This is a genomic window from Paenarthrobacter sp. FR1 (assembly GCF_051106045.1).
GTDB lineage: Bacteria > Actinomycetota > Actinomycetes > Actinomycetales > Micrococcaceae > Arthrobacter > Arthrobacter nitroguajacolicus_A.
In genome coordinates this window covers 1-114352 of sequence record NZ_JBPFSF010000013.1, presented here as the reverse complement: position 1 = coordinate 114352, position 114352 = coordinate 1, and the positions used below count along the sequence as shown (strand labels likewise).

General features: G+C 63.3%; 111 protein-coding genes (1 of these 111 cut by a window edge). 83 read left to right on the top strand and 28 right to left on the bottom strand.

What is annotated here, in order from left to right:
* The 4 genes in view from ACR30Z_RS20535 to ACR30Z_RS20520 are tightly spaced (at most 29 nt apart) and all read right to left on the bottom strand, a layout consistent with a single transcriptional unit that may run on beyond the window.
* On the bottom strand, positions 1 to 28 hold the 5' end (the start) of the coding sequence (locus tag ACR30Z_RS20535) for a Gfo/Idh/MocA family protein (RefSeq protein WP_434374430.1). The gene continues 1208 nt to the left of window position 1, outside the view; 28 of the gene's 1236 nt are visible here — the first part of the coding sequence; the start codon lies at positions 26 to 28; its stop codon lies beyond the left edge, outside the window.
* A 29-nt stretch (positions 29 to 57) separates the two neighbouring features.
* Positions 58 to 957: a carbohydrate ABC transporter permease gene (locus tag ACR30Z_RS20530; protein WP_434374429.1), complete on the bottom strand. Its 900-nt coding sequence runs from the start codon at positions 955 to 957 to the stop codon at positions 58 to 60.
* The gene (locus ACR30Z_RS20525; RefSeq protein WP_434374428.1) at positions 957 to 1889 is read right to left on the bottom strand and encodes a carbohydrate ABC transporter permease; all 933 of its coding nucleotides are present in this window, start codon (positions 1887 to 1889) and stop codon (positions 957 to 959) included. The genes ACR30Z_RS20530 and ACR30Z_RS20525 overlap by 1 nt, the downstream gene beginning before the upstream one ends.
* A 4-nt stretch (positions 1890 to 1893) precedes the next feature.
* Positions 1894 to 3213 (bottom strand): extracellular solute-binding protein, encoded by a 1320-nt coding sequence (locus ACR30Z_RS20520; RefSeq protein ID WP_434374427.1) that lies wholly within the window; start codon positions 3211 to 3213, stop codon positions 1894 to 1896.
* Between the two features lie 286 nt (positions 3214 to 3499).
* On the opposite strand from ACR30Z_RS20520, the gene ACR30Z_RS20515 reads away from it, so the two are divergent.
* Positions 3500 to 4573: a LacI family DNA-binding transcriptional regulator gene (locus ACR30Z_RS20515; protein ID WP_144652229.1), complete on the top strand. Its 1074-nt coding sequence runs from the start codon at positions 3500 to 3502 to the stop codon at positions 4571 to 4573.
* Here the strand turns inward: ACR30Z_RS20515 and ACR30Z_RS20510 are convergent.
* Positions 4541 to 6001, bottom strand: coding sequence for a lipase maturation factor family protein (locus tag ACR30Z_RS20510; RefSeq protein ID WP_434374441.1), 1461 nt, complete (start codon positions 5999 to 6001; stop codon positions 4541 to 4543). The two genes, ACR30Z_RS20515 and ACR30Z_RS20510, sit on opposite strands and share 33 nt — an antisense overlap.
* Before the next feature lie 76 nt (positions 6002 to 6077).
* Here ACR30Z_RS20510 and dxr point away from each other — a divergent pair, with 76 nt between their 5' ends.
* The 6 genes from dxr (at position 6078) to ACR30Z_RS20480 (ending at position 11836) form a co-directional block, all read left to right on the top strand.
* Positions 6078 to 7265 carry a 1-deoxy-D-xylulose-5-phosphate reductoisomerase gene (gene dxr / locus ACR30Z_RS20505; RefSeq protein WP_434374426.1) on the top strand — a complete coding sequence of 396 codons (1188 nt, stop codon included), beginning with the start codon at positions 6078 to 6080 and terminating at the stop codon, positions 7263 to 7265.
* A 33-nt stretch (positions 7266 to 7298) separates the two neighbouring features.
* Complete coding sequence (locus ACR30Z_RS20500) at positions 7299 to 8630, top strand: M50 family metallopeptidase (protein WP_144652227.1); 1332 nt, start codon at positions 7299 to 7301, stop codon at positions 8628 to 8630.
* A gap of 43 nt (positions 8631 to 8673) precedes the next feature.
* Positions 8674 to 8967: a YciI family protein gene (locus tag ACR30Z_RS20495; protein WP_144652226.1), complete on the top strand. Its 294-nt coding sequence runs from the start codon at positions 8674 to 8676 to the stop codon at positions 8965 to 8967.
* A gap of 48 nt (positions 8968 to 9015) precedes the next feature.
* Positions 9016 to 10182 (top strand): flavodoxin-dependent (E)-4-hydroxy-3-methylbut-2-enyl-diphosphate synthase, encoded by a 1167-nt coding sequence (ispG, locus tag ACR30Z_RS20490; RefSeq protein ID WP_011774258.1) that lies wholly within the window; start codon positions 9016 to 9018, stop codon positions 10180 to 10182.
* Positions 10145 to 11023: a GNAT family N-acetyltransferase gene (locus ACR30Z_RS20485; RefSeq protein ID WP_144652252.1), complete on the top strand. Its 879-nt coding sequence runs from the start codon at positions 10145 to 10147 to the stop codon at positions 11021 to 11023. Before ispG ends, ACR30Z_RS20485 begins: the two co-directional genes overlap by 38 nt.
* Positions 11024 to 11098: 75 nt before the next feature.
* Complete coding sequence (locus tag ACR30Z_RS20480; RefSeq protein ID WP_434374425.1) at positions 11099 to 11836, top strand: hypothetical protein; 738 nt, start codon at positions 11099 to 11101, stop codon at positions 11834 to 11836.
* A gap of 60 nt (positions 11837 to 11896) precedes the next feature.
* Here the strand turns inward: ACR30Z_RS20480 and ACR30Z_RS20475 are convergent, their stop codons facing one another.
* Genes ACR30Z_RS20475 through ACR30Z_RS20465 form a run of 3 tightly spaced genes read right to left on the bottom strand, consistent with a single transcriptional unit; the run spans position 11897 to position 14006 of the window.
* A complete protein-coding gene (locus ACR30Z_RS20475) occupies positions 11897 to 12508 on the bottom strand; it encodes a TetR family transcriptional regulator (RefSeq protein ID WP_434374424.1) in 612 nt (203 codons plus the stop codon).
* A complete protein-coding gene (locus ACR30Z_RS20470; RefSeq protein WP_434374423.1) occupies positions 12505 to 13248 on the bottom strand; it encodes an ABC transporter permease in 744 nt (247 codons plus the stop codon). Before ACR30Z_RS20470 ends, ACR30Z_RS20475 begins: the two co-directional genes overlap by 4 nt.
* A gap of 8 nt (positions 13249 to 13256) precedes the next feature.
* Positions 13257 to 14006 carry an ABC transporter ATP-binding protein gene (locus tag ACR30Z_RS20465; RefSeq protein WP_434374422.1) on the bottom strand — a complete coding sequence of 250 codons (750 nt, stop codon included), beginning with the start codon at positions 14004 to 14006 and terminating at the stop codon, positions 13257 to 13259.
* A 190-nt stretch (positions 14007 to 14196) separates the two neighbouring features.
* Between ACR30Z_RS20465 and ACR30Z_RS20460 the strand changes: the two genes are divergently transcribed.
* From ACR30Z_RS20460 to ACR30Z_RS20450, 3 genes are all read left to right on the top strand, one after another.
* On the top strand, positions 14197 to 14421 hold the full coding sequence (locus ACR30Z_RS20460; protein ID WP_144652251.1) for a hypothetical protein: 225 nt from the start codon (positions 14197 to 14199) through the stop codon (positions 14419 to 14421).
* A 218-nt stretch (positions 14422 to 14639) separates the two neighbouring features.
* Positions 14640 to 16451: a proline--tRNA ligase gene (locus tag ACR30Z_RS20455; protein WP_144652221.1), complete on the top strand. Its 1812-nt coding sequence runs from the start codon at positions 14640 to 14642 to the stop codon at positions 16449 to 16451.
* Complete coding sequence (locus tag ACR30Z_RS20450; RefSeq protein WP_144652220.1) at positions 16448 to 17245, top strand: sulfite exporter TauE/SafE family protein; 798 nt, start codon at positions 16448 to 16450, stop codon at positions 17243 to 17245. Before ACR30Z_RS20455 ends, ACR30Z_RS20450 begins: the two co-directional genes overlap by 4 nt.
* Position 17246: 1 nt before the next feature.
* Here the strand turns inward: ACR30Z_RS20450 and ACR30Z_RS20445 are convergent, their stop codons facing one another.
* The 3 genes from ACR30Z_RS20445 to ACR30Z_RS20435 are packed head-to-tail and all read right to left on the bottom strand — an operon-like array spanning position 17247 to position 20202.
* Entirely contained in the window at positions 17247 to 18254 is a 1008-nt protein-coding gene (locus tag ACR30Z_RS20445; RefSeq protein ID WP_434374440.1) for an aminoglycoside phosphotransferase family protein, read from the bottom strand.
* A gap of 49 nt (positions 18255 to 18303) precedes the next feature.
* Positions 18304 to 19032 (bottom strand): VIT1/CCC1 transporter family protein, encoded by a 729-nt coding sequence (locus tag ACR30Z_RS20440; RefSeq protein WP_144652219.1) that lies wholly within the window; start codon positions 19030 to 19032, stop codon positions 18304 to 18306.
* A gap of 51 nt (positions 19033 to 19083) precedes the next feature.
* A complete protein-coding gene (locus ACR30Z_RS20435; protein WP_434374421.1) occupies positions 19084 to 20202 on the bottom strand; it encodes a DUF4439 domain-containing protein in 1119 nt (372 codons plus the stop codon).
* A 105-nt stretch (positions 20203 to 20307) separates the two neighbouring features.
* Here ACR30Z_RS20435 and rimP point away from each other — a divergent pair, with 105 nt between their 5' ends.
* From rimP to ACR30Z_RS20405, 6 genes are all read left to right on the top strand, one after another.
* On the top strand, positions 20308 to 20919 hold the full coding sequence (rimP, locus tag ACR30Z_RS20430) for a ribosome maturation factor RimP (protein WP_144652217.1): 612 nt from the start codon (positions 20308 to 20310) through the stop codon (positions 20917 to 20919).
* The gene (gene nusA, locus ACR30Z_RS20425) at positions 20919 to 21899 is read left to right on the top strand and encodes a transcription termination factor NusA (protein ID WP_144652216.1); all 981 of its coding nucleotides are present in this window, start codon (positions 20919 to 20921) and stop codon (positions 21897 to 21899) included. The genes rimP and nusA overlap by 1 nt, the downstream gene beginning before the upstream one ends.
* 195 nt (positions 21900 to 22094) lie before the next feature.
* Entirely contained in the window at positions 22095 to 22436 is a 342-nt protein-coding gene (locus tag ACR30Z_RS20420) for a YlxR family protein (RefSeq protein ID WP_144652215.1), read from the top strand.
* A gap of 152 nt (positions 22437 to 22588) precedes the next feature.
* Positions 22589 to 25453: a translation initiation factor IF-2 gene (infB, locus tag ACR30Z_RS20415; protein ID WP_434374420.1), complete on the top strand. Its 2865-nt coding sequence runs from the start codon at positions 22589 to 22591 to the stop codon at positions 25451 to 25453.
* Positions 25454 to 25530: 77 nt separating this feature from the next.
* Entirely contained in the window at positions 25531 to 26034 is a 504-nt protein-coding gene (gene rbfA, locus ACR30Z_RS20410; protein WP_144652213.1) for a 30S ribosome-binding factor RbfA, read from the top strand.
* An 83-nt stretch (positions 26035 to 26117) separates the two neighbouring features.
* A complete protein-coding gene (locus ACR30Z_RS20405) occupies positions 26118 to 26600 on the top strand; it encodes a nucleoside deaminase (RefSeq protein ID WP_144652212.1) in 483 nt (160 codons plus the stop codon).
* A gap of 11 nt (positions 26601 to 26611) precedes the next feature.
* On the opposite strand, the gene ACR30Z_RS20400 is transcribed toward ACR30Z_RS20405, so the two are convergent.
* Positions 26612 to 27772: a pyridoxal phosphate-dependent aminotransferase gene (locus ACR30Z_RS20400; RefSeq protein ID WP_434374419.1), complete on the bottom strand. Its 1161-nt coding sequence runs from the start codon at positions 27770 to 27772 to the stop codon at positions 26612 to 26614.
* Between the two features lie 34 nt (positions 27773 to 27806).
* Here ACR30Z_RS20400 and truB point away from each other — a divergent pair, with 34 nt between their 5' ends.
* The 8 genes from truB (at position 27807) to ACR30Z_RS20360 (ending at position 35554) form a co-directional block, all read left to right on the top strand.
* On the top strand, positions 27807 to 28754 hold the full coding sequence (gene truB, locus ACR30Z_RS20395) for a tRNA pseudouridine(55) synthase TruB (RefSeq protein WP_434374418.1): 948 nt from the start codon (positions 27807 to 27809) through the stop codon (positions 28752 to 28754).
* Positions 28755 to 28756: 2 nt separating this feature from the next.
* A complete protein-coding gene (locus ACR30Z_RS20390; RefSeq protein ID WP_434374417.1) occupies positions 28757 to 29110 on the top strand; it encodes a hypothetical protein in 354 nt (117 codons plus the stop codon).
* A 20-nt stretch (positions 29111 to 29130) separates the two neighbouring features.
* Positions 29131 to 29565 carry a hypothetical protein gene (locus ACR30Z_RS20385; RefSeq protein WP_244296812.1) on the top strand — a complete coding sequence of 145 codons (435 nt, stop codon included), beginning with the start codon at positions 29131 to 29133 and terminating at the stop codon, positions 29563 to 29565.
* Positions 29566 to 29653: 88 nt separating this feature from the next.
* A complete protein-coding gene (locus ACR30Z_RS20380) occupies positions 29654 to 30637 on the top strand; it encodes a bifunctional riboflavin kinase/FAD synthetase (protein WP_144652207.1) in 984 nt (327 codons plus the stop codon).
* Between the two features lie 160 nt (positions 30638 to 30797).
* On the top strand, positions 30798 to 31067 hold the full coding sequence (rpsO, locus tag ACR30Z_RS20375) for a 30S ribosomal protein S15 (protein WP_144652206.1): 270 nt from the start codon (positions 30798 to 30800) through the stop codon (positions 31065 to 31067).
* Between the two features lie 240 nt (positions 31068 to 31307).
* The gene (locus ACR30Z_RS20370) at positions 31308 to 33560 is read left to right on the top strand and encodes a polyribonucleotide nucleotidyltransferase (protein ID WP_144652205.1); all 2253 of its coding nucleotides are present in this window, start codon (positions 31308 to 31310) and stop codon (positions 33558 to 33560) included.
* 81 nt (positions 33561 to 33641) lie between these two features.
* A complete protein-coding gene (locus ACR30Z_RS20365) occupies positions 33642 to 34985 on the top strand; it encodes a M16 family metallopeptidase (RefSeq protein ID WP_144652204.1) in 1344 nt (447 codons plus the stop codon).
* A gap of 107 nt (positions 34986 to 35092) precedes the next feature.
* A complete protein-coding gene (locus tag ACR30Z_RS20360; RefSeq protein ID WP_144652203.1) occupies positions 35093 to 35554 on the top strand; it encodes a DUF1579 family protein in 462 nt (153 codons plus the stop codon).
* Positions 35555 to 35567: 13 nt separating this feature from the next.
* On the opposite strand, the gene ACR30Z_RS20355 is transcribed toward ACR30Z_RS20360, so the two are convergent.
* Positions 35568 to 35834: a MoaD/ThiS family protein gene (locus ACR30Z_RS20355; RefSeq protein WP_144652202.1), complete on the bottom strand. Its 267-nt coding sequence runs from the start codon at positions 35832 to 35834 to the stop codon at positions 35568 to 35570.
* A 4-nt stretch (positions 35835 to 35838) separates the two neighbouring features.
* Positions 35839 to 36966, bottom strand: a complete 1128-nt coding sequence (gene moaA / locus ACR30Z_RS20350; RefSeq protein ID WP_434374416.1) for a GTP 3',8-cyclase MoaA — start codon at positions 36964 to 36966, stop codon at positions 35839 to 35841.
* Positions 36967 to 37116: 150 nt separating this feature from the next.
* Here moaA and ACR30Z_RS20345 point away from each other — a divergent pair, with 150 nt between their 5' ends.
* From ACR30Z_RS20345 to ACR30Z_RS20305, 9 genes are read left to right on the top strand one after another with little or no spacing between them, the layout of a single operon-like run.
* Positions 37117 to 37863, top strand: coding sequence for a response regulator transcription factor (locus ACR30Z_RS20345; protein WP_434374415.1), 747 nt, complete (start codon positions 37117 to 37119; stop codon positions 37861 to 37863).
* Entirely contained in the window at positions 37850 to 39115 is a 1266-nt protein-coding gene (locus tag ACR30Z_RS20340; protein WP_434374414.1) for a sensor histidine kinase, read from the top strand. The genes ACR30Z_RS20345 and ACR30Z_RS20340 overlap by 14 nt, the downstream gene beginning before the upstream one ends.
* Before the next feature lie 53 nt (positions 39116 to 39168).
* Positions 39169 to 40716 (top strand): molybdopterin-dependent oxidoreductase, encoded by a 1548-nt coding sequence (locus tag ACR30Z_RS20335; protein ID WP_434374439.1) that lies wholly within the window; start codon positions 39169 to 39171, stop codon positions 40714 to 40716.
* A gap of 58 nt (positions 40717 to 40774) precedes the next feature.
* Positions 40775 to 42001: a molybdopterin molybdotransferase MoeA gene (locus tag ACR30Z_RS20330; RefSeq protein ID WP_434374413.1), complete on the top strand. Its 1227-nt coding sequence runs from the start codon at positions 40775 to 40777 to the stop codon at positions 41999 to 42001.
* Positions 41989 to 42534, top strand: a complete 546-nt coding sequence (gene moaC / locus ACR30Z_RS20325; RefSeq protein WP_144652199.1) for a cyclic pyranopterin monophosphate synthase MoaC — start codon at positions 41989 to 41991, stop codon at positions 42532 to 42534. The genes ACR30Z_RS20330 and moaC overlap by 13 nt, the downstream gene beginning before the upstream one ends.
* A complete protein-coding gene (locus tag ACR30Z_RS20320; RefSeq protein ID WP_144652198.1) occupies positions 42531 to 43028 on the top strand; it encodes a MogA/MoaB family molybdenum cofactor biosynthesis protein in 498 nt (165 codons plus the stop codon). The genes moaC and ACR30Z_RS20320 overlap by 4 nt, the downstream gene beginning before the upstream one ends.
* The gene (locus ACR30Z_RS20315) at positions 43018 to 43473 is read left to right on the top strand and encodes a molybdenum cofactor biosynthesis protein MoaE (protein WP_144652197.1); all 456 of its coding nucleotides are present in this window, start codon (positions 43018 to 43020) and stop codon (positions 43471 to 43473) included. Before ACR30Z_RS20320 ends, ACR30Z_RS20315 begins: the two co-directional genes overlap by 11 nt.
* Before the next feature lie 51 nt (positions 43474 to 43524).
* Positions 43525 to 44283, top strand: a complete 759-nt coding sequence (gene dapB / locus ACR30Z_RS20310) for a 4-hydroxy-tetrahydrodipicolinate reductase (protein WP_144652196.1) — start codon at positions 43525 to 43527, stop codon at positions 44281 to 44283.
* 4 nt (positions 44284 to 44287) lie between these two features.
* The gene (locus ACR30Z_RS20305) at positions 44288 to 44776 is read left to right on the top strand and encodes a hypothetical protein (protein WP_434374412.1); all 489 of its coding nucleotides are present in this window, start codon (positions 44288 to 44290) and stop codon (positions 44774 to 44776) included.
* On the opposite strand, the gene ACR30Z_RS20300 is transcribed toward ACR30Z_RS20305, so the two are convergent.
* On the bottom strand, positions 44752 to 45987 hold the full coding sequence (locus ACR30Z_RS20300) for a heparan-alpha-glucosaminide N-acetyltransferase domain-containing protein (RefSeq protein ID WP_434374411.1): 1236 nt from the start codon (positions 45985 to 45987) through the stop codon (positions 44752 to 44754). The two genes, ACR30Z_RS20305 and ACR30Z_RS20300, sit on opposite strands and share 25 nt — an antisense overlap.
* Positions 45988 to 46124: 137 nt before the next feature.
* Between ACR30Z_RS20300 and ACR30Z_RS20295 the strand changes: the two genes are divergently transcribed.
* The 8 genes from ACR30Z_RS20295 to ACR30Z_RS20260 all read left to right on the top strand — a co-directional run bounded on the left by ACR30Z_RS20295 (position 46125) and on the right by ACR30Z_RS20260 (position 54669).
* The gene (locus ACR30Z_RS20295; RefSeq protein ID WP_434374410.1) at positions 46125 to 46478 is read left to right on the top strand and encodes a hypothetical protein; all 354 of its coding nucleotides are present in this window, start codon (positions 46125 to 46127) and stop codon (positions 46476 to 46478) included.
* Positions 46479 to 46501: 23 nt separating this feature from the next.
* Positions 46502 to 47332, top strand: a complete 831-nt coding sequence (locus ACR30Z_RS20290; protein ID WP_434374409.1) for a carbon-nitrogen hydrolase family protein — start codon at positions 46502 to 46504, stop codon at positions 47330 to 47332.
* 58 nt (positions 47333 to 47390) lie between these two features.
* Positions 47391 to 48302: a 4-hydroxy-tetrahydrodipicolinate synthase gene (gene dapA, locus ACR30Z_RS20285; RefSeq protein WP_144652192.1), complete on the top strand. Its 912-nt coding sequence runs from the start codon at positions 47391 to 47393 to the stop codon at positions 48300 to 48302.
* Positions 48303 to 48329: 27 nt separating this feature from the next.
* Positions 48330 to 50021, top strand: a complete 1692-nt coding sequence (locus ACR30Z_RS20280; protein ID WP_144652191.1) for a ribonuclease J — start codon at positions 48330 to 48332, stop codon at positions 50019 to 50021.
* 75 nt (positions 50022 to 50096) lie between these two features.
* Positions 50097 to 52961: an FtsK/SpoIIIE family DNA translocase gene (locus tag ACR30Z_RS20275; protein ID WP_144652190.1), complete on the top strand. Its 2865-nt coding sequence runs from the start codon at positions 50097 to 50099 to the stop codon at positions 52959 to 52961.
* A gap of 39 nt (positions 52962 to 53000) precedes the next feature.
* Complete coding sequence (pgsA, locus tag ACR30Z_RS20270) at positions 53001 to 53603, top strand: CDP-diacylglycerol--glycerol-3-phosphate 3-phosphatidyltransferase (RefSeq protein ID WP_144652189.1); 603 nt, start codon at positions 53001 to 53003, stop codon at positions 53601 to 53603.
* The gene (locus tag ACR30Z_RS20265) at positions 53600 to 54097 is read left to right on the top strand and encodes a CinA family protein (RefSeq protein ID WP_144652188.1); all 498 of its coding nucleotides are present in this window, start codon (positions 53600 to 53602) and stop codon (positions 54095 to 54097) included. The genes pgsA and ACR30Z_RS20265 overlap by 4 nt, the downstream gene beginning before the upstream one ends.
* A gap of 137 nt (positions 54098 to 54234) precedes the next feature.
* The gene (locus ACR30Z_RS20260; protein WP_024820363.1) at positions 54235 to 54669 is read left to right on the top strand and encodes a helix-turn-helix domain-containing protein; all 435 of its coding nucleotides are present in this window, start codon (positions 54235 to 54237) and stop codon (positions 54667 to 54669) included.
* Positions 54670 to 54775: 106 nt separating this feature from the next.
* On the opposite strand, the gene ACR30Z_RS20255 is transcribed toward ACR30Z_RS20260, so the two are convergent.
* A complete protein-coding gene (locus tag ACR30Z_RS20255) occupies positions 54776 to 55315 on the bottom strand; it encodes a MarR family winged helix-turn-helix transcriptional regulator (RefSeq protein ID WP_144652187.1) in 540 nt (179 codons plus the stop codon).
* Between the two features lie 41 nt (positions 55316 to 55356).
* Between ACR30Z_RS20255 and ACR30Z_RS20250 the strand changes: the two genes are divergently transcribed.
* The 6 genes from ACR30Z_RS20250 (at position 55357) to dapF (ending at position 60890) form a co-directional block, all read left to right on the top strand.
* Positions 55357 to 55581, top strand: coding sequence for a DUF3046 domain-containing protein (locus tag ACR30Z_RS20250; protein WP_144652186.1), 225 nt, complete (start codon positions 55357 to 55359; stop codon positions 55579 to 55581).
* A 245-nt stretch (positions 55582 to 55826) separates the two neighbouring features.
* Positions 55827 to 56870, top strand: coding sequence for a recombinase RecA (gene recA, locus ACR30Z_RS20245; RefSeq protein ID WP_144652185.1), 1044 nt, complete (start codon positions 55827 to 55829; stop codon positions 56868 to 56870).
* Positions 56860 to 57402 (top strand): regulatory protein RecX, encoded by a 543-nt coding sequence (locus tag ACR30Z_RS20240; protein ID WP_434374408.1) that lies wholly within the window; start codon positions 56860 to 56862, stop codon positions 57400 to 57402. The genes recA and ACR30Z_RS20240 overlap by 11 nt, the downstream gene beginning before the upstream one ends.
* Positions 57402 to 58931, top strand: a complete 1530-nt coding sequence (gene miaB, locus ACR30Z_RS20235; protein WP_434374407.1) for a tRNA (N6-isopentenyl adenosine(37)-C2)-methylthiotransferase MiaB — start codon at positions 57402 to 57404, stop codon at positions 58929 to 58931. The genes ACR30Z_RS20240 and miaB overlap by 1 nt, the downstream gene beginning before the upstream one ends.
* A gap of 19 nt (positions 58932 to 58950) precedes the next feature.
* Positions 58951 to 59883, top strand: coding sequence for a tRNA (adenosine(37)-N6)-dimethylallyltransferase MiaA (gene miaA, locus ACR30Z_RS20230; RefSeq protein WP_434374406.1), 933 nt, complete (start codon positions 58951 to 58953; stop codon positions 59881 to 59883).
* Between the two features lie 38 nt (positions 59884 to 59921).
* Positions 59922 to 60890, top strand: coding sequence for a diaminopimelate epimerase (dapF, locus tag ACR30Z_RS20225; RefSeq protein WP_144652181.1), 969 nt, complete (start codon positions 59922 to 59924; stop codon positions 60888 to 60890).
* Here dapF and ACR30Z_RS20220 read toward each other — a convergent pair.
* Complete coding sequence (locus tag ACR30Z_RS20220; protein WP_434374405.1) at positions 60871 to 61485, bottom strand: class I SAM-dependent methyltransferase; 615 nt, start codon at positions 61483 to 61485, stop codon at positions 60871 to 60873. The genes dapF and ACR30Z_RS20220 overlap by 20 nt on opposite strands.
* Before the next feature lie 494 nt (positions 61486 to 61979).
* Between ACR30Z_RS20220 and hflX the strand changes: the two genes are divergently transcribed.
* Both hflX and ACR30Z_RS20210 read left to right on the top strand, forming a co-directional pair.
* Complete coding sequence (hflX, locus tag ACR30Z_RS20215) at positions 61980 to 63542, top strand: GTPase HflX (protein WP_144652179.1); 1563 nt, start codon at positions 61980 to 61982, stop codon at positions 63540 to 63542.
* Entirely contained in the window at positions 63535 to 65595 is a 2061-nt protein-coding gene (locus ACR30Z_RS20210) for an ATP-dependent DNA helicase (RefSeq protein ID WP_144652178.1), read from the top strand. Before hflX ends, ACR30Z_RS20210 begins: the two co-directional genes overlap by 8 nt.
* Here the strand turns inward: ACR30Z_RS20210 and lexA are convergent.
* Positions 65592 to 66335 carry a transcriptional repressor LexA gene (gene lexA / locus ACR30Z_RS20205; RefSeq protein WP_090822501.1) on the bottom strand — a complete coding sequence of 248 codons (744 nt, stop codon included), beginning with the start codon at positions 66333 to 66335 and terminating at the stop codon, positions 65592 to 65594. The two genes, ACR30Z_RS20210 and lexA, sit on opposite strands and share 4 nt — an antisense overlap.
* A 345-nt stretch (positions 66336 to 66680) precedes the next feature.
* Between lexA and ACR30Z_RS20200 the strand changes: the two genes are divergently transcribed.
* The 8 genes from ACR30Z_RS20200 (at position 66681) to ACR30Z_RS20165 (ending at position 72869) form a co-directional block, all read left to right on the top strand.
* Positions 66681 to 67040 (top strand): LysM peptidoglycan-binding domain-containing protein, encoded by a 360-nt coding sequence (locus tag ACR30Z_RS20200; protein ID WP_144652177.1) that lies wholly within the window; start codon positions 66681 to 66683, stop codon positions 67038 to 67040.
* A gap of 78 nt (positions 67041 to 67118) precedes the next feature.
* Positions 67119 to 68237: a histidinol-phosphate transaminase gene (locus tag ACR30Z_RS20195; protein WP_434374404.1), complete on the top strand. Its 1119-nt coding sequence runs from the start codon at positions 67119 to 67121 to the stop codon at positions 68235 to 68237.
* 47 nt (positions 68238 to 68284) lie between these two features.
* On the top strand, positions 68285 to 68911 hold the full coding sequence (hisB, locus tag ACR30Z_RS20190; protein WP_274262556.1) for an imidazoleglycerol-phosphate dehydratase HisB: 627 nt from the start codon (positions 68285 to 68287) through the stop codon (positions 68909 to 68911).
* Entirely contained in the window at positions 68908 to 69651 is a 744-nt protein-coding gene (gene hisH / locus ACR30Z_RS20185) for an imidazole glycerol phosphate synthase subunit HisH (RefSeq protein WP_434374403.1), read from the top strand. Before hisB ends, hisH begins: the two co-directional genes overlap by 4 nt.
* On the top strand, positions 69652 to 69810 hold the full coding sequence (locus tag ACR30Z_RS20180; RefSeq protein ID WP_434374402.1) for a hypothetical protein: 159 nt from the start codon (positions 69652 to 69654) through the stop codon (positions 69808 to 69810).
* Positions 69811 to 69858: 48 nt separating this feature from the next.
* Positions 69859 to 70602, top strand: a complete 744-nt coding sequence (gene priA, locus ACR30Z_RS20175; RefSeq protein ID WP_144652173.1) for a bifunctional 1-(5-phosphoribosyl)-5-((5-phosphoribosylamino)methylideneamino)imidazole-4-carboxamide isomerase/phosphoribosylanthranilate isomerase PriA — start codon at positions 69859 to 69861, stop codon at positions 70600 to 70602.
* Complete coding sequence (locus ACR30Z_RS20170) at positions 70602 to 71513, top strand: SseB family protein (RefSeq protein WP_434374401.1); 912 nt, start codon at positions 70602 to 70604, stop codon at positions 71511 to 71513. Before priA ends, ACR30Z_RS20170 begins: the two co-directional genes overlap by 1 nt.
* A gap of 51 nt (positions 71514 to 71564) precedes the next feature.
* Positions 71565 to 72869: an MFS transporter gene (locus ACR30Z_RS20165; protein ID WP_434374400.1), complete on the top strand. Its 1305-nt coding sequence runs from the start codon at positions 71565 to 71567 to the stop codon at positions 72867 to 72869.
* A gap of 82 nt (positions 72870 to 72951) precedes the next feature.
* Here ACR30Z_RS20165 and ACR30Z_RS20160 read toward each other — a convergent pair whose 3' ends face one another.
* Positions 72952 to 73350, bottom strand: a complete 399-nt coding sequence (locus ACR30Z_RS20160; protein WP_144652170.1) for a DUF1844 domain-containing protein — start codon at positions 73348 to 73350, stop codon at positions 72952 to 72954.
* Between the two features lie 396 nt (positions 73351 to 73746).
* Here ACR30Z_RS20160 and infC point away from each other — a divergent pair, with 396 nt between their 5' ends.
* The 5 genes from infC to ACR30Z_RS20135 all read left to right on the top strand — a co-directional run bounded on the left by infC (position 73747) and on the right by ACR30Z_RS20135 (position 77822).
* Positions 73747 to 74754, top strand: a complete 1008-nt coding sequence (infC, locus tag ACR30Z_RS20155) for a translation initiation factor IF-3 (RefSeq protein WP_434374399.1) — start codon at positions 73747 to 73749, stop codon at positions 74752 to 74754.
* A gap of 117 nt (positions 74755 to 74871) precedes the next feature.
* Positions 74872 to 75066, top strand: a complete 195-nt coding sequence (rpmI, locus tag ACR30Z_RS20150) for a 50S ribosomal protein L35 (RefSeq protein ID WP_011774324.1) — start codon at positions 74872 to 74874, stop codon at positions 75064 to 75066.
* 119 nt (positions 75067 to 75185) lie between these two features.
* Positions 75186 to 75860 carry a 50S ribosomal protein L20, sunset domain variant gene (gene rplT, locus ACR30Z_RS20145; protein WP_144652168.1) on the top strand — a complete coding sequence of 225 codons (675 nt, stop codon included), beginning with the start codon at positions 75186 to 75188 and terminating at the stop codon, positions 75858 to 75860.
* Between the two features lie 26 nt (positions 75861 to 75886).
* A complete protein-coding gene (locus tag ACR30Z_RS20140) occupies positions 75887 to 76798 on the top strand; it encodes a TrmH family RNA methyltransferase (protein ID WP_434374398.1) in 912 nt (303 codons plus the stop codon).
* Positions 76799 to 76898: 100 nt separating this feature from the next.
* Entirely contained in the window at positions 76899 to 77822 is a 924-nt protein-coding gene (locus ACR30Z_RS20135) for a cation diffusion facilitator family transporter (RefSeq protein WP_144652166.1), read from the top strand.
* A 71-nt stretch (positions 77823 to 77893) separates the two neighbouring features.
* Here ACR30Z_RS20135 and ACR30Z_RS20130 read toward each other — a convergent pair whose 3' ends face one another.
* Positions 77894 to 79102 (bottom strand): MFS transporter, encoded by a 1209-nt coding sequence (locus ACR30Z_RS20130; RefSeq protein WP_434374397.1) that lies wholly within the window; start codon positions 79100 to 79102, stop codon positions 77894 to 77896.
* 134 nt (positions 79103 to 79236) lie between these two features.
* Here ACR30Z_RS20130 and ACR30Z_RS20125 point away from each other — a divergent pair, with 134 nt between their 5' ends.
* On the top strand, positions 79237 to 79671 hold the full coding sequence (locus ACR30Z_RS20125; protein ID WP_144652164.1) for a (deoxy)nucleoside triphosphate pyrophosphohydrolase: 435 nt from the start codon (positions 79237 to 79239) through the stop codon (positions 79669 to 79671).
* A gap of 117 nt (positions 79672 to 79788) precedes the next feature.
* Here ACR30Z_RS20125 and ACR30Z_RS20120 read toward each other — a convergent pair whose 3' ends face one another.
* Positions 79789 to 80880 (bottom strand): Rv2578c family radical SAM protein, encoded by a 1092-nt coding sequence (locus tag ACR30Z_RS20120; protein ID WP_434374396.1) that lies wholly within the window; start codon positions 80878 to 80880, stop codon positions 79789 to 79791.
* 91 nt (positions 80881 to 80971) lie between these two features.
* On the opposite strand from ACR30Z_RS20120, the gene pcp reads away from it, so the two are divergent.
* The gene (gene pcp / locus ACR30Z_RS20115; RefSeq protein WP_144652162.1) at positions 80972 to 81613 is read left to right on the top strand and encodes a pyroglutamyl-peptidase I; all 642 of its coding nucleotides are present in this window, start codon (positions 80972 to 80974) and stop codon (positions 81611 to 81613) included.
* Here the strand turns inward: pcp and ACR30Z_RS20110 are convergent.
* Entirely contained in the window at positions 81610 to 82239 is a 630-nt protein-coding gene (locus ACR30Z_RS20110) for an SIMPL domain-containing protein (RefSeq protein WP_434374395.1), read from the bottom strand. The two genes, pcp and ACR30Z_RS20110, sit on opposite strands and share 4 nt — an antisense overlap.
* A gap of 2 nt (positions 82240 to 82241) precedes the next feature.
* The gene (locus tag ACR30Z_RS20105) at positions 82242 to 82685 is read right to left on the bottom strand and encodes a hypothetical protein (protein WP_434374394.1); all 444 of its coding nucleotides are present in this window, start codon (positions 82683 to 82685) and stop codon (positions 82242 to 82244) included.
* 101 nt (positions 82686 to 82786) lie between these two features.
* On the opposite strand from ACR30Z_RS20105, the gene ACR30Z_RS20100 reads away from it, so the two are divergent.
* The 7 genes from ACR30Z_RS20100 to ACR30Z_RS20070 all read left to right on the top strand — a co-directional run bounded on the left by ACR30Z_RS20100 (position 82787) and on the right by ACR30Z_RS20070 (position 90389).
* Positions 82787 to 83713 (top strand): LppM family (lipo)protein, encoded by a 927-nt coding sequence (locus ACR30Z_RS20100; RefSeq protein WP_434374393.1) that lies wholly within the window; start codon positions 82787 to 82789, stop codon positions 83711 to 83713.
* 182 nt (positions 83714 to 83895) lie between these two features.
* Positions 83896 to 84957 (top strand): phenylalanine--tRNA ligase subunit alpha, encoded by a 1062-nt coding sequence (gene pheS, locus ACR30Z_RS20095; RefSeq protein ID WP_144652158.1) that lies wholly within the window; start codon positions 83896 to 83898, stop codon positions 84955 to 84957.
* A gap of 2 nt (positions 84958 to 84959) precedes the next feature.
* Complete coding sequence (pheT, locus tag ACR30Z_RS20090; RefSeq protein ID WP_434374392.1) at positions 84960 to 87503, top strand: phenylalanine--tRNA ligase subunit beta; 2544 nt, start codon at positions 84960 to 84962, stop codon at positions 87501 to 87503.
* A 187-nt stretch (positions 87504 to 87690) separates the two neighbouring features.
* A complete protein-coding gene (locus tag ACR30Z_RS20085) occupies positions 87691 to 88557 on the top strand; it encodes a trypsin-like serine peptidase (RefSeq protein ID WP_434374391.1) in 867 nt (288 codons plus the stop codon).
* Between the two features lie 203 nt (positions 88558 to 88760).
* The gene (locus ACR30Z_RS20080) at positions 88761 to 88916 is read left to right on the top strand and encodes a hypothetical protein (RefSeq protein ID WP_434374390.1); all 156 of its coding nucleotides are present in this window, start codon (positions 88761 to 88763) and stop codon (positions 88914 to 88916) included.
* A gap of 303 nt (positions 88917 to 89219) precedes the next feature.
* Complete coding sequence (locus ACR30Z_RS20075) at positions 89220 to 89603, top strand: DUF4259 domain-containing protein (RefSeq protein ID WP_434374389.1); 384 nt, start codon at positions 89220 to 89222, stop codon at positions 89601 to 89603.
* 141 nt (positions 89604 to 89744) lie between these two features.
* Positions 89745 to 90389: a 4'-phosphopantetheinyl transferase family protein gene (locus ACR30Z_RS20070; RefSeq protein ID WP_434374388.1), complete on the top strand. Its 645-nt coding sequence runs from the start codon at positions 89745 to 89747 to the stop codon at positions 90387 to 90389.
* Here the strand turns inward: ACR30Z_RS20070 and ACR30Z_RS20065 are convergent.
* The 4 genes from ACR30Z_RS20065 to ACR30Z_RS20050 form a co-directional block, all read right to left on the bottom strand.
* Entirely contained in the window at positions 90386 to 91723 is a 1338-nt protein-coding gene (locus tag ACR30Z_RS20065) for a M1 family metallopeptidase (protein WP_434374387.1), read from the bottom strand. The genes ACR30Z_RS20070 and ACR30Z_RS20065 overlap by 4 nt on opposite strands.
* Positions 91724 to 91734: 11 nt before the next feature.
* A complete protein-coding gene (locus tag ACR30Z_RS20060) occupies positions 91735 to 95691 on the bottom strand; it encodes a Pls/PosA family non-ribosomal peptide synthetase (protein WP_434374386.1) in 3957 nt (1318 codons plus the stop codon).
* Positions 95692 to 95809: 118 nt separating this feature from the next.
* A complete protein-coding gene (locus tag ACR30Z_RS20055; protein ID WP_144652151.1) occupies positions 95810 to 96775 on the bottom strand; it encodes a quinone oxidoreductase family protein in 966 nt (321 codons plus the stop codon).
* Between the two features lie 85 nt (positions 96776 to 96860).
* On the bottom strand, positions 96861 to 97949 hold the full coding sequence (locus ACR30Z_RS20050) for a fatty acid desaturase family protein (protein ID WP_144652150.1): 1089 nt from the start codon (positions 97947 to 97949) through the stop codon (positions 96861 to 96863).
* Positions 97950 to 98116: 167 nt separating this feature from the next.
* Here ACR30Z_RS20050 and argC point away from each other — a divergent pair, with 167 nt between their 5' ends.
* The 9 genes from argC (at position 98117) to ACR30Z_RS20005 (ending at position 107732) form a co-directional block, all read left to right on the top strand.
* Positions 98117 to 99160 carry an N-acetyl-gamma-glutamyl-phosphate reductase gene (gene argC, locus ACR30Z_RS20045; protein ID WP_434374385.1) on the top strand — a complete coding sequence of 348 codons (1044 nt, stop codon included), beginning with the start codon at positions 98117 to 98119 and terminating at the stop codon, positions 99158 to 99160.
* The gene (gene argJ, locus ACR30Z_RS20040; RefSeq protein WP_144652148.1) at positions 99157 to 100323 is read left to right on the top strand and encodes a bifunctional glutamate N-acetyltransferase/amino-acid acetyltransferase ArgJ; all 1167 of its coding nucleotides are present in this window, start codon (positions 99157 to 99159) and stop codon (positions 100321 to 100323) included. Before argC ends, argJ begins: the two co-directional genes overlap by 4 nt.
* Before the next feature lie 11 nt (positions 100324 to 100334).
* The gene (gene argB / locus ACR30Z_RS20035; protein ID WP_144652147.1) at positions 100335 to 101276 is read left to right on the top strand and encodes an acetylglutamate kinase; all 942 of its coding nucleotides are present in this window, start codon (positions 100335 to 100337) and stop codon (positions 101274 to 101276) included.
* Positions 101273 to 102610: an acetylornithine transaminase gene (locus ACR30Z_RS20030; protein ID WP_434374384.1), complete on the top strand. Its 1338-nt coding sequence runs from the start codon at positions 101273 to 101275 to the stop codon at positions 102608 to 102610. The genes argB and ACR30Z_RS20030 overlap by 4 nt, the downstream gene beginning before the upstream one ends.
* Positions 102607 to 103632, top strand: coding sequence for an ornithine carbamoyltransferase (argF, locus tag ACR30Z_RS20025; protein WP_434374438.1), 1026 nt, complete (start codon positions 102607 to 102609; stop codon positions 103630 to 103632). The genes ACR30Z_RS20030 and argF overlap by 4 nt, the downstream gene beginning before the upstream one ends.
* Complete coding sequence (locus ACR30Z_RS20020) at positions 103632 to 104168, top strand: arginine repressor (RefSeq protein ID WP_039240660.1); 537 nt, start codon at positions 103632 to 103634, stop codon at positions 104166 to 104168. Before argF ends, ACR30Z_RS20020 begins: the two co-directional genes overlap by 1 nt.
* A 71-nt stretch (positions 104169 to 104239) precedes the next feature.
* Positions 104240 to 105445 carry an argininosuccinate synthase gene (locus ACR30Z_RS20015; protein ID WP_018779118.1) on the top strand — a complete coding sequence of 402 codons (1206 nt, stop codon included), beginning with the start codon at positions 104240 to 104242 and terminating at the stop codon, positions 105443 to 105445.
* A complete protein-coding gene (gene argH / locus ACR30Z_RS20010) occupies positions 105442 to 106917 on the top strand; it encodes an argininosuccinate lyase (protein ID WP_434374383.1) in 1476 nt (491 codons plus the stop codon). Before ACR30Z_RS20015 ends, argH begins: the two co-directional genes overlap by 4 nt.
* Positions 106918 to 106994: 77 nt before the next feature.
* Complete coding sequence (locus ACR30Z_RS20005; protein ID WP_434374382.1) at positions 106995 to 107732, top strand: maleylpyruvate isomerase family mycothiol-dependent enzyme; 738 nt, start codon at positions 106995 to 106997, stop codon at positions 107730 to 107732.
* 238 nt (positions 107733 to 107970) lie between these two features.
* Here ACR30Z_RS20005 and ACR30Z_RS20000 read toward each other — a convergent pair whose 3' ends face one another.
* Positions 107971 to 109458, bottom strand: a complete 1488-nt coding sequence (locus tag ACR30Z_RS20000; RefSeq protein WP_434374381.1) for an AlkA N-terminal domain-containing protein — start codon at positions 109456 to 109458, stop codon at positions 107971 to 107973.
* A gap of 83 nt (positions 109459 to 109541) precedes the next feature.
* Between ACR30Z_RS20000 and ACR30Z_RS19995 the strand changes: the two genes are divergently transcribed.
* The 3 genes from ACR30Z_RS19995 to tyrS all read left to right on the top strand — a co-directional run bounded on the left by ACR30Z_RS19995 (position 109542) and on the right by tyrS (position 113909).
* Positions 109542 to 110210, top strand: coding sequence for a DNA-3-methyladenine glycosylase (locus tag ACR30Z_RS19995; RefSeq protein ID WP_434374380.1), 669 nt, complete (start codon positions 109542 to 109544; stop codon positions 110208 to 110210).
* A gap of 122 nt (positions 110211 to 110332) precedes the next feature.
* On the top strand, positions 110333 to 112561 hold the full coding sequence (locus tag ACR30Z_RS19990) for an ATP-binding domain-containing protein (protein ID WP_434374379.1): 2229 nt from the start codon (positions 110333 to 110335) through the stop codon (positions 112559 to 112561).
* Positions 112562 to 112598: 37 nt separating this feature from the next.
* Positions 112599 to 113909 carry a tyrosine--tRNA ligase gene (gene tyrS / locus ACR30Z_RS19985; RefSeq protein WP_434374378.1) on the top strand — a complete coding sequence of 437 codons (1311 nt, stop codon included), beginning with the start codon at positions 112599 to 112601 and terminating at the stop codon, positions 113907 to 113909.
* Positions 113910 to 114352 lie beyond the last annotated feature (443 nt).

Genomic DNA, 114352 nt, shown 5'->3' with positions numbered 1-114352 from the left:
CGACGCGGAGGGGTTTGGGGTCTGTCATTGGGAGATCCTTTCTCTTGGAGCAACCAGTTACTTGCTGAACCCGGCTGTGAGGCCGCTAAGCAACTGCCGGCGGGCCACCACGTAAACCACCAGCAGGGGAAGCGTGGCCAACACAACGGAAGCGAGTACAGCAGGGATGTTGACACTGAACTCACCCTGGAAGGTCCACAATGACAGCGGAAGGACCCTGGTTTCCGGGCTTTGGGTAAGGATCAGCGGGAACAGGAATCCGTTCCACACATGCAGTGCGTTGTAAATGCCAACTGTGATGACAGCGGGCTTGGTCATGGGCAGTGCGAGGCGCCACATCATGGCCCAGTCCGAGCATCCGTCCAGGCGCATCGACTCGAACAGTTCGTTCGGAACATCCCTCATGAAGTTGGACAGGATGAGCACCGAGACCGGAATGGCGAACGCGATGGACGGCAGGATCAGCGCCAACAACGTGTCATACATGTGGGCTTTGGTGATCATCCAATAGATGGGGATGATCGTCGCGTGGAGCGGGATTGCCAAGCCCAGCAAGAACACGTTGTTGGTCCAGCTCAGGAATCGCCCCTTGCCCCGAACAATCGCATAGGCCGCCATGAAGGCGACGAAGAGGGCTGGTACCACACTGCCCACTGTCACGATCAGGCTGTTGGCGAAGTACTTTGCAAAGTCGTTCTCCAGAACCAGCTTGTAATTGTCCAGCGTTGGCTCAGCGGGCGGAAGCATCGGGTTGGACGTGAAGAACCCTGCTTGGTTCTTCAAACTGGTGATCACCACGTAGTAGACGGGCACAATGATGACCGCCAACCACAGCCAGCCGCCCAGCCCGCCCAGCAAGTTGGGCCGAGACCGGCCAAGTTTTTGGGGACGACGGCGGGCGCTCACCTGTTCGGGAATTGAGGCCGGTGCTGTGGGGAGTTGGGTGGTGGAAGCCATTACGCACCTTCCAATTGGCTGGCGTTGCGGTTCTTGCCGCCGAGTCGTTGAAGGAACAGTGCCAACGCCAGGCCGATGACCACGAGGATCACGCCCAAGGCGCTCGCCGCTCCCATGTCGTTCGCTTTGAAGCCTGTGAGGTACATGTGCAGGGGCAGCAACCTGGTGGAGTACCCCGGACCACCGGCGGTCAGCACGAAGACCAGGTCGAAGTACGCCAGGGATCCCACCACCATGAGGGTGGAAGAGGTGATCATGGTGTATTTGAGCTGGGGCAACGTGATGTTGAAGAACTGCTGAACCCGGCCGGCTCCGTCGATTTGGGCCGCCTCATAGAGCGACGTGGGGATTTGGCGCACGCCGCCTTGGTAAATGAGCGTGTGGAAGGGCACGAACTGCCACGCGATCACGAAGACCACCACGAACAACACAAGGTCGGAGTTGCCCAGCCAATCCTGCGCCAGGAACGGAAGCCCCAGGCCGGGGCCAAGACCAAAGTTTGGATCGAGGAGAGCCTTGAAAGCGATGGCCACAGCGGCCGAGGACAGGAGCAGCGGCACGAAGTAGAGGACCGCCAGAGCTGCCCTGTACTTCTGGCTGGCGGCGGTGAAGACGCCGAGAAGGAGGCTGATGGGTGCCTGGACGATGAACGAGAAGAATATGATCTTGGCTGTCACTACCAAGGCGTTCCCTGTGACGGGATCGGCCAGAACGGTGTTCCAGCTGGACAGTCCGTCGAGTTTGATTTCGCCGAGGCCGTCCCAACTGGTGAAGCTGAGGAACAGGACTCCCAGGAGGGGGAGGATGGCGAAGAGCATGAAGAACGCGAGGGCCGGGGCGGCGAGCCACCCCGACGGACCCTTTTCCAAGGTCCGACGGGACGGCTGACCCGGCCGGGACAACCGCTCCCGGGTGGATGTTGTTGTTGACACCGGGCTACTTCCCGATCGTCGCGTTCATGGTGGAAGCGAATTGCTCGGGGGTGATCTTCTTGAGGAAGATCTGGTCGAGGTTGGCCAGCATGGCGTCGCCTTGCGCCGGGCTCAGCGCCTGGTCCCAAGAGAGGGTGAAGTCAGGAGCGTCCTTGGCCATGCCATACACATAGCTCAGGAAGTCCTTGTCCGGGGAGGCCGCCAGTTTGTCGTCGATGCCCGTGACGACAGGGACCGCTCCGGAGTCGATGAGGCTTTGGACATTCTCGTCGGTGAACATTCCGTCCTTGACGTACTCCAATGCCGTCTTCTTCTGTTCCTCTGTGGCTTTGGACGAGACCGACCAGAAGTTGGACGGGTTACCCACAACGTTCGCCGGGTCGCCCTTGCCGCCCTCGACAGTGGGGAAGGGGGTGTACCCGAGCTTGCCGCTACTGACGAAGTCGGCTGCGTCCTTCTTCATGCCTTGGTAGATCCAGCTGCCCTGGAGGATCATCGCTGCCTTGCCCGTGTACAGCAGCGCTTGGTCGGCGTTGCTGTCTGCGGCAATGGAGGAGAAGCCGTTGATGAAGCCGCCTGCGTCCACCAACTCCTGGATCTTGGTCAAGGCCTCGATCACTGCGGGGTCGGACCACGCGCCCGGCTTGTTTGCAGCGATGTTGGCGAAAACGTCAGGACCGCCGATACGGTCCACCAGGTATTCAAGCCACATCAGGTCCGGCCACTTGGACTGTCCACCCAAGGAGAAGGATGCAATCCCCGCAGCCTTGAACTTAGGTACCAGCGCCATGAGCTCATCCCAGGTCTTGGGAGCCTCGGCACCAACCTTGTCGAAGACTTCCTTGTTGTAGTAGAGCACCACCGGCTGCACCTTGTTATTGGGCAGGGCGTAGGTCTTTCCATCGATCACGCCGCTTTCCAAAATGGACGGGAGATAGCGGCTCTGAACGTCCGGGTTCTCCTTCAGGAAACCGGTCAGGTCATCCACCTGTCCGGCGTCAACATAGGACTTCAGCACCCCGCCGCCCCAGCCGTAGACGAGGGTGGGGCCTTGGCCGGCACCGACGGCGGTACGGACTTTTGTCTTGTAGGCATCGTTGGCGAAGAAGTCGAGTTTGATGGCGGAATCCGGGTGCGCCTTGTTCCATGAGTCCACGGATGCTTGGAAGACGGGCTGGTCGCCGCCCGTCAATCCCCACATGGTTGCCGAGTCGGCCGAGGCTCCTGTCCCGGCAGGACCCGAAGACCCGCAGGCGGCGAGCGCTATTGACAATGCGGCTGCAGAAACGGCCATTCCGGCGGTGCGCAACTTCAGATTTTTCATGTGCGGTTTCCATTCATCCTTCGGGCTCGACGCTGATTGCCCGGTTGTGCGTGTAAAAAAGCCACATCCTGTGGTGGGGTGATCGACCTCGATCATCCATTCCGGTGATATTTCGAAATATTTCGGATATCCTTTCGGAAGTGCCCACCAAATTTAGCTGTGAGGGGCATCACCGTCAAGCCCCTTGGCTGAACGCCTGCTTGGCCATTGCGCGATAAGTGTTGACGGCATAGGTTCGCCTCAAGCAGACTGAGCAAGCCCGAAATATTTCGAAAGCAGGTGCATTGTGGATCGACTCAGCCGCCCGTCCAAGCTCACCTTGGCCGCGGTTGCCGCAGAGGTTGGCGTCTCGGCGCCCACCGTGTCCAAGGTGGTCAACGGTCGCGAAGACGTTGCTGAAGCCACCCGCGCCCGGGTCTTGGCGGCACTCCAGCGGACCGGCTATAAATCGCCGCTGCAACGCAAGAGCATCCCGGAGCACCGTGCCGTGGAAGTGGTATTCGATTCCTTGAATTCGGCCTACGGAGTGGAAGTCCTCAACGGAGTGATGGAACACGCGGCCGTGTCCGAAATGGAAGTCATCCTCTCCATCACCGGGCGCCAGGCGGCTTCACCGCTGGGACCCGAGGAACGGGCGCAGCGGATGATCGACGAGGGCCGCGCCGGCATGATCGTCGTGACGTCAGCTTTCGGATCCGCGCAACTGGAGGCATTCAAGCGCCGCCAAATTCCCATCGTGGTGGTGGACCCGCTGAACCCGCCGCCTGCAGACGTCTTCAGCGTTGGCGCCAGCAATTGGGCGGGCGGCAAGGCCGCGGCCTCGCACTTGTTGGAGCTGGGGCATCGGAAGATCGCCTACATGGGCGGTCCGTCCACGGCCGAGTGCAGCCAAGCCCGACTTCACGGGTACATGGCCGCCTTAATGGCGGGGGGAGTCACCGTGGAGGACGAGTACATTTCCTCAGGTCCTTTCAAACCCGAGAACGGCGTGCGTGCCATGAAGGCCCTGCTGGCGCTGGATGATCCGCCCACGGCGATCTTTGCCGGCAGTGACAGCATCGCCCTCGGTGTCCTCGCTGAAGCGCGGCGCCAGGATGTTCGGATTCCCGAGGAAATGAGCCTGGTGGGGTTCGACGGCACCCACCAAGCTGAGGAATCCGTGCCGCCCCTCACGTCCGTGTCGCAGCCCCTGCAAGAGATGGGTCGTTCCGCACTGAGCTTCATCCTCCGGCAGAAAAATGGCGAGGAAATCGACTCACGACGAGTGGAACTGGCAACGCACCTCGTCGTCCGCGAGTCCACCGCACCTCCGCGGGCGTCCACACCGCTAGGGGAGTCGCCGCCGTCGAGGGCTGAGTGACACCGGCGGGATGGCGTCATACAGCAGGACCCGCACCCACCGCTCGCCTGTTTCGCGGAACTCCGCGCGGCTTGCGAAACGGTACAGGTAGCTGCGCGCGCGGACCCAACGCGGGCGTTCGCCGTCGAACGGGTCCTGGCGAAGCAGCCGCAGCGTTGGCTGGTCGGCCTCCAGCAGTCTGTCCAGGAAGGTGTCGAACCAGTCCTCAAGGACGGTCCGCAGTGGCAGGAACCACATCAACCAATCCAGTCGGAGGTGGTACGGCGCCCATTGCCGTGGGAGACGCCGAACGTCGCCGGGCTTGCCCTTGAACCCGTACTCCAGCCACCTATCATCCGGCGCGTCGGCTTCCTCCTCCAGAGTCCCTTCCACCACGATTTCGATGCGCTGCTTGGTCACCGTCCCGAACGCACCGTAGGCGTTGACCAGACGCCAACGGTTGAAACTGGCGTTCATGAGCTGCTGGCTCGAGAACAGGTTGAGGAGCGGGCGATAGCTGAGCACCAGCAACAGAACGGTGACAAGCACGACGACGGCGAGCCACCACAGCGGCGTTTCGGCACCCGCGTGCCACTCAAGTGGGATGAGCGGGAAGACGGCGTGCGCCACGGGGTCGCTTACAGCTGCGAAAGACAAGATGATCGCCACCCAGTTCAGCCACGCGAAGTTCCCGGTACCCACCAGCCACAGCTGGGTAACAATGATGATTCCCGCAGCGATGCTGGCCAACGGCTGCGGCGCGAACAGGAAGAACGGAACCACCAGCTGGGCGAAGTGATTGCCCACCACCTCCACCCTGTGCAGCGGCCGGGGCAAGAGGTGGGCTTGCCTGCTGAGCGGGCCGGGCATCGGCTGCGTCTCGTGGTGGTAGAACATCGCCGTCAGGTCGCGCCACTCACGGCCGCCCCGGATCTTGATCATGCCCGCACCGAACTCAAGCCGGAACACCAGCCACGCGATCAAGAGCAAGATGGTGGTGGGCGGGAGAGCCTGGTTCGAGCCAAGGAACGCCACCGTAAACCCCGCTTCGAGGAGCAGGATCTCCCAGCCAAAACCGTAGAACGTTTGGCCGACGTTGACGATGGACATGTAGAGCAGCCAGAGGGCGAGGAACGCCAGCATGGGAAGCCAGGGCGGTCCCAATTGGGGTAAGCCAGCCACGATGGTGGCGGCGATACCGATCCCGGCCCAGCACACGGCTCCGAGGAGCGCATCAGAATATCGCCACCTGAAGAGTGTGGGCCTGGCCAATCGTCGGGCCACGTCGAGGAAGGCCGGCACGGGCAACAGACCGCGCTCTCCGAGCAGTGCGGGGAATTGGTTCATGGTGGAGAGGAAGGCAACCAGATACAGCGCCGCAATGCCGCGCTGCAGGACCTGCCGGGCGAATTCGTAGTCCCGCGCATCAAACCAGGACAGCCACTCCACGGTTCCACGGTACGCCTGTGCTGCCTGCTCCCGTATGGTGTTCGCCGCCTTCGGCACTGGCTGGGATACTTAAGCAATGCAGCCGCGCAAGATCGTCATCCTCGGGTCCACCGGTTCCATCGGCACACAGGCGATTGACGTCGTCGATGCCGCCCCGCACCGTTTCGAGGTGGTGGCCCTGAGTGCCGGCGGCGGAAACCTTGAACTCCTGGCGAAGCAGGCCGTCCATACCCGTGCCCAGGCGGTTGGAATTGCCTCCGGTGACCCGGGAACCCTGCAGCAGTTGATTGCCGGCGCGGCCGCCCAAGCCGGCGTGCCCAACTTCGCCCCGCAGATCTTCGTCGGCCCGGAAGCCTCCACGCAGATCGCGGCCATTGAGTGCGACGTCGTCCTGAACGGCATCACCGGGTCCATCGGCCTGGCACCTACGCTGGCCGCGCTCCGTACGGGAGCCACACTGGCCCTGGCTAACAAAGAATCACTGATTGTGGGCGGTGCCCTGGTCAAAGCCGCCGCAGGCCCCGGACAGATAGTTCCGGTTGACTCCGAACACTCTGCCATCGCCCAGTGCCTAAGGTCCGGTACGGAGCAGGAAGTGGAGAAGCTCATCCTGACCGCTTCAGGCGGTCCTTTCCGCGGCCGCACACGCGAGCAGCTTTACGATGTGAAGCCGCAGGAAGCGCTGGCCCACCCCACCTGGGACATGGGGCTCATGGTCACCACCAACTCGGCAACCCTGGTCAACAAGGGCCTTGAAGTGATCGAGGCACACCTGCTGTTCGATGTTCCCCTGGACAGGATCGAGGTAGTGGTCCACCCGCAATCCGTGGTCCATTCCATGGTCCAGTTCGTGGACGGTTCCATCATTGCCCAAGCGTCGCCCCCGGACATGAGACTGCCCATAGCGCTTGGCTTGGGGTGGCCGGACCGCGTCCCGCATGCCGCGCAAGCCTGCGACTGGACCCAAGCCACCAGTTGGACCTTCGAACCATTGGACACCGTGGCGTTTCCCGCAGTGGACCTAGCAAAGGACGCAGCCAAGCAGGGCAGTACGTTCCCGGCTGTCTTCAACGCCGCCAATGAGGAAGCCGTGGAAGCCTTCCACGCTGGCCGCATTCGCTTCACGGACATCGTGGATACCGTTGAGTCCGTCCTCAGCGAACATTCAGGCTCTTCTGAGCTAACAGTGGAGTCCGTGCTGGATGCTGAGAAGTGGGCACGCGGCCGAACCCACGATCGTTTAGCCACCAGCAGCGCCCTGTAGCTCACACACCCTTACGGAAGCAGTCCCACCGGCATGAGTCCCGTCCTTCTCTTCATCCTCGGAGTCGTCTTCGTCGCGATCGGCGTAGCCGTCTCCATCGCGCTGCACGAGGTCGGCCACCTGGTTCCCGCGAAGCTCTTCAAAGTTCGCGTGACCAAATACATGATTGGCTTTGGACCCACCATCTGGTCCAAGAAAAAGGGCGAAACGGAATACGGCTTCAAAGCCCTCCCGTTGGGTGGCTATGTGTCCATGATCGGCATGTATCCGCCCAACAAGGAAGACGGAGCAGTTCGCCCCTCAAGCACGGGCATGTTCCAGACCTTGGCTACGGAAGCCCGTTCCATGGCCCACGAAGAAGTTGGTCCCGGAGACGAAAACCGGGTCTTCTACAAGCTTCCTGTGTGGAAAAAGATCATCATCATGCTCGGCGGTCCCGCCATGAACATGGTGATCGGCCTGATCCTGCTGGCGGTCCTGCTGATGGGCTTCGGAACAGCGCAGGCAACCACCACCATCGCCGACGTTTCCAAATGCCAGGTGGCCGCGGGTGAAACCGTCGACCCGGACTCCGCTGATTGCAAGCTCACTCCAGCCGCCGCCGCAGGACTTCAACCGAACGACACCATCACCTCCTTTGATGGCAAGGCCGTCACCAGTTGGGACGAGCTGACCAGTTGGATCCGGGCCTCCGCCGGCAAGGACGTACCCATCATCGTGGAGCGGAACGGTTCGCGGGTGGAGGCAACTGTCACGCCCGTGCTCTCTTCCCGGCCCGTCGTAGGGTCCGATGGCCGGCAGGCCCAGGACGCCAATGGAGTTTTGCAGTATCAGGAAGTCGGCTTCCTCGGCATCGGTGCCCAAAGCGCTTTGGTTCCCCAACCGGCGTCGGCCGTCCTTCCCATGGCAGGAGAGAACATCAAGCAGATTTCCGGTGTGATCTTCAACCTGCCCGCCCGAGTGGTCGGCGTGGCGAAGGCAGCCTTCAGTGAGGAGCCCCGCGACCCCAACGGCCCTATCAGCGTGGTGGGAGTCGGCCGGGTTGCCGGCGAAGTCGCGGCCATGGAGGAGGTTCCGCTGCAGGCGCGCATCGCAACGTTGGTTGGATTGCTCGCTGGGCTCAATTTCGCCCTCGCCATCTTCAACCTCATCCCACTCTTACCGCTCGACGGCGGACACGTGGCCGGTGCGCTGTACGAAGGGGCACGACGCCAGCTGGCAAAGCTGCGTGGGAAGCCAGACCCTGGCGCGTTCGACATCGCGAAACTTCTTCCGGCAACGTACGTGGTCGCAGCCCTCCTCATGGCCATGGGTGCACTCCTGATTTACGCAGATATCGTCAAGCCCGTGAACATTTTTGGTTGACCCATGAACATTTTCGGCGGAGCGGGCGGGATAGGCTAGCTCCATGACTGTTTTCGCTGTTGAGTACGTGTACGTCGCCGATTCCGGCGCCCTCCGCGACGAAGCCCGCCCCGCACACCGCGCTTGGCTCGCCGAACTGGCTGAGGAAGGCAAGCTGCTTGCCAGCGGCCCCTACGGTGATGGAGCGGGCGCCCTGTTGATCTTCAAGTCCGCTGACGAAGCTGAACTCAACGACCTCCTCAAGCAGGATCCGTTTGCTGAAGCTGGAGTCATCGCCGGAATCCGCACCACGGAATGGGCCCCCATCATCGGCGTCCTGGCTGCCCACGCATCCTAATCCGGGCGTCCTCCACCACATCGATCCACCCCAACCCAAGGAGTCCACGTGACCTCGGTCAGCCTGGGAATGCCAGCAGCCCCACCCCCCGTCCTTGCCCCGCGCCGTAAGACGCGGCAAATCAAGGTTGGGTCCGTTGGCGTTGGTTCCGACTCACCCATCAGCGTTCAGTCCATGACCACCACCCCCACCACGGACATCAACGCCACCCTTCAGCAGATCGCCGAGCTGACGGCTTCCGGCTGTGACATCGTGCGCGTTGCCTGCCCGTCCGCGGACGATGCCGAGGCCTTGCCCATCATCGCCCGCAAGTCCCAGATCCCCGTGATCGCAGACATCCACTTCCAGCCGAAGTACGTCTTCGCTGCCATTGAGGCCGGATGCGCCGCGGTCCGCGTCAACCCGGGCAACATCCGTAAGTTTGACGACCAGGTCAAGGAGATCGCTGCTGCGGCCCGGGACCACGGCACATCCATCCGCATCGGCGTCAATGCAGGTTCCCTGGAGCCTGGCATCATGAAAAAGTACGGCAAGGCCACGCCTGAGGCACTGGTTGAATCAGCAGTGTGGGAAGCCTCCCTCTTCGAAGAGCACGGTTTCCACGACTTCAAGATCTCGGTTAAGCACAACGACCCCGTGATCATGGTGGCCGCCTACGAGATGCTCGCCGAGAAAGGCGACTGGCCCCTGCACCTCGGCGTGACCGAGGCCGGCCCCGCCTTCCAAGGCACCATCAAGTCGGCTACGGCCTTCGGTGCGCTCCTGTCCCGCGGCATCGGCGACACCATCCGCGTTTCCCTCTCGGCTCCGCCCGTGGAGGAAATCAAGGTGGGCAACCAGATCCTGCAGTCGCTCAACCTGCGCCCGCGCAAGCTCGAAATTGTTTCCTGCCCGTCCTGCGGCCGCGCGCAGGTGGACGTCTACACGCTCGCTGAGCAGGTAACCGCAGGCCTCGAGGGCATGGAGATTCCGCTCCGCGTTGCCGTCATGGGCTGCGTCGTCAACGGACCCGGAGAAGCCCGCGAAGCGGACCTCGGTGTGGCCTCCGGAAACGGCAAGGGCCAAATCTTCGTGAAGGGCGAAGTCATCAAGACTGTGCCTGAAAGCGAAATTGTTGAGACACTGATCGAAGAGGCCATGCGCATCGCCGAAGAGATGGGGGAGGCCGATGGCGAAGATGCTGTCAAGGGTAGCCCCGTGGTTAGCGTCTCGTAACGAGAACGGCTTGGGAGTCAGGGTGCTCGGCAATGCCGACACCCTGGCTCTCCGCGCGCTTGCAAGCGAAGACCTGGTTGCCAACGTCTTCATCCTTGCGCACCTGGACAGTACTGGGACGGCTGCGCCCACCAGCGGCGGTGCGAGCGTGTTCGGCGTGTTCGACGACGGGACGCTCCTGGGTGCCTGCTGGGCCGGAGCCAACCTGGTCCCTGTGCAGCTCGATCCCGGACTGGCAGGCTACATAGCCACTGCGGCCCATCAAACAGGACGCCGGTACGCCTCCATTTTTGGGCCGGCCGACACGGTCCTGGCCCTCTACTCCAGGTTTGAGCAGTTGGGCCACCTTGCCCACGAGGTCCGTTCCCGCCAGCCCCTCCTCACCATCTCCGATGGACCGGTGATTGGCGCCAACCCCGACCTGACCTTTGGCACCATGAAGGACTTCGATCGGATCCTCCCCGCCTGCGCTGCCATGTTCGAGGAAGAGGTTGGCTACTCGCCTTTCCTTGGGGGCCAGGAGTTCTACAGCAGGCGCGTCGCGGGCCTCATCCGCCAGGGCCACTCCATGGTCCACGTCGATGCCTCCGGCACGGTGGTCTTTAAAGCGGAGTTGGGCGCAGTCACCCAGGACGTTACGCAGGTCCAGGGTGTGTGGATGAATCCGGCATTGCGTGGACGAGGCCAAAGCGCCGGCTACATGGCCGCCGTCGTCAATCTTTCAAGGACCTTCGCGCCGGTAACCAGCCTGTACGTCAACGACTACAACGCAAAAGCCCGAGCCACCTACGAACGGGTGGGCTTTGAACAAGTGGGCACCTTCGCAACGGTCTTGTTTTAGGTCGCTGGCCGCGACTTGTAGTCTTGTCTCGGTTGGCGCACGCCACCACACCACTCAACCTTCCCTGGGGAACAAATGAATAAGAATACGCTGCGCGGAATTGGAGCCGCTGCACTGCTGGTTATGGGGCTCACGGCTTGTGTCGGGCCGGCTGCGTCAACTGAGGCCGCCTCGGCTCCTGCAAGCGAAACGGCGACGGCGACACCCACGCCGACCCCCACCGCGGCTAAGCAGTACACCGCAGAGGAGCTCACGGCTATTGCGTTGCAGTTGCGCGACGTCAACGGGCTGAAATTGTCCGTTATGTCCATTGCTGATGCGAGTGGAGTGGAACAGCAGAGCCGGGCGATGTTTGAAGGCGCTGTCATCGAACCGGCTGAGTGCAAGGAACTGATGCTGGCAAGCTTGCTCCCCACGGACAATGTGAAAGGTGTTGTAGGGACAAGCCTCGATACCTCCACTGGCTCATCCACCGGCGTCACATTGTCTTCCGGGGTCGACGAGGAACTTATCAAGGCAGACTTCGCAAAGCAGGATCAAATCAGCGATTGCTCCGGGATGACAATGACGATGGGGGAAACGACAGTGACCCTTAAGGCTCGAAAGGTCGAGGCGACCGTGTCCACTCCGCTCTCCATGGCGATGCGGACCGACTCTGTCCTCGCCGACGGGCGAAAGCAATCCATGATCATGGTCCGGGGTGCAAAAGATGGCATCGTGATCACCGGTTTGGCTTACGGAGGCAAGACCGAGGAAGAGGCGATTGCCCGGGCGGTGGATCTCGTCAACCAAGCTGCGGCACTGATCAAGTAGCAGCCCAACTGACTCGCAGTTGTGGTTGTTCCCAGCGCTGGGAACAACCACAACTGCCAGCTACTTGGGGGAGTCCAGGTCTCCGGTGATGTAGCGCTGGATTGTCGGTGCCACCAGGCGGACCACGTCGTCCTGGCTGGCGGAGGCCAAGGGGTCGAGCCGGATCACGTATCTGGCAAGGATGAGGCCAACCGTCTGTGAGGCTACGAGGTTGCCACGCAGCAGCACCTGCTCGTCGGGGCCGGACACGCCCGCCATGACCCGGGACAGTATGGCCCTGGAAACTACTTCCCGCATCATTCCACTCTTCGCTTTTGACCCGATCGTTCCGCGGGCGAAGGCCACTAAACCGTGCTGCGCCGGGCCCTCCCACAAGGTGAGGACAGCCCGGACGATCGCTTCAGCCCTCACTGCCGGGTCCATCATTTCGACGCCGGCCAGTACTTCGGCGGGGTCCGCCGGCAATTCGACACTGGAGGCAAAAAGCTCGTCCTTGCCCTTGAAAAAGTGATGCACCATGGCAGGATCAACGGCGGCTTCCCGAGCCACTTGCCGCAGGCTTGTCCCCTCGAACCCCTTTTCGGCGAACAGTTTCCGTGCCGCGGCGAGGATGGCCTCCCGGGAGTGGTCTCCCGCGCTGCGGCGTCCGCGCCGTATCTGCGGAAGGCTCATCGGGTCTGCCGGCGAAGTGTCAGCGCTGCCAAGACCAGCACCCCTACTACGATGCCGCCCATCATCAGGCTGTCCTGCCACATTGTTGCCGTGGCTTCGGCATTCCCGGCGATCTCCTTCAGCGCATCCACGGAGAACGACAATGGCAGGACGCTTGATACGGCTTGGAGGACCTCATTCATGTCGTCCCGGGCAACGAACAGGCCGCACAGCAGGATCTGCGGGACCACCACCACGGGCATGAACTGCACCGCTTGGAACTCGGTGCGGGCGAACGCCGAACACAACAACCCCAGGGCGACACCCAGGACGGCGTTGATGACTGCGATCATCACCACAAAACCTGGACTTCCTTTGATGTCGAGATCGAAAATCCAGTACGCCACAGCCGTTGCCACCAAGGACTGCAGGGCAGCCATGATGGAGAATGCCAGCGCGTAGCCGAACAGCAGGTCGGCCTTGTGGATGGGTGTAGTCAGGAGGCGTTCCAGGGTCCCGGACGTCCGCTCGCGCAGCATGGTGATGGACGTGACCAGGAACATCACGACGAAGGGGAAGATGGCCAGCATCATCAGGCCGACGCGGTCGAACGTTCGCGGGAATCCCGGCGGCAGTGTTTCATTCTCGAAAAGGAAGTAGACGGCTGTCAGTAGCAGCGCCGGGACAACCAGGATGAGTGCGAGGCTGCGGTGATCGTGCCGCAGCTGGCCCAGGACCCGTGCGGTGGTTGCGAGTGTCATCCGGAGGTTCATGATGCCACTTGGCTTTCTTCCTGGCCGTGGTCGGCGGCTTTGATGATGGTGAGGAAGGCCCGCTCCAGGTCGTCGCTGCCGCCACGTTCGGCCAACTCGGCAGGGGAGAGCTGCGCCAGCAGCAAGCCTTCCCTGAGAAGCAACAGCGACGAGCAGTGGGAAGCCTCCTCCATGACGTGGCTGGAGATCAGCAGCGTTGTTCCAGCTCGCGCCATGGCGGCGAAGCGCTCCCACAGTTCGGCACGCAGCACGGGATCGAGCCCCACAGTGGGCTCGTCCAAGACCAGCACTGTGGGATGCGCTACCAGGGCGCAAGCCAGCGACACGCGGCTGAATTGCCCACCGGACAAGTCGGCGGCTTTCTGCTGCGCAAACGCTTGAAGCCCGACGGCGGCAATCGCCTCGGCCGCGTCTGCCGGCGTCGCGCCGTGCATGGCTCCGAAGTACCGGACGTTTGCTTCGACGCTGAGGTCACCGTAGACGCTGGCGCCTTGGGTGACGTATCCGACGTCGTGCCTGAGCGGTGCGCTGCCTGCAGGGCGGCCCAGTACGCTCAGGGTGCCCTGGGTAATCCGCTGGACCCCGACGATGGCCCGCATAAGGGTGGTCTTGCCGCTGCCGGAAGGCCCCAGCAGGCCTGTGATCCTGCCGGCTTCAACCGTGAAGTCGAGGCCGCGGAGGATGGTGGTTCGACCTCGGGTGACATGGAGCCCCGCTGCCTCGACAGCCGTTGGATGAGGGGACATGAACGCCTCCGGTTCGCCACTAATTCACCATGTGATGAATTAAAAGTAGGTCCGTTGCAAGCCAGGGGTCAAGGGCCGGGCGACACGCGGTCAGGCTCAGCGAATCCTTGAAAATGTGTCGGCGATCACATAGGTTCGTCCCTAACCGTGTCGTTGGGGCGCGGGTGATCGAAAAAGGGGAATCGTGACCATGGCAGTTGGCGTTGATCTTTCCAAAGCACTTGACAAGGCGTTTGAAGACAAAACCCTGAAGGAAATTCTGGATTCATCTCCGGCCGCGTTGGCAGGTGTTACGGATGCCACCGCCAAAGCCCTGAAGGATTCACTAGGAATCGACACCATCCGCGAGCTCGGTAGCAATAAGTACTTCGCAGTCGCAGGCGTACTCGTCGCCCTGGAGGGCAAGACGAAGTAGTCCCCGGACAGAGCCTGCGGCCGGCCGGCCGCTGAGCCACGCCATTGCAGGATGACCAGCCCATTGCGGCCAGGGGCTTCCAGACGTGACGGCGTGGCTCTTCTGTGTCCGGGACTGGCTCCGCCCTCGCAGCGCCCGTTCAAGGCGCAGGGTCGTCAGCCGGTAGATTAGTAGGCAGTTGTTTTTGCCACATCTGCCATAGAAACGGATACGAACCCGTGGTCCTTCGTCTTTCCCAGCTGTTCCTGCGCACTCTGCGTGAAGATCCCGTCGACGCCGAGGTCGCCAGCCACAAGCTCTTGGTGCGTGCCGGCTATATCCGCCGCGCAGCACCTGGCATCTATACGTGGCTCCCGCTGGGCCTGAGCGTCCTGCGCAAGGTGGAGGACATCATCCGCCAGGAAATGTCCGCCATCGGAGCCCAGGAAGTCCACTTCCCCGCGTTGCTCCCGCGCGAACCCTACGAGGCCACCAACCGCTGGACCGAGTACGGCGAAGGCCTGTTCCGCCTCCAGGACCGCAAGGGCGCGGACTACCTCCTTGCCCCCACGCACGAGGAAATGTTCACGCTGCTGGTGAAGGACCTGTACTCCTCGTACAAGGACCTGCCGCTGAGCCTCTACCAGATCCAGAACAAATACCGCGATGAGGCCCGTCCCCGGGCAGGCCTCCTCCGCGGCCGCGAGTTCATCATGAAGGATTCCTACTCCTTCGACGTTGACGACGCCGGCTTGGACGCCAGCTACGCTGCCCACCGTGCTGCCTACCTGAAGATCTTCGAACGCCTGGGCCTGGAAGTCATTCCCGTTGCCGCGACGGCTGGTGCCATGGGAGGTTCCAAGAGCGAGGAATTCCTGTTCCCCACCGAAATCGGCGAGGACACGTTCGTTCGCTCGGCCGGCGGCTACTACGCCAACGTCGAGGCCGTCACTACGGTGGTTCCGGCGGAGATCGACTTCACCAACGCTCCCGCAGCGGAGGTCCTGGACACGCCCAACACCCCCACCATCGATACTCTGGTGGACGCAGCCAACCAGCTGGCTCCCCGCAGCGAGTCCGACGGCGGCGCCTGGACTGCCGCAGACACGCTCAAGAACGTCGTTCTCGCCGTCACGCTGCCCACCGGTGAGCGCCAGATCGTAGTCATCGGCGTACCGGGTGACCGCGCCGTGGACCTCAAGCGCGTGGAAGCCAACATCGGTTCCCACCTGCCGATCGCTGGCGAGATCGGCCTCGAAGCTGCCAACGAAGAGGATCTCAAGAAGCTGCCCTGGCTGGTCAAGGGCTACATCGGCCCCGGCCTGTCGCTGGACCAGCCTGTGCTGGGTCTTGAGGGCTCCTCCAAGGTGCTGTTCCTCGTGGATCCCCGAGTGGTTTCCGGCACCAGCTGGGTCACCGGCGCCAACGCTGAGGGCAAGCACGTCTTCGGGCTGGTCGCAGGGCGGGACTTCTCTTGGGACGGCGTTATTGAGAGCACCGAAGTGCGCGCGGGCGATCCCGCACCGGACGGCTCGGGACCCTTGGAGACTGCGCGTGGCATTGAAATGGGCCACATCTTCCAGCTTGGCCGCAAGTATGCCGAAGCCCTGGACCTGAAGGTCCTGGACCAGAACGGCAAGCAGGTAGTGGTCACCATGGGCTCCTACGGCGTTGGCGTGACACGTGCTGTCGCTGCCCTGGCTGAAGCCAACCACGACGACCGCGGCATCGTGTGGCCTCGCTCGGTTGCTCCGGCAGACGTCCACGTGGTGGCTGTCGGTCGTGGCGACGAGATCTTCGAAGCTGCGGAGAGGCTTTCCGCCGAGCTCGAAGCCGCAGGCCTGGACGTCATCTTCGATGACCGCCCCAAGGTCTCACCCGGTGTGAAGTTCGGCGATGCCGAGCTGGTCGGCGTGCCCACCATCCTGGCCGTTGGCCGGGGACTCGTGGACGGCGTCGTGGAGATCAAGGACCGCCGCAGTGGCGAAGCTGAGAACATTTCGGTGGACAAGGCCGTGGACTACGTGGTCAACGCCGTCCGTACCCGGTGATATCCGGCTTCGAATCGATCCAGCTCACCACTCTCATCCTGATTGTGGTGGCTGGATTCGCAGCCGGTTGGGTTGACGCCGTCGTTGGGGGCGGGGGACTGATCCAGCTCCCCGCCCTGCTGCTGGTCCCGGGGATCACGCCCGTCCAGGCGTTGGCTACCAACAAAATGGGATCCATCTTCGGGACCACCACCAGTGCTGTCACCTACTATCGCCGCGTCGGACCGGACCTTAGGACGGCCATACCCATGGCGGTCATCGCGTTGGCCGGCAGCTTTGGTGGAGCCATACTGGCGGCCTCGCTTCCGGCCAGCGTTTTCAAGCCGATCATCGTGCTTGCGCTGATCGCCGTCGCAATCTTCACCGCGTTGCGCCCCAATGCCGGTGAGCTGACGGCGCTCCGCCACGACGGCCACAAGCACTACGTTGTGGCATGCTTGATCGGCGCCGTCATCGGTTTCTATGACGGTTTGATCGGCCCCGGAACGGGGTCGTTCCTGATTATCGCCTTGGTTTCGGCCATGGGCTACGCCTTCCTCGAGGCCAGTGCCAAGGCCAAGATCGTCAACATGGCCACGAACGCCGGTGCCTTGATCTTCTTCCTGCCGCACGGCTCCCTGCTGTGGGGCGTGGGTCTGGTGCTCGGCTTGGCCAACATGGCTGGTGGCTACCTAGGCGCCAGGACCGCCGTCGCCAAGGGAAGCAGCTTTGTGCGCATCGTTTTCCTGCTGGTGGTGGCCGCCCTGATCATCAAGCTCGGCATGGACGTGTGGAACGAGAACTTCGCATCGTAGGTTAGAGAATCGCATCGCCCGGTTCGGGAAGCTCGTGCGCCGGAGGCAAGTCGTCCAGTGTCCTGCCGGCAAGAGTGCTGGCAATCCAGAGGGAACGGGCGAGGTCGCCGCTGTGCCTGGGTTTTGCGGCATACCACAAAGCGTTTTCCACCTCTCGCGCAATGCTCCACTGCCGGGCAGCCTCGGGGTCCAGGCCCGCGGCACGGCTGAAATCGTGGCAACGCTCGCGCAGCCCGGTGGCAGGGTTGCTTCGTGGTAATTCCCTGATGCGGTTCCACAGGATGGGGGCCACAGCGAACTCTGCCTCACCCACCTGCGGTTGCGGATCGATGGCGAGGTAGGCGCCGCGGCCGGGATGGTCGTCAGCCCAGGTGCCAAGGATGTTCATGAAGTGGAGGTCCGTGTGGACCAGTACGTCCTTACCGGCACGCCGACCCACCGCACCGCGGGTTTGGCATACCTCCAAGGCCGCTTCCAGCAACCACCTGGGGAAAGGCCGCTCCAGTCGCTCCCATTCTGCAGGCAGCTCATCGCTCCAACGTTCGGCAGTCGCCGCAACGTGGTCGAAACCCAGCCACTCAGGCCGGTCATCCGGGGCAATGGACAGCTCGCGCATGATGGCGCCCCACACGTCCCTGGCCTCATCCAGCGGCGCGTCCTGGAGCCAACGGCTGGCGTCCAGGCGTTCGAGGAGCATGGAGCAGCTCGCGGCATCGGCAGCCAGCAGCCGGACTGCTCCCCGGCCGCCCCAGAGCGCGAGGGCGTGCCGCTCAACGAGCGCTTCCTCGTGGGGGTAGGCGATCTTCAGGGCAGCCGACCGGCCACCCTGAAGGACCGGAACCACCAAAGCCCCATGACCGTTCCAGGGCTCGGCGCCTGGCGCCAAGTCCACTGACAACTGCCAACGGTCCAGGGCCTCGGAAATGAGTCCCGGGAGGCTAGCCAACCAATCCCTGCCCGCGGAGTCGCGGTTGTATCGGGCGTGGAGGTCGCCCGGAATAGGAATCATCGCGTGAAGGGTCACGCGATCAGCCTAACTCCGCTGCAACTCCTGCCCCCTAGAAAACGCCGCTCGCGCCCAAGAGGGTTCCGATCGAGAACGTCGCCGCCAAGGCCAGGGCACCGCCCAACACCACCCGGGCTGCGGCTCGGAACCTCGGCGCACCGCCGATCCAGGCTCCCACCGCACCGGTGATGGCCAAGGAAAGAAGGACGGCGATGAAAGTCAGGGGCACACGCATTCCCGGCGGCGGCAAGAGGATTGCCAGCATGGGAAGTGCCGCGCCCACAGTGAACGCCACCGCGGAAGCCACAGCTGCGTTCCAGGGGCTGACGATGTCGTCTTCTTGGATGTTCAGTTCTGCGGACAGATGGGCAGCCAAGGCATCGTGCGCAGTCAATTCCTCTGCGACGGTCCGCGCGGTCCTGGGGCTGAGCCCCTTGGACTCGTAAATGGCGGCGAGCTCGTTGAGTTCATCCTCCGGCTGCTCGGCCAGTTCGCGGCGTTCCTTTTCGATCAACGCTTTCTGGGAGTCGCTTTGGCTGCTGACGGACACATATTCGCCCAAGGCCATGGAGATCGCGCCGCCCACCAAACCAGCGGTTCCGGCGGCGAGAATGCTGCCCGTGTTGGTTGTCGCTCCTGCGACGCCAACCACGATGGCAGCGACGGACACTATGCCGTCGTTGGCGCCAAGGACTCCTGCCCGCAACCAGTTCAAGCGGTGCGCCAGGTCGTCCCGGTGGGGTTCGTTCTCATGCAGGGTGGCAGTTTCTGTGGAGGCCATGATCCAAGCCAAGCACCGGGGGGCGTCCTTTGCCAGCATGGGCAGGCTGTCCTACCTGCTGCTGGGCTTGCTTCCGGTGGCGGTGCCGGGAGTGGAACCGGGTGTCGGCAGGGGAGGCAAGTTGCCGGCGTCGAGCTCTATACCGGGCAGGGCTGGAACGTCGGCACCCCACGCCGTGCTTCGGCGGGCAGCTGCCAGCAGTCCATCGATGGCCCAATCCCTCGTATCGCCTGTTGCCAAGGCCACAAGATCTCCGAAGCCAGGCAGGGATGAAGACTCAAGTGCACCCAGAAAGGAGGCCGGGTCCTGGGCGAACTTCCCGGGCAGCCGGTAACCTGCCTCGGAGGCGGGGACTTCCGTGCAGCTGGCCCGGGTCAGTGCTTCGGCTTGTTGGAGCATCTGCTCATGCACTTGGAGGTACCGGGCAGCGGTGGCCGTGTTGTCCAGTCGCCTGAGCGCCACTTGGTAGACATAGACTGCCTCCTGCTGCGCCCGGACCGAAGCCGCCAGCGCTGTACCCGTGGTGGCGGCAGCTGCGTCGGGAATGGGGGTTGTGGAGGGACACGGGGTTGCCGATGTCCCAGCTGCAGGAACGCTGCTGCCTGAAGGGCCCTTGCTGGTTGAATACGGCGTCTGTTTCGGCGCGGGCAGCTGCCACGCGGCCGCCAGCTCTTCGGCCTCCAGCAGCTGAGCGGATCCGACGGCGGCGAGCAAACGGGCGATACCGCCGTCGGCCTCGCGGGCGTCGTCGAGGCGCTTCTGTCCACTGCCGGCCAAAGCCGTGACCAGGGCGGCACGGGTGGGCTTCGCGTTCGGTGTTCCGTCCGCGGGCGGTTCGAGTGGGGTACTTGACCTGCTGGGGGAGGTGTCGGCGGGGTCCAAGAGCGCGCGTGCATGGGTTGTCAGCAATGTCACAGCCTTTTCCAGCCCGGCCTTTCCTGTGTCCGGAACTGAGGCCTCGGCCAAGGCGGCAGCCGATTCACTCAGCTGCAAGGTGTCTTCGAAGGCGTGGGCGCGGGCGGATTCGGAGAAGGGGATAGCCGGGGGAGTCCCGGAATCACGCGGAATAAGGACAACGCCGGTGCCTGCCACGAGCAGCGCCACCACGGAAACGAGCACGAGTCTGCCCCACGCCGGTGTTCGCTGTTTTTCGCTTGTCTGCTCGTCCACAACACACCATGGTGTCACGTGGGCGGGGAACTCCGTGCACCAAGTTCCCGCGAAAATCGTTAGGCTAGTAGTCACAACAACATCTATCGGGAGGCGGCGGGCAACGTGAGTGACTCGGAAGCCACGACTTCAACAGACCGTTCTGATTCGAACTCAACGGCCACCATCCACAACCCGGAAGAGAGCAGGCTTAAGGCGCTGCTCCAACCGGCCGTCCTTGCCAGCAGGCTCTACCTTGAGGATGTTTCCATCCACGTAGCCGGTTCACACCGCACGGTCCACGTTGTCGTGGACCTGCCGCAGGAGGAGACCGGCGGCGTCAGCCTCGACGCCATCGCCGACGTCTCCCGCGGGCTGTCCGATATTCTGGACAACGATCCCCATGATGACGGCCGTCCGTACGACCTTGAGGTTTCCTCTCCGGGAGTCGGCCGCCCCCTGACGGAACCGCGCCACTGGCACCGCGCCCGCGGACGCATGGTCAGGGTCAATGTCATCCAGGGCGACAACCTCTTGGGCCGGATCGCTTCCGTTGGTGACCACGACGTGACGCTCATCCCCGAGCACGAGGTCAAAAAGGGAATGAAGCCCAAGCAGGGCGACCCCATCACTATTCCTTTCGACAGGATCCGCCAAGGAAAAGTCGAGATTGAATTCAGCCACCTCCACGAGGCTGCGCTGGAAGACGAGCACAACGGACCTTCCGAGGAGGCCTAATGGATATTGACATGAGCGCACTGAGACTCCTGGAGCGTGAGCGTGAAATCCCGCTGGATCTCCTGATTCCCACCATCGAGCAAGCACTGTTGGTGGCGTACCACAAGACGCCCGGCGCCTTTGAGAAGGCTCGCGCCGAACTGGACCGCAAGAGCGGGCACGTGACCATCTGGGCCACTGAAATCGATGACGACGGCGAGCCGATCGGCGAGTTCGAAGACACTCCGGCGGGTTTCGGTCGAATCGCTGCCAGCACTGCCCGCCAGATCATCCTGCAGCGCCTGCGCGATGTTGAGGACGACAACGTGCTGGGCGAGTTCAAGGGCCGCGAAGGCGAACTCGTGGCAGGCATGATCCAGCAAGGCAACAACCCGCACATGATCCAGGTCAACCTTGGAGCTGTTGAGGCACTGCTGCCGCCACCCGAACAGGTTCCCGGAGAAAAGTACCTCCACGGAAGCCGCCTGCGCGCGTTCGTGGTGGATGTCCACCGCGGTGCCAAGGGTCCGTCCATCACGCTGTCCCGTTCACACCCCGGGCTGGTCCGGAAGTTGTTCGAAATGGAAGTGCCCGAGATCGCGGACCACTCCGTGGAGATCGTGGCACTTGCCCGCGAGGCCGGCCACCGTACCAAGATTGCCGTCAAGGCAAACACCCCGGGCGTCAACGCCAAGGGTGCTTGCATCGGTGAAATGGGTTCGCGTGTCCGCGCAGTCATGACGGAACTCAATGACGAAAAGATCGACATCGTCGACTTCAGCGACGACCCCGCGACCTTCATCGCCAACTCGTTGTCGCCGTCGAGAGTGAATTCCGTCACTATCACGGATGAAGCAACCCGTTCGGCCCGCGTCGTCGTGCCGGACTACCAGCTGTCGCTGGCCATCGGCAAGGAAGGCCAGAACGCGCGGCTTGCAGCCAAGCTGACCGGGTGGCGCATCGATATCGTCTCGGACGCCGCTCCAGTCAAGACCGACTAGCGGTTCAACCGGCGGCCCATGCCGCCGGTTTGGCGCCGCGCTGGCGGCGTTCCTGGTTTCGGGAGTACCGGGCCGGGGGCTAGACTAGATGGAACCGGGCTTACGTCCGGTATCCGTGCGCTTTGGCGTGCCTCAGCTGCATGTGCAGGTCAGGGGCCGTCGGGCGCCAGTAGCGTAAGGCAGGTTGGACACATCGTGGCTGAACTGCTCGATCATGGCCTTGGGCCTGTTCGCACGTGCATCGGATGCCGGAAACAAGGTTCCCGGTCCGAGCTTGTCCGGCTCGTCGCCCAAGGCAACGGTTCATCCGCTGTCCTGGTGGATGTTCGACGCCGGATGGCCGGCAGGGGTGCGTGGCTGCACCCCAGCGAAAAGTGCTTGGCATTGGCAATCAAGCGGCGCGCTTTCGGAAGGGCCCTCGCGGGCGCTGCCGAAACGGGCGCCGTTGAACGTTACCTGATGCCGGGTACGCCACTCGTGGAGGCCCAGGCCCCCACGGGAAAACCGTCCAAACCTGAAAGCGGGTCAGAAAACTGATGGAAACCCGATGAGTTCCCAGCGATGAGTGCGTAACGATGACAACTTTGTTGCGCTCTGCAATGGGCCTTTCACTCGCGCAAGCGGCGAAGGCCCGCAGTAAGAAGTAGACGGTTCGTGCCTGGCTCGGTGCGGACCGAGACAGGAGAAATGTGGCCAAGGTCCGCGTACATGAGCTCGCCAAAGAGCTCGGTATTACTTCCAAAGATGCAGTAACCAAACTGCAGGAATTGGGCGAATTCGTTCGCTCCGCCTCTTCCACCATTGAGGCCCCCGTCGTGAAGAAGCTTCGCGACGCCTACCCGGGTGCCGGCGCTGCAAAGTCCGCCGCGCCCGCAGCCGCTCCCGCGGCAACCCGTCCCGCAGCATCCCGTCCGGCCGCTCCGGCTCCCGGACCTGCAGCACCGAAGGCTCCGGCCCCTGCAGCCCCCGCTCCGGCAGCTCCGGCTCCCGCAGCACAGGCACCTGCGGCACAGGCACCTGCAGCACAGGCACCTGCAGCACCCGCTGCTCCCGCCGCGTCCACCCCGGTTTCCGCGAAGCCCGGTGCCCGCCCTGCTCCCAAGGCAGAGACTCCGGCTCCGGCGCGTCAAGGTGGCCAGGCGCCGCGTCCGGGCGGTCCTCGTCCGGGCAACAACCCGTTTGCTACGTCCCAGGGCATGCCCCGCGGCCGTGGCGGCGATGGAGACCGTCCGCCGCGTCCGGGTAACAACCCGTTCGCACCGTCCCAGGGCATGCCCCGCGGCGAACGCCCCGGTGGTCCCCGTCCCGCAGCCGGTGCAGGCGGACCCCGTCCCGCAGCAGGCACCGGTGGTCCCCGTCCGGGCGCTCCGCGTCCCGGCGCGCCCCGTCCGGGTGCTCCGCGCCCCGCCGGTGGTCCAGGCGGCGGAAACCGTCCTACTCCGGGCATGATGCCCAACCGCACTGAGCGTCCGGCTCCGGGTGGCGCAGGCCGTCCCGGTGGCGCAGGCCGTCCCGGCGGCGGACCGGGTCGTCCCGGTGGCGCACCAGGTGCAGGTACCGGTGGCGGAGCTCCCGCCGGCGGTGGCTTTGGCAAGGGTGGCCGCGGTCGCGGTGGCACCCAGGGTGCCTTCGGCAAGGGCGGCGCCGGTCGTGGCAAGCAGCGCAAGTCGAAGCGTGCAAAGCGCCAGGAACTGGAGCAGATGAGTGCTCCGTCGCTGGGTGGCGTATCGGTACCCCGCGGCGATGGCGAGACCATCATCCGCCTGCGTCGCGGCTCGTCCATCACGGACTTTGCCGAGAAGATCGATGCGAACCCCGCATCGCTCGTGACCGTGCTGTTCCACCTCGGTGAGATGGCTACGGCTACGCAGTCCCTCGACGAGGACACCTTTGGTTTGCTTGGCGCCGAACTTGGCTACAAGCTCCAGGTTGTTTCGCCGGAAGATGAAGAGCGCGAACTGCTCGACCAGTTCGACATCAACATCCAGGACGAACTCGATGCCGAAGGCGACGACGTCCTCGAAGCCCGCGCACCGGTTGTCACGGTCATGGGTCACGTTGACCACGGTAAGACCCGCCTGCTCGACGCCATCCGCAACTCCAATGTTGTGGCCGGCGAGCACGGTGGTATCACCCAGCACATCGGTGCTTACCAGATCAGCCACGTCCACGAGGGCACGGCCCGCGACATCACCTTCATTGACACCCCCGGTCACGAGGCCTTCACGGCCATGCGTGCACGTGGTGCCAAGGTCACTGACATCGCGATCCTGGTTGTCGCAGCCGACGACGGCGTTATGCCCCAGACGGTGGAAGCGCTCAACCACGCACAGGCAGCAAACGTGCCGATCGTCGTCGCAGTGAACAAGATCGACAAGGAAGGCGCCAACCCTGACAAGGTCAAGGGCCAGCTGACCGAGTACGGCCTGGTTCCCGAAGAATACGGTGGCGACACCATGTTCGTTGAGGTCTCTGCCCGCCAGAACCTCAATATCGACGAACTGATCGACGCAGTCCTGCTGACGGCCGATGCCGCCCTGGACCTGCGTGCCAACCCGGACAAGGACGCTCGAGGCATTGCCATCGAAGCGAACCTGGATAAGGGCCGCGGTGCGGTTGCTACCGTCCTCGTCCAGTCCGGTACCTTGGCTGTCGGCGACACGATCGTTGCCGGTACGGCCCACGGCCGTGTCCGTGCCATGTTCGACGAGAACGGTGAGGCACTCGATGTCGCACTGCCGTCCCGCCCCGTCCAGGTCCTCGGCCTGTCCAACGTGCCGCGTGCAGGTGACACCTTCCTGGTGACCCCGGACGAGCGTACGGCCCGCCAGATCGCTGAGAAGCGTGAAGCTGCCGACCGCAACGCCGCACTGGCCAAGCGTCGCAAGCGCATCAGCCTGGAAGACTTCGACCAGGCCGTTGCCGAAGGCAAGATCGACACCCTCAACCTCATCCTCAAGGGTGACGTGTCCGGTGCCGTGGAAGCCCTCGAAGACGCCTTGCTCAAGATCGACGTCGGAGACGACGACGTTCAGCTCCGCGTTATCCACCGCGGTGTGGGTGCCATCACGCAGAACGACGTCAACCTGGCAACGGTGGACAACGCCATCATCATCGGCTTCAACGTCAAGCCGGCCGAGCGTGTTGCAGAACTGGCTGACCGTGAAGGCGTGGACATGCGCTTCTACTCGGTTATCTACGCAGCAATCGATGACATCGAAATGGCCCTCAAGGGCATGCTCAAGCCGGAGTTCGAAGAAGTCCAGCTTGGTACTGCCGAGGTACGCGAAGTCTTCCGTTCTTCCAAGTTCGGTAACATCGCCGGCTCGATCGTCCGCACGGGCATCATCCGCCGTAACACCAAGGCACGTGTCAGCCGCGACGGCAAGGTCATCGGTGACAACCTCACCGTTGAGACGCTCAAGCGCTTCAAGGATGACGCCACCGAAGTCCGCACCGACTTCGAGTGTGGTATCGGTCTTGGCTCCTTCAACGACATCACTGAAGGCGACATCATCGAGACCTTCGAGATGCGCGAAAAGCCGCGCGTCTAGGTTCCGTTTGGAACGGGTCCGTCGGGTAGCCCCGGCGGACCCGTTCCGTACCCGTTTCTACTTTCCAGGAGGAAGTCATGGCTGATCCCGCACGCGCTGCCAAGCTGGCACAGCGGATAAAGGTCGTCGTCGCTGAGGCCCTCGGACGCCGGGTCAAGGATCCGCGCGTCGAGTCCATCACGGTCACCGACGCCCGCGTCACCAACGACCTTCAGCACGCCACCATCTACTACACCGTGTTTGGTGACGACATCGCCCACGCAGACGCTGCCAGGGCCTTGGAGAAGGCCAAGGGTGTGCTGCGGCAGGAAGTTGGCCGCAACATCACTGTTCGGCTCACTCCGACGCTCGAATTCGTAGCTGACCAGATTCCGGTCAACGCCTCGAACCTTGAGGAACTGCTGCGTGAAGCCAAGCGTCGCGATGCAGAGGTAGCCGCATTGGCTGCCAGCGCCAAGCACGCAGGCGAAGCAGACCCCTACAAGGGTGATGCCCCGGAGGACATCGACGAGGACGACTTCGACGAAGAGGACACTGACCTCTCCGGCGACAACGAACTCGACGAAGACGCCAACCGCTAGAACCTCAAGTTTTTGTACAGCTCATGCCCCTAAGACTGCGTTTTAGGGGCATGAGCTGTACTCAAACTCGTTAGGATCAGAGCATGTCGGCGCACAGTGCTCACCAGCGTGAGGAATATCTGAACCGGGCCATCAGGCTCGCCGTGCAAAACGTCTCCGACGGCGGCGGCCCTTTCGGTGCCGTCGTGGTCACCCCGGACGGAACCGTCCATGAGGGAGTCAACCGGGTGACCCGGGACCACGACCCCACGGCACATGCCGAGGTGGTGGCGATCCGCAGGGCAGCTGCGGCCATCGGGAAGTTCGACCTCTCCGGATCCGTCCTCTATGCCAGCTGTGAGCCCTGCCCACTGTGCCTTTCAGCCACGCTCTGGGCAAGGATCGGGCGGGTCTACTTTGCAGCTGACAGGCATGGCGCTGCGAGGGCAGGGTTCGACGACGCCTTGTTCTACGAATATTTCAGTGGTGACAGGCCCGAGCTTCTTCCCGTGGAGCATGCCGAGCTGGCCGCGTCCGACGAGCCGTTCGAGGCGTGGCGGAACCACGCACGGCGTACGGCTTACTAGGGCCGGCCCGCCTAAACCCCAGCTCGCGCCGGGAGGCGATTGACGCCGTCGAGCAGGTCATCCTGCCCGCCGCAGAGGGCAATCCTGATCCAGTCCTCGCCGATGGACCCGAACGCAGTACCCGGCGCGAACGACACGCCGGAATCGGCCAGGAATTTACGCACCCAGGCGCGGACGTCCCCTCCGCTCAGGTGCGAGACGTCGGCCCACAGGTAGAAGGCTCCCTGCGCTCCGAGGTACGGGATTCCCTTGGTTGCAAGCACCGCCGACGCTGCATCCCGATTGCTCCGATAGTGGTCGCGCGCCCTGGCCACGTAGTCCTGTGGGCCGGTCAGTGCGGCCAGCGCGGCATATTGCGAGGGCGAAGCGACGCAGGACACGATGGACTCCATGACGTTGTTCATCTTCTGCTCCAGCCCCGGCGGGCAGACCAACGCGCCGATGCGAAGGCCCGTGAGCCCATACGTCTTGGAGAGTGTCAGGGACGTGAAGACCCTCGCTTGGCCCGGAACGACGCTGTCAAAGCGGGCAGGACTGACATGGGGTACATCGAACGTAAACGCCTCGTAGCACTCGTCGGAGATGATCCAGAGGTCGTGGCGGACAGCCAGGTCAACCAAATCCCGGACAGCTTCTTCGCTGATGACGGCGCCCAAGGGATTGGACGGCGAGTTCAGCATCAGGACCTTGGTCCGCGCGTTGATGAGGGCCTCGATGTCCTCGATATGTGGCTGGAAGTCGTTGTGCGGATACAGCGGATACTGCACGGGAACAGCGTGCAGGAGCCGGCTGGTCATCGCGAACGTGGGGTACCCGGGGTTCGGAATGAGGATTTCGTCGCCGGGGGAGAGGAGCAGGCTCATGGCGAAATGCAGGCCCTGCTGGGCGCCGTCCACCACATAGACCCGTTCAGCACCAATGTCCACGCCCTGCTGTTCCCGGAAGCGGGCAGCAAAAGCCTTGCGGAGGGCAGGAATCCCGGCATTCGGTGTGTAGTTGGTCTCATCCCGGTCCAGGCAGTCGATGCCGGCGTCCAGGACATGGCGCGGCAGCGCAAAGCCCGGTTCCCCGATGCTGAGGACGATAGCTCCGGGGGTGGACCACGCGGCTTCGGTGATTTCGCGGATCTGGTTCACGGGTACGTCGCGGACGTGCGCGGCAAGCTCAGGCATGGGAGCCATCCTAGCCACCCATATACTGGTAAGCGTGCTTTCTGGACTGGTAATCGTTGACAAACCGCAGGGATGGACCAGCCATGATGTGGTTGGCCGGATGCGGCGGCTGGCCGGTACCCGGAAAGTGGGTCACGCAGGCACGCTTGATCCCATGGCTACCGGTGTTCTGGTGCTCGGCATCAACAAGGCAACCCGCTTGCTGACGTACATCGTAGGCACGTCCAAGACGTATACCGCCACCATCAGGCTCGGCGAAAGCACCATCACGGACGACGCCGAAGGCGAGGTCACGGAGGCCCGCAGCGCGGCGGATGTCACCGACGACGCCATCGCAGCCGGCGTTGCCGCGCTGACCGGTCCCATCCAGCAGGTGCCCAGCAGCGTCAGCGCCATCAAAGTCAACGGCGAACGTTCCTACGCCCGCGTCCGCTCCGGCGAAGAGGTTAAGCTCGCTGCCCGCCCGGTCACCATCCACCGCTTCGACATCCACTCCATCAACCGTGTGGACGGCGGCAGGGTAGTGGACGTTGATGTCACTGTGGAGTGTTCTTCCGGAACGTACATCAGGGCCTTGGCCCGTGACCTCGGCAACGACTTGGGCGTCGGCGGCCATCTTACGGCCCTGCGCAGGACCCAGGTGGGTCCGTACACCCTTGACCAAGCCCGCACCCTCGAGGAACTGGCTGAAGAGCTCGAAGTTCTGGACATGTCACTGGCCGCACGCGCCCTCATGCCCAACAGGGAACTGAGCGACGAAGAGACAACCGAGATCTCCTTTGGGCGCCGCATTGCTGCCGGCCCCGGGGCAGGCACGCCGGGCGCGGCCACGGCTGACAATCCTGCCGCAGCGTTTGCGCCGTCGGGGGAGCTGGTAGCGCTGCTGGCAGATACCGGGACCTTCGCAAAACCCGTGCTGGTTTTTGCCCCGGGCACAGGACCGGGGTCGGGGACAGACGCAGGAACAGGACAGGCAAAGTAGGTATGGACGGATACTTTTACGCCATCCTGATCGTCGGATTGGTGTCCACGATCATGTGCGTCGTGGCCGGTTTGATGAAGAAGGCCCCAAATGACCCCACGATCTTCTCCGTGCTCGCCGTGGAGCTGGTGCTGGTGGTGTATTTGGTGGGATCGATCGTCCGTGTTGCCATGGGTGAGCAAATTGCCGGTGAGGCGTGGGAGTTCTGGGGCTACTTGATCACAGCCCTCATGATCCCGTTGGGTGCCGTCTACTGGGCGATCCTTGAACGCACGCGCTGGAGCAACTTTGTCCTGGCCGCCGTGGGCGTCACCGTGCTTGTCATGGCCGCCCGCATGAACCAGATCTGGTACTGACCTTGAAGGAAGAACACAACGTGACTGGAACCGAGACAAACTCTGCGAGCCAGCAGCCGCAGCAGAAGGACACCCGCAACACGGGTCCGGGTCGCCTGCTCATCGCGGTGTACGCCGTGTTCGCGCTTTCGGCGACTGCCCGTGCCGGCTACCAGATTGCCACCAAGTTTGCCGAAGCTCCGCTGGCGCACATCCTGTCGGCGTTCGCCGCCGTCGTCTATATCGTGGCCACCATTTCCCTGGCCAAGCCGGGCCGCACCTGGTTCAAGGTTTCGGTGGCAGCCGTGCTCACGGAGCTCATTGGCGTTCTGGTGGTTGGCGCAATCAGCCTCTTTGACCCGGTCGCGTTCCCGCATGACACCGTGTGGTCGCTGTTCGGGCGTGGTTATGGCTTCGTGCCACTGGTGCTGCCGATCCTTGGACTCCTGTGGCTGAACAAGCGCCGGCCGTCCTGAGCCGGGCACCCTTGCGGGTAACCTTAGAATGTTCCGGCGCCGGGAGGTTGCCGGGCGGAACGAATATCTGCAGTAAAAGGCGAGGTTGATGGTCCACATCTGGAACGATCCCACTGAAGTCCCCAAGGACTTCGGACCTACTGTCGTTACCATCGGGAACTTCGACGGCGTCCATCGCGGACACCAACATGTTCTCGCCCAACTGACGGGCAGCGCCAAGCGTCATAACATCCCCTCGGTGGCCGTGACCTTCGATCCCCATCCTGCCCAGGTGCACCGACCGGACTCCGCTCCGGAGCTGATCATGGGACTCCAGGACAAACTCGATGCCCTGGCCGACACCGGTGTGGATGCCGTGCTGGTCATGAAGTACACCCTGGACCTCGCCGCCATGACGCCTGTGGAGTTTGTCCAGGACGTTCTTCTCGACGGACTTCATGCCGCACACCTGGTGGTGGGCCACGATCTCCGCTTCGGAGCCGGCAATGCCGGCGACGTCGTCACCATGCAGGAATTGGGCAATCAACTCGGGTTTGGGGTTGAGGTTGTCAACGAGTACGGCGCGGGGGGATTTCCGGTCCACGACGACGGCGACGCCGACCGCCGCTGTTCCTCCACCTGGGTGCGGGAAGCCTTGTCCGAAGGCGACGTGGTGACTGCAGCCGCAGTGCTTGGCCGCCCGCACCGCATGCGCGGCGAAGTGGTCCATGGCGCTGCGCGCGGCAGGGACCTCGGGTTTCCCACTGCGAATCTCTCCCATGACTCCACGGGGTACGTCCCTGCGGACGGCATCTATGCGGGATGGCTGATCGACCAGGCCGGAACGCGGTGGCCCGCCGCCATTTCGGTTGGTTCCAACCCCACCTTCGACGGCGTCAGCCGGCAAGTGGAAGCTCACGTCATTGACCGCCCGGAGGAGGACGTGGAGGACTTCAACCTCTATGGCCAGACCGTGGCTGTCGAATTCACCCAGCGCCTCCGGGGCATGGTGGCCTACCGTGGACCCGAGGCATTGGTGGAGCAAATGTGCCTTGACGTTGCCCAAGCCCACGAGCTGTTGACCGCCCGTTAGCCGGTATTTCGACAACACCGCTGACGTGCCGGTAAACTGATGAGTGGATCCGGCTGCAGTCCGTGGCGGCTGGACCTGTTTTTGTGTGCGGCAACGTACCAAGGGCAACCCGTCAGCGAGGCGCTGCACCGGGAGGCACGGCACAACTCTAGGAGTTCACGTGGCACTTGACGCCGCTGTAAAGCAGTCCATCATCAAGGAATACGCAACCTCTGAAGGCGACACCGGTTCGCCCGAGGTTCAGGTTGCAGTCCTGACTCAGCGGATCAAGGATCTGACTGAGCACATGAAGGAGCACAAGCACGACTTCCACACCCAGCGCGGTCTGCTGGCCATGGTTGGTCGTCGCAAGCGCATGCTTTCCTACCTGAAGAACACTGACATTGCCCGCTACCGTTCGCTCATCGAGCGTCTCGGCCTGCGCCGCTAGTCTGCCTTGAGGGCGGCCCCCTCGTTTGCGGGGCGGGCCGCCTTCTTCACCAACAACTAAAAACAGGAATCAACCGCATCGCGCATTCGCGGTCCTCGGTAGTGATTCCCGGGAAGGCCATCTGTGACGATGGCGCCCGTGGATCTCGATCGATGACCGGGTGTCGTACAGGCCAGGAAAAAAGAAGAGGCCTGGGTTGATGCGGCGGACTTCCGCTAACAGAAACGGAGGTGACTCTCTATGGAGGGTCCCGAAATCCAGTTCTCCGAAGCCATCATCGACAACGGCCGTTTTGGCAAGCGCGTCATTCGCTTCGAAACCGGTCGCCTTGCCAAGCAGGCAGCCGGCGCTTCGATGGTCTACATCGACGAAGACACCGCACTGCTCTCCGCCACCACCGCAGGCAAGCAGCCACGCGAGGGCTTCGACTTCTTCCCCCTGACGGTGGACGTTGAAGAGCGTATGTACGCCGCAGGCCGTATCCCGGGCTCGTTCTTCCGCCGCGAAGGCCGTCCCTCCACGGAAGCCATCCTGGCTTGCCGCCTCATGGACCGCCCGCTGCGTCCGGCCTTCGTTAAGGGCCTGCGCAACGAAGTCCAGATCGTCGTCACCGTTCTGGCCATCAACCCGGATGAGCTCTACGACGTCGTTGCCATCAACGCATCCTCGATGTCCACGCAGCTTTCCGGCCTTCCGTTCTCCGGTCCGATCGGCGGCGTCCGCGTTGCCCTGATCGCCGACGAGCAGGGTTCGCAGTGGGTTGCTTTCCCCAAGCACTCCCAGCTTGAGAACGCCGTATTCAACATGGTTGTTGCAGGCCGCATTGCCGGTGACGATGTCGCCATCATGATGGTTGAAGCCGAAGCCACGGACAACTCCTGGAACCTCATCAAGGAACAGGGCGCAACCGCCCCCACCGAAGAGGTTGTATCCGAGGGCCTGGAGGCTGCCAAGCCGTTCATCAAGGCTCTCTGCGAAGCACAGGCAGACCTGGCAGCCCGCGCTGCCAAGCCCACCGTTGAGTTCCCGGTCTTCCTCGATTACCAGGACGATGTCTACGCCGCTGTTGAGGCTGCTGCTGCTGACAAGCTGGCTGCTGTCTTCCAGATCGCTGACAAGCAGGAGCGCGACAACGCCTCCGACGAGCTCAAGGACGAAGTCCTTGGCGCCCTTGCCGGCACCTTTGAGGGTCGCGAGAAGGAACTGTCCGCGGCATTCCGCTCGGTCACCAAGCACGTTGTCCGCCAGCGCATCCTGAAGGACCAGGTCCGTATCGACGGCCGTGGCCTGACGGACATCCGCCAGCTGACCGCTGAGGTCGAGGTTCTTCCCCGCGTTCACGGTTCCGCCATCTTCGAGCGCGGCGAAACCCAGATCATGGGCGTCACCACGCTGAACATGCTCAAGATGGAACAGCAGATCGACTCGTTGTCGCCGGTAACGCGCAAGCGCTACATGCACAACTACAACTTCCCGCCGTACTCCACCGGCGAGACCGGCCGCGTCGGTTCCCCGAAGCGCCGCGAAATCGGCCACGGTGCCCTTGCAGAGCGCGCCTTGGTTCCGGTTCTGCCGACCCGCGAAGAGTTCCCTTACGCCATCCGCCAGGTATCCGAGGCCCTCGGTTCCAACGGTTCGACGTCCATGGGTTCAGTCTGTGCGTCGACGCTCTCCATGCTCAACGCTGGTGTGCCGCTGAAGGCAGCTGTTGCAGGTATCGCCATGGGCTTGGTGTCCGACCAGGTTGACGGCCAGACCCGCTACGCCGCACTGACCGACATCCTCGGCGCCGAAGATGCCTTCGGCGACATGGACTTCAAGGTTGCCGGTACATCCGAGTTCGTCACGGCCATCCAGCTGGACACCAAGCTCGACGGCATCCCCGCTTCCGTGCTGGCAGCAGCCCTGAAGCAGGCCCGCGAAGCACGCCTCCACATCCTCGAGGTCATCAACGCAGCGATCGACACCCCGGACGAGCTCTCCGAGTTCGCACCGCGTGTCATCGCCGTGAAGATTCCCGTGGACAAGATCGGCGAGGTCATCGGCCCCAAGGGCAAGATGATCAACCAGATCCAGGAAGACACGGGCGCGGACATCTCCATTGAAGATGACGGCACGGTCTACATCGGCGCCACCAACGGTCCGTCTGCAGACGCAGCACGTTCCGCCATCAACGCCATCGCCAACCCGCAGGTCCCGGAAATCGGTGAGCGCTACCTGGGAACGGTCGTCAAGACCACCACCTTCGGCGCCTTCGTTTCCCTTACCCCGGGCAAGGACGGCCTGCTGCACATCTCCGAGCTCCGCAAACTGGCCAATGGCAAGCGCGTGGACAACGTTGATGACGTCGTCTCCGTTGGCCAGAAGGTCCAGGTCGAGATCACCAAGATCGACGACCGTGGAAAGCTCTCCCTCTCCCCGGTTGTTGCCGAGGAAGAAGGCGCAGCTTCCGAGGACGCTCCGGCCGAGGCCGTTGTAGAGTCCGCAGAGTAGTCTGTTAGCAGTACACCCGGCGGGGCCGGTGGGCTTGAAAAAGCTCCACCGGCCCTTCCGGCCTTAACCCGAAAGGCCTTAATGACTGTCGTACCCTTGCCGCTGGAACAGACGCTTCCCGGTGGCGAATTGATCCATGGCGCCGAAGGCGGATCCGTGGTCCGCCGCTCTGTCCTGCCCGGCGGCGTGCGCGTCCTGACCGAGGCCATGCCCGGTCAGCGGTCGGCGACCATCGGGTTCTGGGTTGCAGTCGGCTCGCGCGACGAAGCGGACGGCCAGCACGGTTCCACACACTTCCTTGAGCACCTGTTGTTCAAGGGCACCAAGAGGCGCACAGCCTTGGAGATCGCCTCGGCCTTTGACGAAGTCGGCGGTGAGTCCAACGCCGCAACGGCAAAGGAAAGCACGTGCTATTTCGCCCGGGTGCTGGACACAGACCTTCCCATGGCCATCGATGTCATTGCGGACATGATCACCGGCGCGGTCCTTGATCCTGCGGAATTGGAGCAGGAGCGAGACGTCATCCTCGAGGAAATCGCTATGGACAGCGATGACCCAACCGACGTCGCGCATGAAAAATTCGTGGCGGCCGTCCTCGGCAACCACCCACTGGCCCGCCCCATTGGGGGAACCCCGGATGCCATCAAGGCCGTGGCAAGGGATTCGGTGTGGGAGCACTACCAGCGCTACTACCGCCCTGAAGAACTCGTCATCACCGCCGCCGGTGGCTTGGACCACGATGTTGTCTGCGAGCTGGTGCTTGATGCGTTGGAGGCTGCCGGCTGGCAACTGGACGCTGAAGCGGCTCCGGTGAAGCGCCGCGGGACCGACCGGGCCGTCATCACCGGCACGTCGGGCCTCCACGTGGTCAAGCGCCCCGTGGAGCAGGCCAACATCATCATGGGTTGCCCCACCATTGTTGCCACCGACGATCGCCGTTTCGTCATGAGCGTGCTCAACGCTGTTCTCGGCGGAGGAATGTCCTCCAGGCTGTTCCAGGAGATCCGGGAGAAGCGCGGCCTGGTGTACTCCACGTATTCCTTCACGGCCGCTTATGCAGACGCCGGATACTTTGGAATGTACGCCGGATGCACGCCGTCGAAGGTCCGGCAGGTGCTGGAGCTCCTGGGCGTGGAACTGGACAAACTCGCCAAGGATGGGATCACCGAGGAAGAGCTCAGGAAGGCCGTGGGCCAGCTCAGCGGCGGGATTGTTCTTGCGCTAGAGGACACGGGGTCTCGGATGTCACGCTTGGGCCGGGCAGAGCTGGTATCCGGAGAATTCCAGGACATCGACGAAACCCTGGCACGCATCCAGGCCGTGACAGTGGAAGACGTTCAGGACCTTGCGCGCGAACTCGCTGCAGCTCCCCGGACCATCACAGTGGTGGGTCCGTTCGAGGAAACCGAGACCTTCGGCCTCTGAGAACTTCCAACCACCCGTTACGTCCCTAGGCTCTGGACGCACGCACTCTCAACAGGGCAGCATGATCACACGGTGATGATGCTGCCCTGTTCGACATTGGAGACGTGATGGAACTGCCCTCAAGCGGCCAGGCTGCGGAGATACTGCGGGACTTCATCGGTCACTGGCGGGGCATCACGGAGATCGCCGCATCGCCGTGGGGATCTGCTCGGACGGCTGAGGCAGAGGTGGTGTTCACCAAGGCCGCCGGCGGATACGCGGTGGTTCAGAGCTACCGGCACCGTGAAGCCGACGGCGCACATTTTGAGGGCCACGGCATGTTCACCGTGGACCGTGACCATGGAGAGACGCTCTGGTACTACGTGGACAGCATGGGCAGGCCACCGGCCAGCCCAGTCCGCGGGACGTGGACTGCCGGCACGTTGACTCTGGATCGGCGAACGACTGACGGGGTTGCCAGGCATACGTTCCGTGTGGAGGACGGCGTCCTGGTGCACACGGCCGATGTGCGGCTCGAAGGGACTGCCGGGTTCAGCCCCCTGCTGAAGAGCGTCTTCCGGAGGGTGTGACCTCGGTGCGGTCCTAGCCTCCGGCGAAAGGCGGCAGGACGTCGATCACATCGTCCGCTCCAAGTGGCGCCGCACGATCCCGAACGGCTACCTCGTTGCGCAGGAAACTGCTCCGCGCAACGATCCGGGCAAGCGGCGGCGTGCCTTCGGGAGGTGAAGGACGTTCGACGGCGAGGGCGGCCTCCAGCAGGCCCTCCAGGCTGGTGCCTGCCGGAAGTGCGTGGAACTCTTCCTCGACGCCTGCGGCCGCGCGTGCGGCAGCGAAGTAACGGACGAGCAAAATTTCAGCCTCCGATTGCGCTCATGCTGCGGTCCGGCTGGACGAAGTCCGCCGCGCCGAGACCCGTGTGGTCCATGCCGTGGGCTTTGGGTTTGACCCACATGGCGTCCTGCCAGCGCTCCGCAAGTTCGGCGTCCGTGGCTCCTTCGCGGAGGAGTCCGAGGAGGTCGAATTCCTCGCGCGAGAACAGGCAACTCATGATCTTGCCCTCGGCGGTGATGCGGGTTCGGCGGCAGTCGGAGCAAAACGGCTCAGTGACCGACGCAATGATGCCAACTGTACCGAGGACCGGACCGGAGGCGACGCCTGTTGCCGTGTCCCGGCGTCGCACTTCAAAGCGTTCGGCGGGGGCGCCGTCGCGCTCCCGGGGGTCCGGGCCCAGAACGAAGTCGCGGGACAATAATTCGCGGATCTCCGCGGCCGTGATCATGTTGCGGCGGGTCCAGCCGTGGTCGGCATCGAGCGGCATCTGCTCGATGAAGCGGAGTTCGTAGCCGCGGTCCAGAGCCCAAGCAAGGAGGTCCGGGGACTCGGCGTCGTTGATGCCGCGCATGAGCACGGCGTTGAGCTTGACTGGACCCAGGCCGGCAGCCCAGGCAGCATCCACGCCGGCGAGGACCCTGTCCAGGAAAGGGCGCCGGGTGAGCTTGGTGAATGTCTCCTCGTGCAGGGAATCCAGGGAAACGTTGATCCGGGTCAGGCCGGCCGCCTTCAAGGCGACAGCTTTTTTGTCCAGGCCTACCCCATTGGTGGTCATGGAGATCGGGAGATCCGGGTGGTCGGCGCGGATGCCGGCGATGATGTCCACCAGATCGGCGCGTACCAGGGGCTCCCCGCCGGTGAGCCGCAGTTCCCGCACGCCCAGGGCGTTGACACCGATGCGCACCAACCGGACGATCTCATCGCCGGTCATGACCGCCTGCTTGGAAAGCCACTCCAGGCCTTCGGCAGGCATGCAGTACGTGCACCGCAGATTGCACTTGTCCGTGAGGGACAACCGCATGTCCGTGGCTCGTCGGCCATAGCGGTCCCACAACCCGGCGGGCGTGCCGGCAGGCCGCGGCGGCGGTACTGCCGCGCTACTTTGGGTACCTCCCGAAGGGGGCACCGGCATGCCCAACTGAACACTCATAAATTCAGGCTACGCCACCCCGGCTGGATTGGTGACACCGGTTACAGTCACACAGTTTCCCCGCGCCCCACTTCTTACAAATTCCATACGCTTGTGCCCGGGGTGCCCGTATCGGGTGCCGAGGACCACCAGCAAACCTATGCTGAAAGCGTGACCACACATACGGCATCATCAGCGGAGCCAGGGAACCGTCGCATCCTCCTGGTCGAGGACGAGCAGACCATCGCCGATGTTGTTCGCGACTATCTTTTGAAGGCGGGTTTCCAGGTGGACATGGCCGGCGATGGCTTCACTGCCCTGAAAGTTGCCGCGGCGCGTCGCCCGGACCTTGTAATCCTTGATCGTATGCTGCCGGGCTTGGACGGCGTGGAGGTGTGCCGGCGACTCCGCCAAACCATGAGCGTGCCGGTCATTATGGTCACCGCCCTGGGAACCGAGGATGACAGGATCCTGGGTTTGGAAGTAGGCGCGGACGATTACGTCACCAAACCGTTCTCGCCCCGGGAACTGGTCCTCCGGGTCAAGTCCGTGCTGCGCCGGAGCATCAAGGAATTCACGCCGGAACCTCCGGTGGAAGCGGCCGGACTCGAACTTGATCCCGCGTCCCGGACGGTGAGCCACCGCGGCGTGCCACTTTCCCTGACTGTCCGCGAGTTCGACCTCCTGGCTTTCCTGATGCGGAGACCCAACCAGGTATTCAGCAGGGAGGATCTCATCAAGGCGGTCTGGGGTTGGGACTTCGGTGACCTCTCCACGGTCACCGTCCATGTCAGGCGCCTCCGGGAGAAGATCGAGGCCAATCCCACCAAGCCCGAACTGCTCAAGACCGTCTGGGGCGTTGGCTACCGGTTCGATGACAGCTCCGAGGGGAAGAAGGCCGACCATGGAGGGCAGTGAGCTGTGGACCATCCTGGCGTGGGTCCTTTTCTGGGCGATGCTCATTGGCGCTGCAACGCTGCTGCTCCTGCGGGTTCTTCGGCGGGCCTCCGTGCTCGCGCAAATCTGCTTGGTGGTGGTGGCCACGGTTGCCGTTCTGGTGGCGGGGATGGTCAGTGCCTTCAACGCGATGTTCATCTCCGCCCGGGACCTCGAAGTCATGTGGTACATCCTTGCCATGGCATCAGCCGTTGCGGTTGCGCTGTCCCTCATGCTGGGCGCGGGAGTGTCCCGGAACGCTGCCCGGCTGGTGGATGCTGCCCGGCGTCTTGGCCGGGGCGAAACGTTGGACCACACCATCGCGGAGGTCAAGGGGGCCGCCCCCGCCATGACCTCCGAACTTGCCGAACTCGCCCAGGAACTTGAGGCAAGCAGCCGCAGCCTGGCCGAATCCCGGGAACGCGAAGCGGCCATTGAAACTGCACGACGTGAACTCGTTTCGTGGATTTCCCACGACCTCCGCACACCCTTGGCCAGTATGCGCGCCATGACCGAAGCCCTTGAGGACGGCATGGCATCCGACGTGCGCGGCTACTACCGGAAAATCATCGGGCAGACGGAACAGATGACCGCCATGGTCAACGACCTCCTGGAACTGTCCAAGATCCAGGCCGGCAGTCTCCGCCTGCGTGCCGAACCGCTGGACCTCTACGACCTCGTCAGCGATGCGCTCTCCGATCTGGCCCCCTTGGCCGCGAAGCGTGGCATCAGGCTCGACGGCGGTGGGGACCGTGAGTGCATGGCCGTTGCCGACGGGCCAAGCCTTGCCCGGGCTGTGCGGAACGTCCTGCTCAACGCCATTCTCTACAGCCGGCCGGACTCCGATGTCAGGATCAGCGTCGGACGGGAGGGCAGCAACGCAGTGATCGCCGTACGCGACCACTGTGGCGGCATTCCGGAGGAGGACCTCCCGCACTTGTTTGAAACCGGCTGGCAGAAAGACCCTTCACGGGGCACACGGGAAGCGCTGCAGGGGAGTTACAGCGGCGCCGGCATCGGACTCAGCATGGTGGCGGGCATTGTGAAGGCCCACGGCGGTTCGGTCGCGGTCAACAACGTCGACGGCGGTTGCCGCTTTGCGCTGTCACTTCCGGCTGGATCACTCCCGCCGGACGCACTGGCCCCGCCGGACGCACTGGCCCCGCCGGATGCACTGGTGGGAGAAAGCCTCCCGACTGCTTCAGCCACTAACCGCCTTGGAGGCACATCATGAGTACGCCCACAGGCAGCACCACCACAACCAGGCCCACCACAAGAAGGCCCACCATGCACAGGCCTGTTCTTTGGGCTGCTGGCTCGGGCTTGGCGGCAGGGGCGGCAGGAATCGCTGCGGGAGAGCTGGCTGCAGGCCTTCTCAGCCCGTTGGTTTCACCCGTCACGGCGCTCGGTGGTGCCGTGATCGACGCCGTGCCGCCCGGGGTCAAGGACCTGGCAGTGCAACTGTTCGGTACGGCCGACAAGATCGTTCTGCTTGCCTCCATCGGAATCGTCGCCGGGATACTTGCGGCGCTGGCAGGGGCCCTGGAACGTCGCCGGACGGGTCTGGGGCTGGCACTGGCGGGACTGGCCGGCGCGGCGGGACTGACCGCCGTCGTGACCCGTGCGCAAGCCGGGCCGCAGGCCGCGCTGGCACCCATCGTCGGAGCGGTTGCCACCATGCTGCTGCTGCGAATGCTGATCCGAAGGCTCGCCACGTGGGCGCCGTCTGATGAAATATCGGCCGAGCGGGGGAGCGAACCCGCACCATTGGCGCGGCGCAGCTTCCTGAACGCCGTGGCGGGAACCTCCTTGGCAGCTGCGGTCGCCGGGACAGTGACTGCCGTGCTCACGCGCGCCACGGCGGTGGCCTCGGGGTTCCGGGGCTCCATGACGCTTCCGGAGCCTGCAACGCCGCCTCAGGCAATCCCCGCCGGGGCAAGCTTGTCCGTGGAGGGCATCAGTCCCTTGGTGACCCCCAATGACGACTTCTACCGGATCGATACCGCCCTGACGGTCCCGGCGATTGACCCGCCCGCCTGGAAACTGAAGGTCACCGGAATGGTGGACCGGGAGATCGAGCTGGACTTTGCCACGCTCTTGGCCAAGCCCATGACGGAGCGGCACATCACCATCGCCTGCGTGTCCAACAACGTGGGCGGCGACCTCATCGGCAATGCCCTGTGGCTCGGCTGGCCCGTCAGGGAACTCCTCGCGATGGCCGGGCCCAAAGCCGGGTCAGACATGGTGCTCTCCACCAGCAATGACGGCTGGACGGCCAGTACCCCTTTGGAGGCACTGACTGACAGCAGGGACGCGCTGTTGGCAGTGGGCATGAATGGCGAGCCGCTGCCGTTGGAACACGGCTTCCCGGTACGGATGATCGTGCCCGGCCTCTACGGATTCGTCTCCGCCACCAAATGGCTCACAGAGCTCAAGGTCACCCGCTTCGCCGACGACACCGCCTATTGGACACCCCGTGGCTGGAGCGACCACGGACCCATCAAGACGCAGTCGCGCATCGATGTTCCCCGCAGCGGACGGACAGTCCAGCCCGGAACGGTTCAGTTTGGTGGAGTGGCGTGGGCGCAGCATCGTGGCATCGAGCGGGTGGAGCTTCGCGTCAACCGCGGTCCCTGGCGGAAGGCAACGCTTGGCAGCGCGATTTCCGCCGATACCTGGTACCAATGGCAGCTCGGAATCGACCTCACCCAAGGCGACTACGAAGTCCAAGTAAGGGCCACTGATGCCACCGGCGAACCCCAGACCGAAGACAAGGCTCCCGTAGCCCCGGATGGCGCCACGGGGTACCACACCATCAGCGTGAAGGTGGGCTGAGGACCTACTCTGGGTACGTTCGGGTTTTTCCCGGAAGCCAACGTGTCCCTACAGGAGGATGTCCGTGCCCAGATCTGTTGCAGCCCATCGCCAGGCAGTGGTGGAACTGCTGACCGGCGCCACCGCAGCCAGGGCAAGCCATCGCCTGCCGCTTCTGGAAGCCTTGGGAGGCGCGCTCGCCGTGGACGTTCACGCACCCATCCCGCTGCCGCCGTTCGACAATTCCCAAATGGACGGCTTTGCCGTCCGCTCCAAGGACATTCCCGACGCCGGTGCGGAGCTCTGGGTAGCGGCGCCGGTTCCGGCGGGTGCCGCGCCTGCAGCACTGAAGCCGGGCTTTGCCGCCCCGATCATGACCGGGGCCATGATTCCGGAGGGCGCCGACGCCGTCGTACCTATCGAGAAGGCCACCCCTGACACCTTCCCGGACGCCACAGCCCGGGACGCGGTTGTTGATCTTCCTGCCGTCGCTTCTGGCACGTATGTGCGGAACCGCGGCAGCGACATCGAAGAGGGGGCGCTGGCCCTGCCGTCAGGCACCCTGCTGGGACCTGCGCAGCTTGGCTTGCTGGCGGCGCTGGGCATGACAACAGTCGAAGTGCGTCAGCCTCTCCGGGTTCTCCTGGTAACCACCGGCGACGAGGTGGTGGAGCCGGGGGAGGAACTCACTGCCGGGAAGATCTTCGATTCCAACGGGACTCTCCTGGAAGCGTCCATGCGCCAAGCCGGCCTGGCTGTGGTCCGTGCGGGTATTTCCGACGACGACCCCACCAGCCTGGTGACGGTCCTTCGCAGCCATACCGACCCCGCGGACAACCCGGTTGACGTCATCGTGACTACCGGCGGTGTGAGCAAGGGGGCCTATGAAGTGGTCCGCCAAGCAATGTCCGGCCACCCCGTGGATTTCCTGCCTGTGGCCATGCAACCGGGTGGACCGCAGGGCCTGGGCACCTTCAATGACGTGCCGTTCCTTGGCTTTCCCGGGAATCCCGTGAGCTGCCTGGTTTCCTTCGAGATGTTCCTCCGGCCCGCCCTTTCGGAGGTCCTGGGGGCTCCGGCGCCGCGGCCCGTCCGGAATTTAAGCTTGGCGGAGCCGGTAACCTCCCCCCACGGAAAGCACCAAGTCCGACGCGGAACCGTTGAGCCTGATGGCTCGGTCCGGATGGAAGGCGGCCCCGGCTCCCATCTGGTCCACGCGCTGGCCCGCGCCAACGCCTTGGTGCAGATCCCCGGGGACGTCACGGAACTCGACGAAGGAGCCGAAGTGGAAGTATGGATGCTGTGAACCAAAATCCCGATACTTCCGGTGGACTGACCCACCTCAGGCAGGACGGCACCGCGCAGATGGTGGATGTCTCTGCAAAGGCGGTCACCACCCGCGAAGCCACCGCCACAGCTACCGTCCGCAGCACGCCCAACGTACTGGCCTTGCTGGGGGCCGGTGAGCTGCCCAAGGGTGATGCGCTGGCCGTAGCGCGGGTCGCCGGGATCATGGCGGCAAAGAAGACCCCTGAGCTGATCCCGCTCTGTCATCCGTTGCCGATCTCCAAAGTCACCGTGGACTTCGAGCTTGGCGTCGACTCCGTAGGAGTACTGGCCACCGTGAAGACCCGCGGCGTGACCGGCGTCGAAATGGAAGCGCTGACCGCCGCGTCCGTAGCGGCCCTGAGCGTATACGACATGATCAAGGCCGTGGACAAACATGCAGTGCTGACCGACATTCGCGTTCTTGCCAAGAGTGGTGGAAAGAGCGGCGACTGGGCAGTGTCCAGTGACGCAGTGTCCGGCGAGGCAACCCCAACGGAGGCGGGCGCATGAGCGCATGCGAGCCGAACGCGCAGCGGAAGGCCGGCGTCGTCATTGCGTCAACGCGCGCGGCGGCAGGGATCTACACCGACGAGACGGGTCCGATCATTCTTGACTGGCTCAAGGAGCACGGCTTCGACACCTTCCCCACCATGGTGGTCCCGGACGGCGAACCCGTAGGCGCTGCGTTGCGGGCACTCCTGACGCAGGAACCCGCCGTGGTCATTACCAGCGGCGGAACGGGCCTTAGCCCGGATGACCGCACGCCGGAGATGACGTTGCCGCTCCTCGAACGCGAAATTCCGGGGATCATGGAGGGCATCCGGCGTGCGGGTACCGCCAAGACCCCCATGGCCATGCTGAGCCGCGGCCACGCCGGAGCTGCGGGAAAGACGTTTATCATCAACCTGCCCGGTTCTCCCAAGGGTGTCATGGACGGACTGGCTGTCCTGGATCCCGTGATTGGGCACCTCTGCGAACAATTGGAAGGAAGCCATGGGCACTGAAACGGACTTCGAAGTTGTGAGCGCTGTCCTGAGCGCCGAGCCCATTTCCGTTGATCAGGCCATCAGGGCTGTTGAATCGGACACAGCCGGAGCCGTGGTCAGCTTCAGTGGCGTGGTCCGCAACCACGACGGTGGCAAGGCCGTGGACCGGCTGAGCTACAGCGCGCATCCAACAGCCCACCAGATCATGTCGGACGTCGTGGCGCAGCTGGTCGCCGAGCACTCGGGCGAAGCCGCCCAGCCTGTCCGCATCTGGGCTGCCCACAGGATCGGCATGCTGGAGATCGGTGATCCAGCGCTGGTGTGTGCCGTAGCCGCTGCCCACCGTGGCCAGGCGTTCGCGGTTTGTTCGGAGCTGGTGGACAGGATCAAAGAGCAGGTCCCCATTTGGAAGGAACAGTTCTTCACGGACGGCACCGTGGAGTGGGTGGGGGCGGGGGAGTAGGCGTCAGTCACGGTTCCTGCCGGGGCCCGGCCCGGCGGTAGGGTTAAAGGCATGACCGAACAACTTGCTGTTGCAGTGCTGGGCGCCAACGGGCGTATGGGAATTGAAGCCGTTAAGGCTGTTGAAGCAGCCCACGACATGAAGCTGGTAGCGGCTCTTGGCCGCGGCGATTCCCTGGAGAAACTGCTCGACGCCGGTGCGCAGTATGTTGTTGACCTCACCGTCCCGGACATCACGGAGACCAATGTCCGGTTCGCAGTCGAACACGGCATCCACGCCGTTGTAGGCACCACCGGTTGGGATGCCAACAGGCTGGAGTCACTGCGTGCGCTGTTGGAGGAGAAGCCGGACACCGGTGTCCTGATCGCCCCGAACTTTGCCCTTGGATCCGTACTGGCGTCCGCGTTCGCTGCCAAGGCCTCGCAGTATTTCGAGTCCGTGGAAATCATCGAACTGCACCATCCCAACAAGGTGGATGCGCCCTCAGGTACGGCAGTGCGCACAGCGCAGTTGATTGCTGAGGCGCGCCAGGAAGCCGGTGTGCCTGCCAGCCCGGATGCCACCGAAACGTCGTTGGACGGTGCACGTGGCTGCGACGTGGAGGGGGTTCGTGTGCACAGTGTCCGCCTGCGCGGCCTGGTGGCCCACCAGGAAGTACTCTTCGGTGGTCCCGGCGAGCAGCTGACGCTGCGCCACGATTCCTTCGACCGCGCTTCCTTCATGCCCGGCGTCCTGCTGGGGCTGCGCAAAGTCGCGGCCAACCCGGGCCTCACAGTGGGCTTGGACGGCTACTTGGACCTGGGTCTCTAGGGCCATGGGCAACTTCTGGACCGTCTTGAAGAATAACCGCACCAAAATCTGGGTCGGTGCCATCACCCTGTTGCTGGTGCTGTACCTGGTGGTGTCAGTGCAGCGCTCGTTCCTGCTGCTCGGTGACCCCAACCTGGTAGCCAAGGGCATCGGAGCGGCCTATCTGGTCCTGCCCATGGTCGGCGCATGGGCCCTCATCCGCGAACTGCTCTTTGGTGCCCGGACCGAGCAGATGGCCAAGGTTCTGGAAGCCGAAGGCGGGCTTCCCGAAGACACCCTGCCCCGCACTCCCGGCGGGCGGATTGTCCGTGCTGCCGCCGATGCCGAGTTTGAGAAGTACCGCGCCGAAGCTGAGGCCGCGCCGGAGGATTGGCGCTCCTGGTTCCGCCTCAGCTGCGCCTACGATGCCTCAGGAGACCGCAAGCGTGCCCGTGCTTCCATGCGCGATGCCGTGAAGCTCTTCCGTTCTCAGCCCACAGCTGCGGGACGATAGCTGCCCAGCTTGGACGCCGTGTGGGCTACCCATTCAAGTGGTCCACGACGTCGCAGCAACGCAAAGCAGACGCCGATGGCCACGGCTGCCAGTGCCTGTGTCCAGTACATGCCCTCGTCGGTCCAACCGGCGGGCAGGGGCTGGTTGGTGAATCCGGATACCACCCAGACGTGGGCTGAGTAGAGAGTCAGCGTCATGGCGCCAGGCCCGCTGAGGACCATCAGGAAGTTAATCTTGATGCGTTCAGCCAGTGTGCCGAGCATCAGGAAAAGACCCACGACGCCGGCCGCGACACCTCCGGTGTGCAACAGGTCAAGCGTGGTTCCGGCATGCGGGGCTGCCGTGGCCAACCACCACCACGAATCAACCTGCTGCAGTCCGGTGAGATTCACTTGGAGCATGCTGTCCAGCGGGTATCCACGCGTGGCAGGGAGCGCCTCCAACGCTGCCCGGCCTCCCCAGGCTTCCATGGCGAGGATGCCGACGATTTTCGCCACTGTTGCCACTGCGGTTCCGCATACCAGCAACAGGACCTGTACCTTCGCCGTCGTCAGTGCCAGACGACCGATCACCAGCCCGATCAGCAAATACGAGATCCACTGGAACACGGGGTAGTAGCCCGTGAAGAACAGATCGGCCAGCAGCCGTCCGGGCGTCCCCAGGTCTTCGCTGTTGGGATTGTGGCCAAGTTGCAGGGGAGGGTTCGCGTCGAGCAGCAACGGCCGGACCAAAGAGGCCAGCACCGGGGACATCAGGACCCACCCGAGCGACCAGAGGCAGAGTGCCCTAAGCCTCAAGCCGAGGAACGGCAGGATGCACAGGAACAGGACTGCGTAGTGCACCAGGATCACGGCGACGTTGACGTCCAGGCCTCCAAGCGTGAGTCCGACGACGGCAATCACCAAAGCGCGCATGGCCACGCCGCCCCTGGCCGCCCAGAGTTCCATGCCGCTCTTGGGTTCCTGCTTTCCCGTGCTCAGCGCCAACCCGATGCCGGCAAGGACAGCGAACAACGCCGCGGACCGTCCGGAGAAGACCAAGCCCACCAATGTTGGCTCCCATTGTGGTGACGGCCCGAACGTCGGCAACAGGTGGGTAGACATCATGCCCAGCAAAGCTGCCCCACGCGCGGCGTCGATGCCGCTGAGCCTGGACGAGACCGCGCCATTCCCGGGGACTTTGCGGGGTGGTGCCGTCTCTTGCGAAGTCATGCTGAGATGGTCTCATAGGCAGCTGTGAGGGTGCGGGTCCCCGCCTTGGTTGGCAGCCGTCGACCACGGGCCATCCTGAGGCCGCTGCGGGGGACACGAACCTTGTGTTCGAATATATGTTCGAATACCATGGCGTCATGAACGATGTTCCGAAACCGCTGGAGGGCCTTCAAGGACCAATGAAGGCGATGAGTCCCGGTGTGGTTGACTTCCTTTTCCGGCAGTTGGTGGCCGGTGAGCCTCCCGAGGATACACAATGGCAGCGCGAAGGCACTGTCCTGGCCGAGCAAGCGCCAGGGGCAGAACTCGCCCGACGACTCTCCGAGACGGACCTGGAGTCCCTGACGCCGCTCGAACTTTTTGAGTTTGTCCGCGCTTCCCAGCGGCTGGTTGCCTGGGCGGAGCACCTCAAAGAGCGTGCGGTAGCACACTACTGCTCCGAGGAGCCCGAGAGGACTCAGGGGTCTGCTCGCACTCGCGGGCCTGCGTGACAGCTGCAGCATAGGATGGCCGGGTGACCCATGCACCGCAAGCAGTCGAAGAAGCTCCGGGCTCAGCAACGCTGCTGGCCGCCGTCGTTCAGTACCAGGCCCTGACGGCCGGTGCCGGGGAAGAGACTGTCGCGGCAAATGTCGAAGCCCACGTGGACCTCGTGGAGCGTGCACAGTCAGAGGGCTCGCGCTTGGTTTTGTTTCCGGAACTCTCCCTGACTGGGTATGAACTCAACACTCTGACCACCTCGGGGACGGCTGGCTCGACCGGTCCCTGGCTGAACGCCCACGACCCCAGGCTCCAGCCGCTGCAGGAAGCTTGTGCCCGCACCAAGACAACAGCCATCGTCGGAGCGGCCTGGAGGGAGGCGGATTCCACGCCCCGGCTGGCATCTCTCGTCGTTGGCCCCGGGGGATCCGTTCGTCCGATCTTCAAGACGCATCTGCATGGAGCAGAGCGCAAGATCTTCGTCCCGGGTAACGGCCCAGGAATGGTCACCGTTGACGGGTGGCGCATCGCGCTCGCAGTCTGCGCTGACGCAGCACATCCCGCCCATGCGGCCGCTGCCTCCGAGGCGAAAGCGGACGTTTATGCGGTATCGGCGTTGTATACGCTCGGCGAGGAGCTACGGCTTGGACTTCACATGGGTGCCCGCTCCATGGATCACCGAATGTTCGGGCTCTTGGCGAACCTGGGCGGGAAAACGCCGTTGGGTGCATCGTGCGGGCTCAGCGGTGCCTGGGGCCCGGATGGTGCGTCGCTGGCGCAAGTGAAGGGCGTTGGCACGGAAACAGTCGTGGCAAAGTTGGAGTGGTCGGGCCTCCATCGCTTCCGGAGGGGCGCCGGAGAATGAGGACCATCACGCGGAACCCATTCTTGTAACGAGCCTTTGACAGGGTAACGTTTTTCTTATGTCTGACTTGCGCGCCTCCATCCCCGCCCTTGGTACCCTGCTGACCGCCATGGTCACCCCGTTCACCGAGGACGGCAAGGTGGACTACGACCAAGCCGCAGCACTTGCAGAGAAGCTCGTTCAGGATGGCTGCGACGGACTCGTGGTGACAGGCACCACTGGAGAGACGTCCACGCTCACGGATGACGAAAACCTGGGCATGTTCCGTGCCGTCAAAGAAGCCGTCGGTGGCAAGGCTGCCATCATCGCCGGAACCGGTACCAATGACACCGCCCACTCCGTGCACCTCTCACAGCGCGCAGCGGAGGTGGGCGTCGATGGTCTCCTGATCGTCACCCCTTACTACAACAAGCCCAGCCAGGCCGGCGTCCGCGCTCATTTTGAGACGATCGCCTCGGCCACGGACCTTCCCGTCATGCTCTATGACATTCCGGGCCGTTCCTCCATTGCGATCGCTCCCGAAACCATGATCAGCCTGGCCCAACACCAGAACATCGTGGCCGTCAAGGACGCCAAAGCGGATTTCGCTGCTGCCACTCGGGTCATGGCCGAAACGGACCTCGTCTTCTACTCCGGTGACGACGGACTCACCCTCCAGTGGATGGCACTCGGAGCCGTCGGCCTGGTGGGTGTGACCACGCATGTGGCTACGCGCCGCTTCCGCGAGCTGATCGACGCCGTCAACGCCAACGACCTCGCTACGGCGAGGGCCATCAATTTTGAACTGGAACCCGTGGTTCGTGGAACCATGACGCGTGTCCAAGGCGCAGTAGCCGCCAAGCAGATTCTCAAGTGGCAGGGAGTCCTGCCCAACTCGGTTGTCCGTTTGCCCCTCGTGGAGCCGGACGCGGCCGAGATCGAAATCATCCGCGGGGATTTGGCGGAAGCCGGAATGGACTTCAACGTCTAGGACGCTTCCGCCGGAAAGTAGCAAAACATGACCCAAACCGCCCTTCCCGGACTGGTTACTCCGCCTAAACTGCCGAAAGGCACGCTGCGGATTGTTCCGCTCGGTGGACTGGGAGAAATTGGCCGCAACATGGCGGTTTTCGAAATCGACGGCAAGCTTCTGGTCGTTGACTGTGGTGTGCTCTTCCCTGAGGAGACCCAGCCCGGCGTCGATTTGATCCTGCCCGATTTCTCCTACATAGAGGACCGGCTCCAAGACGTCGTTGGCGTCGTGCTGACCCACGGGCACGAGGACCACATTGGCGCGGTTCCCTACCTGCTGCGCCTCAAAGCCGATATCCCGCTGATCGGATCCCAGCTCACCCTTGCCCTGGTGGAAGCAAAGCTCCAGGAACACCGGATCAAGCCCTACACGCTGACCGTCACCGAGGGCCAGGTGGAGCAGTTCGGTCCGTTCGAGTGCGAGTTCGTGGCTGTCAACCACTCCATTCCGGACGCCCTGGCAGTCTTTATCCGTACCGAGGGCGGCAACGTTCTGCACACGGGCGACTTCAAGATGGATCAGCTGCCGCTAGACGGCCGTATCACGGACCTTCGGCACTTCGCCCGCTTGGGAGAAGAAGGCGTAGACCTCTTCATGGCCGACTCCACCAACGCCGATGTGCCTGGCTTCACCACGGCAGAGAAGGAAATCGGGCCCACCCTGGACCGGTTGTTCGGGCAGGCGAAGAAGCGCATCATCGTCGCTTCCTTCTCGTCCCACGTCCACCGCGTCCAGCAGGTCCTCGATGCTGCTGCCAAGCACAGCCGCAAGGTGGCTTTCGTTGGCCGATCCATGGTGCGTAACATGGCCATCGCCGCCAAGCTTGGGTACCTGGACGTGCCTGAAGGCATTTTGGTGGACATCAAGAACATCGACAACTTGCCGGACGACCGCGTGGTCCTCATGTCCACCGGATCGCAGGGTGAGCCCATGGCAGCCCTCTCGCGCATGGCCAATGGTGATCACCGTGTGATTGTTGGCCAGGGCGATACCGTGATCCTGGCCTCCAGCCTCATTCCGGGCAACGAGAATGCCGTGTTCCGCATCATCAACGGTCTCCTGAAGCTGGGCGCCGACGTGATCCACAAGGGGACCGCGAAGGTTCACGTGTCAGGACATGCCGCGGCGGGCGAGTTGCTCTACTGCTACAACATCCTTGAGCCGCTGAACGCCATGCCCGTGCACGGTGAAACCCGGCACTTGATCGCCAACGGCAACATTGCCCTGGAATCAGGAGTGCCGTCGGAAGGCATCATCCTGAGCGACAACGGCACGGTCATCGACCTCAAGGACCACAAGGCGAACGTCGTTGGTCAGGTAGAGGTCGGATTCGTGTACGTGGACGGCTCCAGCGTGGGCGAGATCACCGACGCCGACCTCAAGGACCGTCGCGTCCTGGGGGATGAGGGATTCATTTCCGTTATCACGGTCATCAGCCGTACCACGGGCAAGATCGTGTCCGGCCCGGAGATCCATGCCCGCGGCGTGGCCGAGGATGATTCGGTTTTTGATGAGATCATTCCCAAGATCAACGCCGCACTCGAGGACGCTGTGCTTAATCACACAGACCACACCAACCACCAGTTGCAGCAAGTGGTCCGCAGGATCATCGGCACGTGGGTCAACCGGAAGCTGCGCCGGCGCCCCATGATCATCCCAGTGGTCTTGGAAGCGTAGCCAGCCAGCAACATGAATGCCCAAGGGGGCCTGAAATCCGCGGATTTCAGGCCCCCTTGGGGTACCGTGGCACTTATGGCGACCCGTACTACCTCCACGCCACGAGGCAGCTCAAACAATAAAACCGGCGGCACAGGCCGGGGCGGAGCTGCATCCAAAAGCAGCGCTGCGGCGGCCAAGGGCGGCAGGGCAAGCACTGCCCGCACCAAGCAAGCAGCCGCCGTCGAGCCCCAAGCTCCGCTGCCGCTCCGAATGCTGTCCGGAGCGTGGCAGGGGATCGGCCACGTCGTGGGCGCCGGAGTCAGGCGAATCGGCCACGACGTCAGCGACCTCGATCCCGCTGACCGACGGGATGGCGCGGCCCTCTTCAACTTGGTCCTGGGCATTGGCATTGCAACCTTCGCATGGTGGGGCCTCACCGGTTGGCTTCCCGACGCCGTGTACAGCGTGGTCAACGGGACGTTCGGCTGGATGTCACTGATCCTGCCGTTCATGCTCTTCATTTGTGCTTTCCGTTTGTTCCGGAAACCACAGGATGGCCGGGGGAACAACCGCGTAGGCATCGGTTTCATGATCATGACCCTTGCCGGTTCGGCGTTGGCCCATGTCATTGGCGGCATGCCCACGGTGGCGGATGGCTTCGACGGATTGCGCAAGGCCGGTGGAATGCTCGGCTTCCTTGCTTCCGCCCCGCTGGCCGCAATTCACGCAGCTGTTCCAGTGATTGTGTACGGATTGCTCGCGTTCGTCTCGCTGCTGATCGTCACGGCCACCCCCTTTGGTGCCATTCCCGCCCGGATCCGCGGCGCCTATGAGCACCTCATGGGCGTCGATCTCATGGACGGCTCCGGCAAAGACACCCACGACCGCAGCTATCTCTACGAGAACGATGCTGCCGCCAAGCCCAAGAAGAAGAAGCGCATGCGCCTCTTCGGCAAGGACGAGGAAACCGACGCCGGCCTGGAAGGTTACGTCGGAGACGAGGCTTTCGAGCACGCCATTGTCGACGACGACGAAACTCCCGGCCCGTCCGCACCGCGCGTTCCGCCGGGCGTGCGTCGCCCCACCCAGGCGGAGATCGCCGTCGGGAAGATCAAGGCGGCCCAAGGCCTGGCCGGTGCCACTCCCGGGATCGACAACCCCACCGAGGCCATTCCGGTCCTGACGCCCGAGATGACTGCGCCTACGGCCGCCCAGGTGCCCGCCCGTCCCGCGACACCACCGCCGCCACCTACGCCCATTCCACAGCGCACGGAGCAGTTGTCCCTCGCAGGCGATGTCACCTACACCTTGCCGGCCTCCGACTACCTCACGCCGGGCTCCATTCCGAAGGAGCGCACGGAGGCGAATGACGCCGTCGTCGCCGCTCTGACGGACACCCTCACACAGTTCAATGTCGACGCCGCAGTAACAGGCTTCAGCCGTGGTCCTACGGTGACCCGCTACGAAATTGAGTTGTCTCCGGGCACCAAGGTGGAGCGCGTCACGGCGCTCTCAAAGAACATCTCGTACGCCGTTGCCTCCAGCGATGTCCGCATCCTGAGTCCCATTCCCGGCAAGTCCGCCATCGGTATCGAGATTCCCAACACGGACCGTGAAACGGTCTCGTTGGGCGACGTCCTGCGGAGCCAGAATGCCCGCCGCACAGACCACCCTATGGTCATGGGTGTCGGCAAGGATGTTGAAGGCGGCTACGTGGTGGCCAACCTGGCCAAGATGCCCCACCTGCTCGTGGCCGGTGCCACCGGCGCTGGTAAGTCGAGCTTCGTGAACTCCATGATCACGTCCATCCTCATGCGTGCCACGCCGGATGAGGTCCGTATGGTCATGGTGGACCCCAAGCGCGTGGAACTCACGGCCTACGAGGGCGTACCGCACCTCATTACGCCCATTATCACCAACCCCAAGAAGGCCGCCGAGGCCTTGCAATGGGTGGTTCGCGAAATGGACGCCCGCTATGACGACCTCGCCAACTATGGCTACAAGCACATCGACGATTTCAACAAAGCAGTCAGGGCAGGCAAAGTGGTGCCTCCGGTCGACTCCAAGCGCATCATCAAGCCTTACCCGTATCTCCTGGTGATTGTGGACGAACTCGCCGACCTCATGATGGTGGCCCCGCGCGACGTCGAAGACTCCATCGTCCGCATCACCCAGCTCGCCCGCGCCGCGGGCATCCACCTGGTCCTGGCCACGCAGCGCCCCTCAGTGGATGTCGTGACCGGCCTGATCAAGGCGAACGTTCCGTCCCGTATGGCCTTCGCCACATCGTCCGTCACCGACTCCCGCGTGGTGTTGGATCAACCGGGTGCGGAAAAGCTCATCGGCCAGGGTGACGCCTTGTTCCTGCCGATGGGTGCTTCGAAGGCCATGCGCGTCCAAGGAGCCTGGGTCACGGAGTCCGAGATCCACAAGGTGGTTGAGCACGTCAAGGGACAGCTGCAGGCCGTGTACCGCGATGACGTTGCTGCCGAGGCGCCGAAGAAGCAGATCGACGACGACATTGGAGACGACCTCGAAGTCCTTCTGCAGGCCACCGAATTGGTGGTCACAACGCAGTTCGGATCGACGTCGATGCTGCAGCGCAAGCTGCGCGTTGGCTTCGCGAAGGCCGGGCGCCTCATGGATCTTCTCGAATCCCGAGGCGTGGTGGGTCCTTCCGAAGGCTCCAAGGCCCGCGACGTCCTGGTCAAACCGGACGACCTCGCTGCCGTACTCGCTGCCATGAAGGGCCAGGAGTCACCCGTTTCGCCCGACGCGCAGACCGCGGCCCTGAGCGACAACGCCAACGCGAACATCGCCGTCGGCGGCTACGCGGAGGATCTCGTCGCAGCGGACCTGGACAACCGTACCCAGGCAATCGAGTACTACGACGGTGCCGATACCCCGAATGACGACGACGAAGGCGGCGAGGACGCCTGGTCGCTCACAGGGCGCTAGCTTCAAAGACGGGCGCCCCAAAGACGGTAGCCTAGAGGGGTGACTACAGCCGAGGGTGATAACGCCACGTCCAGAAGTTCCGACGTCTGGAACCTGCCCAACATCCTCACGATGCTCCGCATCGTCCTGGTTCCGTTCTTTGTGTGGTTCCTTCTCGCCGACAACGGCGAGTACGGCATCTGGCGCTGGGCCGCTGTGGTTGCCTTCGCTGTGGCGATTTACACGGATAAGCTCGACGGCGACATCGCCCGCGCGCGGGGGCTCATCACCAACTTCGGCAAGATCGCCGACCCCATTGCCGACAAACTGCTCATCGGTTCCGCGCTGGTGCTTCTGTCCATCCTGGGGGAGCTGCCTTGGTGGGTCACAATCCTCATCCTGGTACGCGAGTGGGGCATTACCGCCCTGCGTTTCGTTGTTATCCGCTATGGCGTCATGCCGGCCTCCCGCGGTGGAAAACTGAAGACAGTGGTCCAAACCGTGGCAATCTTCCTGTACCTCCTGCCGCTGAAGGCGGTTGCCCCCTGGATGGGCGACATCGCCTTCTGGGTCATGATGGTGGCCCTTGCCATTACGCTGTGGACCGGCGTCGAATATGTCGTTCAGGCGCTCAAGCTCCGAGCAGCGGGCCGTCGCGCATGACGGCCGGTGCCGCGGTAACGGCGACGGCGGCTGTCGCGGCCGCGATCGGGAAGAACCTCACGGTGGCCACGGCTGAGTCACTGACAGCAGGGATGGTGGCCGCAACACTGGCCAACACCCCGGGTGCATCGGGAATGCTGCAGGGTGGCGTCATCGCGTATCAGAACTCGGTCAAAGCGGGCGTCCTAGGCGTTTCGGCGGAACTTCTTGCCGCTGTCGGCTCTGTGGACGGCGCCGTTGCCGAAGCCATGGCTGATGGCGCGCGGCGAGCGTGCGGTGCCGACGTCGGGATCTCCACCACCGGTGTGGCCGGACCAGAGCCGCACGATGGCAAAACGGTGGGAACCGTGTTTATTGGCGTCGCCAGCGACGCGGGCGTGGCCTCGTTCCAATACCTCTTTTCGGGTGATCGGCAATCCATACGTGAACAAGCCTGCGAGGCGGCCTTGGAGCGGCTGATTGTGGCGGTCAGTGACGTTGGTTACCGTTCGTAAAGTAGTCGGGAACAAAAACTGATTGCCAATAGTTGTGTCATTGTGTCGCTTCGGAAGAGCCGGGGCGCCTAGGATGTAGAAACCAACCCGGTCCGCCAGCCAGCGAACCGGATGAACGAGGGAGCAAGGCGATACAGATGGTAAAGCAGCCCGTATCCGTGAACGGCGTTGTCCGCTGGAAGGATGTGGGCTTGGCTGATCAGACACAGAGCGAACAGAAGGAGCGCAAAATGGTCGTACTACGCCACGAGATCGGTGATGTACTGCGCGATGTCCGCCAGCGTCAGGGCCGTACCCTCCGCGAGGTTTCGCACAGCGCCCGCGTCTCACTTGGTTACTTGAGTGAAGTTGAACGCGGCCAGAAGGAGGCTTCTTCCGAGCTCCTGTCCTCTATCTGCACAGCCCTGGATGTTCCGTTGTCCCACATGCTTCGCGAAGTCAGCGACCGCGTGGCCGTCGCAGAAGGTGTCGCAGTCCCGGACACCGTTCCGCAGGAATTCTCCCAGCGCTACGGTCGGGATCTTGACCTTACGGACGACTTCCCGCAGGGAATGCTCTCCGGAGCGCGGTAACCGTTCGCCGGATTGATGTGAAGGGAGGTCCCCAGCCTGAGGCTGGGGACCTCCCTTTGTTTAACGCTTCGACTGGTGGTTGCCTGGTGGTGGCCGCAGGCGCCGCTCAAAGGCCCGCGGGTTTGTCCTGAACATCAGCTCCGGGGTCCTTCACATTGAGCACGCCGTCGCCATAGATGGCGTTGAGCCGGCCCATGTAATCGGCCAGCGTCTGGACGTCCTCCAACGGCCATTCACCGAGGCGTTCGCGGAACACCTGCCTGCGGGCGTCCTGAACCAGATGCATCTTTTCCTCGCCCTTGTCCGTCAGCCGGATGGACTGGGCCCTGCCGTCCTGGGGATCGGCTTCCTTGTAGACAAGGCCGATACTCTCGAGGAACGCGATCTGGCGGCTCACGGACGGCTTGCCGACGCCAATGCAGGTGGCCAGATCCGTGAGGCGGATGGGCCCTTCCCTGCGGATCACGGTGAGAAGCCCGTAGGCGGCCGGTTCCATGTCAGGATGCACCTGGCGGGACAACTGGTGCGAGATCGAGCGCGCGCGGCGCCAGAGCAGGCTCAGCTGGTGTTCCACCTGCTGGAGGGCGTCATCAACGGCGTCGCCTGACACGGCCGGATCCGGCGTGCTCTGGAGAGGATTGCTCATGGCAACCATTCTAGAGTCCGGTGCCATGAGAGACTTCATCCGTGAGGGCAAGTGACTTTTGGCGATTGATGGACGACGAGTTTGGAGCGGGCTACTCCCGAGTCCTGGCCACTTCCCTGGTACTTGCCGGTGTTGGTGGGCGGACGGCCGTGGAAGCTTTGGCCGCTGGATATCATCCGCGTGAGGTTTGGCTGGCGGTGTGCGAGGTCCAGGATGTTCCTCCAGAACGCAGGCTCGGCCGTGACATCAAGCCTGCGTCAAGCTGAAGCCTGTCGCGGCTACTGCTGCCGCGGGCGGTGACACGCCGCGCCGTTGTTCGAATATCTGTTCGGATGGGGATATGCTCCTGTGAGAGGAAAATTGATCCCGGAGACGCATTCCAGAGCAACCGGTTATCCACATAGTCGGAACCGGCTTCTAAAAATGTCAGGGCAAGGTAATAGCGTCTGACATGACAGGAAAGCGGCCTTTCGGGCCACTCCACAGCGAGAAAGCATCAGAGGTGTGAACCATGGCGGCAACCCCGGATCGTGAGAAGGCGCTTGAAGCAGCGCTTGCCCAGATCGACAAGCAGTTCGGCAAAGGCTCCATCATGCGCTTGGGTGACGACACCCGCGCACCCATCGAGGTCATTCCAACCGGCTCCATTGCATTGGATGTCGCCCTTGGCATTGGCGGCCTGCCCCGTGGCCGCGTCGTGGAAATCTATGGTCCGGAATCATCAGGTAAGACCACCGTTGCGCTGCACGCCGTAGCCAACGCACAGCGCGCTGGCGGCATTGCGGCCTTCATTGATGCTGAGCACGCCCTGGACCCGGACTACGCCGCCAAGCTCGGCGTGGACACCGATGCCCTCCTCGTCTCCCAGCCGGATACCGGCGAGCAGGCCCTGGAAATCATGGACATGCTGGTGGGCTCCGGCTCCTTGGACATCGTCGTCATTGACTCCGTGGCCGCCTTGGTACCCCGCGCTGAAATCGAAGGCGAAATGGGCGACTCCCACGTTGGTCTGCAGGCGCGACTCATGAGCCAGGCCCTGCGTAAAATTACTGGCCGCCTGAGTCAGACCAAGACCACCGCAATTTTCATCAACCAGTTGCGTGAAAAGATCGGTGTGTTCTTCGGATCCCCGGAAACCACCACCGGTGGTAAGGCCTTGAAGTTCTACGCCTCAGTACGCATTGACGTTCGCCGTATCCAGACCTTGAAGGAGGGTGCCGACTCCGTCGGTAACCGGACCAAGGCAAAGATCGTCAAGAACAAGATGGCCCCGCCCTTCAAGATCGCCGAATTCGACATCATCTACGGTCAGGGCATCTCCCGTGAGGGCGGCATCATCGACATGGGCGTTGAGCACGGCATCATCAAGAAGTCGGGCTCGTGGTTCACGTACGACGGCGATCAGCTCGGCCAGGGCATGGAGAACTCGCGGAGGTTCCTGCGGGATAATCCTGAGCTCGCCCAGGAACTGGAGCGTCTGATCAAGGAGAAGCTTGGCGTGGGCGTCATCAAGCCGGAGGAAGACTCTCCGAAGCTGAAGGCCGTTGACGGCTAGGAGAGGGCCGGACCCCGACTCCTCCGTCGCCTCTGATCCCGAGCCGGACCCCGAGTCCGTGGCGCGCGCCATCGTCCTCAGACAGCTGACGATGGCGCCGCGGAGTCGGTTGCAGTTGGCCCGCAAGCTTGCCGAACGCAATGTTCCCGAGGACGTGACGGAAGCTGTCCTCGACCGGTTCGAAGAAGTTCAGCTGATCGACGACGCCGAGTTTGCCAGGATGTGGGTCCGCAGCCGCTCGCAAAGCAAAAAACTGGCCAAGGGTGCGCTTCGTCGCGAACTGACAGATAAAGGCATTGGCCTGGACGCAGCGGAGGAAGCCCTGTCCCAGCTCAGCGACCAAGACGAAGAAGTGGCTGCGCGGGAACTCGTCCAGCGCAAGCTACGGCCAGGCGTGGACTTGTCAGATCGTGCCGAACGGGACAAGTACACGCGGAGGTTGGCCTCGATGCTCGCACGGAAGGGCTACGCCCCCTCCATGGCCTTCAGGATCGTCGGTGAGGTGCTGGCAGAAGCCGGTACCCTTGAGTAGTGAGTTTGACCATTCCTTCTCCAGCAGCTGCCACCACCCCTTCGGCTGAGCCCAGGACCTACCAGGTCCGGACGTTTGGCTGCCAGATGAACGTCCATGACTCGGAACGCATGGCGGGACTCCTGGAGGATGCGGGCTACGTTCCCGCTGAAGGTGAGATTGCCGACGTCGTGGTTTTCAACACGTGTGCGGTGCGGGAGAACGCGGACAACAAGCTCTACGGAAACCTCGGCCAGTTGCGGCAGGTCAAAGAGGCCAACCCCGGAATGCAGATTGCCGTAGGTGGTTGCCTTGCGCAGAAGGACCGCGAAACCATAGTGAAGAAGGCGCCGTGGGTTGATGCCGTATTCGGTACGCACAACGTCGGTGCCCTTCCTGCCCTCCTCAAACGCGCCCGACACAACAACGAGGCACAACTCGAAATCCTCGAGTCCTTGGACGTCTTTCCCTCAACGTTGCCTACCAAGCGGGACTCGGTCTACTCGGGGTGGGTCTCCATCTCCGTGGGCTGCAACAACACCTGCACCTTCTGCATCGTGCCCTCACTCCGCGGCAAGGAGAAGGACCGCCGGCCCGGTGAAATCCTTGCCGAAATCCAGTCATTGGTGGATGACGGGGCTGTGGAAGTCACCTTGCTCGGCCAAAACGTGAATTCTTATGGCGTTGAATTCGGGGATCGTTTGGCATTCTCCAAGTTGCTGCGGGCCTGCGGCGAGATCGAAGGACTCGAGCGCGTTCGGTTCACCAGCCCCCACCCGGCGGCCTTCACTGACGACGTTATCGACGCCATGGCCGAGACTCCCAACGTCATGCCTCAGTTGCACATGCCGCTCCAGTCAGGCTCGGACAAGGTCCTTAAGGACATGCGCCGCTCCTATCGCTCCAGCAAGTTCCTTGGGATCCTGGATAAGGTTCGGGAACGGATTCCCAACGCTGCCATCACCACGGACATCATCGTCGGGTTCCCGGGGGAGACTGAGGAAGACTTCCAGGCTACCCTGGACGTAGTTGAGAAGTCCCGTTTCGCGTCGGCCTTCACCTTTCAGTATTCCAAGCGACCAGGGACGCCCGCGGCCGAGCTGCCGGAGCAACTCCCCAAAACCGTTGTCCAGGAGCGCTATGAGCGGCTCACTGCACTGCAGGACCGCATTGCGGCCGAAGAGAACGCCCGGCAGCTGGGGCGCCAGGTCGAAATTCTGGTGACTGCCCAGTCAGGGCGAAAAGCGGGCGAAACCCACCGGTTGTCCGGACGTTCGACCGACCAGAGACTGGTGCACTTCTCTGTGCCGGCCGGTGCTGAGACTCCTCGCCCCGGTGATTTCGTCACCGTGACCATCACTGAGGCCGCGGCCTTCCACCTTGTCGCGGATCCTGCCACCGCGGGGGATTACACCCTGCGCCGTTCCAGGGCAGGCGATGCTTGGGACCGTGCGCAGGCTGAATCCTGCGGTGTGCCCGCGACGGGATCGCCGTCAGGCAAGACCGGGGTGTCGTTGGGCATGCCGTCCTTGCCGGTCCGGCGAGCCTAGCTGCGGACCCGAGGATCACATGTCGCACTCCCCACAGGAAAGGCCCTTGCCTGTCATTGCGGTGGTAGGCCCCACCGGTTCCGGCAAGTCGGATTTGGGCGTCAGCCTGGCTTTGGCGCTGGACGGCGAAGTCATCAACGCCGACGCCTTGCAGTTCTACCGAGGCATGGACATTGGCACAGCCAAGATCAACGTGGAGGAGCGCAAAGGTGTTCCGCACCACCTCTTGGACACCATGGACGTCACGCAGGAAGCCAGCGTCGCCGACTTCCAAGAGGAATGCCGCGCTGCCATCATGGACATTCACTCGCGGGGAAAACGCGCCATCCTGGTGGGAGGGTCCGGCCTGTATGTGCGGGCGGCCCTGGATGTCCTGGAGTTCCCGGGCACCGATCCTGCGCTTCGGAAGGGCCTCGAAGGCGAGTGTGAAGCCCATGGCCTGGCACCGCTGCGGGCGCGTCTTGAGGAAGTGGACCCTGTCTCGGCCGCTCGCCTCGGGGATGCCAGGCGGGTGATCCGTGCCTTGGAAGTGCACGGACTGACCGGACGGCCCTTCAGTTCGTTCATGCCGCAGCGTGAGTATTTCCAACCTGCGGTTCAGATCGGCCTGTCGGTGGATCGCGAGGAGCTGAGGGAACGACTGGCCGTCCGCGTGCACCGGATGGTCGACGCCGGCCTTCAGCAGGAGGTGGAGCGGCTTGACGCCTTGGGGCTTCGGCATGGGAAGACAGCCTCACGTGCCTTGGGGTACTCCCAGTTCTTGAAGGTTCTGGACGGCCACATGGAAGTGGAGGCGGCAGTCGAAGAGACCATTGTGGCCACCAGGCAGTTCGCCCGGCGCCAACTCACGTGGTTCCGCGGAGATCCCCGCATCACGTGGCTGGACTGGCAGGATTCCGAGCTGTTGGCCAAGGCCGTCGCCAGTGCCAACGGTACTCAAAGCTCAGGGTAATTTCGGGCCGAACCCGCGTGGAAGGTAGCCTTGATTCCATGGATGAAACCGTCGAAGTTCCCGTGCCGCAGCCCACAGCTGCGGGTGCCCCCGCCCCCACTGCCAGCCTTGCCGGATTGGCTTTTTCCAAGGGCCACGGAACGGGTAACGACTTCGTCCTCATTGCTGATCCAGGCGACGCGCACGAGATCACACCGGACCAGGTGGCGCATTTGTGCGACCGCCATATTGGCATTGGGGGCGATGGACTCATCCGTGCCGTTCCCTCACGGTTTCTTCCTGAAGGCCGCACCCTGCTGGAACAGGATCCTGCAGCGGAGTGGTTCATGGATTACCGCAACGGAGACGGTTCCCTCTCCGAAATGTGTGGCAACGGCGTCCGCGTCTTCGTCCATTTCCTCATCGAGGAAGGTTTGGTTGATCTTGGACCCGGCCAAACCCTGACCATCGGAACACGTGGCGGCGTCAAGAAGGTTGTCCGTACGGTCAACGGCTATGCCGTAGACATGGGCCCCTGGGAGTTCATCTTCCCCAACGAAGCAACCAGCAAGGCGATGGATGCCTTGGTCAGCGCCGACGGACTGGAAGTAGCACGGCCGGGCCTGTCCGTGAGCATGGGCAACCCGCACACGGTCGTGGCCCTTGCCGAACTCGGCGAGCTTGCGGCCACGGAACTGTTCAAAGCTCCCTTGGTTGACCCGAAGCCCGTCAACGGTACGAATGTCGAATTCGTGGTTCCCGCCGAACCGTTGGTGGAAGAAGGCGTAGGAACCATCACCATGAGGGTTCACGAGCGAGGTGTGGGGGAGACCCAGTCTTGCGGCACGGGCGCCTGCGCGGCAGCCGTCGCCATCCGCCACTGGGCGGGCGCAACGGCACCGAACGATTGGCACGTCAAGGTTCCGGGCGGCGTCGTGGGCGTTAAGTTCTTTCCGGGTGCAGGTGGCCGCGAGCACGTTGAGCTCAGCGGCCCGGCCGTGATTGTGGCTACTGGGATGCTTTCCTGACCCGAAGGATCCTGAAGGACTTGGACGTGCTCTCGCGTGAGACTGTGAAGGATGCGTCCAGTTCGGTGGCCAGCCATCGTTGCAGCGAGTCGGCGCCCAGGTTCTTCTGAACCACCAGCCAGGCGTTCCCGCCGGGTGCGAGGCGGGGCAGCCACGTGAGCAGCAGAGAGTGGAGTTCGGCCTTGCCGATGCGGATGGGCGGGTTGGACCAGATGGTGTCGAATTCGACGCCGGGATCTACTTCGTGCGGAAGGCTGGCGGTGACGTTGCCCAAACCCACAGCTGCCGCATTCTCGTTGGTGAGGGTGACGCACCGCTCGTTGACGTCAACGGCGTACACCTGGGCGTTAGGGGCCGAAAGGCCCAGCGTGAGGGCGATCGGCCCCCAACCGCATCCGATGTCCAGCAAATTTCCTTGAGGAGAAGGCGGGGGGACCTCGGCAAAAAGTACTGCCGTCCCCTTGTCCACACCGTCGGGGCTGAAGATGCCTGAAGAGGTCTGCAAGTGGCGTGTGGCTCCAGCAAGCTCCACTGTGAGGGGCTTTCGGGTGAACGGTCCGGCGGGTTGAGCGGTGAAATAGTGTGCAGACTCCATAATTTGCCAGATTAGTTGGCTAACGGCGCCTTGGGAAACTGCCCCTGCCAAGCGGGTGTTTGACACCTGATGCTATTGTGGAACGCATGTTCTTGATCTTCGAGTAATCAGCCGACATACGGCACCGCCCGCGACGCAGGCCCTCACCTGGCACAGCCCAGCCACAGGCCTTTCCGCCCGGCAGGTCCACCCGGCTCAGTTCGGCTCCCTATAGTGCGGAGACGGATGCTCTGAAGATCCCGCCCACCCCTGTGTTCGCAGTGGACCGCCAGCTATTGCGCGGCCGAATCATGGACAGTGCGCCCTCCAGTTTGCCGGGAACCTCCTCGCGGATCCAACCACGCTCGATCACCAACAGCCACAGCCCCATTGAGGGCTGGCTGTACAGCACACAGGAGGCCCCTTTGGCCCAAGCCCGTCAGCCCAGCGCGAATAGCGCCCCATTGGGCAGCAAACAGCACTATTCTGGAATTGCCGAACAGTCTAAGGAGACCATGACCACCCAGAAGCACTCCGGATCCGATTCCGACGCCCAGGACATGAGTCCTGAACAAATCCAGGCCGTCATCGACCGGATTCTTTCCAAGGATGTACCAGCGCAGGCATCCGACGACAACGACGCCAGCGGCGTGTTCGGTAAGGCGCAGGCGATTTCCACGCTGGACCAGGAACACAGCATCTACGACGGTGACCAGGAAGACCTGGCCGAACGTCGTGCACTGCGTCGTACCGCGGGACTGTCCACGGAACTTGAAGATGTCACCGAAGTTGAGTACCGGCAACTGCGCCTCGAGCGCGTCGTCCTGGCAGGCCTCTGGACCGAAGGCACCCTGGCCGATGCCGAAAACTCGCTCCGTGAGCTGGCCGCTTTGGCAGAGACCGCCGGTTCCGAAGTTCTGGACGGCTTGGTTCAACGCCGCATGAAGCCGGACCCGGGGACGTTCCTGGGGTCAGGCAAGGCCCAGGAACTTAAGGACATCGTTGCCGCCACCGGTGCCGACACCGTGGTGGTGGACACTGAACTCGCGCCATCGCAGCGACGCGGCCTTGAAGACATCGTGAAGGTCAAGGTCGTTGACCGCACCACGCTGATCCTGGACATCTTCGCCCAGCACGCGAAGAGCCGTGAAGGCAAGGCCCAGGTTGAGCTCGCACAGCTCGAATACCTGCTCCCGCGCCTCCGCGGTTGGGGTGACTCCATGTCCCGTCAGGCCGGTGGCCAGGTGGGCGGAGCCGGTGCAGGCATGGGCTCGCGCGGTCCGGGTGAAACCAAGATCGAACTTGATCGCCGGCGTATCCGTACCCGCATGGCCAAGCTGCGTCGTGAAATCGCCGCGATGAAGCCGGCGCGCGAAACCAAGCGGGCCAACCGTCGTCGTAATGCCGTTCCGTCAGTTGCCATTGCCGGGTACACGAACGCCGGCAAGTCGTCACTGTTGAACCGCCTTACGGACGCGGGTGTCCTGGTGGAGAATGCCCTGTTCGCAACCTTGGACCCCACGGTTCGGAAAGCGCAGACCCCTGACGGCATTGGCTACACCCTGGCAGATACCGTTGGGTTCGTTCGCTCCCTGCCAACCCAACTGATTGAGGCCTTCCGGTCAACGTTGGAGGAAGTGGCAGATGCTGATTTGATCCTCCACGTCGTGGATGCTTCGCACCCCGACCCGGAGGGACAGATCGCTGCCGTGCGGGCTGTCTTCACCGAAGTGGATGCGCGGAAGGTTCCCGAGATCATCGTCCTCAACAAGGTTGATGTGGCGGACCCGTTTGTAGTGGAACGCCTCAAGCAGAAGGAACCGCGCCACGCTGTGGTTTCCACACGCACTGGCCAGGGCATTGCTGAACTCTTGGAAGACATCAGCCAGTCCATTCCCCGGCCCGGCGTGCGCCTGGAGCTGTTGATTCCCTACGAACGTGGCGACATGATCAACAAGCTGCACAGCTCCGACTCGGAGATCCTCAGCCTTGATCACGAAGAAAACGGAACGCGCGTGGTTGTCATGGTCCGCGAAGGACTGGCAGCCGAACTGGAGTCATTCGTCAGCAATGGTTGAGAAGGTGGCGGCGGACGCCGTCGAGTCGGTGGGGGAGAAGGCCACCCTCGAGTTGTTGGATCGGGCTGTTGCCGGCATGGGCGGTCAAAGCCGTGCCGGCCAGCACGAAATGGCCAAGCATGTCACCCGGGCGATTGAGACCGGAGAGCATTTGCTGGTCCAGGCAGGGACGGGAACAGGTAAGTCCTTGGCGTACCTGATTCCGTTAATTGCGCACTCCATGGACAGCGATAAACCCACACTGGTGTCCACCGCCACTTTGGCACTCCAGACCCAAATTGTTGGCCGGGACCTTCCCCGGTTGCTGGAGACCATCAACCCTGCCCTTGAACGGCCCGTCAACGTGGCACTCGTCAAGGGCAGGGCGAACTACGTGTGCCTGCAGAAACTCGAGGGAGGGTTCCCCAGCGAGGAACCCTCCGAAGGGCAGCTGTTCTCCCTGGGCGAAGACACCAGCGTGCCGCATTTCGCTGCGTCCATGGGCGGTCCGCAATCGCAGCTGGGCAAGGAAGTGGTCCGGCTCCGCGAATGGGCCGAGAAAACCGCGACCGGAGATAGGGACGAACTCATGCCCGGCGTCACTGACAGGGCCTGGCGACAGGTTTCAGTGACGTCCATGGAGTGCTTGGGTGCCCAGAAGTGCCCCGTAGCTGAAGAGTGCTTCAGTGAGCTGGCTCGTTCCCGCGCCGCGGAGGCCGATGTGGTGGTCACCAACCACGCCATGTTGGCCGTCAGCGCCTTCGAGGGCCTGGCTGTGCTGCCTGAGTACGACGTGGTGGTGGTGGACGAGGCGCATGAGCTCCAAGACCGTGTGACGGGCGCCGTTTCGGGCCAGTTGTCGGTGGCCATGGTCCACGCCGCGGCATCGAGTGCGCGCAAGCACACCGCCATCACGGTGGATGCGCTCAATGCTGCGGCCGACCGGTTGGATATGGCCATAGCCGGCGTGTCCAATGGGCTGTTGCCCAGCGGGCTCAGTGACGAGCAGCTCGATTGCCTGGACCAGCTGCGGGACGCCACGCGCGCGGCGCTGTCCGATTCGAAGACGGACTCTTCAAACGCGGTGGACGGCGGCAGGCAGCTTGCGCGTTCACGGCTCATGCTCATTCTTGAACTGTGCGAGCGTATGCTCGCGGCCAAGGAGAACCGGGAAGTAGTGTGGTTCTCGCGGAACAGCACCTTCGACCCCCAACAGGGTTATTCGCAACCTGACGAGACCGCACCTGCCCTCATCAACATCGCTCCGCTCAGCGTCGCGGGACGGCTCCGGGAGGGTCTCTTTGCCGGCCACACCGTGGTGCTTACCTCAGCTACGCTGGCCATCGGCTCGGCCTTCGAACCGGCCGCCGGCGGCCTCGGCCTGATCGGCGACGGGGCACCAAGCTGGACCGGCATCGATGTTGGATCGCCGTTCGACTATCCCAAGCAGGGCGTGTTGTACGTAGCGAAGCATCTGCCTAAACCTGGCCGGGGTACTTCACCCGAAGCGCTCGATGAGTTGGAAGACCTCATCCGCGCGTCCGGCGGCGGAGCACTGTGTCTCTTCTCCTCTCGGCGGGCTGCCGAGGAAGCTGCGGATGCCATGCGGCTGCGCCTGGACGTGGACATCCTCTGCCAAGGCGAATCCACCATGGCGGCCTTGGTGAAGCAATTCGCGGACGAGCCGGATACCTGCCTCTTCGGAACCATGTCCCTGTGGCAGGGCGTCGACGTGCCGGGTGGTTCCTGCCGGCTCGTGGTGATCGACCGCATTCCTTTTCCTCGTCCGGATGACCCCCTGATGACTGCCCGCTCACGGGCCGTCGCACAGTCAGGCGGGAACGGTTTCATGGCGGTTTCGGCAACACATGCCGCGATCCGGCTGGCGCAGGGCGCTGGACGCCTCATCCGTTCCACCGGTGACAAAGGTGTCGTGGCTGTGCTCGACTCACGGCTCTCGACAGAACGCTATGGCGGTTTCCTGCGGGCCGCGCTGCCACCGTTCTGGGCCACGACCGACCGAGCGGTGGTGCGTGGGGTCCTGGAGCGTCTGGGGTCGGCCAAAGCCCCCTAGAGGGAACGCAGGACCGAGACGACCTTGCCCATGATGGTGGCTTGATCGCCAAGGATGGGTTCGTATTGGGTGTTTTGCGGGAGCAGCCACGTGTGCCCGTCCCGCTGGCGGAAGGTCTTTACGGTGGCCTCGTCGTCCAGGAGTGCCGCCACGATGTCGCCGTTGATGGCGTCGTTTTGCCGCCGGACAACCACCCAGTCCCCGTCGCAAATGGCGGCATCAATCATGGAGTCGCCGGCAACCTTGAGCATGAACAGTTCGCCATGTCCCACGAGCTGCCGAGGCAGCGGGAGTACGTCTTCCACTGTCTGGTCCGCCAGGATTGGACCGCCCGCTGCGATGCGGCCTACCAGGGGAACCATGGCGGTATCGCTGGCGCTGGCCAGCTCCGTCACGGCGAGGCCTCCTGCGCTGCGAAGCGTCGTAGGCGCTTCAACTCCAGGGATGGGCCCGCCGTCGAGGGTCAACGGCATGAGGACTTCCATGGCCCGGGGACGCTTGGGATCGCGGCGGAGGTAGCCCAGTTTTTCCAATTGGGAGAGCTGGTGGGTGACGCTCGACAAACTGGCGAGGCCCACGGTGTCGCCGATTTCGCGCATGCTGGGGGGATAGCCGTTGTCGTTCACTGACCGCTGGATGGTCTCCAGGATTTTCTTCTGCCGGACAGTCAGGCTCTTGGGACTCTTCTGAGGCTGTTGGCTCCGCAGGGGTGCCCCGCCGCCTGTGGCTTTCGCTGCCATGTTCGCCAATGCCTTTCCATTCCGCCCCGAAGAGTCTCCGGGATGCAGGGCCTGAAAAATGTCAGACCCTCCTGTTCCACTGAAACAGTGCTGTTTCTTCACTCAAACGTAGGGCAGCCACAGGCGTTTATCAAACATTTGTTCTAGCGAGTCTCGACACCGTTCGTTGATAAGTGCTAAAAATGTCATAGCAAGGTTCGAATATGTGTTCTATAAACCTGATGCTGATGCGGGATGTTCGAAGAAAGTGTTCGAACATCGGGGTCGGTGGAGGGGGACACAAAGAATTGGCAGTCGAACGCCGGGCACTCCGGCGTGAGGCAATAGCTCAGAAGGGCTCAGCTCATGTCCGCAATCACTACGTTCGCTGATTTCCGCACCACTCAGGCTCCCTCGCGCCTGCGGCTCACCCGTCGGGGTCGGATGGTCTTCTTCGGCATTCCCGCGATGCTGCTGGTGGCTGCGCTGCTAAGCCTCGCCGGATTCATCACTTCGCCCGCCAAGGCCTCGGACTCGCAGGCTCAGCTGCATCCGCCGGTGGCGGTTACCGTCACTGTGCAACCTGGCCAATCCCTGTGGGGTATCGCCGGTGCAGCCGCTCCGGAGCGCGATCCGCGCGATGTCATCGCGGAAATCATCCAGTTGAACGACCTCCGCGGCGGACGTATCCAGCCCGGCCAGCAGCTGTTTGTCCCAGCCAACTGAGTCGCTCCACCAGCAGGGAAACGGATGCTCCGGCGTCACAGTTAGTCGGCAGTCCCGGCGGCACCTTAAACTGACGTGGTGAGTGACCAGCTTGAGCGACTTGACCGACTTCCCCTCCGGACCAACCTGCGTGGACTGAGCCCCTACGGCGCACCGCAGCTTGATGTCCCTATTTTGCTCAACGTCAACGAGAACACCCATGGTGTCCCTGCGGATGTCCAGGCCGCCATCACTGAAGCCGTCGCTGCTGCGGCCACGGGACTGAACCGCTACCCGGACCGCGAGTTCACGGAACTTCGCCAGTCGCTGGCCGAGTACCTTGGTCACGGACTCTCCCCGGACAATATCTGGGCCGCCAACGGATCAAACGAGGTCCTGCAGCAGATCCTCCAAGCATTTGGTGGTCCGGGGCGCAAAGCCCTTGGCTTCCCGCCTACGTATTCCATGTACCCGTTGCTCGCCAGCGGCACGGACACCGAGTATGTCCGTGGCGTCCGTGCCGACGACTATGGGTTGGACGCGGAGTCGGCCGCTGCCCAAGTCCGGGAAACCGGTGCCAACATCGTTTTCCTGTGCTCGCCCAACAATCCCACGGGGACAGGGCTGGGCTTGGACGTGGTGGAGGCCGTCTACGAGGCCGGCGAAGCGAGCCAGGCAATGGTGATTGTGGACGAGGCCTATCACGAGTTCGCGCACGACAATACGCCGAGTGCCCTGACCCTGCTGCCTGGCCGCGAGCGGCTGATCGTCTCACGCACCATGAGCAAGGCATTCGCCCTGGCTGGTGCGCGGCTGGGCTATATGGCTGCAGCGCCCGAGGTTACGGATGCCATCAGGCTGGTACGCCTGCCGTACCACCTGTCCGCCGTCACGCAGGCCACTGCCCTCGCAGCACTCAATCACCGCGAAGCCCTGATGGCCGACGTCGAGGACATCAAGGTGCAGCGCGACCGCATCGTGACGGAACTCCTCCGCATGGGGCTGAAGCCAGCGGCGTCGGACTCCAACTATGTCTTCTTCGGCGGACTCACCAATCCGCACGCCATCTGGCAGGGTTTGTTGGATGCCGGAGTGCTGATTCGTGACGTTGGCATCCCGGGACACCTGCGGGTCACTGCCGGAACCGAGCCGGAAACCACCGCCTTCCTGGAGGCGTTGGAAGCCCTGCTGGACGGACCGGCCTCCCAGCCCGCCTAAACTTGTCTATAGACCCAACCCACCCCTCCGTGTATAAGGACGTCCCAATGAGCGAAACCGGCGCGACGCCGTCCGCTGCCCGCACTGCGCGCATGGAGCGCACCACCAGCGAATCTTCAGTCCTGGTGGAGATCAACCTGGACGGCTCCGGTATCTCGGACATCAGCACCTCGGTTCCGTTCTACGACCACATGCTGACCGCGCTGTGCAAGCACTCCCTGATTGATATGACCGTCAAGGCCACCGGGGACACGCACATCGACGCACACCACACCGTTGAGGATGTGGCTATCACCTTCGGAGAGGTGTTGCGCACCGCATTGGGCAACAAGGCCGGCATTCGGCGCTTCGGCGAAGCGACGGTGCCCCTGGACGAAGCCCTGGCCCACGCGGTAGTGGATGTTTCCGGCCGCCCGTACCTGGTTCACGGCGGCGAGCCCGCCGGACAGGAGTACCACCTGATCGGTGGCCACTTCACCGGTTCGTTGACCCGGCACGTTTTCGAGGCCATCACCTTGCACGCCGGTATTTGCCTGCACATGAACGTTCTCGCCGGCAGGGACCCGCACCACATAGTCGAAGCCCAGTTCAAGGCATTCGCACGGGCACTTCGCGCAGCAGTGGAGTCCGACCCACGGGTCGAGGGAATCCCCTCCACCAAGGGAGCGCTATGAGCGGGCAGGTCCTGAAAGACGGGGCAGTCATTGACGCCAAGGCTTCGGTCAAGCCTGAGTCGCCGGAGGGCAAGCCCACCGTGACAGTGCTGGATTATGGATCCGGCAACGTTCGGTCCGCAGTCCGCGCGCTCGAGCGTGCCGGGGCCCACGTGGTACTCAGTTCCAAACCTGAAGACGTACTGAACGCCGACGGCCTGGTGGTTCCCGGGGTCGGTGCCTTCGAGACCGTCATGAAGGAACTGAAGTCCGTTGATGGCATTCGCATGATCGGACGCCGGGTTGCCGGTGGCCGTCCAGTGCTTGCCATCTGCGTAGGCCTGCAGGTCCTCTTCGAAGCCGGCGTGGAGCACGGAACGGAATCCGAAGGCATGGCCGAGTGGCCGGGCAAGGTGGAGCTGCTTCCTGCCCCCGTTGTTCCGCACATGGGGTGGAACACCGTGGACGTTCCCGAGGGCTCCAGGCTTTTCGCCGGTGTCGAGCAGGAACGCTTCTACTTTGTGCACTCATATGGCGTGCAGGAGTGGAACTTCGACGTCGTGCAGCCTCGCATGGCTCCGCCCCTGGTGACGTGGTCCGAGCACGGCGCACGCTTCATTGCCGCCGTCGAGAACGGCCCTCTCTGCGCCACGCAATTCCACCCGGAGAAGTCAGGCGACGCAGGAGCTCGACTCCTGTGCAACTGGGTTGACGGCCTGCGAAAGCCGGCTCCGGAAGCGTCCGCAAGCGGGGCTGCCTAAATGTGGTCCGTCGTCCTCATGGGACTTGCCGGCCTCCTGGTGGGCGGGGGTATTTCCTTCCACCAGCAGAAGAAGCCCAGATGGGTCTCGATTTCCTTCTACGTGCTGGCCGGGATGTCCCTGCTGGCCGCCTACCTCCTGACGCTGCCCGGTAACTGACCCGGTCACCGCAAAAGCCCGCGTCGCCTCTCAACTCCAAGGACACTCATGACCACCTCTGCCCAGTCCGTTCTGGAACTCCTGCCCGCCGTCGACATCGTTGATGGCCAGGCGGTCCGTCTCCTGCAGGGAGAAGCCGGCTCGGAAACCAGCTACGGAACACCACTCGAAGCAGCCTTGAACTGGCAGAATGCCGGTGCGGAGTGGGTTCACATGGTGGACCTCGACGCCGCCTTCGGTCGTGGCAACAATGCAGACCTCATCAGCGATGTGGTGTCACAGCTGAACGTCAAGGTTGAGCTGTCCGGTGGATTGCGGGATGACGAGTCCCTGGAACGTGCCTTGGAACTGGGTGTCGCTCGGGTCAACCTTGGCACCGCAGCCCTTGAGAACCCGGAATGGACCCGACGCGCCATCGACCGCTTCGGTGACAAGATCGCCGTCGGCCTTGATGTCCGCGGCACGACACTGGCTGGACGCGGTTGGACCAAGGAAGGTGGCGACCTCTGGGAGGTTCTGGCCCGGTTGGAGGATGCCGGCTGTGCGCGCTACGTGGTCACCGATGTCACCAAGGATGGAACTCTGCAGGGACCCAATGTCGAACTTCTGCGCCAGATGGTGGAGAAGACGGGCAAGCCTGTTGTGGCCTCCGGTGGTATCTCCAGCTTGGAAGACCTCCGTGTGCTGCGTGAACTCGTACCGCTGGGCGTCGAGGGCGCGATCGTGGGTAAGGCTCTGTACGCCGGCGCCTTCACGTTGCCCGAGGCCCTGGACGTCGCCGGTCGCCGCTGATGCCCCACGATGCAGGACACGGGCACGGGGATCACGGCCATGGCAGGCGTGAGCTTCCCGGCCACATAGCCGCCGCATTGGCGGGTGCCGGGGGAGCAACTGACTCCGCGGGACAGCCTTGGGCGGGCAGAAGCCTCAGCGGAGACGATGCCAAGATCCACAACTTCGAGGATGACGACGGCCTGGCAGATCCCGGCTACGTGGCAGCCATCGAGGCGCTGATCGGCGGAACCGGCAGTGAGTCCGACGTCGTTGCCTCCCTGGCGACGGTACGGGTCTTCGTTCCGGTTGTTGCCCAACTTGCTGAAGAAGCCGCAGGCGTCGACGGCCTGCACGCGGACAAGCAAGCTGATATGGCATTGGTCACACTCAAAGCGCCTGATGGCCGCACTGCCATGCCCGTGTTCACCTCGGCGGCCGCCCTTGAGGCGTGGCATTCCGAAGCCCGGCCTGTGGCTGTCTATGCAGCCCGCGCCGCTCTTTCGGCAGTCTCGGAGGGCGCACAGTTGTTGGTACTGGACCCTGGCTCGGACTTCACGTTTGTGGTGCGGCGTCCCGCCATGTGGGCCCTGGCACAGCAGAAGGACTGGACGCCGTCCTACCTTGATGATCAACTGGAGGCTGCTCTCGCTTCCACGGTTTCGGCCTTTCGGACGGTTCGCCGACTTGAGACACAACCTGGCGGCGGCGTTGCGTCGCTGACGGCCGACGGGCGTCAGGTATCCGGCGGCGGCGCTGGGCCCGAACTGCGCGTAGTGCTCTTCCTGGAGGATGGCCTCGACGCCGTAGCCGTGCAGGCGCTCGTTGCCCAACTGAACGAGGCGTGGGCACGGATGGATTCCTTTGCCGAAGGCGTTGATTCCATTGAAGTAAAACTGCAGCGTGCAGCACAGGAGCCCGCGCCGCATTAATGGCAGTGCCGGTTCCCCGGGGCTGCCCTGGGGAACAAGAGGATATAGCCAGTGAACTTCGCTCTCTACAAAGAGATGCTGTCCATCCGCCCTGTCCGGCGTCTGCTGGTGGTGGGCATGATTGCACGAATCCCGCACTCGGCGGCCGGCGTGCTCCTCACCTTGCACATCGTCCTGACCTTGGGCCAGGGGTACGCTGCCGCGGGTGCAGCAGCCGCGGTGATGACCATTGGCATCGCCCTGGGCGCCCCTTGGCGTGGCCGCCGCGTGGATATGGTGGGCCTGAGGAAGGCCTTGATCCCATCGGTGGTCTCCGAAACCGTCATCTGGTCGATCGTTCCTCACGTTTCGTACGAGTGGCTCTTGCCTTTGGTGTTCGTCGGCGGCCTCTTCACGCTGCCGATTTTCAGCGTTGTCCGCCAGTCGTTGGGTGTCATGGTGGACGGCGAGCAGCGTCGTTCAGCCTTTGCCCTCGATTCGATCGCCACCGAGCTTGTGTTCATGATCGGCCCAGCCGTGGGCGCCATCGTCGCTACCAGTGGGTTCTCGGCAATTGGCCTCACCGCAGTGGGGATATCAGTTTCCGTGGCCGGTTTGTTCCTCATGTGGTTCAACCCGCCCACTCGAAGTGAAGGGTCGTGCACGCCGGAAGAGTCGGCCAACCGGGCCGCAGCCGACCTTGCCGCTGCGGAAGCTGCCATGGTGGCCTCGGCGCCGGCGCATGTTCAGGAGGCTGCTTCGGAGATGGTGTCCGCAACCGCACGCAAGGCGCCGATCCGCAGTCGGGTTGCCAGCAACTTCACCTGGTTCACGGTCTCTGTTGCGGCACTGTTTGCGGTGGCCGCCGGATCCGGGATGGTGCTGAGTGGTTCGGACGTCAGCATCGTCGGATTGCTGGAGCGTGGCGGGCATGAGAATGAAATCGGCATCGTGTTCTTCTTCTGGTGCGCGGCTTCCGTTGTCGGTGGCCTGATCTACGGCTCCATGAAGCGCTCGATCTCGCCCATGCTCTTGCTCCTCGGCATGGCAGCCCTGACCATTCCGATGGGCTTTGCCCAAGACACTTGGACTTTGGCTTTCCTGTCTCTCTTGCCTGGCTTGTTGTGCGCGCCCGTTCTGTCGGCTTCTTCGGAGATGGTGGCTGATCTGGTGGACGAGGAGCGTCGGGGTGAGGCTATGGGTTGGTACGGATCCGCACTCACCGCGGGAGTTGCGCTGGGCGCGCCCTTCGCCGGGGTGTTCATCGACACGGTGGGCCCTTCGGGCGGGTTTGCGGCCGTTGGAATCGCCGGGGTCGCACTCTGCGTTGCGGGACTCATCCTCTCGTCCATGCGCCGCCGCTCCGCGCGCGTCTAGGACGCCAAACCAATCAGACGACGACGGCGGGCCGACCAGAGATGGTCGAGCCCGCCGTCGTTGAATCTTGTGGCTGTTGGGGCTAATTCACTGGTCCGGTGAACTTTTCGCCCGGGCCCTTGCCCGGGGCGTCAGGAATCAGTGATGCTTCACGGAAGGCAAGCTGGAGGGAACGCAGGCCATCGCGCAACGGGCCGGCGTGCTGCGAGCCGATTTCCGGGGCCGCCGCGGATACCAAGCCAGCGAGGGCGGTGATCAGTTTGCGGGCCTCATCCAGGTCCTTGAGGTCTTCGGCGTTGGGGTCATCGGCAAGGCCAACTTTGACGGCGGCCGCACTCATGAGGTGAACGGCGCCGGTGGTAATGACCTCCACGGCCGGAACCTCAGCGATGTCGCGGATCTGCTGGGACACCCCGGCGTCAGCGGCGGGGGCGGCGCTTTCGCCATAGGAGTTGCGGGAATTGCTGTCTTCAGTGCTCATACTGGTAAGCTTGTCACAGACCGACTGGAAGTCGTTATTCAGGGTTAACATCCGCAGTCCATGATCCCGCCGCCCGCAATGTGCGTTTGGCGGGTTGTTTCTGTAGAATTGACTTTCAGTTTGCAAGCGGAGTTCTCTCCCACCCGCGTCAGCCGTTTCCCTTCGGGGGACAGGATTCCCTTCTGGGACAAGAGGTTGCCGGGTACTTGGTCGGACACGTTCGGTGGCTTAGCCCCCGAGGGTGTGTACTTCCCGCAGGGGAGTACAGCCGATCTTCGAGGCCTTCGATTGCACCAGCAATTGGGGGCCTTCTCTATTTGCCGGTGACATCACCACAACCACAGGAGCTTTAACATTAGCGAGCCAAGAATCAATGAGCGTATCCGCGTCCCCGAGGTGCGGCTGGTCGGCCCTGCCGGCGAACAGGTAGGAATTGTCCGCATCGAGGACGCCCTGCGTCTTGCTGCCGAGTCCGATCTCGATCTCGTTGAAGTTGCCCCGCAGGCTAAGCCTCCTGTTTGCAAGTTGATGGACTTCGGCAAGTACAAGTACGAGGCCGCCGTCAAGGCTCGTGAAGCACGGAAGAACCAGACCAACACGGTTCTGAAGGAAATTCGCTTCCGCCTCAAGATCGACAAGCACGACTACGAAACCAAGCGCGGACACGCACTTCGCTTCCTCGGTGCCGGTGACAAGGTCAAGGCCATGATCCAGTTCCGTGGCCGTGAGCAGCAGCGTCCAGAGATGGGCATCCGCTTGCTGCAACGCTTCGCGGAAGACGTTGCCGAGGTGGGCATCATCGAGTCCAGCCCGCGCATCGACGGCCGCAACATGGTCATGGTGATCGGCCCGCTGAAGAACAAGGCAGAAGCCAAGGCTGAAGCCCGCCGTGCCAGCCAGCGTGCAGAAGCCAAGGCCCAGAATGAGGCCAAGGCTGCCGGACGCGTGGACACCACGGGGGAGCAGGCACCGCTGACGCAGAGCCTGGCCGATCTTCTTCCCGAGGGCTTCAAGGTCACCGAAGAGGAGACCAAGCAGGAAACTGTTGAAGCTCCGGTTGTTGAAGAAGCTCCGGTTGTTGAGGAAGCTCCGGTTGTTGAGGAAGCTCCGGTGGCTGAAGAAGCTCCGGTTGTTGAAGAAGCACCCGTGGTTGAGGAAGCTCCGGTTGTCGAAGAAGCACCCGTGGTTGAGGAAGCCCCGGCTGCCAAGACAGCACCGGCCGCGAAGGCCCCGGCTGCCAAGGCGGCTCCGGTGGCAGCTCCCAAGCCCGTGGTTCCGGCAGCTCCGAAGCCCGCAGTACCTGCGGCTCCGAAGCCTGTTGCCAAGCCGTCAGCTCCGAAGCCGGCAGCCCGGCCTGCTGCCCCCAAGGCCACGCCGAAGCCTGCAACACGCAAGACCAACTAGTTCAACGCCGCGGAGGCCTGGCCTCCACCGGCAAGCAACCAGCACGCCGGCCCTCGTAGGCCGGCTGCGCGATAGAATCGCGGATTCGTCCGTGGATACGTAAGGAGATCGGTTCCCATGCCGAAGATGAAGACCCACAGCGGTGCTAAGAAGCGCTTCAAGCTGACCGGTACCGGCAAGCTGAAGCGTCAGCAGGCCAACCGTCGTCACTACCTGGAGCACAAGTCCTCCAGGCTGACCCGTCGCCTCGCCGGCGACAAGCTCGTCTTCAAGGGCGATGCCAAGGTCATCAAGAAGATGCTCGGCGTCTAAGTTCCAAGTTCTTTGGTTACTGCCATCCGGCAGGGACCGACTACACCAAAAGCCTTCTCAGGCCGGCCGGGTATCCGGTAGTAGCAGCTTGGGATAAAGATTTCTGAAGGAGTACGCACGTGGCACGTGTGAAGCGGGCGGTAAACGCCCACAAGAAGCGCCGGGTTGTCCTCGAACGCGCAAAGGGTTACCGCGGTCAGCGTTCGCGCTTGTACCGCAAGGCCAAAGAGCAGCTGCTGCACTCGTTTGTGTACAGCTACGGCGACCGCCGCAAGAAGAAGGGTGACTTCCGTCGCCTCTGGATCCAGCGCATCAACGCTGCATCCCGCGCCAACGGCCTCACCTACAACCGTTTGATCCAGGGCCTCAAGGCCGCTGAGGTTGAGGTTGACCGCCGCATGCTGGCCGAACTCGCCGTATCCGACGCCAACGCTTTCGCCGCTCTGGTGAACATTGCAAAGGCTGCCCTTCCGGCTGACACCTCTGCTCCGGCAAAGGCCCAGGTTGCTGCTCCCAAGGCTGCAAAGGTTGCTCCGGCTGCCGCCACTGCTACGGCAGTCAAGGCCGTCGTTTCCGAGAAGCCGGCCATCGACGGCGCAGTTGCCGCTGACGGTGACGAGGCTCCGGAAGGCTATGCCATCAAGGGCAACGCCGAGTCCAAGAAGTACCACGTACCGGGTTCCACCTGGTACAACACCACCGCTGCTGAATACTGGTTCTCCACCGTTGAGGCTGCAAAGGCTGCCGGTTTCGAGCCGGCCGGCGGCGAAGCCCGCCAGCAGATCAAGAACTAGTAGCAACTGCCACTAAAGTTCTTTATATGAACGAAACCGGGCGCCCGCAAGACTTTCCGATGACCAACCCCCGAGCAGATCGGGTGAGGGATGTCGCCAAGCTTGCCGGGCGCCCGGCGCGTTTAAAGCGCGGACGTTTCCTTGCAGAAGGTCCGCAGGCGGTGCGCGAGGCGTTGACCCTCCACCGTGAGCGCACCGCGGCAGGCGGTGCCGCCGTCGTGCATGAAGTTTTTGCCAGTGAGGCGTGCCTTGACCGTCTCCCCGAACTCGCCGACCTCGCGCAGGAAACGCTGCTGAGGATCGCCAGTGACGAAGTCTTGTCCGCCATGGCGGACACCGTGAACCCACAAGGCATTGTGGCTGTTTGCAGTTTTGTGGATGTCAGCCTTGATTCAGTGCTCGACGCCGGTCCACGCCTTCTGGCGGTCATGTGCCAAGTGCGGGACCCCGGCAACGCCGGTACTGTGCTCCGTGCCGCAGATGCTGCCGGCGCTGATGCCGTGGTGCTGACAGGCTCAAGTGTGGATATTTACAACCCCAAGGCTGTTCGCTCCACCGCCGGTTCCCTGTTCCACCTGCCAGTAGTCCTGGGCGCCGAGGTCGACGAGCTGGTAGCACGCTGCAGGGAGCTCGGAATCGGGATCCTGGCGGCCGATGGGTACGGAACTGTCAACCTGGACAAGCTCCAGGACGAGAATGCGGCCAGGAGGCTGGGCAACGAGTCCGTAGCATCTGACTACGCCTTGGAGGCGCCGACGGCGTGGCTGTTTGGCAACGAAGCCCAGGGGTTGTCGGACGCTGAACTTGCCCTCGCTGATCATCGGGTTGCCGTCCCTGTTTACGGAGCGGCTGAGAGCCTTAACCTGGGGACGGCGGCAACGGTGTGCCTCTACGCCAGCGCGCGTTCCCAGCAGGGCGCCAGAGTGGGGAATGCGTAAACAGCGCCCCGCCGGGTACGGTATTGCTTGCAAGATCAGACGATGACGACTCTTCTTGGCCAATTCCATACTTTCCCGAACCCGAAGAGGTGAAGCTTTCGTGGCTGCTAGTGGCGGTACCAAAGCGATCGTGGCGGCTCTCGCCGCCAACTTGACCATCGCAGTACTGAAGTTCGTTGCGTTCTTCCTGACGGCGTCATCGTCCATGCTTGCCGAGGCCATCCACTCGGTGGCAGACTCCGGCAACCAGATACTGCTGCTGGTAGGTGGCAAGCGTGCCAAGCGTGCCGCCAGCCCGGAGCACCCCTTTGGCTATGGCCGTGAGCGGTACATTTACGCGTTTATTGTCTCGATTGTTCTGTTCAGTGTTGGTGGACTGTTTGCCCTGTACGAGGCGTGGGAGAAGTTTCAGCACCCGCACGGCATCGAGGGCGCGTTCTGGTGGGTCCCGCTGGCTGTACTGGTGGGCGCCATCATCGCCGAGTCTTTCTCCTTCCGTACTGCGATCATCGAGTCGAACCATGTCCGCGGCAAGCAGTCGTGGGTCAAGTTTGTCCGCAACGCCAAGCAGCCGGAGCTGCCTGTCATTCTGCTGGAAGACTTCGGCGCCCTCTTGGGCCTGGTGTTTGCACTCTTCGGCGTCAGCATGACCCTCATTACCGGTGACGGAGTCTGGGATGCGCTTGGTACCGCCATGATCGGTCTGCTCCTGGTAGCCATCGCAGTGGTTCTCGCCTTGGAAACCAAGTCCCTGTTGCTCGGGGAGTCCGCCACCAAGGAGGACGTGCAGCGCATTACCGACGCTTTGGAAGCGGATGGCACCCGCATCATCCACCTGAAGACCCTTCACCTCGGACCGGAAGAACTTCTGGTTGCAGCGAAGATTTCCATGGGTGCCTCCGAGACGGGCGAGGAGATCGCCAAGGGGATCGACGACGCCGAGCAGCGGATCCGCGCGGCTGTTCCCATGGCGCGGGTCATCTATCTTGAACCCGACATTGAGCGGGTTCAAGCACAGGCCTAGATGTAAACGTCTGTAAAAAGATGAAGGGCTCCGCGAAAGCGGAGCCCTTCAACGTTTTAGCCGCTGTTGTTTCAGCTGGCCAAAGGCCTCTTGCGTTCGAGTGCGCCGCTGAGGATGGCTACGCCGAGACCGAGGAAGGCCAGGACAGCGCCCACGAGCGCGGGAGCCACGTAGCCCCAACCCCAGGCGATGACGGTGCCGCCGAGGAATGCGCCCAGGGCGTTGGCGATGTTGAGGGCGGAGTGGTTAAGCGATGAAGCCAAGGATGCGGCTCCGGGTGCAGCGTCCAGCAAACGGGTCTGCAGTGCCGGTGTCAGCATGGAACCGACACCGCCCACCACAAACGCCATGACAAAGGCGGCCCATGCCCAGTGGGCCGCTATGGCGTAGACCACCAAGGCGGCGGCAATGCCCGGCATGACCCAGTAGATGGTGCCCATGACTGATTTGTCGGCGATGCGTCCGCCGATGATGTTGCCCACCACCATGCCCAGTCCATACAAGGCCACCACGGCAGGAATGAGGCTTTCAGGGATGCCCGCCACGGACGTCATGGTGTGGGCGATGTACGTGTAGACGGCAAAGAACCCGCCGAAGCCGATGATGCCGATCAGCAGGGCAAGCCACACCTGCAGCCGCTTCAGTGCGCCAAGTTCCCGCCGGATGCTGGCATCGGGGTGGGCAGCTTGAAAGGGGACGAACTTCCAGACCATGGCAACAGTCAGCAACCCGATGGCGCCGACAATCACGAAAAGCAGCCGCCAACCAAAGGTCTGCCCCACCCAGGTTGCCAAAGGCACTCCGATGACGTTCGACACTGTGAGGCCGGCCATCACCATGGAGATGGCCCAACCTCGCTTGGTAGGCGCCACCAGGCCCGCTGCGATGACCGCCGCCACTCCGAAGAAAGCGCCGTGGGGAAGGCCGGATGCGAAACGGGACAGCAACATGAAGCCGTAGTCCGGAGCAATGAAGGATGTCAGGTTGGCAACTGACAGGAACAGCATGAGGCCCAAGGCGAGGTGCTTCTTGGGAAGCTTGGCTCCGAAGGCCGCAAAGATCGGCGCGCCAACGACAACACCCAGGGCATAGGCCGAGATGAGGATACCGGCCTCCGGCGTGCTGATGCCCAGACCTTCCTCGATTTCCTTCAGCAGACCCATCATGGCGAACTCGGTGGTACCGATGGCAAACCCGCCCGTGGCCAGTGCCAGGATGGCGAGGCCAAGGTGGCGTTGTGCTGCTTTCGCAGTAGCGGGTGGGGACATAGTGGTAGTCATAAGCCTGCTTCTTGAGGGGCGCCTGATGGGCTGGGGAATACGGAGAAAATCCGATAACAAGTTTAGTCCCGTCTTCGCGACTTGGCGTCGCTATGTGACGATGCCCATTGATGGAACAGCCATAGACTGTTGAGGTGACTGCACTCATCAACGTCGTGGGCGCCGCCGTCGTCGACTCCTTGGACGCGCCCACCCGCCTGCTTGCCGCCCGCCGCACGGCCCCACCCCAGTTCGCGGGGATGTGGGAATTTCCCGGCGGCAAGGTCGAGGCCGGAGAGATGGCTGAGGACGCCCTGCACCGGGAGCTGGCGGAAGAGTTGGGTGTTGAAGTGCGTCTTGGACCGGAGCTTGAGTCTGGCAATACCACGGGGTGGACACTGAATGATCGTGCCTCAATGCGGGTTTGGTTCGCGGAGTTGACGGCAGGGGAGCCGCGGCCGCTGGAGGATCATGACGAACTGCGGTGGGTGTCCTTGGTTGACTGTAACGAAGCTCTCAACCTTCCGTGGATTCCGGCGGACCTCCCGATTGTCCGGGCCTTGCTTGATCGGGTAGCCGCTCCCGCGTAAGAACGGGACACCTCCATGAACTAAATGGTGGCTTCTCAGCCACCTATGAATGAGGAGGGACTGCCCGACGGCGGTCCCTCCTTTTGCACGCCGGCCACCCCGCGGGGCGGATTCACCCTAGAAAAGTGTCTGTTGTCCCGGGAGGGCGGAGGATGCGCCCACGGCTGGTTCTCCCGAAGAAGCCGCGGGGCGGGCATTCCGGTGGCTAAAACCCGATGTCCCCGTGAATCCGTATTTCGCCTTGAAGTGGCTGATCCGGCCGGACAGCCAGATGCGATATTCCTTGGAAGCGTAGGAGCCTTGGCCGTAGAGCCTGCGGTACTTGCCCACCAATTCCGGGTGTTCGGCGGCCAGCCACTTCATGTACCACTCGCGCGTTCCGGGCTTGAGATAAAGGGCGCCAGCTGTGACTCCTGTGGCGCCTGCCTTCGTCAGCTCAAAGAACAACGAGTCGAGGGCCTCATCTGAATCAGTGAGCCACGGCAGGATCGGCATCGCCATGACGCCGCATCCCAAGCCCGCGTCGCGCAGGCGGGCTATGAGCTTCAGGCGGGCTTTGGGGGAGGGCGTGCCCGGCTCGATGAGTTCTGCGAGGTCCTGGTTGGTCATGGCCAGTGAGATGCCGAGGTCCACGGGAACCTGGGTTGCCGCGTGCTTGAGCAGCGGGATGTCCCGTGCCAACAACGTGCCCTTGGTCAGGATGGAGAACGGGGTGCCTGAATCGGCCAGGGCCCGGATGATTCCGGGCATAAGGGCATAGCGACCTTCTGCGCGTTGATAGGGGTCCGTGTTGGTGCCCAGAGCCACCTGGGGCCGTTCCCAAGACGGCTTGGCGAGTTCCTTGCGCAGTACCTCGGCAGCATTGATCTTCACTACGACCTGGGAATCAAAGTCCCTTCCGGCATCGAATTCCAGGTACGTGTGGCTCTTGCGGGCAAAACAGTAGACGCAGGCGTGGCTGCAGCCGCGATAGGGATTGACCGTCCACTCGAACGGCATGTTTGAACCGGAAGGCACCTTATTGAGCACTGACTTTGCGGTGACCTCATGGAAGGTGACTCCGGAGAATTCGGGTGTCGAGATGGAACGCACAAGTCCGGAAAGCGGCAACAAAGCATCCAGGGCCGGGGCAGGGCCCGGAGCTTCGGTGTCGCTGTTATCCGACGCTGGTCCACGCGTGGGTGAAAGTGCTTGTGCGTCCCATCTCATGGACTCCATTCGAATGTATGTTCGAACGATTGTCAAGGCCCCGAAGGCGCGCTCCGGATAACCTGGGTTAGGGCCTTGCTAAGGTTGTCCCATGATTCTGCTGACCGGCTTCGAACCTTTTGGCGAGGCGGATATCAATCCTTCATGGCTCGCCGTGAGCAGGGCGCAGGAGATTCTCCGAGCCGAGGGCTTCACAGTTGAAGCCGTGGAGTTGCCGTGCGTTTTCGGTGAGTCGGCGGCCGTTCTGATGGAAGCCGTGGACCGTCTCGATCCGGACATTGTTGTCTGCGTTGGGTTGGCGGGTGGCCGTGAACGCGTGTCGTTGGAACGTGTGGCCATCAACTGTGACGACGCTCGGATCCCGGACAACAGGGGTCAACGCCCCGTCGATGAGGAGGTCGTTCCGGGCGGTCCTGCCGCGTACTTCTCCAGCCTGCCGATCAAGGCCGCGCTCAGAAACCTCCAGATCGCCGGAATCAAAGGCGAAGTATCGCAGTCTGCCGGCACCTACGTCTGCAATCACATCTTCTACGCGCTGATGCATTCGCTCAATTCCAGGGCGGGCATACGCGGCGGGTTCGTGCACGTTCCCTACCTGCCGGAACAGATCCCGGAAGGCAGCATTGCGCCCTCCATGTCCTTGGAATCAATGTCGGAAGGCATCGGCGTCGTTGTTCGGACGTCCATGCAGCACCAGGGCGACATCAAAATATCCGCCGGAGCCATTCACTAGAGAAGTTCCCACTCGACGCTGACGCTTGCCGAAACTGATGACTCCCCGGCCTCAACAGGGGCGGACTCGGCAGCGTAGGAAGCCCTGACCATCCCGCCCAGGGGGATGGGTGCGCTGTGCACTTGCTGCTGGGAGATGGAAACTACGGTTCCAAGGCGGGCGGACGCCAGTGACGCGTATTGTTCGGCGCGAGCCAAGGCATCCTGCCATGCCGCTCCCTGCGCCTGTGCGGTGACTGTAGAAGCATCTGCGAATCCCTGCTCGATGCCATTGATCCTGATGTCGTCCCCACCGGCCGCAACCGCGGCGGCGATGGCGGCGGGAGCATCCTCGTGGGAACGGATTCCTACGTGCAGATTAGTGGAGGCTACGTACGCCACAACTTTCTGACCCTGCCCCTCCACCCAGACCAGATCGGCCCGGAGGTTCAGGCCACTCGTGCGAAGGTCGGCGTCCTGCACGCCGGCCTCCCGCAAACTGGCCGCGACAGCGCCGGCCGCCTTGCCGGCGTCGTCATAGGCTTTAGAGGCGGTGTCCCTGCGGGTTTCCACTCCGAGCGTGAGGGTAACCAGGTCCGGAACAGCCTTGGCGCTCGCGGTCCCTGTGACGGTGATGGTTCGCTTCATGCTTAGGCCTCATTTCGCTGGCCGACAGGTCCGTCCGGCCGATTGTGGGTGTCGATATAGCCGCCCGCAGCGAGGCCAGCCTGGCGTTCGAAGAAATTCTTCGAGCCTGGATTGCCGCTCCTCAGCATGGACCATCCGGCGGCGACACCGTAGAGGGCAAGGAATGGAAGCCCCAGGCAGTACGCGTACTGGGTGCTGTGCCGCTCCTCATGCCCCAGGAGTACGGTGTTCGTTCCCGCGACGCCATGGGGCGTCCGGTACAGGATGACGTTCCCCAGCGTGAATGCGCCAGCGTGGGGGAGTTTCCAGCCATACCCCGCTGCTATCAGGAGACCACGTGGACCGCGGGACAGGGTGGTTCCGGACGCCGCGGCCACAGCAAGTCCCAACGGCGTGGATAGGTTCACGACGTTGGCGATCTGCCTGAGGCGCTGCGCGGGGGTCATGAAGCCATGCTAGACCCGTCGTGTATGGCACGGCATGAGCGGCGGGGATACGCTGTTCGAGCACTCACCGGTGCAGGGGAAATGAATGGGGGAAAAACAGAATGAACATTAAACGCGCCGTGGGCGTCGTGGGTGTCCTGATTGCTGTCATGGTGGCTTTGACCGGCTGCGTGAAGCTCAACATGTCCGTCAAGGTCAACAACGAGAAAAGCGTGGACTACGAAGTTGTCTACGCGATCCAAAAGTCGGTACTCGGCGACAAGTCCTTTGACGAATTCATGGAGTCAAACGGCAGCGGCAGCGGCAGCCAGGAGATGGACATCCCTGAAGGTGCCACCGTCGTGGACTACGAGGACGAAAAGTACAAGGGCAAGCGGATCACTGCCGCCAACCTTGATCCTGCCAAGCTTGCTGAATCATCCAGCTCCGAGAACCCCTTTGAACTCAAGAAGGAAGGCGACTTCTACGTCCTCTCGATGGGCGGCGTGACAGGAGCGGACAGCAGCGACCCGCAGGCATCCAGCATGGCGAAGTCAATGTTCGACGAAGCCACAGTCAAGTTCACCTTCCCGGGCAAGGTGGTCGAAGCCAAGGGCGCCACCGTGGACGGGAACACAGCAACGTTCGACATGCTTTCCATCAAAGAGTCAGCCGTCCAAGCCAAAGCCGAAGCCAACGCCGGAATCCCGATGTGGATCATCTGGATCCTGGTAGCAGTGCTGGTGGTTGCCGCCGCTCTGGTCCTCCTGTTCGTGCTGCTGCGCAAGAGGTCAGCCCAGCAGGCCACGGCGCTCGCAGGGGCCGCACCATACGGCCAGCCGGGCTACAACCCGGAACACTCCGGCTTCGCGCCACCACAGCCGGGTTACGCGCCACCACGGACGGGCTACACGCCACCACAGACGGGTTACGCGCCACCACAGACGGGTTACGTGCCGCCCCAGCCGTCTGCGCAGCAACCCGGACAAGCGCACGACGACGGCCAGGTACCTCCGCCGCCCACGGCACCGCCGGCATCGGGCGCCTGAAGTGAAAGGCGACGCGCCGCCGTCGTCATTCCACATAGCGGGACCCGCCCTGGTGGGTTAAATCGCGCCAGTGAGGTTCAACTAGACTGAAGGGTAGTGCCTGCCGTCCGCGGCGAGCACTGCCCTTTCGTTTTGCAGGCCTGCCTTGCCGGCCGCTCCCGACTCGTAGCTAAGAACAGTAGATGACTGACACTTTGCCAGGCGCTGCCATCCCGAATCCGCTGGATGAAGCCGCCATCACCGCCGCCGTCGAGGACGCCATTGCCGCGATTGCGGCTGCTTCCTCCCTTGAAGAACTCAAGGCTGTCCGCCTCGCACACACCGGCGAGAAGTCGCCCCTGAGCCTTGCCAACCGTGAGATCGGTGGCCTCGCCAAGGAGCACAAGGCTGCCGCAGGCAAGCTCATGGGGTCTTCCAGAGGCAAGGTCAACCAGGCGCTCGCAGCCCGGACCGAGGTTCTTGAGGCTGAGAACGACGCCCGCATCCTCATCGAGGAAACGGTCGACGTCACGGCAGGCCCGCGTCGTCGCCGTGCCGGGGCGCGCCACCCGCTGTCCACGTTGCAGGACCGCGTTTCGGACATCTTTGTTGGCATGGGTTGGGAAATCGCCGAAGGCCCGGAAGTGGAGTCCGAGTGGTTTAACTTCGACGCCCTGAACTTCAAGCCGGACCACCCTGCACGCGAAATGCAGGACACCTTCTTCGTGGAACCGCCCGAAGCGCACCTGCTGATGCGCACGCACACGTCACCGGTACAGGTCCGTTCCATGCTGGAACGCGAAGTGCCCATCTATGTGCTGTGCCCGGGCAAGGTGTTCCGCACCGATGAACTCGATGCCACGCACACGCCCGTATTCCACCAGTTCGAGGGTCTCGCAATCGACAAGAACCTCAGCATGGCTGACCTCCGCGGCACGTTGGAGCACTTCGCCCGCCAAATGTTCGGCGACGAAGCTTCCATCCGGTTGCGTCCCAACTACTTCCCGTTCACCGAGCCGTCCGCGGAACTGGACATTTGGCACCCGGGTGCCAAGGGTGGTCCCCGCTGGATCGAGTGGGGAGGCTGCGGCATGGTCAACCCCAACGTGCTCCGGGCAGCGGGCATCGATCCGGACATCTATTCAGGTTTTGCCTTCGGCATGGGCATTGAGCGCACGCTCATGTTCCGCAACGAGGTTGGCGACATGCGCGACATGATCGAAGGCGATGTACGTTTCAGCGAGCACTTCGGGATGGAGATCTAACAGTGCGTATCCCACTTTCATGGCTGCGCGAATTCGCGCAGGTTCCGGCCGAAGCTACGGCCGAAGACGTCATGGCGGACCTGGTTAAGGTTGGCTTCGAAGAAGAAGAAGTCCACCGTCCCACCGACGAACTGACGGGTCCTGTTGTGGTTGGACAGGTCTTGAGCCTGGTCAAGGAACCGCAGACCAACGGCAAGACCATCAACTGGTGCCAGGTCCGCGTCGTTCCCGAGGGGCAGGAGCAGACCCTCACCGGCGAGGGCATCGACCCTTCCGGTGTGCAGGGCATCATCTGCGGCGCCCACAACTTTGTTGAGGGCGACAAGGTTGTAGTGACGTTGCCGGGAGCTGTCCTACCCGGAAACTTCCAGATCTCGGCCCGGAAGACCTACGGGCACCTGTCCGCAGGAATGATCGCTTCCGTGCGTGAGCTCGGTATCGGCGACGACCACGACGGCATCCTGGTCCTGTCCCGCATCGGCTTGGACCCGGAAATCGGCACGGACGCAATGGAACTGCTGGGCCTGTACGACCAGGCCGCGGAAATCAATGTCACCCCGGACCGCGGTTATGCGTTCTCCATCCGTGGTGTTGCCCGCGAATACGCCCACGCCACCGGAACGCTTTTTGTTGATCCGGCGTCGAAGGTCACCGCACCGGCTTCCCTTCAGGGCGGATACGGGATCAAGCTGAATGACGATGCTCCCATTTATGGCAAGCCGGGCTGCGACCGCTTCGTGGCCCGCACCGTCCGTGGCGTGGATGCATCCCGCCCCACCCCACCGTGGATGTCCTCGCGCCTGCGCCTGGCTGGTGTCCGCTCTATCTCCCTGCCGGTTGATATTTCCAACTACGTGATGCTGGAGCTCGGCCAGCCGAACCACTGCTACGACCTCGACAAGCTTTCGGGCGACATTGTGGTCCGACGTGCCGTCGCGGGGGAGAAGATCACCACCCTTGACGACAAGGAGCGTACGCTCGACGTCGAGGACCTGCTGATCACCGACGACTCGGGCGCGATCGGCATCGCCGGCGTGATGGGTGGTGCGCACACTGAGGTGTCAGACTCCACCACGAACATCCTGGTGGAAGCCGCGCACTTCGACGAAGTGTCCATTGCGCGCTCCCGTCGCCGCCACAAGCTGCCGTCCGAGGCGTCCAAGCGCTTCGAACGCGGCGTTGACTGGCACGTGGCCAACATTGCTGCCCAGCGCGTGGTTGACCTCCTGGTGGAACTCGCCGGAGGCACGGCGGACGAGACCGGGACTGACGTCGGAACCGCCCCTGACGCCGTGACCATTGAACTGCCCGCAGATTTCGCGGCCGCCCGTATCGGCATCGACTTCTCTGAAGAGCAGATCACCACGTCCTTGGTGGATCTGGGCGCGATCGTGGAAAAGACTGCTTCCGGGTACTTGGTAACTGCTCCGAGCTGGCGCAACGACCTCGAAACCAAGGAAGACCTCTCCGAGGAAATTGCCCGCCTGGTGGGTTACGACAACATCCCGGCGACCCTGCCCGTGGCGCCTCCCGGCCGTGGCCTGAGCCGCAGCCAGCAGCAGAAGCGCCGCGTTGTCCAGGCGCTGGCTGACGCGGGACTCACCGAGGTGCTGTCCTACCCGTTCGTCACGAAGGCTGCCAACGATACCTTCGGAGTGGCGGAGGAGGGCGCTCCCCGTCCGGCGTTGAAGCTCGCCAACCCCATCAGTGAGGAACACGGCTACCTCCGTACGTCCATCCTGCCGGGCCTCATTGAGGTAGTCCGCCGTAACCACTCGCGAGGATTCCGAGACCTCGCGGTCTACGAGGCCGGCTCTGTCTTCCTCCCGGGCGACAAGCTGGGCACGGAGTCCATTCCTCCGTTGGGCATCAAGCCTTCCGATGAGGTTCTTGATGGACTGTACGACGGCGTCCCTCACCAGCCGCTGCACATCGCCGCGGTACTGACCGGCCATGATTCGCCGGCAGCCGCGACGCATACGCCGCGTGCCTGGGATTGGGCCGATGCGCTGGACATTGCCCGCCTCATGGCCGATGTTTTGGGCGTTGAGCTGGTCATCAGCCAAGGCAGTCACCAAGCGTTCCACCCGGGACGCGCGGCACAGCTGGCTCTCCGGAACGGCGACGTGGTGGGTTATGCCGGCGAGCTGCACCCGAAGCTCCTTGCCGCCCACGACATGCCGGCCCGTTCAGTAGCACTCGAGGTCAACGTTGAAGCGTTGTTTGACGCAGCGGCTGACGTCATCGTCGCCAAACACATCTCCGGATTCCCGGTGGCGACGCAGGACGTTGCGTTGGTTGTCCCGCAGGATGTACCAGCCGACCACGTTCTGGCTGCACTCCGCGAAGGTGCGGGTGTCCTTCTCGAAGACGTCTCGCTGTTCGATGTCTACGTGGGTCCGGGGATCGAGGAAGGTAAGAAGTCGCTGGCTTTCGGCTTGCGTTTCCGTGCAGACGACCGCACGCTGACTGCTGACGAGGCTTCTGAAGCCCGTGCGGCAGCAGTTGCTGTTGCCACGGAGCGCTTCGGAGCTGTCCAGCGCTAATACTTGACGTGAACGACGAAGGTCCCCGGAACTGCCTTGGTTCCGGGGATCTTCTTTTATTGAGATTGCACTCCCATCATCTTGACAGGGCATTCACATGTGTATGACAGTTTTGTCATGCACATGTGAAACATGTGTATCACATCACTCGTACGGTTCTCTTTGAGCCGTCCCTCGAAAGGTACTCATGAAGAAGCAGAACGTTGCTTTGCTTGTGGGGGCAGCAGTTATGGCCCTGACGTCTTCGCTTGGTGGAGCCGCAGTCGCGTCAGAGCCGACGCCACAAGCAACCGCGGCTGAGGTCCAACCTGTATCGCACACTGTGGACAAGGCGCAGACGTCCGGCTCCGCTGCATCCCCGCTGGCCGACAAATACACCATCTCCGCACCCATCAAGAACGGTGGCGCCTCCACGGATTCAGTCATCGGCGCTGATGGCCGCGTCAGGATCACCAACACCACGGCGGCGCCCAACCGCTCCATCGTGCAAATTGAATTCAACGGCGGCTACATCTGCTCCGGCGCCCTGATCTCGGATGACACCGTATTGACCGCTGGCCACTGCGTGCACGAGGGCGGCACCGGATCGGAAGCCGACTACTCCTGGGGCGTCAAAGTAGCTCCTGGGCGCAACGGATCAACTGACCCCTACGGCACGTGCGGGGCAACGAAGATCTTCACGGACCAGCGGTGGATCGACTCCGCCAACACCAACGCCGACTGGGGTGTCATCAAGCTCGACTGCACCATCGGCAACACCACGGGATGGCTTAACTACACCGGCACTACGGCCAGCCTGAATGGAACCAGCACAACGGTCCGTGGCTACCCGGGCGACAAGGCGTTCGGCACTATGTGGTCCATGACCGGGCCCATTGAGAGCACTACCACCGAAAAGGTCTACTACAAGATGGACACCTTCGGCGGCCAGAGTGGCGCCCCTGTCTATAACAGCTCCAACACCATCGTCGCCATCCACACCAACGGCGGCAGCTCCAACTCGGGCACCCGCATTACCCCCACCCTTGCGAACTACCTGACCTCGGTGAAGTAGCGCTGGTGAGTTAACTCACGAACACTGTTCCCCGCAGCATTCCTTGCTGCGGGGAACACGTGTCCATGCTTGACTTGGGTTGCAGTTTCGCTGGGGACCTCGGCCTCCCGCGGTGACCGGCGGGCTTCCGGTTCAACGCTTTGCCCGCTGGTTCTCACTTCCACATTGATTCGGAGACGTTCAATCGCACAGAGGAGCAAGATATGGCAGCACCCTCATACGTGCCCAACGAACTGCTGTCGCGGCTAATTGGGGTCAGGATGTACTCGGTCGAATTCGTACTCAACGACTACGTGCAGCTGCGTTTCGATGGGGACCCACATGCCGACGGTCCGATCGTGCTCAACAGTTATGTCTGAGCTGGACACCGGGACTGTGATGATTCACCCGACGATCGAGGAGGTCCATGTCGAGATCGCTCAGCTCATGGGCTTCGAGGATCGTACATGGATGGTCTGGCGTCCAGGTGAACACAGCTTTGAGGACCTGCAACAGCCCCGGGAATCTGTTTAGTCGCGAAAGAAAGTTGAGCCCATGTCACGCGTCGTTTCGTCGCTGGGGCTGGACCCGGCGGATGTGATTCACTATTGACTGTCCAGGTCGCAGTACGCAGCGTAAGTGATTTACAGGACTGATGAACACAACGTATGGGGGAGTTTGAGATGGGTGCTTGGTCTACGAGTAGTTTCGGCAACGACGAGGCTCTCGACTGGTTCGGTGATCTGCAGGAAGCCCCTGAGGTGTGGCCGTTCATCGAGGAGACGCTGGACAGCGGCTCGACTGAGAGCGTCGTAGCCGCGGGCGCGCTTCTGCTGCTGCTCAGCGGCAAAGCGGAAACTGACGTCCATCCGGATGTCATTGACTGGGCTGCTGGCCAACAGGCGCCTCCGGTTGCCCTGAACCTAGCTGCTGCACGGGCGATCCAGGCGATCATCGACGATCCGGAGGTCGACGGCCACGACGTCTGGGCGGATCTCGGGGAAGACGACGAAGACTACGTGGCGTGGCTCGCTAACCTGGCGCGTATTCAGGGCCTGTTGCGCTGATCGGCCGAACTGTTGTCAGATCGGCGGCCTACTGCAGCCATCCAGTATTGGTCAGTGGAGTGCCTGGACCTCCATGCTCGTTGACATGCACCCATACCTGTGAACATTTCGCGGGGGACAAAGCCAGGTAAGGAGGTCACGATGGAGAGTCCGGTGCTTGAATTGCTCCAGCTCGATGATGTGCCTGTTTCGGACACTCGTAGTCTTGGCCAGCCTGCTCACCAACGCGCCCTCCGTTTCGTGAACGCCAAGGATCGGGCTGAATTCATCGGCGGCCGGGTTGCCCTCCAACGGTTTGCCGCCTCCCTTCTGGAGGCTGAGCCCAGCCACCTGATCCCGAACTACCACTGTCCGCAGTGCGGCCCGGGCCAGGACCACGGCCGCCCCGGGTTCCTTCTCGACGGCGGTCCGGCGCCTTTGTTACTGAGCGCATCCCGCGCGTCGGGCTGGGTGCTGCTGGCCGGCGTCGTGCATCCAACGGATGCCTTCCGGCTGGGAGCGGACCTGGAAGCGATAGACGGGGTTGGCTTCGACGGATTTGATGACGTGGTCCTGACCGAAAGCGAGAAGCGTTTCCTGGCGTCCTTCCCGGAACAGGACCAAGCCACGCTGCGGGCCCGGCTCTGGGCACGCAAGGAAGCCTGGTTGAAGATGACCGGCGAAGGTCTGCGTCATAACCCCGCAGAGCTGGATGTGTTGGACCGGCCTGGCCTGCGAGATGTTACCGGAAGGGAACTGCCTGCCGGGCAGCCGAAGGGACTGGTGGCCGCCCTGGCCCTCGGCTAAGGCGCCGTAGGCAGCGCCGGTAACGCAGTCTCATAGAGCCACGGCCGCAGGATCGACGCGGCATCGAAGCCCGGAATGAACGAGTCCGCAGCTTCAACGAAGGACTCCGTCGATACAGAACCGTGGCGGTTCGCGGCGGTCCAATGCTTCAGGAACGCGAAGAACGCCGGATCCCCGGCGGCCGTGCGCAGTGCGTGCACGGCCAAGGCACCACGTTTGTACACCCGGTCATCGAACATCAGCTCAGGTCCTGGATCGCCAATGAGCAAGTCCTGCGGACCGACGTCGAGCTTCTTCCACGCGGCCAGCGCACGGGCGGCCACTGTCATGGTCCGGGATTCCTCAGACCACAGCCACTCCGCGTAGCAGGCAAATCCTTCATGCAGCCAAATGTCTTTCCAGCTGCTCGCAGTCAGGGAATTGCCGAACCATTGATGCGAGAGCTCGTGGGCTATGAGCCGCTGGGCTTCCCACGTGTCACGCAGGTGGTTGCGCCCGAAGATGGAAACCGTCTGGGCCTCCAAGGGGATTTCCAGGTCATCGTCGGTGACCACCGAGGTGTACTCCGTGAAGGGGTACGGCCCAAAGCAGTCCTCGAAGGTTCGCATCATGTCCGGCTGGCGCCGTAGCCCGTGACGTGCGGCATCGGCCATTTCAAGCGTCACCGCAGCGAACTGAGGTACCCGGTGGTGCGTGTCAGCCGGATTCAAAGGGACCAGGACGTACCGGCCGATCTGCACCGTAGCCAAGTACGTCGCCATCGGTTCGGAATGCTCGTACACCCAGGTCTCACGGCTGGATTTCCGCGAAACGGACATCAGTCGGCCGTTGCAGACGGGCCGGTAGTTGGCGTCGGTGGTTACCGAGATCAGGAAGCTCGATTTGCTCCGTGGATGATCATTGCAGGGAAACCAGGATGCAGCGCCGTTGGGTTGTCCGGCGACCAGGACGCCGTCGGTCAGTTCCTCCCAGCCCACCTCTCCCCACAGGCCCCGACGCGGCTGGGGATTACCGTCGTACCGGATATCCACGGTGAATTGTTGCCCGGGCTTCACCGGGGAGGCAGGGGTGACCACCAGGTGCTCAGCGCGTTGGCTGAATTTCGCGGTTTTCCGTCCATCCACATGGACTTTGGAAGCCCGCAAACCCACCAGGTCCAAGACGATGTGCGTCGCTGCTTCCAAGGCCGTGCACTGCAGGACTGCCTTGCCGATCAGCTTGTTGCTGCCCAGTCTGACGTCAAGGTCCAACTCATATCGGTCTACTCGGTAGCTGGTACTGCCGTGGTCCAACGTGTAGGGGTCGGGGCTGGGGGTGCTGATGGGTGCGGTCATTAGCTCCCAATCTACTTGAGACGCGGGGCTTGTGCAGACGGACCCACCCACGGGCTCACCGGGTTGCCCATCCAATACGTCCCCGCCGGGACGGTCTCGCCGCGCATGACCAACGACGCCGGGCCTACAGTTCCGCCGTCGCCGATGCTGGCCGCGGGGAGGATGACGCCGTGCGGACCCATGGTGGCCCCGCTACCGAGCGTCACCGTGTCCAGGCTCATCACACGGTCGTGGAAGAGGTGCGTTTGCACCACGCAGCCCCTGTTGACGGTGGAGTTCTCGCCCAGGGTCACGAGGTCGGCCTCAGGGAGCCAGTAGCTCTCGCACCACGTGCCGCGGCCGATCTTCGCGCCGAGGCCGCGGAGCCACCACACCAGCGCAGGCGTGCCCGCAGCCGACCGGGCGAACCAGGGTGCGCTGACCATTTCGATGAACGTGTCCACCACTTCGTTGCGCCAAATGAACGAGCTCCACAGGGGATGTTCACCGGCTCGAATGGTTCCCACCAGAACCCATTTGGCAACGATGGAGCTGAGTGCGGCCACGGCGCCTGCAGCCAGCATGACCACACCACCCAGGAGCGCGGCAACCCAATAGCCCCACCCCCTCGCGATCCAGTCCAGGACCACCATCACGGCCACCGCGATAGTCACTGTGAGGATGACAGGAACCAAGCGGCACAGTTCCCACAGGGCTCGCGCCAGCTTGAGCTTGAAGGGCGGCTGGAACGTGCGGGTCTGGTCAGCGTCGACGGCGGTGCGGCGCAACCTCACGGGCGGGCTGCCCAGCCACGACGTACCGGATTTCGCCTTGGCGGGCGTGGCAGAGAGGACTGCGACGAGGGAGTTCTTGGGAACGTTGCGTCCGGCCGCCGTCATGCCCGAGTTGCCGAGGAAGGAACGTTTTCCGATCTTGGCCGGGGCAATCTTCATCCAGCCGCCACCGAGTTCGTAGGAGGCCACCATGGTGTCGTCGGCCAGGAAGGCGCCATCGCCAATGGTCGTCATCCGGGGGACCAACAGCACCGTGGAAGCTTCCACGTTCTTGCCAACCTTGGCTCCGAGCAAGCGAAGCCAAAGAGGGGTGAAAAGGCTGGCGTAGATGGGGAACAACAGGTCCCGGGCCATATCCAGGAGGCGTTCAGTGGCCCACACCTGCCAGCCCACCCGACTCCTGACCCGGTAGTAGCCCTCTTTGAGACCCAACCCGAGGAGCCTGGCCACTATCAGGATGAGGACGAGGTTCCCGAAGAACCACACCAAGGCAGCCAGCGGCAGTGCGACGGCGACCTGGGGAAGGGCGGTTTCCAAGGATTCGTGGCCTCGGATGAAAGCAAGGATCACCAGTGCACCGGCGAAGGCTGACAGGTAGGGGATCAAGGCGAGAAGAGCTGAGGCGGCCGCAAAGGCCGAGAGCCACAGTCGGTCCACTGCGGAACGACGACTCGCGGTTTCCGGCCAGTCGTGTTTGGCCTTGCCACGTCGCTCAGCGGGGGACCCTGCCACCAAGTGTCCGGCTTTGACCTTGCCAAGAACTGCGGAACCCGGCTCAACATGCGCACCGGCACCGATGGTGGCACCAGGCATGAGTGTGCTTCTGGAGCCCACAACGGCTCCTGCGCCCACGTGTATCTGGCCGATATGGACTGAATCGCCGTCCACCCACCAACCGGAAAGGTCTACTTCCGGCTCAATGTTCGCGCCGCTGCCCAGCGACAGCAGCCCTGTCACCGGCGGCAATGAGTGCAGGTGCACATCCCGGCCGATTTTGGCGCCGAGAGCCCGGGCGTAATAGGGGACGAAAGGCGCACTGGCCAAGCCAATGGCACCCGAAAGATCCTGAATCTGCTCGGCAAGCCAGAGCCGCAGGTGCGTTTTGCCGGATCTCGGGTACGTTCCCGGTTCCACCCGGCCGAGGAGGAGGCGGGCAGCAAGAATCGAAATGCCCATCCTTCCCAACGGGCTGACAAAGACCAGCCATGATGCTGCTATCCACCACCACGACACCACTGGTGCAGCGGAGAAGCCGGCAAAGTCGGCCAGCAACCTGTTTGCGGCCATGAGGTAAGTGAGCCAGCGCATGCCCACCAGGATGTGCAGCGGCACTCCCATGAGGACCTGGAAAATCTGCGACTTCAAGGCGGTGGGACGGACGGTGCGCTCGGCGGCGGGACCCAGCGCAACGCCGTCGGGCAGTGACTGCCGGGCGGCGTCGATCAAGGCGCCGATGCGCGGAGTCGCGTAGATATCGGCCACTGTGATGGTTGGGTACCGGACCCGAAGGGCGGAGACGAGCTGGGCTGCGGCCAGGGAGCCGCCGCCATAGGCAAAGAAGTCAGCGTCGAGGGAGCCGACAGCGCTGCCGAGTACGGCCTCCCACTGGTCTACAATCCACCGGGCGTCATCGGGCAGGTTCAGCGGAGCGTTGCTTGCCTCGGTGGCACCGGCTCCCGCCAGTGGCCAGGGGAGGGCATGGCGATCCACCTTGCCGCTGGTCTTGGTGGGCAACGAATCCACTACCGTCAGCAGGGGGATCAAGGCAGCAGGAAGACTTTCGGCCAAGAGGCGCCGGGCTTCATCCATGTCCAGCTCGAAGCCGTCAGCGGGAGCCAGGTATCCCACAAGGATCTGGTTCCCTGCGGCCGTGGTTTGGACCGCCGCGGCAGCGCCGGCAACGCCCGGGAGGGACTGCAGCGCCGCATCCACTTCGCCCAGTTCGATTCGTCGTCCGCCCAACTTGACCTGTTCGTCTGCCCGGCCCATGAAGATAAGGCCCTCGGCTTCGAAGCGGACCAGGTCGCCTGAACGGTAGGCCCGGTCCCATCCCAACGTCGGCATCGGCGCGTACTTTTCGGTGTCCTTGGCGGGGTCGAGGTAGCGGGCCAGCCCAACGCCGCCGATGATGAGTTCGCCGATCTCGCCTTCGGCGACCGGGACACCGCTGGCATCGACGACGGCGAGGTCCCAGCCGTCCAGCGGCAGGCCGATGCGTACGGGGCCGGGTCCGCCCAGGGGAGCGGCGCACGCAACGACGGTGGCTTCCGTGGGGCCGTAGGTGTTCCAGACTTCGCGTCCGTCCACGGCAAGCCGCTCAGCCAGTTCAGGCGGGCAGGCTTCGCCGCCAAAGATGAGCAGGCGGACGTTTTCCAGTGCTTCGGCCGGCCACAGGGCGGCAAGGGTTGGCACAGTCGAAACGACGGTGATGCCATGGTTGATGAGCCAGGGCCCCAGGTCCATGCCCGTGCGAACCAAGGCCCGGGGAGCGGGGACCAAGCACGCACCGTGGCGCCAAGCGAGCCACATTTCCTCACAGGACGCATCGAAGGCCACAGACAAGCCGGCCAGTACTCGGTCCTGGGGTCCGATGGGCTCGGTCTGGAGGAAGATCCGAGCCTCGGCGTCCACGAACGCGGCGGAGGATCGGTGTTTGACGGCTACGCCCTTGGGAGTGCCTGTGGATCCGGACGTGAAGATGATCCACGAGTCGTCGTCCAACCCCGGAGTGCTGGGGGTGGCAACGGGTTCGCGTGCGCCTTCGGCGAGTCGCACCTCAAGTCCTGCTCCAATGACAGCGCCCACTTTGGCTTCGCCGAACACCAGGCGCGCCCGCTCATCAGGGTCATCGGCGTCAACCGGCACGTAGGCGGCGCCTGCCATGAGGATGCCAAGGATGGCGATGTAGAGCTCGTTGGTCCCCGAGGGGATGCGGACGCCTATTTTTTCCCCGCGGCCCAGTCCTGTGGCATTCAGTTTCCGAGCGAAGGCACGGACGGCGGCGAGCAGTTCTGTGTAGCTCAGCGATTTCTGGCCGTCGTCCAGCGCGGATGACTCCGGGAAGGATGCCGCCGTCTCCTCCAGGATGTCAACGAGGGTACGTTCGGCGGGTGCTGCGGTGCCGCCCGGCAACTGGGGGCGGTAGGTGGTCAGGGCAGGCGTCTGCCCGGCCCCCACGGGATGTTCTGTGCTCACAGGCCCAGCTTTTCGCAGGAAGGTGAACAAAAGGTGTCGGACGTTTCCTGCCCGTAAGACTTTGTTGCACCGTTGTTCGCCTGTAGGTCACCGAATATTGGGGAGCCGGGCATGGCGGTCAGGGCACCAACAGGACTTTGCCAGTGGTGCGGCGGCCTTCCAGGTCGCGGTGCGCCTGGGCGGCCTCTGCCAGTGGGTACGTGGCGCCCACCCGGACAGTGAGAGTGCCGTTGGCGGCGGCATCGAAAATTTCCGCTGAGCGCCACCGGCGTTCGTGGGTGTTCTGGACGAAGTGCGCCATGGTGGGCCTGGTCAGGGACAACGAACCCGCGGCGTTCAAACGCTGGGGATCAAACGGCGGCACCGGGCCCGAAGCCGCTCCGAAGAGCACCATGGCACCCCGGATGCGCAGGCTCTTCAGGGAATCGTCGAACGTGTCCTTGCCGACGCCGTCGTACACCACATTGACGCCTTCCCCGTCGGTGAGTTCGCGGACCTTGCCAGCAAAGCCGTCGTACCTCAGCACCTCGTCTGCGCCCGCCAGCGTAGAGAGATCCGCCTTCTCGTCCGAGGAAACGGTGGTGATCACACGCGCCCCGCGAGCCTTCAGCAGCTGGGTCAACAACAAACCCACGCCACCGGCTCCAGCGTGCAGCAGGACGGTGTGTCCCGGCTCCACGCGGAAGGAGGAGTTCATCAGGTAGTGGGCCGTGATGCCCTGCAGGGGCAAGGCTGCGGCGGTGTGATCATCCACGCCGGCCGGAATGGGCAGTGCCTTGGCCGCGTCCACCAGCGTGTAGTCAGCGTAGGTCCTGGAGGCTTCGGCAGTGGCGATGCGGTCACCGACTGCAAACTCCTCCACGCCCTCACCTACCGCCTCCACGGTGCCGGCTGCCTCAGCGCCCGGGGTGAACGGATAGTCCACGGTGTAAATACCGCTGCGCTGGTAGGTCTCAATGAAGTTGACCCCGGCAGCTGCGACCTTGATCAGCAGCTGGCCGGGGCCAGGTGTCGGTGGTTCCACGGATGCGTACTCGAGGACGTCAGGTCCTCCGGGCTGCCGTGCAACGATGGCGTGCGTCATGGTGGCTCCTCACTCCGGGGCGGTGGTTCCGGTACCCGGTTTCAGAATCCATCCTAGGGAGGTTGGGGCCTCCCGTGTCGAACGCCTAGCGGCGCCCGTGCGTCGAAGCGACGGGGCAATCGAAACCACGGCCGGCCGCCAGGCCAACGTCGTTGAGGTACCGGACCACGATTCCGTAGGACTGCAACAGCGTGGTTTCGGTGTAGGAAATCGAATGCTTGGCGCAGAATTCACGCACGATCTTTGTGGCCTTGTACAGGTGGGGGCGGGCCATGTCCGGGAACAAGTGGTGCTCCACCTGCCGATTGAGACCGCCCAGGAGGAAGTCCATGAAGATGCCGCCCGAGATGTTGCGCGAGGTCAGGATCTGGCGGTTGAGGAAGTCGACCCGACTGTCCTTGGGAAGGACTGGCATGCCCTTGTGGTTTGGCGCGAACGAAGCGCCCATGTAGAAGCCGTACACCATGATCTGGACGCCAAGGAAGGCAAACGCCATGCCAATGGGCAGAAAAGTGAAAGCCAGGACCGGGAGGGTAGCGAGCCTCGCCACCAGGATGGGCGTCTCTACCCAGCGATGGCGTACCTTTTGCTTGCCGAAGACGAAGCGGAGGGAGTCGAACTGCAGGCTCAGGCCCAGGAGCGTCAGGAGCGGGAAGAAGAACCAGCCCTGCCGCCGGGTGAGGAAGGCGAGGCGGCCCTTGCGTTCAGCTGCGGCGTCTTCGTGGAAGACCAAGGCGTTGTTCCGGATATCCGGGTCCTTGGAAATGACGTTGGGGTGGTTGTGGTGGGCTCCGTGCTTCTGTTCCCACCAGGAGTAGCTGATGCCGGCGACGCCGGTGGCCAGCAAGCGCGCGGACCAATCATTGGCACGGCGTGAGGCGAAGATCTGCTTGTGGCCGGCTTCATGGGCCAGGAAGCTCAACTGCGTGCAGAGGATACCCACGGCAGCAGCGATCAACAGCTGGTACCAGGATTCACCGATCAAGGCGAACCCCAACCAGGTGCCCGCCATAAGGAGCACCAAGGCCACGAAGACCCAGATGTAGAAGCCGGAACGGCGTTCGAGGAGTCCTTCGGCTTTGACGCTCTTGAGGAGCTCGGAGTAGCTCTGGACGACGGGGTTGGGTTGAATTGCGCGAGCTTTGGGGCGCTCAGCGGTGGACGTGGGTGACATAAATGTGCCCCGTATCGCTAACGGGCAACGCTGCAGCCGACGTTCGGACTGCACGGTCTGGATCACCCTTCACTAAGCATACGGGTAATCCCCAAAAAAATGAGACTGCTCACAACTGCATGCATAAATATCGGACAGCATGAATATTTTTGCTGTACAGTGGAGTCATGACTATTTCTGTTGCCGTCTCCGGTGCCAGCGGCTACGCCGGGGGAGAAGTGCTGCGCCTGCTTGCGGGCCATCCGAACGTCACTATCGGTGCCATCACCGCACACAGCAACGCCGGTTCCAGACTAGGGGAGTTGCAGCCACATCTCCACGGTTTGGCCAGCCGGATCCTGGAAGACACCACGGTGGAGAACTTGTCGGGTCACGACGTCGTTTTCCTGGCCCTTCCGCACGGCGCGTCCGCCGAAATCGCCGCCCAGTTGCCGGAAGGCACTGTAGTCATCGACGCCGGTGCCGACCACCGCTTGCAGGACGCCTCAGCGTGGGAAAAGTTCTACGGCTCGGCCCATGCGGGCACGTGGCCCTACGGGCTCCCGGAACTGCCCGGCCAGCGCGAGGCGCTCAAAGGTGCCACCCGCATCGCCGTGCCCGGCTGCTACCCGACGTCGGCCCTGCTCGCCTTGACGCCAGGGTTCGCCAATAATCTCCTCCTGCCGGACGACGTCGTTATTGTCTCTGCCTCAGGTACCTCCGGTGCCGGTAAGGCGGCCAAGATCAACCTCATCGGCGCTGAAGTCATGGGCTCCATGAGCCCCTACGGCGTGGGTGGCGGACATCGCCACACGCCGGAAATCGAACAGGGACTGTCCAACGCAGCCGGAGAGCCGGTGACCGTCTCGTTCACGCCTACGCTGGTGCCGATGAGCCGGGGAATTCTCACTACGGCTACAGCGAAAGTGCGGCCGCAGGCCGGACGCAGTGTCACCGAAGCCGAGCTTCGCCAAGCCTGGGTAGATGCCTACGACGACGAACCGTTCGTTCACCTTCTTCCCGAAGGCCAGTGGCCCACCACCAAATCGGTGCAGGGCTCCAACCACGCCGTCATGCAGTTGGCATTCGACCAGCACACCGGCCGTGTCATCGTCACCTGCGCCATCGACAACCTCACCAAGGGGACAGCCGGCGGAGCCGTGCAGTCCATGAATATTGCCCTCGGCCTGGACGAAACAGCCGGCCTGAACCTGCAGGGAGTAGCCCCGTGACCATTACCGCACCCAAGGGATTCCGGGCCGCCGGCATCACAGCAGGCATCAAAGCCTCAGGCAAACCGGATCTGGCCCTCGTCGTCAACGATGGTCCGTCCAAGGCGGCCGCCGCGGTTTTCACCTCCAACCGGGTGGCAGCTGCCCCTGTTCACTGGTCCCGCCAAGTTGTCAGCGACGGCCGCGTGGACGCCGTGGTCCTGAACTCCGGCGGCGCCAACGCCTGCACCGGACCGCAGGGTTTCCAGAACACCCACGCAACCGCCGAGAAAGTGGCCGAGGTGCTGGGCGTCTCAGCTTCCGACGTCGTGGTCTGTTCCACCGGCCTCATCGGTGAGCAGCTGCCCATGGACAAGATCCTCCCGGGCGTCGAAGCCGCGTTCCGTGAGCTGTCCCAGGACGGCGGCTCCGCGGCTGCCACCGCAATCATGACCACGGACAGCGTGTCCAAGGAAGCTGTCTTCACGGGCAAGGATGCAGAAGGCAAGCCGTTCACAGTGGGCGGTATCGCCAAGGGTGCGGGGATGCTGGCTCCAGGCCTGGCCACCATGCTGGTGGTGCTGACCACCGACGCTGAAGTACCTGCGAACGAGCTCGACGTAGTGCTCCGCGATGCCACACGGGTCACGTTCGACCGTGCAGATTCGGACGGCTGCATGTCCACGAACGACACCGTAGTGCTGCTCGCTTCAGGTGCTTCCGAGGCCCTGCCGTCGGCAGAGCAACTCAGCGAAGCGGTAACCGCCGTCTGCGCCGAGCTTGCCCGCAAGCTGATCGGTGACGCCGAAGGTGCCAGCCACGACATCGCCATCCGTACCTTCAACGCCGCCAGTGAACGTGACGCTGAAACCGTCAGCCGCTCCGTGGCCCGCTCCAACCTTTTCAAGGCGGCCATCTTTGGCAAAGATCCCAACTGGGGCCGTGTCCTTTCTGCTGTGGGAACCACGGACGCCGTTTTCGAAGCGGATCAGCTCAACGTCGCCATGAACGGTGTGCAGATCTGCCGCAACGGTGCGATCGGCGACGACCGCAACCTGGTGGACCTCGAACCGCGCGAAGTGCTCGTGGAGATTGATCTCCAGGCCGGCGACGCCGAGGCAACTATTTGGACCAATGACCTCACGCACGACTACGTGCATGAGAACAGCGCCTACTCGAGCTGAGCGGAATGACGATGACTGCGCACACCCGCGAGACGACGTCGATGATTGACGCCCAGGGCAAAGCCGGAACACTGATCGAGGCCCTTCCATGGATCCAGCGTTTCGCCGGCACCACCATGGTGATCAAGTACGGCGGAAACGCCATGGTCAACGATGACCTTCGGCGTGCCTTTGCCGAAGACATCGTGTTCCTCCACCACGTGGGCATCCACCCGGTAGTGGTGCATGGCGGCGGCCCCCAGATCAATTCCATGCTGGGCCGCCTCGGCATCGAGTCCGAGTTCAAGGGCGGCCTCCGTGTCACCACCCCCGAAGCCATGGACGTTGTCCGCATGGTCCTCACGGGCCAGGTAGGACGCGAACTCGTTGGCCTCATCAACTCCCACGGACCGTACGCGGTGGGAATGTCCGGCGAAGACGGTGGCCTGCTGCGCGCCGTCCGGACCGGCACTGTGGTGGACGGCGAGGAAGTCGACCTCGGCCTGGTGGGCGAAGTCGTAGGCGTGGATCCCGCCGGTATCAAGGACATCCTCGACGCCGGCCGCATCCCCGTGATTTCTACGGTCGCGCCGGAGATCACTGAGGAGGGCAACGGTTTCCAGACCACAGGCCAGGTCCTCAACGTCAACGCGGACACCGCCGCAGCCGCGGTAGCCTCAGCCTTGGGTGCCACCAAGCTGGTCATCTTGACCGACGTCGAAGGCCTCTACGCCAACTGGCCGGACAAATCCTCGCTGATCTCCTCCCTGACGGCCTCCGAACTCCGTGACATGCTGCCCCGCCTCGAGTCCGGCATGATCCCCAAGATGGCCGCGTGCCTGAAGGCCATCGATGAAGGCGTGGAACGCGCACACATCGTGGACGGCCGCCTGCCGCACTCCATGCTGCTGGAAACCTTCACGACGGCGGGCATCGGCACCCAGGTAGTACCCGACGAGGAAGTGAACGCATGAGCACGGAACTGAGCCATACCGCCGAAAGCCGCAGCAGCGATGGGGGGCCGGGTGTGGTCGGGCACCGCGAAGCGGGCGGGGCCCCCATCGCTGCGGAGGCTGCAGCGACCACGCTCGTTTCCCAGAGCTCAGGCGCGGACTGGCTTGCCCGGTACTCGTCGTCGCTCATGGGTGTCTTCGGTACCCCGCAGCGTGTTCTTGTCCGTGGCGCCGGTTGCCTCGTGTGGGACGCCGACGGCAAGGAATACCTGGACCTCCTGGGCGGTATCGCCGTGAATGCGTTGGGCCATGCCCACCCATTCGTCACGTCCGTGATCGCCAGCCAGTTGGCCACGCTGGGGCATGTCTCCAACTTCTTCACCAGCCCGACGCAGATTGCCCTGGCCGAAAAGCTGCTGGCCCTGAGCAAGGCGCCGGCCGGGTCCAAAGTGTTCTTCGCGAACTCCGGCACGGAAGCGAACGAGGCCGCCTTCAAGCTCGCGCGGCGGAACAACGCCGACGGCAGGCGCACCAAGATCATCGCCCTCGAAGGCGCCTTCCACGGCCGCACCATGGGTGCCTTGGCGCTCACGGCCAAAGAGGCGTACCGCGCTCCTTTCGAGCCACTGCCCGGTGGTGTTGTTCACATACCGTTTGGCGACATCGAAGCCTTGCGTGCCGCCGTCGACGATTCCACAGCGGCCGTTTTCATGGAACCGATCCAGGGCGAAGCAGGCGTCCGGCCCCTCAGCCCCGAATACCTGCAAGCGGCCCGTGAGGCCACCAGCGCCGCTGGCGCGCTGCTGATCCTGGACGAGGTCCAGACCGGCATCGGCCGAACCGGCAAATGGCTCGCCAGCGAGGACGCGGGCATCGTTCCCGACGCCGTCACGCTCGCCAAGGGTCTCGGTGGCGGCTTCCCGGTAGGTGCCTTGGTCACTTTCGGAAGTACGACGTCGGCCCTGCTCACCGCCGGGCAGCACGGCACCACTTTCGGTGGGAACCCGGTGGCCACGGCTGCCGCGCTGGCCACACTGCACGCGATCGAAAGCCAGGGTGTCCTGCAGAATGTGCTCGCTGTCGGAGCGCACCTGCGCGAGGGTCTGGCCGTAGTCGAGGATGTCACCGAAGTCCGCGGCGAAGGCCTGCTGATCGGCTTCGACCTGAACGCCGACATTGCGCCGGCCATGGTGACTGCGGCACTGGATGCCGGCTTCATCATCAATAGCCCCGGACCCCGGACCATCCGTTTGGCGCCCCCGCTGATCCTGACCATCGAGCAAGCGGATCGATTCCTTGCCGCCTTGCCTTCCCTGATCGCCACGGCTACCGCCCAGACCCCTAAGGACGCATAGTGAGCACTTCCACCACCCGTCACTTCCTGAAGGACACGGATCTCAGCCCGGCCGAGCAGGCCGAGGTCTTGGAACTCGCCGTCCGGATGAAGGCAGCACCGTACAGCGTGCAGCCCTACGCTGCGGATGGCAACGGCCGCAAGACGGTCGCCGTGATCTTCGACAAGACCTCCACCAGAACGCGTGTTTCCTTCGCTACCGGGGTTGCCGACATGGGCGGTAACGCCCTCATCATCAACCCTGGTGAAGCGCAGATCGGCCACAAGGAATCCGTCGAGGACACCGCGAAGGTCCTGGAACGCATGGTGTCCACCATTGTGTGGCGGACTGGTGCCCACTCGGGGCTGGTGGCCATGGCGGAGAATTCGAAGGTCCCCGTCATCAATGCCCTGTGCGACGATTACCACCCCTGCCAACTCCTTGCCGATCTTCTGGCAGTCAAGGAGCACAAGGGGGAACTCGCAGGATTGAGCATGGCGTACTTGGGCGATGCTGCGAACAACATGGCCAACTCCTACCTGCTGGCAGGCGTTACCGCCGGAATGCACGTCCGCATCTCCGGTCCCGAAGGCTACCTCCCGGCACCGGAAATCGTGGCGGCCGCAGAAGAACGCGCTGCGGAGACCGGCGGTTCCGTCCTGATCACCAGCGACGCCGCGGAGGCACTCAAGGGTGCAGATGTCGTGGCAACGGACACCTGGGTGTCCATGGGCCAGGAAGCGGAGAAGGAAGCACGCCTGCAACTGTTCCGCGACTACTCCGTGGACGAGGCTGCCATGGCGCAGGCCGCGCCGGACGCCGTCGTCCTCCACTGCCTCCCGGCATACCGCGGTTACGAGATTTCGGCCGGCGTCATTGACGGACCGCAGTCCATCGTCTGGGATGAGGCAGAGAACCGGCTCCACGCCCAGAAGGCCCTCATGGCCTGGCTGATGCACCGCTCCGGGCTTGCGTTCGTTGAGGGCCTTTCTCCCGTCGAAGGCACCTCTGCCCTCGAGAGCACTGGGGAGAGCACGTTCTAGTGTCCGCCAACCCGTCCGTGCCGGGCGCAAGCCCGGCCACCAAGACCGCCCGACAGGCCCGCATCACTGCGATCCTGACGGGTGAGTCCGTGCGTTCGCAGGCAGAGCTTGCAGCCCTGCTTGCGGACGACGGCGTGCAGGTCACCCAGGCCACCCTGTCCCGCGACCTCGTGGAACTGGGCGCGGTGCGCGTCCGCGGCAAGGATGGAGCATTGGTCTATGCCGTGCCGGGGGAGGGCGGCGACCGCAACGCCAAGAGCGGGGTCACCCAGGAAATTCTCGACGCGCGGCTGACCCGGCTCTGCGGCGAACTCCTGGTAACAGCGGAGGCATCGGGCAACATCGTGGTGCTCCGCACCCCGCCGGGGGCAGCGAACTTCCTGGCACTGGCCGTTGACCACTCCGTGATGCCGTCGGTATTGGGTACGATCGCAGGCGACGATACTTTGCTGCTGGTCGCACGGGATCCCGATGGAGGGGCAGAGCTAGCGGCCAGATTCCTGCGGATGGCCGAGGAAGCCGGCCCCGGCAACTAACTGCTTTACACAGCACTGATTCACACAGCATTTGATTCGAATGAACCAAGCAACAACAAAGGAGCACTCTCGTGACTGAGCGCATTGTTCTGGCCTACTCCGGTGGCCTTGATACGTCCGTAGCCATCGGCTGGATCGGTGAAGCCACCGGCGCCGAGGTCATCGCTGTGGCCGTCGACGTTGGACAGGGCGGCGAGTCCCTGGAGACCATCCGCCAGCGCGCTCTCGGTTGCGGCGCCGTCGAGGCCTACGTAGCCGACGCCCGCGACGAGTTCGCCAACGAGTACGCCATGCCCACCCTGAAGGCGAACGCCCTCTACCAGGGCCACTACCCGCTGGTTTCGGCCATCTCGCGTCCGGTCATCGTCAAGCACCTGGTGAAGGCTGCCCGGGAATTCGGCGCCACCACCGTTGCCCACGGCTGCACCGGCAAGGGCAACGACCAGGTCCGTTTTGAAGTTGGCATCCAGACCCTCGGCCCGGACCTGAAGTGCATTGCGCCGGTTCGCGACCTCGCCCTGACCCGCGACAAGGCCATCGCCTTCGCTGAGGAAAAGGGACTGCCGATCGAGACCACCAAGAAGAACCCGTACTCGATCGACCAGAACGTCTGGGGACGCGCCGTCGAAACCGGTTACCTCGAGGACATTTGGAACGCTCCCACAAAGGACATTTACGACTACACCGCCACCCCGGAATTCCCGCCGGCACCGGATGAGGTCACCATTTCCTTCCAGGCCGGCGTGCCTGTAGCCATCGACGGCGTCAAGGTCACCCCGCTGCAGGCCATCCAGGAACTCAACCGCCGTGCAGGTGCGCAGGGCGTTGGCCGCATCGACGTCGTCGAGGACCGCCTTGTGGGCATCAAGTCCCGCGAAATCTACGAAGCCCCGGGTGCCATGGCGCTGATCACCGCACACAAGCACCTCGAGGACATCACCATTGAGCGCGAGCAGGCCCGCTTCAAGGCCACCGTCGGCCAGCGCTGGGCAGAACTCGTGTACGACGGACAGTGGTTCTCCCCGCTCAAGCGCTCCTTGGACGCCTTCATCGAGGACACCCAGAAGTATGTCTCCGGCGACATCCGCATGGTCCTCCACGGCGGCCAGGCAGTCGTCAACGGTCGTCGTTCCGAGACCTCGCTCTACGACTTCGACCTCGCAACCTATGACACCGGCGACACCTTCGACCAGTCCATGGCGCGCGGCTTCATCGAGCTGTGGGGCATGTCCTCGAAGGTAGCCTCCGGCCGCGACCTCCGCGTCGCAGGCGAGTGACGCCGCAGCAGGGCCCCGGGACGCAGGGGTCCCCGGCCGAGCGTAGCGAGGTTGGGGAGCGTTCAGGGACAAATGAGGGTGCACTGTGGGGCGGCCGGTTCGCCGGCGGCCCCGCGGATGCACTGGCCGCACTGAGCAAGTCCACCCACTTTGACTGGCGGCTTGCACGTTACGACATCGCCGGTTCCAAGGCCCACGCCCGCGTGCTGGCCAAGGCCGGACTGTTGGACGACGCCGAGCTCGAAGGCATGCTCGCCGCCCTCACGCAGTTGGACGAAGACGTCGCGAGCGGCGCCTACCTTCCGGCCGAGAGCGACGAGGACGTGCACGGGTCACTGGAACGCGGACTGATTGAGCGTGCCGGGACCCAGTTGGGCGGCAAGCTCCGCGCCGGCCGTTCACGCAACGACCAAGTGGCCACCCTTGGCCGCATGTTCCTGCGGGACCACGCCCGGATCATCGCCCAGGGCGTCCTTGCCACCATCGATGCCCTCGTTGAGCAGGCAAAGGCACACCATGGTGTCGCCATGCCTGGCCGTACCCACTTGCAGCATGCCCAGCCGGTTCTCCTGAGCCACCACCTGCTGGCCCATGCCTGGGCTTTGCTGCGCGATGTGCAGCGGCTCCAGGACTGGGACAAGCGCGCCGGTGTTTCGCCATATGGTTCCGGTGCCTTGGCTGGTTCGTCCCTTGGGCTGGATCCTGAGGCTGTTGCCGCGGACCTCGGTTTCTTCTCGGCCGTGCACAACTCGATCGACGGCACTGCTTCACGTGATGTCTTTGCCGAGTTCGCCTGGGTTTGCTCCATGATTGGCGTTGACCTGTCCCGGATTTCCGAGGAAGTCATTTTCTGGGCCACCAAGGAGTTCTCCTTCGTCACGCTGCATGATTCGTACTCCACGGGGTCCTCGATCATGCCGCAGAAGAAGAACCCGGATGTTGCTGAGCTTGCTCGCGGCAAGGCCGGACGCCTCATTGGCAACCTGACGGGCCTCCTCGCCACGCTCAAGGGCCTGCCGCTCGCGTACAACCGCGATCTGCAGGAAGACAAGGAGCCGGTCTTCGACGCCGCCGACACCTTGGAGTTGCTGCTCCCGGCCGTGTCCGGCATGATCGCCACGCTCACGTTCAACACAGAGCGAATGGAATCACTGGCACCCCAGGGCTTTGCGCTGGCGACGGACATCGCCGAATGGCTGGTCCGCCAGGGCGTCCCGTTCCGCGAGGCGCATGAGCTCTCCGGTGCCGCGGTCAAGCAGGCCGAAGGCCGGGGCGTGGAACTGTGGGACCTGACGGACGAGGAGTACGCAGCCATCTCGGAGCACCTGACTCCGGAGGTCCGCAGTGTTCTGAGTACGGAAGGTTCGCTCAACAGCCGCAACTCGCAGGGCGGAACGGCGCCGGCCGCCGTCGAACGCCAGCTGACGGCTCTGGAAGCGGAACTGGACGCAGCGCGCACTTACGCGTCTTAACGCTTGTCCGCCGGGAGCGGGACGGTACCTGAAGGTGCCGTCCCGCTCTTCGTTTAACTCTGCGTTAGCATGGCGATATGACCCGGATCACTCCAGAGACGTTGCCCGCAGAGCTTCACAAAGCCGCCGACACCGTCACCCGACTCCTTGCCAAAATGGACGACGCGTCCGTAGCCGAACCCTCGGAACTTCCCGGTTGGACCCGCGGACACGTTCTTGCCCATACCAGGGGCATTGCCGACGCGATGGCACGGCAGCTCGAATATGCCCGCCGCGGCGAAACCATCGAACTGTACGACGGCGGCATGGAGGGACGCACGAAGGCAATCGAGCTTGCTGCGGGCCACAGCCGCGCGCAGCACACGGAGTCCGTCACCGCTGCGCTGGCTTCCGCCATGTCCGCATTTGACGCCCTGGGTGAGGACGACTGGCAGGCCCGGATCGCCTATCGGGACGGAACAGTCTTCGACGGCGGGCTGGCTCTGTGGCGCGAACTCACCATCCATGCATCGGACCTGCGCCTGGGTTACGGGCCGGAGACGTGGAGCCGGCCGTTCTGCGAGCACCTCATTGGCTTCCTGGCTGCGCGTGTGCCCGAGACGTACAAACTGGTCCTGCAGCCAACAGGCCTTCCGCAGCTGAGTATCGGCAATGGTGGGACGTCGATAGCCATTACGGGAATGCTGACGGACATCGCAGCTTGGCTGGCGGGCCGCGAACCGAGCCTTGGCAGCCTGCGGGCAACTGCGGCCGCCGACGGCGTCGAACTGCCCGAGCTCTTGCCTTGGCCGGCCGCCCAGCCCGCCGCCCGCTAATCCTCTGACGCTCTCTCACTTCCCGTCGGCTTTTTGGAGACGCTCTCTCACATCACCACCACTTGACGCGATCCCTCTCTCACATTGCACGTCCATGCCCCAGTCAAGTGCTTGCGTTGGGATGTGGAAGAGGGTCGGCAGAATGGCGTTGGGATGTGGAAGAGGGTCGGCAGAATGGCGTTGGGATGTGGAAGAGGGTCGGCAGAATGGTGTTGGGATGTGGAAGAGGGTCGGCTAATTACGGGGTTTTGGGCTTTGCCGCTGCACGCCACAGGTGCATGGTGGCGTAGGAGCGCCAAGGGCTGAGCTCACGGAAATCGCCACTGAGTCCTGCTACTGCGGGCAGCACCTTCAAGCCGTTCCGCACCGCGGCATCGTTGGCCAGGAAAACGTCAGGGGCACCCAGCACACGCATGCCGACATACCCAACCGTCCACGGTCCCACGCCCGGCAACGGCAAAAGCTTCTTTTCCAGGCTCCCCAGATCGTCACCGTAACCGAAGTCGAGCGCCCCGGTGGCCACGGCCTCGGCTGCGGCCACGACGGAGTCAATGCGGCGCTGGGGTCCCCGGAGCAGGGCACGGCCGTGCTCGGCGAGTTCTGCCGCCGTCGGAAACAGTCGTTCCAAACCGGGAGTGGCCACAGCGGCGGGAGAGCCGGCAGCCGACAACCGGGTGAGGGCAGTACGAGCAGCGCCGACGGTGATCTGCTGCCCGATTATTGCCCTGATCAGCAATTCCTGGGGGTCCACGGCACCTGGAACCCGAATTCCGGGGGTCGCTGTGACGCTGCCTTTTAGCCGGGGGTCCGTGGCCAATGCGTCATCTATGGACTGAGGGTCCGCGTCCAAATCGAATAGTCTCCGGACTCGGCTCAACAGTGCCGGGAGGTCATGGAGGTCAACGGCGGTGGCCGTCAACTGCAACGGTTTGCCCGGAGCTGAAGGGTTGAACGCGACAGAGAAGGACGCGCTGCCCCGCGGCAGGTGCAGCGTGCGGGCATACGTCCTGGTTCCATCCGCCGAGGTACTTGCCGCCTCGATGCCCGGAACCGCCCGAACTGCCAGGAAGTCGAAGATTCCCGGATCAAACGGTTCCCTGTAGGGCAAGTTAAGTGTCAGAGCGGCAGGCGCCGCCCCCGAAACCCCGGTGCCCCTGTGCGGGCCGGACTTCGCCCCGGTGGCGCGCAACGCCGTCGGGGTCATCGCAAAGACCTCACCAATGGTGTCGTTGAATTGGCGCACGCTGTTGAACCCGGAAGCGAATGCTACATCTGCCAGCAGCATGTTCGTTGAAACCAACAGGGTCCTGGCCGTCTGCGCCCTGCTTGCCCGGGCCAGCGAGAGGGGACCGGCACCGAGCTCGTTGCTGAGGATGCGGTTTAGTTGCCGCGCGGAGTAGCCCAGCCGTTGCGCCAGGCCGTCGACGCCCTCACGGGTGATGACGCCGTCGTTGATCAATCGCATGGCGCGGCCGGCGATGTCCGAGCGGATGTTCCACGCCGGAGTTCCGGGGACAGCCTCGGGAAGGCACCGCTTGCAGGCCCGGTAACCTGCTTCGTGCGCAGCCGCAGAGGTTTCATAGAATGTGACGTTTTCAGCTTTTGGAGTCCGGGCGGGACACGACGGCCTGCAATAGATCCCGGTGGAGCTGACGGCTGTGAAGAACTGGCCGTCGAACCGTGTGTCGCGGGCGTCGATCGCCCTGTAGCGCTGCCAGAAGTCCATGGCTTCATCCTGCCAGCCGCCCCGCACGGTTGCTAGCGGAAATCGGACATGGCCGTCCCCTCGTCCTTTGCTAGGGTCTGGGCATGAGTTCGTCCACGGAAAACGCTGTCAGTGACCCGAAGGAAGTGCGGAAGTTCCTTGAGGGCGACGCCCGTGTCATAGCTCCGCTGATCCTGGGCGCTGTACTGACTCATTACTCGGAAGCCGGTCCGGTCTCGGTGAGGCTCACGGAAGTGGAGGCCTACATGGGCCCGCGCGATTCCGAGTACCCCGATCCCGGTTCGCATACCTTCGGGGGTCTCACAGCACGGAATGCTCCGATGTTCGGACCGCCGGGATTTCTGTACGTGTACTTCACCTACGGGATGCACTATTGCGCCAACATCGTTTGCGGCCGTGACGGCGCCCCCTCGGCTTTACTCCTCCGAGCCGGCGAGATTGTGGAGGGTGAAGGTCTCGCTGCCGTCCGCAGGCCGGCCTCCAAGGCACATAGGGACCTGGCCAGCGGGCCTGCCAGGCTTGCGTCCGCACTTGGACTGACGACGGCGGACACCGGCCGTGACGCGCTCGCAGAACCTTTCAATTTGTTGTTGCCTGCGACTCCGGCAGCGGCGGTGGCCAGCGGGCCACGGGTTGGGGTGGCTGGCCCGGGAGGAACCACCGAGTATCCGTGGCGCTTTTGGATCGAGGACGATCCCACCGTGTCCAGGTACAAAGCGGCCAGGCCCCGAAATCGGCCCGCAGCGGGGTGACTTTGCACTGCGGCACGAAGAACTTTATGTGACGCAGTCCGCCGTATGACCTGTACCCCCCACGTTTACCAAAATCGCTGTAGAATGGACGGTCTGTCTTTTGCGATAGGGGTTACGGTTCGATGCACGACGCTGATTTGGTCCACGAGCAGGAATACGTTGCCGGGCTGTACGCCCGGCTCGATGAGCTGCGCGCAGAAAAGCGCGCCCAGCTGGCGCAAGTGCGCAAGGCCGGCGCGGTGGGAACCATGCAGAACGTTTCCGAACGTGACGCGTTCGCGGCACTGTACGAAGACCGCTTGGCCCAGCTCGACGCCGTCGACGACCGCTTGGTCTTCGGTCGGCTCGACCTGGATTCGGGTGAGGCCCAGTACATAGGTCGCATCGGCCTCTCGACCGCCGATCTCCAACGACTCATGGTCGACTGGCGTGCGCCCGAAGCCGGCCACTTCTATCAGGCCACCGCCTTCGATCGCCAAGGTGTGCGCCGCCGTCGCCACCTCATCCTGCAGGGGCGCGAGGTCAAAGCGATTGAAGATGACGTCCTGGACGCCGGGATGCTCGCGGACAACGACTCCCTCCAGGGGGAAGGCGCCCTGCTGGCGGCCTTGAACTCCAAGCGCACGGGCCGCATGTCGGACATCGTGGGTACCATCCAGTCGGAGCAGGACCGGATCATCCGCTCCTCCATCTCGGGCGCGCTCGTGGTCCAGGGTGGTCCCGGCACGGGCAAGACTGCCGTCGCCCTGCACCGCGCGGCCTACCTGCTGTACACGCACCGGGATCGGCTCAAGAGCGCCGGCGTCCTATTGGTTGGGCCGTCGTCGTCCTTCATGCACTACATCGAACGGGTTCTGCCGTCGCTGGGTGAAACGGGCGTGGTCATGGCCAGCCTGGGTCGCCTCATGCCTGGTATCAACGCCATCCCCGAGGACAACGCGGATGTCGCTGCCCTCAAGGGCAAGCTGGACATGGCCGCCGTGGTGGCCAATGCCGTGGCCAACCGACAGCGCACGCCTGCCGAGGACCGCATCCTCGAAGTCGACTCGCGGAAGCTGACGCTGACTGTCCGGCAGGTTCGTCGTGCCCGGGAAAAAGCCCGCGCCACCGGCAAGCCGCATAACGAAGCGCGGCTCACCTTCGTCAAGATTCTGCTGCGTGAGCTCACCGAGCAGTTGACGGACCTTGTGGAGGAATCGAATATCGGCAACAACGCCGATCGTGCTTACCTTGCCGAGGACGTCCGGTCTGCCCGGGATGTCCGTATCGCCCTGAACCTCTGCTGGATGCCGATGACGCCGGAGAAATTGATCTCCGAGCTGTTCAGCAAGCCCGCCATCCTTGAAGCCTGCACGCCCCACCTCACGGCCGCACAGCGCGCGCTGCTGCAGCGGCCCGTCGACGCGCCATGGACGGAGGCTGACGTTCCGTTGCTGGATGAGGCCGCCGAGCTGTTGGGCGAGCTCGATCCCGCGGCCGGCAGGGGACTGGCGCAGCAGGAAGCAGATCGCGCCCGCGACCTCGCCAATGCCAAGCAAACCCTTGCCAACATGGAAGCCATGGGCGTCGATGTCCTGGTGACGGCTGAGGAGCTCGCTGAACAAAACCAGGAACGCGAGGGACGGCTCACCGCTGCCGAGCGCGCCACGAGCGACCGCTCGTGGGCCTTCGGCCACATCGTGGTTGACGAAGCCCAGGAATTGTCGCCCATGCAGTGGCGCCTTTTGGTGCGGCGCTGCCCGTTGAAGTCCTTCACCATCGTCGGTGACATCGCCCAGACGAGCGCAGCAGCGGGTGCCAATTCGTGGCAAAGCGCGCTGGCGCCGTCGTTCGGTGACCGCTGGACGCTCGAAGAACTCACGGTCAACTACCGCACGCCGTCGCAGATCGCCGAAGCGGCAGTCCGTATGGCCAACCGCGCCGGCCTGGTTGTTTCCGCCCCCAAGGCTGTACGCGAGGGCAAGTGGTCACCCGTAGTGGACCACGTTGAGGCAGGCGGTATTGTGCAGCGTCTGGTGGAGGTCCTGCCGGAGGAAGTGGAAGCGATCGACGGCGGCCTGCTGGCCGTGATTGCCGACGGCCCCTTGCTGCCGCAGGCCACAGCCGCGCTCCGGGAAGTCTACGGACGCCGTATCGGTTCCGGCGCCGGCAGCTACGAGCAGGACATCGTGGTGATCAGCCCCAAGGAAGCCAAGGGCCTGGAATTCGACGGCGTTGTGGTCCTGGAACCTGCTGCCATGCTGAACCACGAGCACGGCAAGGTGGGCGACCTTTACGTTGCCATGACACGAGCCACGCAGCGTTTGCGCCTCATCGCTGCCGCGCCGGTACCCGCCGGCATCGAGCGCTAGGAAAAACGGGCACTGCAATCCTGCTAACTTAGATCTCGTGTCACACGTAAACAACCTCGAGTCCCAGCACAACGATCCCGCCTTTGCCAACATCTGGCAGGAGCTCAAATGGCGCGGCCTTGTCCACGTTTCCACCGATGAAACGGAACTGGAAAAGCTGCTCGCAGGGGACCCGATCACGTATTACTGTGGCTTCGACCCCACGGCGCCGTCGCTGCACTTGGGCAACCTCGTACAGCTTCTGGTGATGCGCCGCCTTCAGCTGGCCGGCCACAAGCCGCTGGGTTTGGTGGGCGGTTCCACCGGGCTGATCGGTGACCCGCGTCCGACGGCGGAACGCACCTTGAACACTAAGGACACCGTCGCGGAGTGGGTTGGCTACCTTCAGGGCCAGGTGCGCCGCTTCCTCAGTTTCGAGGGCGAGAACTCCGCCCGAATGGTCAACAACCTGGACTGGACCGCCCCGCTGAGCGCCATCGACTTCCTGCGCGAGATCGGCAAGCACTTCCGTGTGGGCACCATGCTCCGCAAGGATGCCGTGGCGTCTCGCCTCAGCTCGGACGAAGGCATTAGCTACACCGAGTTCAGCTACCAGATCCTGCAGGGCATGGACTACCTCCAGCTCTTCCGGGATTACGGTTGCGCGCTCCAGACCGGTGGCTCGGACCAGTGGGGCAACCTCACCAGTGGCACCGAACTTATTCGCAAGGTGGAGGGCAAGAGCGTGCACGCCATGGGTACGCCGCTCATTACCAACTCCGATGGCACCAAGTTCGGCAAGAGCGAGGGCAACGCCATCTGGCTGGACCCGGAAATGTGCAGCCCGTACACGTTCTACCAGTTCTGGCTCAACACGGCCGATGCCGATGTCGTGGATCGCCTCAAGGTATTCACGTTCCTTTCGCGTGCGGAGATTGAGGCTCTCGGGCAGGCTGTGGCGGAGCGTCCGTTTGCCCGTGAAGGCCAGAAGAAGCTCGCCTTCGAAGTCACTTCCCTGGTCCACGGTGTCGACGCCACAGAGAAGGTCATCGCCGCTTCGGCTGCGCTTTTCGGCAACGGCGACCTCACCGTCCTGGATGAGCGAACCCTCGAAGCCGCCACCGCGGAACTCCCTTCGGCGACGATTAGTGCGGAAGGGCTGGGAATCATTGATCTGTTGGTTGCCTCCGGCCTGTCCGATAGCAAGTCGGCTGCACGGAGGACCGTGGGAGAGGGTGGCGCCTACGTGAACAACACCAAGGTGTCCGACCCCGACGCCGTCATTGCGCAGGACGAACTGCTTCACGGCCGCTACCTGCTCCTTCGGCGGGGCAAGAAGAACCTGGCCACCATCGAGGTTTCGGCCTAGGTTCACTGGCAATCCAGCTCTGAAAGGGCCGGCAACCGTTATGGTTGCCGGCCCTTTCTGCGTTTAAGCGCTTGTGGCGTGTGTCGGCGGCTTCGACGCTCTCTCACGTAGTTGCCGTTTTCGGGCGACGCTCTCTCACCTAATTGCCGTTTTCGGGCGACGCTCTCTCACTTTGGGGTGGGTGGTGGGTGTTCGACGGCGGTGGTTTGGGTGGTGTGATGGGCTTCACTGCTGGTTGTTGGGGTGTTTTTGGGTTGGTTTTGGGGTGTGGTGGGGTTGTTTGGCTTGTGTTTGCGGGGTTTTTGGGTGGTGTTGGGTTGGATTTGGTGCGGGGGTGGGGCGCGTGTAAAGTTATCTGAGTCGCCGCCGCTGATGCGGAAGGAATGGCGACCGACTCCCTTCGAATTGCCGGTTTCGGTGGTGCTTTTGTGTGCTGCTGGGTG

Coding starts and splice junctions, on each gene's coding strand:
- ACR30Z_RS20300 (WP_434374411.1), bottom strand. CDS start 45,987: ATGACTTCGCAAGAGACGGCACCACCCCGCAAAGTCCCCGGGAATGGC.
- ACR30Z_RS20130 (WP_434374397.1), bottom strand. CDS start 79,102: ATGACTACCACTATGTCCCCACCCGCTACTGCGAAAGCAGCACAACGC.
- ACR30Z_RS20100 (WP_434374393.1), top strand. CDS start 82,787: ATGAACATTAAACGCGCCGTGGGCGTCGTGGGTGTCCTGATTGCTGTC.
- ACR30Z_RS20315 (WP_144652197.1), top strand. CDS start 43,018: ATGGGCACTGAAACGGACTTCGAAGTTGTGAGCGCTGTCCTGAGCGCC.
- moaC (WP_144652199.1), top strand. CDS start 41,989: ATGGATGCTGTGAACCAAAATCCCGATACTTCCGGTGGACTGACCCAC.
- ACR30Z_RS20340 (WP_434374414.1), top strand. CDS start 37,850: ATGGAGGGCAGTGAGCTGTGGACCATCCTGGCGTGGGTCCTTTTCTGG.
- ACR30Z_RS20500 (WP_144652227.1), top strand. CDS start 7,299: ATGAGTCCCGTCCTTCTCTTCATCCTCGGAGTCGTCTTCGTCGCGATC.
- miaA (WP_434374406.1), top strand. CDS start 58,951: ATGTCGCACTCCCCACAGGAAAGGCCCTTGCCTGTCATTGCGGTGGTA.
- hisH (WP_434374403.1), top strand. CDS start 68,908: ATGAGCGGGCAGGTCCTGAAAGACGGGGCAGTCATTGACGCCAAGGCT.
- ACR30Z_RS20380 (WP_144652207.1), top strand. CDS start 29,654: ATGGTCCACATCTGGAACGATCCCACTGAAGTCCCCAAGGACTTCGGA.
- ACR30Z_RS20105 (WP_434374394.1), bottom strand. CDS start 82,685: ATGACCCCCGCGCAGCGCCTCAGGCAGATCGCCAACGTCGTGAACCTA.
- ACR30Z_RS20080 (WP_434374390.1), top strand. CDS start 88,761: ATGGCAGCACCCTCATACGTGCCCAACGAACTGCTGTCGCGGCTAATT.
- ACR30Z_RS20140 (WP_434374398.1), top strand. CDS start 75,887: ATGAACGAAACCGGGCGCCCGCAAGACTTTCCGATGACCAACCCCCGA.
- ACR30Z_RS20475 (WP_434374424.1), bottom strand. CDS start 12,508: ATGAGCCTTCCGCAGATACGGCGCGGACGCCGCAGCGCGGGAGACCAC.
- ACR30Z_RS20330 (WP_434374413.1), top strand. CDS start 40,775: ATGTCCGTGCCCAGATCTGTTGCAGCCCATCGCCAGGCAGTGGTGGAA.
- ACR30Z_RS20280 (WP_144652191.1), top strand. CDS start 48,330: ATGACCCAAACCGCCCTTCCCGGACTGGTTACTCCGCCTAAACTGCCG.
- ACR30Z_RS20400 (WP_434374419.1), bottom strand. CDS start 27,772: ATGCCTGAGCTTGCCGCGCACGTCCGCGACGTACCCGTGAACCAGATC.
- ACR30Z_RS20065 (WP_434374387.1), bottom strand. CDS start 91,723: ATGACCGCACCCATCAGCACCCCCAGCCCCGACCCCTACACGTTGGAC.
- ACR30Z_RS20275 (WP_144652190.1), top strand. CDS start 50,097: ATGGCGACCCGTACTACCTCCACGCCACGAGGCAGCTCAAACAATAAA.
- dapA (WP_144652192.1), top strand. CDS start 47,391: ATGTCTGACTTGCGCGCCTCCATCCCCGCCCTTGGTACCCTGCTGACC.
- hisB (WP_274262556.1), top strand. CDS start 68,285: ATGAGCGAAACCGGCGCGACGCCGTCCGCTGCCCGCACTGCGCGCATG.
- priA (WP_144652173.1), top strand. CDS start 69,859: ATGACCACCTCTGCCCAGTCCGTTCTGGAACTCCTGCCCGCCGTCGAC.
- argB (WP_144652147.1), top strand. CDS start 100,335: ATGACTGCGCACACCCGCGAGACGACGTCGATGATTGACGCCCAGGGC.
- rpmI (WP_011774324.1), top strand. CDS start 74,872: ATGCCGAAGATGAAGACCCACAGCGGTGCTAAGAAGCGCTTCAAGCTG.
- ACR30Z_RS20320 (WP_144652198.1), top strand. CDS start 42,531: ATGAGCGCATGCGAGCCGAACGCGCAGCGGAAGGCCGGCGTCGTCATT.
- ACR30Z_RS20255 (WP_144652187.1), bottom strand. CDS start 55,315: ATGAGCAATCCTCTCCAGAGCACGCCGGATCCGGCCGTGTCAGGCGAC.
- ACR30Z_RS20360 (WP_144652203.1), top strand. CDS start 35,093: ATGGAACTGCCCTCAAGCGGCCAGGCTGCGGAGATACTGCGGGACTTC.
- ACR30Z_RS20335 (WP_434374439.1), top strand. CDS start 39,169: ATGCACAGGCCTGTTCTTTGGGCTGCTGGCTCGGGCTTGGCGGCAGGG.
- ACR30Z_RS20055 (WP_144652151.1), bottom strand. CDS start 96,775: ATGACGCACGCCATCGTTGCACGGCAGCCCGGAGGACCTGACGTCCTC.
- ACR30Z_RS20440 (WP_144652219.1), bottom strand. CDS start 19,032: ATGGCCTCCACAGAAACTGCCACCCTGCATGAGAACGAACCCCACCGG.
- ACR30Z_RS20485 (WP_144652252.1), top strand. CDS start 10,145: ATGCTGTCAAGGGTAGCCCCGTGGTTAGCGTCTCGTAACGAGAACGGC.
- ACR30Z_RS20520 (WP_434374427.1), bottom strand. CDS start 3,213: ATGAAAAATCTGAAGTTGCGCACCGCCGGAATGGCCGTTTCTGCAGCC.
- ACR30Z_RS20050 (WP_144652150.1), bottom strand. CDS start 97,949: ATGTCACCCACGTCCACCGCTGAGCGCCCCAAAGCTCGCGCAATTCAA.
- dapB (WP_144652196.1), top strand. CDS start 43,525: ATGACCGAACAACTTGCTGTTGCAGTGCTGGGCGCCAACGGGCGTATG.
- ACR30Z_RS20200 (WP_144652177.1), top strand. CDS start 66,681: ATGTCCGCAATCACTACGTTCGCTGATTTCCGCACCACTCAGGCTCCC.
- ACR30Z_RS20260 (WP_024820363.1), top strand. CDS start 54,235: ATGGTAAAGCAGCCCGTATCCGTGAACGGCGTTGTCCGCTGGAAGGAT.
- dxr (WP_434374426.1), top strand. CDS start 6,078: ATGCAGCCGCGCAAGATCGTCATCCTCGGGTCCACCGGTTCCATCGGC.
- rbfA (WP_144652213.1), top strand. CDS start 25,531: ATGGCTGATCCCGCACGCGCTGCCAAGCTGGCACAGCGGATAAAGGTC.
- ACR30Z_RS20265 (WP_144652188.1), top strand. CDS start 53,600: ATGACGGCCGGTGCCGCGGTAACGGCGACGGCGGCTGTCGCGGCCGCG.
- ACR30Z_RS20295 (WP_434374410.1), top strand. CDS start 46,125: ATGAACGATGTTCCGAAACCGCTGGAGGGCCTTCAAGGACCAATGAAG.
- ACR30Z_RS20370 (WP_144652205.1), top strand. CDS start 31,308: ATGGAGGGTCCCGAAATCCAGTTCTCCGAAGCCATCATCGACAACGGC.
- ACR30Z_RS20405 (WP_144652212.1), top strand. CDS start 26,118: ATGTCGGCGCACAGTGCTCACCAGCGTGAGGAATATCTGAACCGGGCC.
- ACR30Z_RS20480 (WP_434374425.1), top strand. CDS start 11,099: ATGAATAAGAATACGCTGCGCGGAATTGGAGCCGCTGCACTGCTGGTT.
- ACR30Z_RS20160 (WP_144652170.1), bottom strand. CDS start 73,350: ATGAGCACTGAAGACAGCAATTCCCGCAACTCCTATGGCGAAAGCGCC.
- ACR30Z_RS20220 (WP_434374405.1), bottom strand. CDS start 61,485: ATGGAGTCTGCACACTATTTCACCGCTCAACCCGCCGGACCGTTCACC.
- ACR30Z_RS20305 (WP_434374412.1), top strand. CDS start 44,288: ATGGGCAACTTCTGGACCGTCTTGAAGAATAACCGCACCAAAATCTGG.
- ACR30Z_RS20000 (WP_434374381.1), bottom strand. CDS start 109,458: ATGGACTTCTGGCAGCGCTACAGGGCGATCGACGCCCGCGACACACGG.
- dapF (WP_144652181.1), top strand. CDS start 59,922: ATGGATGAAACCGTCGAAGTTCCCGTGCCGCAGCCCACAGCTGCGGGT.
- ACR30Z_RS19995 (WP_434374380.1), top strand. CDS start 109,542: ATGAGTTCGTCCACGGAAAACGCTGTCAGTGACCCGAAGGAAGTGCGG.
- hflX (WP_144652179.1), top strand. CDS start 61,980: ATGACCACCCAGAAGCACTCCGGATCCGATTCCGACGCCCAGGACATG.
- ACR30Z_RS20530 (WP_434374429.1), bottom strand. CDS start 957: ATGGCTTCCACCACCCAACTCCCCACAGCACCGGCCTCAATTCCCGAA.
- argC (WP_434374385.1), top strand. CDS start 98,117: ATGACTATTTCTGTTGCCGTCTCCGGTGCCAGCGGCTACGCCGGGGGA.
- ACR30Z_RS20460 (WP_144652251.1), top strand. CDS start 14,197: ATGGCAGTTGGCGTTGATCTTTCCAAAGCACTTGACAAGGCGTTTGAA.
- ACR30Z_RS20180 (WP_434374402.1), top strand. CDS start 69,652: ATGTGGTCCGTCGTCCTCATGGGACTTGCCGGCCTCCTGGTGGGCGGG.
- ACR30Z_RS20365 (WP_144652204.1), top strand. CDS start 33,642: ATGACTGTCGTACCCTTGCCGCTGGAACAGACGCTTCCCGGTGGCGAA.
- lexA (WP_090822501.1), bottom strand. CDS start 66,335: ATGGCAGCGAAAGCCACAGGCGGCGGGGCACCCCTGCGGAGCCAACAG.
- ACR30Z_RS20445 (WP_434374440.1), bottom strand. CDS start 18,254: ATGATTCCTATTCCGGGCGACCTCCACGCCCGATACAACCGCGACTCC.
- ACR30Z_RS20070 (WP_434374388.1), top strand. CDS start 89,745: ATGGAGAGTCCGGTGCTTGAATTGCTCCAGCTCGATGATGTGCCTGTT.
- recA (WP_144652185.1), top strand. CDS start 55,827: ATGGCGGCAACCCCGGATCGTGAGAAGGCGCTTGAAGCAGCGCTTGCC.
- ACR30Z_RS20470 (WP_434374423.1), bottom strand. CDS start 13,248: ATGACACTCGCAACCACCGCACGGGTCCTGGGCCAGCTGCGGCACGAT.
- ACR30Z_RS20085 (WP_434374391.1), top strand. CDS start 87,691: ATGAAGAAGCAGAACGTTGCTTTGCTTGTGGGGGCAGCAGTTATGGCC.
- ACR30Z_RS20110 (WP_434374395.1), bottom strand. CDS start 82,239: ATGAAGCGAACCATCACCGTCACAGGGACCGCGAGCGCCAAGGCTGTT.
- ACR30Z_RS20465 (WP_434374422.1), bottom strand. CDS start 14,006: ATGTCCCCTCATCCAACGGCTGTCGAGGCAGCGGGGCTCCATGTCACC.
- ACR30Z_RS20030 (WP_434374384.1), top strand. CDS start 101,273: ATGAGCACGGAACTGAGCCATACCGCCGAAAGCCGCAGCAGCGATGGG.
- ACR30Z_RS20210 (WP_144652178.1), top strand. CDS start 63,535: ATGGTTGAGAAGGTGGCGGCGGACGCCGTCGAGTCGGTGGGGGAGAAG.
- ACR30Z_RS20075 (WP_434374389.1), top strand. CDS start 89,220: ATGGGTGCTTGGTCTACGAGTAGTTTCGGCAACGACGAGGCTCTCGAC.
- ACR30Z_RS20120 (WP_434374396.1), bottom strand. CDS start 80,880: ATGAGATGGGACGCACAAGCACTTTCACCCACGCGTGGACCAGCGTCG.
- ACR30Z_RS20170 (WP_434374401.1), top strand. CDS start 70,602: ATGCCCCACGATGCAGGACACGGGCACGGGGATCACGGCCATGGCAGG.
- ACR30Z_RS20005 (WP_434374382.1), top strand. CDS start 106,995: ATGACCCGGATCACTCCAGAGACGTTGCCCGCAGAGCTTCACAAAGCC.
- pcp (WP_144652162.1), top strand. CDS start 80,972: ATGATTCTGCTGACCGGCTTCGAACCTTTTGGCGAGGCGGATATCAAT.
- moaA (WP_434374416.1), bottom strand. CDS start 36,966: ATGAGTGTTCAGTTGGGCATGCCGGTGCCCCCTTCGGGAGGTACCCAA.
- ACR30Z_RS19990 (WP_434374379.1), top strand. CDS start 110,333: ATGCACGACGCTGATTTGGTCCACGAGCAGGAATACGTTGCCGGGCTG.
- pheS (WP_144652158.1), top strand. CDS start 83,896: ATGACTGACACTTTGCCAGGCGCTGCCATCCCGAATCCGCTGGATGAA.
- ACR30Z_RS20390 (WP_434374417.1), top strand. CDS start 28,757: ATGGACGGATACTTTTACGCCATCCTGATCGTCGGATTGGTGTCCACG.
- ACR30Z_RS20495 (WP_144652226.1), top strand. CDS start 8,674: ATGACTGTTTTCGCTGTTGAGTACGTGTACGTCGCCGATTCCGGCGCC.
- nusA (WP_144652216.1), top strand. CDS start 20,919: ATGGATATTGACATGAGCGCACTGAGACTCCTGGAGCGTGAGCGTGAA.